We start from the raw sequence: 113,629 nt of genomic DNA, 5'->3' as shown, positions 1-113,629 counted from the left end.
AGGCGGGCGCCGCGGTGGTTCACATCCATGTCCGCGATCCCGCCACCGGCAAGCCGTCGATGGAGCTCGGCTACTACCGTGACGTCGTCGAGCGCATCCGCGCCAAGAACACCCAGCTCATCCTCAACATCACCACGGGGCCCGGCGGCCGCTTCGTGCCGTCGCCGGACGAGCCGCGGGTCGCAGCAGCAGGCACCACGCTGATGGCGCCGGAGAAGCGCGTCGATCACATCGCCGTGCTCAAGCCTGAGATCTGCACCATCGACCTCAACACCATGAACTCCGGCAAGGAGGTGGTGATCAACACCCCCGGCAATGTCCGCCGCATGGCCAAGGTGATGCGTGAGGCCGGCGTCAAGCCGGAGGTCGAGCTGTTCGATTCCGGCGATATCGCGCTGATGCACGACCTGCTCAAGGACGGCTCGCTCGAAGGGCCAGTGCTGTGCTCGTTCGTGATGGGCGTGCGCTACGGCTTCCAGCCGTCGCCGGAGACCGTGATCTATGCCCGCAACCTGCTGCCGCAGGATGCGCAGTTCACCGCAATCGGTATCGGCCGCTCCGCCTTCCACATGGTGGCGCAGTCCTATCTCGCCGGCGGACACGTCCGCGTCGGCCTGGAGGATGCGGTGTATCTCAACCGCGGCGAACTCGCGCCGTCCAACGCCGCCATGGTCGAGAAGGCCCGCCGCATGGTGGAGGACCTCGGCGGCGAGATCGCTACCCCGCGGGAGGCGCGAGAGATCATCGGCCTGCCGACCCGTCTCGCCGACGCCCGCGCCTGAAAGGAAGAGAATGAATTCCCTGACTGCCAAAGCCTCCGCCCAGCCGCTGCACGTGACGGCGACCTGCGTCCGACTCAACGCCAAGGCGGCGGAGGCCTCCGCGATTGCGCCCGTGATCGAGCAGCATGATCTCGTGCGCGGCCCGGACGATGTGCTCGTCGAGATCCACGCGGCGGCGGTCAATCCGTCGGATGTCAAGGCGGCCACCGGCCTGATGCCCTATGCCGTGTTCCCGCGCACGCCCGGCCGCGACTTCGCCGGCGTCGTGGTCGACGGTCCGGCGGCGCTGATCGGGCGAGAGGTGTTCGGCTCCTCCGGCGACCTCGGCATCCGCCGTGACGGCACCCACGCCAGCCATCTCGTGGTGGAGGCGAGCGCGCTGGTCGAGAAGCCGCAGACCATGTCGATGGCGGAGGCTGCCGGCATCGGCGTGCCCTTTGTCACCGCGATCGAGGGCTTTCGCCGCACGGGCCAGCCGACGCCGCAGGAGACCGTGCTGATCATGGGCATCAACGGCAAAGTGGGGCAGGCTGCTGCGCAGCTCGCCACCTGGCGCGGCGCGCGGGTGATCGGCGTGGCGCGGCGTGGCGAGCCGTATGAGGGGCATGCCAACGGCCCGGTCGAGATGATCGATGCCTCGCGCGAGGACGTCGCCGCGCGGGTGCGCGAGATGACCGGCGGCAAGGGCGCCGACATCGTCTTCAACACCGTCGGCGATCCCTATTTCCAGGCCGCGCACAAGGCGCTTGCGCTCGCCGGCCGCCAGATCCTGATCGCCGCGGTCGACAAGATCGTGCAGTTCAACATCCTCGAGTTCTACCGCGGCCGGCACACTTATGTCGGCGTCGACACGCTGGCATTTTCCTCGGTCGAGAGCGGCGCGGTGCTGCGCGAGGCCGTCGCCGGCTTCGCCAGCAGCCATCTCAAGCCGTACCCGATCCGGAAAGAGGCGATCTATCCGCTCAGCGATGCCAAGGCGGCCTATCTCGCCGTCATCGGCTCGGCCCGCGACCGCATCGTGCTCAAGCCGTGAGGGGAAATGCGCGGCGCCACCATATGGAAGCCGTCACCCTGAGGTGGCCATGCGGAGCATGGCCCTCGAAGGGCGACGGCCCGGGCGGCAGCGCCTCGGCCGTTCATCCTTCGAGGCTCGCTTCGCTCGCGCCTCAGGATGACGGGATGTTCTGAACCGCTCGACCTTTCTTCAGTTCCGACGAACAGGATCCTGCTGTGCATATCACCCGCTTCAATGAGGCACCGGCCTACCATCCGCCCGAGCACTACGACATGCGCTGCCTGCGGCTGCAGGGGCGTGAGGCGGGACCATCCGACACCTTGTGGCTCGGCATGTCCCAGATCCTGCCGGGCGGGCACACCTCGCTCGATGCCTCGCCGATCGAGAAACTCTATTTTGTGATCGAGGGCGAGCTGACCATCGAGACTGCGGACGGCGACACGGTGCTCAAGCCTTTCGATTCCTGCCGCATCGCGCCGAACGAGGCGCGGGCGCTCAAGAACACCACCAACAGGCCGGTCATCGTGCTGCTGGCGATGCCGCTTGCACCAGCCGGCAAATAACCAGACGACAAAACACGACAACAATAATCTGGAGGGACACTGAATGCGGCGTTCGTTCGCGACAAGACTGCTGGCCTTTGTTCTCGCAGCCACCGTCACCACGCCGGCCCTGGCGCAGACGCAGGTCAAGATCGGCATCGGCTTCGGTATCGGCTTCCTGCCGATGTTCATCATGCGCGACCTCAACCTCGTCGAGAAGCACGCCAAGGCCGCGGGCCTCGATGTCAAGACCGAGTATCAGCGCATCTCCGGCTCAGCTGCGATGCAGGACGCGGTGCTGTCCGGCTCGGTGGACATGGGCGCCTATGGCGTCGCGGCGATGCTGTTCGCCTGGGACAAGGCGAAGGGCACGCCGCAGCAGATTTTTGGTATCGCCGGCGTCAATTCCAGCCCGCTGGTGCTCGTCACCAACAAGCCCGAGGTCAAGACGCTCTCTGAACTCGCGCCGACCGACAAGATCGCGATGCCGGCGCTGGTGTCGCCGCAGATGTACGCGCTGCAGATGGTGTCGGAGAAGGTGTTTGGCGCCGGCCAGCAGGACAAGCTGAAACCCCAGGTCGTGGCGCTGCCGCATCCCGAGGCGCTCAACGCCATGCTGTCCGGCGGCACCGAGGTGAAGGCGTATTTCGCCTCGCCGCCGTTCACCCAGATCGCCATCGACAGCGGCAAGGCCCATGCCGTCGCCTCGACCGAGGATGCATTCGGCGGCCGGGCCTCGTTCCTGGTGCTGGGGGCGACCAGGCGCTATCTCGACGCCAACCCCAAGATGGCCGACGTCATGATCGGTGCGATCGCCGAGGCGAGCGACCTGATCCGCAACGATCCGGCGATGGCGGCGAGCATGTATCTCAAGACCGAGCCGTCGAAGCTGCTCGACGAGGCCCGCGTCACCGCGATCCTCAAGGCCAACCCGGACGATTTCGGTGTCGCCGTCTATGGCGTCAAGCAGACCGCCGACTTCATGGCGCGCGCGAAGCTGATCAAGACCGTGCCGGTGAGCTTCAAGGACGTGTTCGCCGCGCCGATCCATCAGACCAAGAGCAACTGAAGATGAAGAGCAACTGATCGGGGAGCGCCGCTTTGGAGGGACGCATGCAGATGGCCCAGCGATGGATCGAGGACGAGCCTGAGACAACGGTGACGCCGGCAGCTTCGCCGGTGCTGGCGGTCGACGGCGTGACGCTGCAGTACAAGACGCCGGATCATCTGGTGACCGCGACCTACCGTGTCGGCTTCGATATCCATGCCGGCGACCGCCTGGTGCTGCTGGGGCCGTCGGGCTGCGGCAAGTCGACGTTGTTGAAGTCGATCGCCGGCTTCCACAAGCCGGTGGCCGGGTCGATCCGCCTCAAGGGCAAGCCGGTTACCGGGCCGGGGCCAGACCGCATGATGGTGTTCCAGGAGTTCGACCAGCTGTTTCCCTGGAAGACCGTGCTCGCGAACGTCGCATTCCCGATGCTGGAGAACGGCGTGTCGCGCAAGGAGGCCGAGGTGCGGGCGCGCGACGCCATCGCCAAGGTCAACCTGACAAAATTCACTGACGTCTACCCGCACATGCTGTCGGGCGGCATGAAGCAGCGCGTCGCGATCGCCCGCGCCATGGCGATGCGGCCCGATGTGCTGCTGATGGACGAGCCTTATGCGGCGCTCGACGCGCTGACCCGCCGCAAGATGCAGGAGGAGTTGCTGCAGCTGTGGGACGACGTGCGCTTCACGCTGGTGTTCGTCACCCACTCGATCGAGGAGGCGGTCATCGTCGGCTCGCGCATCGTCGTGCTGTCGCCTCATCCCGGGCAGGTGCGGGCGGAGCTCAATTGCCACCACCTCGGCGTCGCCGAGCAGGATGGCGCCGAATTCCAGATGCTGACACGCCGCATCGCAGCGATGCTGTTCGAAGACAAGAGCGTCGGTCACTGAGAGGGGCAGTCATGAATGAGATGATCCTGAAGCTGATGCCGCCGGTGCGACCCGAGCACGAGTACAAGGTGTCGCCCCCTCAAGGCCTCGGCGATGTCGAGAAGCCGTTGTCGGCGCTGGAGCGCCTCGCCAACAATACTCTGGCGCGGCGCGGGCTGATCCTTGTCCTGCTCGCGGTGGTGTGGGAGCTGTACGGCCGCTGGCTCGGCTCGCCGCTGACCTTTCCGACCTTCCTCGATACCATTGAGGCGCTGGCGAACGGCATCGCCTCCGGCATCATTCCCGATCGCCTGTTCGTGACGCTGCAGACGTTGGTGCTGGGCTACGCCATCGGCCTCGTCATCGCTGCGCTGTTCACCAGCCTTGCGGTGACCACGCGCATCGGCACCGACCTGCTGTCGACGCTGACGGCGATGTTCAATCCGCTGCCGGCGATCGCGCTGCTGCCGCTGGCGCTGCTGTGGTTCGGCCTGGGACGGCCGTCGCTGGTGTTCGTGATCGTGCATTCGGTGCTGTGGGCGGTGGCGCTCAACATGCACAGCGGCTTCCTCTCGGTGTCGGAGACCCAGCGCATGGCCGGGCGGACCTTCGGCCTCGGCGGACTGCGGCTCGTGCTCAAGGTGCTGATCCCCGCAGCGTTTCCCGCGATCCTCGCCGGCCTCAAGATCGGCTGGGCGTTTGCCTGGCGCACGCTGATCGCGGCCGAACTGGTGTTCGGCGTGTCGTCCGGGCAGGGCGGCCTCGGCTGGTACATCTTCGAGAACCGCAACACCCTGGACACGGCATCCGTGTTCGCCGGTCTGCTGACGGTGATGGCGGTCGGCCTGTTCGTCGAAGGCATCATCTTCCGCGCCATCGAAGCCCGCACCGTCCGCCGCTGGGGCATGCAGCGCGGGTGAGGGGGCGAGCGGCACTGCGCGTGATCCCGGCCTCTCTCCTCATGGTGAGGAGCGCGGCACAGCCGCTCGTCTCGAACCATGAGGCCGCTGCGCTTTGGTCTCGTCCGTGCTTGCGCGTTCGTCGAACGCGGAGCCGTCGCAGGCACCCGGGCCTCGCCCTTCGAGACGCCCGCTGCGCGGGCTCCTCAGGGGGAGGAGAAAGACGCAGTAGGATGGGAAGGCCGGTCCGGCGTGTCGTAAGCTAGATGCGGAGGGCGAGGCCGTGACTGTCCGGGGGTGATCGTCGGGCGCCGGTCACTCCCACGGGGCCGCGGCCAATTGTATGATCCCGGCCTTGCTCCTCATGGTGAGGAGCGCGGCATCGCCGCGCGTCTCGAACCATGAGGCCCGGGAGAGTGCCTTGCACTCACACCGGCAGCGCGATCGAGTACTTCACCTGGCTGAGCGCAAAGCTCGACTCGATCGAGGCGATGCCGTCGAGGCGGGTGAGCTTGTTTTTCAAAAACGCTTCGTAGGAGGCGAGGTCGGCGGCGACGACGCGCAGGAGATAGTCGCGGTTGCCGGTCATCAGATAGCACTCCAGCACCTCGTCCCAGGTCGAGATCGCGCGCGCGAAGCGCTCGAGGTCTTCTTCCTTCTGCCGCGCCAGCTTGATCGAGATGAACACGCTGACCGGCAGCCCCAGCGCCTTCTGGTTCACGGTGGCGATATAGCCGGTGATGACGCCGCGCTCCTCCATCAGCTTGACCCGGCGGTGGCACGGCGACACCGACAGGCCGACCTTGTCGGCGAGCTCCTGCATGGTGACGCGGCTGTCAGCCTGGAGCACGGCGAGAATCTTGCGGTCGATCGAGTCGAGGGCTGTCATTGGAATAAATCGCCGGATTTAGCTTCGTGATCGGCATGATATACCAATAATTGCCATTCTGGCGATCGTCTTTGGGATCTAAGCTGACGGTGGCGCTGCTAGCCTCGCGCATCCATCCCATCGGGTGACCGTCATGCCGCAATCGCCGTCCCGCACCGAGATCCTGTCCGCCCTGACCCGCAAGGCGCTGTGGCTGTCGTCCTGGACGATCCACAACGCCAACCACATCCGCCCCAATGTCGACGGCCTCAAGGTCGGCGGCCACCAGGCCTCGTCCGCCTCGCTCGCCGCCATCATGTCAGCGCTGTATTTCGCGGTGCTGAAGCCGCAGGACCGCGTCGCGGTGAAGCCGCATGCCAGCCCGGTGTTTCACGCCATCCAGTACCTGCTCGGCCACCAGACCCGCGACAAGCTCGAGCATTTTCGCGGCCTGAAGGGGGCGCAGTCCTATCCCTCGCGCACCAAGGACACCGACGACGTCGACTTCTCCACCGGCTCGGTCGGGCTCGGCGTCGCGCAGACGCTGTTCTCCTCGGTGGTGCAGTCCTACGTCACCGCCCATGGCTGGATGAAGGACCGTCCCGAGGGACGGATGATCGCGCTGGTCGGCGATGCCGAGATGGACGAGGGCAACATCTTCGAGGCTTTGGCGGAGGGCTGGAAGCAGGGCCTGCGCAACACCTGGTGGGTGGTCGATTACAACCGCCAGAGTCTCGATGCGGTGGTGCGGGAGGGGCTGTGGGAGAAATTCGAAGTCATGTTCCGCAACTTCGGCTGGGACGTGGTCATCATCAAATATGGCCGCCTGATGCGCGAGGCCTTTGCCGAGCCGGGCGGCGAGGCGCTGCGGCGCTGGATCGACGGCTGTCCGAACCAGGTCTATGCGGCGCTGTCGTTCCAGGGCGGGGCGGCGTTCCGCAAGCGGCTGCTCGACGATATCGGCGACCAGGGCGACATCACGCGGCTCATCGAGAAGCGCTCCGATGCCGAGCTGCTGGCGCTGATGTCCAACCTCGGCGGCCATGACGTCGAGACCCTGATCGCGGCGTTCGAGGCGATCGACCACGATCGCCCCGTCTGCTTCATCGCCTACACCATCAAGGGCATCGGCCTGCCGTTCCAGGGTCACAAGGACAACCATGCCGGCCTGATGACGGTGGCGCAGATGGAGGCGTGGCGCGCGGCGCAGAACATCCGTCCGGGCCACGAGTGGGACCGCTTCGAGGGCCTCGACCTCGCGCCGCAGGTGCTGGAGAGGTTTCTCGCCGATGTGCCGTTCGGGCGCGATGGGCGTCGCCGTCTGTCGGCGCCGGTGATCGCGGTGCCCGAGCGGTTGTCGTTCACGCCAGCCGCGCGGATGTCGACCCAGCAGGGCTTCGGGCTGATCCTCAGCGAACTTGCCCGGGGCGACAGCGATCTCGCCGCGCGCCTTGTCACGACATCGCCGGACGTCACCGTGTCGACCAATCTCGGCGGCTTCGTCAACCGCCGTGGCCTGTTCGCCAGCGCCGAGCAGGTCGACCAGTTCCGGAAAGAAAAGATCCCCTCGACCTTCGCCTGGGATTTCTCGCCGAAAGGCCAGCATATCGAGCTTGGCATCGCCGAGATGAACTTGTTTCTCCTGCTCTCCGCGCTGGGGTTGTCACACAGCATCAACGGTGAACGGCTGCTGCCGGTCGGCACGCTGTACGACCCGTTCATCGCCCGCGGCCTCGATGCCCTCAACTACGCCTGCTACCAGGACGCCCGCTTCATGGTGGTGGCGACGCCGTCGGGCATCTCGCTGGCGCCGGAGGGCGGCGCGCACCAGTCGATCGGCACGCCGCTGATCGGCCTCGCGCAGGACGGCCTGTCGTCGTTCGAGCCGGCGTTCGTCGACGAGCTCGCCGCGATCATGCGCTGGGGGTTCGTTCACATGCAGAAGGATGCGGCCGATGCCGCGCTTCCCGGCCAGGAGGGCGGCGGCTCGGTCTACCTGCGGCTGTCCACCCGCACCATCGACCAGCCGCAGCGCGTGCTCACCCCTGAACTCGAAGCTGGCATCGCCGATGGCGCCTACTGGCTGCGCAAGCCCGGGCCGAATGCCGAGCTGGTGATCGCCTACACCGGCACGGTCGCGCCCGAAGCGATCGAGGCGACGGGCCTGCTCGGCGACGGTCGCCGCGACATCGGCCTGCTGGCCGTCACCTCGGCCGACCGGCTGTACAGTGGCTGGACCGCGTCGCGTCGCCGCCAGCGCGAAGGCGCGATCGCCAGCGCAAGCCACATCGAGCGGCTGCTGGCGCCGCTGCCGCGCCACTGTGGCCTCGTCACGGTCATCGACGGCCACCCGGCGACGCTCGCCTGGCTCGGGGGCGTCCATGGCCACCGCGTCGAGGCGCTCGGCGTCGACCATTTCGGCCAGACCGGCACCATTGATGATCTTTATGCCGCATACGGCATCGACACCAACGCCATCATCGAAGCCGCCGAGCGGCTGACCCGCGGCGGCCCGATCCGTCACCGCAAGGTCGCGGTGTAGGGCATCGTAGGCTTTTGGGACGCGGCATGCTTCTTCGTTCTCGGCGTCATCACCGGGCCGGCGCGCAGCGCCGAGACGTCCCAAGTCGAATGTTTCCGAGTTGGGTTTCTTAAAAACGCAACTCGGCATAGCCGCGTTGCTCTGGATCCAGCTTTGGTCGTCTGCGAACAGGACCAGGCTGGATTGCCAGGTCTTCGCCCGGCAATGACGCAGCCGGTGTGGTCGGCGCCCGCGGATCAATAATGCGGCGGCGGCGGCTCCGGCGCAGCGGATGCCGCGGAGCGGTTCTCCGCTTCGCGCACACGGTCGGTGAGGCGGCCGATCTCGCGCGTCAGCGCCTCGATCCGCACCCACTGTTCGGTCACCGCCTTGTTCAGCGTCTCGATGATTTCGTCCTGGTAGGCGATGCGGATTTCCAGGGAATCCAGCCGTTCGGTGGTCTCAGTCATGATCAGTCTCGCCGGTCTGGATGATGCCGTGCTGTTCGACCAGGCCGTGGCCGAGCGCGACGCGCTCATCGAACACGAAACAGCCGCCGCGCCAGCGGCTGTCGCTTTCAGGCACATCCTCGAGATATTTCAGGATGCCGCCCTTGAGGTGATAGACCTCGGCGAACCCCTGCGCCAGCAGGTAGGCCGAGGCCTTCTCGCAGCGGATGCCGCCGGTGCAGAACATCGCGATCTTCTTGTGCCGGACCGGATCGAGCGTGCTGCGGACGTAATCGCGGAAGTCGCTGAAGCGGGCGATCTGCGGATCGCGCGCGCCCTCGAAGGTGCCCATCGCCACCTCGAAGGCGTTGCGGGTGTCGATCAGCACCACGTCCGGCTCCGCGATCAGCGCATTCCAGTCTGCGGCCGGCACATAGGTGCCGACCTGCCGGGTCGGATCGGCGCTGGCGTCGCCGAAGGTCACGATTTCCTTTTTGAGGCGCACCTTCAGTCGCCCGAACGGCATCTGCTCGGCGGTTGACAACTTCAGCTCGAGGTTGTCGAGCCGGCCGCCGAACAGCGGGCCGTGTTTCAACTCGGTGATCAGCGCGGCGATGGCGGCGTCGGTGCCGCAAACCGTGCCGTTGAGGCCCTCGGCGGCGAGCAGCAGCGTGCCCTTGACCTGCAACTGCTCACAGCGCGCGCGCAATGGCGCCCGCAATGCACGGAAATCGGGCAGGGGCAGGAACTGGTAGAGTGCGGCGACGCAAAAGGACATGGGTGCCATGTAGCATTGTCACGCAATTGCGGAAATGCCTCTTTGCGGCTGCGGTATCCCATTCGAAGGCCTTCACTTTTCCGAGACGCCGTTGCCGGACCGTGGCGTGATTGGTATGTTTTGTCGCAGCTGGGGGATTCCCCGGGGCGGCATCACTCCATCATCGCCACAACGCCCACGGTTTCGCGGATCGAGGAAGCTTTACGTCAATGATCGGCCTTGTCCGCATCGCGCTGACGCGTCCCTATACCTTTGTCGTGCTCGCGCTATTGATCCTGATCGTCGGGCCGCTGGCGGCGCTGCGCACGCCGACCGACATTTTTCCCGAGATCCGCATCCCGGTGATCGGCGTCGTCTGGCAGTACACCGGCCTGCCGCCGGACCAGATGTCCGGCCGCATCACCACGCCGTTCCAGAAGGCGCTGACCACCACGGTCAACGACATCGAGCATATCGAGGCCAACTCCTATAGCGGCTTCGGCATCATCAAGATCTTCTTCCAGCCCAACGTCGACATCCGCACCGCCAACGCCCAGGTCACGGCAATCTCGCAGACGCTGATCAAGCAGATGCCGCCGGGCGCGACCCCGCCGCTGATCCTGAACTACAGCGCCGCCACCGTGCCGATCCTGCAGATCGCGCTCGGCGGCGAGGGCCTCAGCGAGCAGAACCTCGGCGACCTCGCCATCAATGTGGTGCGCACGCCGCTCGTCACCATCCCGGGCGCCGCGATCCCGTACCCGTTCGGCGGCAAGCAGCGCCAGATCCAGATCGACCTCAATTCCGCCGCGATGCAGGCCCGCGGCCTGTCCGGCCAGGACGTCGCCAACACGCTGGCGGCTCAGAACCTGATCACCCCGGTCGGCACCCAGAAGATCGGCGCGTTCGAGTACACCATCCAGCTCAACAACGCGGCGACGCGGCTCGAGGACCTCGGCAGCCTGCCGATCAAGGCGGTCAACGGCGCCATGGTCTACCTGCGCGACGTCGCCGAGGTGCGCGACGGCAACCCGCCGCAGACCAACATCGTCCATGTCGACGGCAATCGCTCGGCGCTGCTCCAGGTGCTCAAGAACGGCTCGGCGTCGACGCTCGCCATCATCGCCGGCATCAAGCAGATGCTGGTGGAGATGCGCGGCACCCTGCCGGAGCAGCTCAAGGTGTCGCTGCTCGCCGACCAGTCGGTGTTCGTGCGCGGCGCCATCACCGGGGTCGCGACCGAAGGCGCCATCGCCGCGGCGCTGACCAGCCTGATGATCCTGTTGTTCCTCGGCAGTTGGCGCTCGACCGTCATCATCGCCACCTCGATCCCGCTCGCCATCCTCGGCTCGATCATCGCGCTGTCGGCGATCGGCGAGACGCTCAACATCATGACGCTGGGCGGCCTCGCGCTCGCCGTCGGCATCCTGGTCGACGACGCCACGGTGACCATCGAGAACATCAACTGGCATATCGAGCACGGCAAGGACGTCGAGACCTCGATCATGGACGGCGCGGCGCAGATCGTGACGCCGGCGTTCGTCTCGCTGCTGTGCATCTGCATCGTGTTCGTGCCGATGTTCTTCCTGGAGGGCGTCGCGCGCTTCCTGTTCGTGCCGATGGCCGAAGCCGTGATCTTCGCCATGATCTGCTCGTTCATCCTGTCGCGCACCCTGGTGCCGACCATGGCGAACTATCTGCTGCGTGCCCATGACGTGCACGGCCATGGCGAAGGTAAAGGCGAAGGCGAGGGCGCGCCGCGCTCGCGCAATCCCCTGGTGCGCTTCCAGCGCGGCTTCGAGGCCGGCTTCGAGCGGCTCCGCGCCGGCTATCGCGACCTGCTCGATCTCGCGCTCCACCATCGCGGCGTGTTCGTCGGCGGCTTCCTGCTGGTCGTGGCGGCTTCGTTCCTGCTGACACCGTTCCTCGGGCGCAACTTCTTCCCCGCGGTCGACACCGGCCAGATCCTGATGCATGTGCGCACCCAGGTCGGCACCCGTGTCGAGGAGACCGCCGGCCAGTTCGCCGACATCCAGAAGGCGATCCGCCGCCTGATCCCCCCCGATCAGCTCGACACCATGGTCGACAACATCGGCATGCCGATCAGCGGCATCAACATGACCTACAACAACACCGGTGTGATCGGCACCCAGGACGGCGACATCCAGATCAAGCTCAAGGAAGATCATCGTCCGACCGCCGAATACGTCCAGCTGCTGCGCGAGGAGCTGCCGCGCGCGTTTCCGGGCGTGACCTTCGCGTTCCTGCCGGCCGACATCGTCAGCCAGATCCTCAACTTCGGTGCGCCGGCGCCGATCGACCTGCAGGTCCGCGGCGCCAACCTGCCGGCCAACTTCGCCTACGCCAACCTGCTGCTCGGCAAGATCCGCCACATCCCCGGTATCGCGGACGCCCGCATCCAGCAGTCGCAGAGCAATCCGACCTTCAATGTCGACGTCGATCGCACGCGGGCGCAGTACATCGGCTTGACCGAGCGCGACGTCACCAACAGTCTGGTGGTGAACCTCGCCGGCAGCTCGCAGGTCGCGCCGACCTACTGGCTCAACCCCGACAACGGCGTGTCGTATCCGATCGTGATGCAGACGCCGCAGTACCAGATCGACTCGTTGAGCGCGCTGCAGACCCTGCCGATCACCGCGGCCGGCATCGGCTCGCTGCCGATCCTCGGCGGCATCGCCAACATCAACCGCACCACCTCGAACGCGGTGGTGTCCCAGTACAACATCCAGTCGATGGTGCAGATCTACGCGACGCCGCAGGGCCGCGATCTCGGCGCGGTCGCCGCCGACGTGCAGCGGGCGATCGCCGACACCGCCAGGGACGTGCCGAAGGGCAGCAGCGTCGTGCTGCTCGGGCAGGTCAAGACCATGAACAGCGCCTTCGCCGGACTGCTGTTCGGCCTGCTCGGCGCGGTGGTCCTGATCTACCTGCTGATCGTCGTCAACTTCCAGTCGTGGTCGGACCCGTTCGTCATCATCACCGCGCTGCCGGCGGCGCTCGCCGGCATCGTCTGGATGCTGTTCGCCACCCAGACCACGCTGTCGGTGCCGGCGCTGACCGGCGCCATCATGTGCATGGGCGTCGCCACCGCCAACAGCGTGCTGGTCATCAGCTTCGCCCGCGAGCGCCTCGGTGCGCTGGGCGATGCGGTCGCCGCCGCCCGCGAGGCCGGCTTCGTCCGCTTCCGCCCGGTGCTGATGACCGCGCTCGCCATGATCATCGGCATGGCACCGATGGCGCTCGGTCTCGGCGAGGGTGGCGAGCAGAATGCGCCGCTCGGCCGCGCCGTGATCGGCGGCCTTATTTTCGCAACCCTTGCTACGCTGATGTTCGTTCCCGTGGTCTTCAGTCTGGTCCATGGACGACGGCACGCGCCAACGGAGACGCACCATGCCGCTTGAACCGACCCCGCCCGCGATCAGCCGCCGCAAGCTCGGCATCGCCGGCCTGCTCGCCGGCGCCGCGGTGATCGTCGTGGTGGTCACCGGCATGGTTGCCCGCGAGAAGGGCGATGCCCACCTGCGGGAATGGACCGAGGCCCAGGCGATCCCGACGGTCGCCGTGGCGCTGCCCGACGGCAAGACGCTCAATCCCGTGCTCAACCTGCCGGGGCGGCTCGAGGCCTATTTCCGGGCGCCGATCTACGCCCGCGTCAGCGGCTATGTCCGGGACTGGAAGGTCGACATCGGCGCCCGCGTCAAATCCGGCGACCTGCTTGCCGAGATCGAGGCGCCGGATCTCGACCAGCAGCTGCTGCAGGCCCGCGCCGATCTCCTCAACGCCCAGGCCGCGGCCAAGCTCTCGGAGGCGACGCTGAAGCGCCGCCAGGCGCTGCTGACCCAGAGCTTCGCCTCCCAGCAGGACGTCGACGAGCGCACTGCCGACCTCAACAGCAAGACCGCGCTGGTGAAGTCGGGTCAGGCCAATGTCGACCGCCTCGAGGCRCTCGCCGGCTACAAGCGCCTCACCGCGCCGTTCGACGGCATCGTCACCGCGCGCGACACCGATGTCGGGGCGCTGATCAATGCCGGCAGCGGCGGTTCGGCGATGTTCGTGATCTCGAGCACCGGCAAGCTGCGCGTCTATGTCAACGTGCCGCAGACCTACGTGCCGCTGATCAAGGTCGGCACCCGAGCGATGGTCTCGGTGCCGGAATATCCCGACCGCGCCTTCCCGGCGGTGGTGGAATCGTCGTCGCAGGCGGTCGATGTCGGCTCGGGCACCACCCGCATGCAGCTCGGCGTCACGAACGACAAGGGCGAGCTGCTGCCGGGCAGCTACAGCAATGTCCGCCTCGACCTGTCGCGCGACGTGCAGCCGCTGCACATTCCGGCCAGCGCCCTCATTTTCGATCAGAACGGCCTGCGGGTCGCAACCGTCGGGGCGGGCGACCGCGTCGCCTTCAAGAAGGTGACGATCGCCCGCGATCTCGGCCGCGAGATCGAGATCGCCTCGGGGCTTGCCGCCGACGACCGCATCATCGTGACGCCGCCGGATGGTCTTGCCGAGAACGATCAGGTGCGGATCGCAGGTCCCGCCCAGCGCAAGACCGGGCCGACCGCGTCGGCAAACCCCGACCGAAAGGGCTGACGGCGCGGCGGCTGCCGCGCCCGGAGCCCGCGCAAAGCGTGGCTCGACATCCTTCAAATTTTATCGATTTCCCCGATAACGCATTCATAATACTCGTTAATCTCCGGGAACGGTTTTTCCTGTACATCCTCGACGAAGCATGGGGCATCGTTGAGGTTTGAGTATGTCGTTAGTCGATGGTTCTCTCGGCCGGAGGTACTTGCTTCTGGCGTCCGATCGGGGTGACCGCAGCAGCGAGCTGGCGCGGATCATGTCGGTCGTCGGCAATGTCGACGTGGTGTCGACCGCGGACATGCCGGAGAAGCCACTGAAGAGCCTGTCCGGCATCGTGGTCGATATCGACCTGCGCTCGACCGAGAGCGTGCAGCGGGTGCGCCGCAAGCTGGTCGCCAAGGCCTACCAGTCGATGCCGCGCCTGTTCGTGCTCGCCGATACGCTGCATCACGGCTCGACCCAGGCCTGGGCGCTGGGCGCCACCGATACCATCCAGCGGCCGTTCGAAGCCGATGCGGTGCTGCGCCGCCTCAACGCCTCGTTCGCCTATACCCAGGAGAAGGAAGAGACCAGCGCGAGCCGCGAGGCGCTGTCGCGCGGGGTCGCTGCGGCCCATGCGGTGCTGGTGCGGGTGTTCGAGAAGCTCCGCGCCGGTGTGCCGCTGACCCCCGATGACGTCATGCAGGAGGAAACGCGCATCCTCAAGGCGCTCAAGCGCTCATCGCTGAAGGAGTGGGTGCTCGCGGTCCGCCGTCACCACAACCGCAGCTACCGCCACTGCCTGCTGGTCACCGGTTTTGCGGTGGCGTTCGGCCAGCACCTCGGCATGCGCGAGGAGGACCAGCGCCGTCTCGCCCGCGCCGGCCTGATTCACGACGTCGGCAAGGCGTTCATCCCGCTCTCGATCCTCAACAAGGCCGACGCGCTGACGGACGACGAGGATGCGGTGATGCGCGAGCATACCCGCCGCGGCTATGACGCGCTGGCGGCGCAGGCGAGCTTCCCGCGCGAGATGCTCGACGTGGTGCTGCATCACCATGAGCTGCTCGACGGCACCGGCTATCCCGACCAGCTGCGCAACGGCGACATTTCCGACATCGTGCGCATCATCACCATGGTCGACGTGTTCGCCGCGCTGGTGGAGCGCAGCGGCCAGGACACCTCGCTCTCCCGCGAGGCTGCGTTCGGCACGCTGGAGCACATGGGCGACAAGCTCGACCAGCAGCTGGTGCAGGCGTTCCGTCCGGTGGCGTTCGGCTCCTGAGCGAACGATCCCGAACGAAACGGCCGAGCGGCATCTGGCTGCCGCTCGAGCGTGTTTGATGTCCGTGTGGTCATACCGCGCGTCCGCCCCGCCATTCACCGCGACCGCGCGTGGAACCCGTGACGTTCGCCGCGCGGTTGCCGCCGTCTCGCGTGTGGTTGCGCCGTCAAAATTCCCCGCTATCATTCCCTCGTCATCCCGGGTCGAGCTTGTCTCTGCACGTCCGGCTCGCTCCCATCATGCTGTCGCCGTCCGATCCAGCCTCGGGAGCGAAGGGGAATGCAACGGGCCAAGATGTGTTGCGCAGGGCCTGCCAGCGCGGGACGATGGGCAAGCCTGTTGAGGTCCCGCCCCCTGTGGGCCGGCCTGCTGCTCGCTCTCCCGATCCTTGCCATTTCTGACTTGCCGCTGCGCGCCCAGCCGGCGCCGGCCGGACCGCCGGCGGTGGGAGTGGTCGAGGCCTCCATCCGGCCGATCATCGAATCCAGCGAGTTCCTCGGCCGCATCGAGGCCACCAACCGCGTCAACGTGGTCGCCCGCGTCACCGCGTTCATGGACAAGCGCCTCTATGACGAGGGCTCCGAGGTCAAGGCCGGCGATCGGCTGTACGTGCTGGAGCGCGGCCCGTTCGAGGCGGATCTCGCCGCCAAGAAGGCGAACGTCGAGCAGCTGCAGGCCAATCTCGACCTCGCCAAGCTGACCACCGAACGCCAGAAGACGCTGCTCGCCGGTCCCGCCGGGCAGCAGTCGAGCTATGACGCCGCGGTCGCCAACCAGCGCGCCCTCGAGGCCCAGGTGCAGGCCGCCGATGCCCAGGTGCAGACCTCGCAGATCAACCTCGACTACACCGACATCCATGCGCCGATCGACGGCCGCATCGGCCGCACCGCGGTGACCGTCGGCAATGTCGTCAGTCCGAGCTCCGGCGTGCTCACCACCATCGTCAGCCAGGACCCGATGTATGTCACCTTTCCGGTGTCGGTGCGCCAGGTGCTCGACCTGCGCGACCAGTATGCCGGGCAGGGCGGCTACAGTGCCGTGGTGATCCGTGTCCGCCTGCCCAACGGCAAGGTCTACAGCCAGACCGGCAAGCTCGATTTCGCCGAGAACACGGTGACGTCCAGCACCGACACCATCCTGCTGCGCGGCACCATCCCCAATCCCGCGCTGCTGTCGACGGCCAATGACGGCACCCTGCGCGAATTGATCGACGGCGAGTTCGTCACCGTGCTGCTGGAGGGCGTGCAGCCGGTGCAGGTGCTGGCGGTGCCGCGCGCGGCGGTGCTGTCGGACCAGCAGGGCGACTATGTCTATGTGGTCGGCCCTGACAGCAAGGCCGAGCAGCGCCGCATCAAGCTGGGGCAGTCGACCACCACCGTCGCGGCGGTGATTGGCGGACTGACGAAGGGCGACAAGGTCATCGTCGAGGGGCTGCAGCGGGTGCGGCCGGGGCAGGCGGTGGCGCCGGGGCCGCCGAGCCCGCAACTGCAGTCGACCATGAACGCCGAGACCTCGAACGCCGGCGGCGCGCCGGCCGCGGACAAGGCCGGAGCGTCCGGCGGGGCCAACTCCCAGCCTGCGGGCAGCGGCAAATGATCTCGTCGGTCTTCGTCGATCGTCCGCGCCTCGCCATCGTCATCGCGCTGGTGATGACGATTGCCGGCGTGCTGGCGCTGACCCGCATTCCGGTGGCGCAGTTTCCCGACATCGTGCCGCCGCAGGTCACGGTGTCCGGCGTCTTCCCTGGCGCCTCGGCCGAGGTGGTGGAGGCGAGCGTCGGGCAGCCGCTGGAGGCGCAGGTCGTCGGCGTCGACAAGATGCTCTACATGAAGTCGACCAGCGGCAACGACGGCACCTACACGCTGACCGTGTCGTTCGCGCTCGGCACCGATCCCGACATCAACACCGTCAACGTCAACAACCGCGTGCAGACCGCGCTGTCGCAACTGCCGTCCGAGGTGCAGCAGCAGGGCCTCGTCGTCGCCAAGAAGTCCTCGGCAGTGCTGCAGTTCATCACGCTGTACAGCGACAATGGCGAGCAGGATCCGCTGTTCATCACCAACTACGCCATCATCAACGTGCTCGATGCGATCTCGCGCACGCCCGGCGTCGGCCAAGCCAGCCTGTTCGCCAAGCTGAACTATTCGATGCGGATCTGGTTCGATACCCAGCGCCTCACCAGCCTCAACCTCGCGCCCTCCGACGTCGTCAGCGCGATCCGGGCGCAGAGCGTGCAGGCCGCGGTCGGCCGCATCGGCGCCCGCCCGATCAGCGACCAGCAGCAGTTCCAGTTCAACGTTCAGACGCAGGGCCGCCTGTCCACCGCGGCGCAGTTCGGCGACATCGTGCTGCGCGCCAATCCCGACGGCTCGGTGCTGCGCATCCGCGACGTCGCGCGGGTCGAGATCGGGGCGCAGAACCTCGACAGCGAGTCGCGCATCGACGGCCGGCCGTCGGTGCCGATCGGCATTTATCTGGCGCCCGGCGCCAATGCGGTGAAGACCGCGGCGGCGGTGCAGGCGACGCTGAAGAAGGCGTCGGAGCGCTTTCCGGCCGGCCTCAAATACATGGTGATGTACGATTCCACCGACTTCGTGCAGGACACCATCCATGAGGTGATGAAGACGCTGTTCGAGGCATTCATCCTGGTGGTGATCGTGGTGTTCCTGTTCCTCGGCAACCTGCGCGCCACCATCATCCCGGCGGTCGCGGTGCCGGTCAGCCTGATCGGCACTTTCGTGGTGCTGCTGGCGCTGGGCTATTCCGCCAACACCGTGTCGCTGCTCGCCATGGTGCTGGCGATCGGCATCGTGGTCGACGACGCCATCGTCGTCGTCGAGAACGTCGAGCGGGTGATGGAGGAGGAGCCGGAGCTGTCGCCGGCGGACGCCACCAAGAAGGCGATGGCCCAGATCACCGCGCCGGTGATCGCGATCACCCTGGTGCTGCTGTCGGTGTTCGTGCCGATCGCCTTCATCCCCGGCATTTCCGGCGAGCTGTTCCGCCAGTTCGCGGTGACGATCTCCGCGGCGATGGTGATCTCGGCGATCAACGCGCTGACGCTGTCGCCGGCGCTGTGCGCTGTGTTCCTGCGCCATACCGGGCCGCGCCACGGCATCATGGGCCGCGTCAGCGACGGCATCGACTGGGTGCGCGACCGTTATGCCGGCGGCGTGCACCGCCTGGTGCGGATGGCGACATTGTCGCTGGTCGCCGTGCTGGTGTTCGCGGGCAGCATTTTCGGCCTGTCGCTGATCACCCCGACCGGCTTCCTGCCGGAGGAAGACCAGGGCGCGTTCTTCGTCATGGTGCAACTGCCCGACGGCGCGTCGGTGGCGCGCTCCAGCACGGTCACCGAGCAGGTCGAGGCCATCCTCAAGCCGCTGCCGGGCGTCGCCCATGTGCTGTCGATCGTCGGCTTCTCGCTGCTCGACGGCGCCTCCGAGCCGAACGCCACCTTCATCGTGGTGCGCCTCAAGCCGTTCGCCGACCGCACCGCCGTCACCGAGAGCGCGCAGGCGCTGATCGGCCGCACGTTCGGTGCCGGCAGTCAGGTCCGCCAGGCCAGCGTGCTGCCGTTCAACCTGCCGCCGATCATCGGGCTGTCCACCAGCGGCGGATTCGAGTATCAGCTCGAGGCGCTGGAGGGGCAGGACCCGGCGGCGATGAGCAGCGTGATGGGGGGGCTGATCGGCGCCGCCAACCGCGACGCGCGGCTGACGCGGGTGTTCTCCACCTTCACCGCCACCAATCCCTCGCTCTATCTCGACATCGACCGCGCCAAGGCGCAGGCGCTGGGCCTGAACATGAGCGACGTGTTCAGCGCGCTGCAGGCCACCCTCGGCGGCATCTACGTCAACAACTTCAACCTCTATGGCCGCACCTGGCAGGTCAATGTCCAGGGCGAGGCGGCCGACCGCGGCGACATCCCGGCGATCTGGCAGATCTATGTCCGCAACAAGGCCGGCGAGATGGTGCCGATGCGCTCGATCGCCAGCCTCAAGATCGTGCAGGGGCCACAGGTCATCAGCCGCTACAACAACTACCGGTCCATCACCATCAATGGCGGCCCGGCGCCGGGCATCTCTTCCGGCAGCGCGATCGCGGCGATGGGCGAGGTGTCGAGCCGCACCCTGCCGGCGGGCTACAGCTATGAATGGACCGGCACCGCCTATCAGGAGCAGCAGGCCTCCGGCCAGACCGGCGCCATCCTCGCGCTCGCGGTGCTGTTCGCCTACCTGTTCCTGGTGGCGCTGTACGAGAGCTGGACCATTCCCGTGCCGGTGCTGCTGTCGGTCGTGGTCGGCGTGCTCGGCTCGTTCATCGGCATCAAGCTCGCCGGGCTCAGCCTCGATCTCTACGGCCAGATCGGCCTCGTGGTGCTGATCGCGCTCGCGGCCAAGAACGGCATCCTCATCGTCGAGTTCGCCAAGGAGCGCCGCGAGGAGGGCGAGGGCATCCTGGAGGCGGCGGTGCTCGGCGCGCGGACGCGCTTTCGTGCCGTGATGATGACCTCGATCGCCTTCATCCTCGGCCTTGTGCCGCTGGTGATCGCCACCGGCGCCGCCCAGATCAGCCGCCGCGGCGTCGGCACCGCGGTGTTCGGCGGCATGCTGGCGGCGAGCTCGATCGGCATCTTCCTGATCCCCATGCTCTACGTCACGTTCCAGAGCATGCGCGAGTGGGTCAAGATGCGGTTCGGCGGCAAGCCCACCCCCGCGCCCCACGCGCCGCCATCGGGCGGCGCGGCTTGAGCGGGCTGAACGCAATCGTTGTCGCTGCCGCCTGAGACACGCTGCGTCGCTCCGTTTTTCAGCGTCATTCCGGGACACCGCTATTGGCAAAGGGCGCATTCTCCGCGCGCTTTCATCGCTGGACAAACATCACAACTGTTGTGTAGTTATCGCCGCTTCACGACGGAAGGAAACGGCGACATGCGGGTGGTGGTGTTGGGCGGCGCGGGCGGCATGGGGCGCACCGCGGTGCGGGTGGCTGCGGAGCTCGGTTTCGTGCGCGAGGTCGTGGTGGCCGACCGCCATCTCGCCGGCGCCGAACAGGTCGCGGCGCGGCATCGCGGCAAGGCGCGGCCGGCCCATGTCGATGTCCGCGACATGGCGGCGCTGGCGGCGGTGCTCGATGGCGCCACGGTGGTGATGAACGCCTCGGGACCGTTCTTCGAGTTGGGGGTGCCGGTGCTCGAGGCGGTGATCGCCGCCGGAGCGCATTATCTCGACATCTGCGACGACTGGGAGCCGACGCTGCAGATGCTGGCGCTCGATGCCAAGGCCAGGGCGCGCGGCGTCACCGCCATTGTCGGCATGGGCGCGAGCCCCGGCCTGACCAACCTGCTGGCGGTGGCGGCGGCGCGGACGATCGAGCGGCCGCTGGAGATCCTGACCGGCTGGTCGATCGACGGCGTGGAGGATGCGGGCGGGCAGGCGAGGGCGCCGTCGGACGAGCCGAGCGCCGCCGTCGTCCACTGGATGCAGCAACTGTCCGGCAAGATCCGCGTCCACAATGGCGGCGCGTCGGTGCTGGTGAAGCCGCTGCAGCGCCGCGAGATCGACTTTCCAGGCCATGGCCGGCTCGCGGTCTGGAGTGTCGGCCATCCCGAGGCAGTGACGCTGCCGCGGGTGTTCGGCGGCCTGCAGGCGTGCACCAATGTCATGGCCGGCTCCGACGAGCGCACCTTCGCCGGCCTGCGCGTGCTGCAGACCCTCGTCGACCGCAAGATCCTGTCGCTGAAGGAAGCCGCGCGCGAGATCGAGAAGCCGGACGGCAAGGCGAGCGCGAAACCGGCTGGTGCCGCCGAAGTGCCGTCGTTGTTCGGATGGGTGCGCGGCGAGACCGCCGGCCGCCCGGTGATCGCAGCCGCCTGGCTGCGCGGTCTGCCGGCCGGCGGCATGAGCGGGGCGACCGGCGTGCCGCTCGGCCTCGCGCTGCATCGCTTCGCAGCGGAGCGTCCGCCCGCCGGTGTCGTGACGCCGGAGGAGGCGATCGATCCCGCCTGGTTCTTCGACCTGTTCGCGCCGTTCTGCGGCTTTGGCTCCGGCGCCGATCTCGTGGCCCGCGGCGAGCTGCCGCTCGGCGTCGGAGCGTAAAGCGATCCGCCACCACCACTCAATCGAGGTGTTCCGATGCGTGACCTTCAACCCACCACCGGCCGCCCGCGGCTTGTCTGGCAGAGCGAGGGCAAATCCTCCGACGTTCCGGTGCTGCTGATCCATGGCCTCGGCCAGACACTGCATGATTGGCCGGACGCGTTCGTGGATGGCCTCACCGGCGCGGGGTGCCGGGTGATCCGTTGCGACAACCGCGACGTCGGCCGTTCGTCGCGCTTCGATCAGCTCGGCGCGCCGCCGCTGCTGCGGCTGTGGCTGTGCAGCACGCTGCGACTGCCGCAATGGGTCAAGCCGCCCTACACCGTCGCAGACATGGCGGCGGACGCGATCGCGCTGCTGGATGCGCTGAACATCCCCGCCGCCCACCTGGTCGGTGCCTCGATGGGCGGCATGATCGCCCAGCACATCGCGCTGGCCCATCCGCGGCGGGTGCGGTCACTGACGCTGATCATGTCGTCGTCGGGCGCGCCGGGGCTGCCGCCGCCGCGCGACGACGTCCAGCGGGCGCTGAGCGGCCGCGAGCCGGATGATCTGCCGGCGGCCATCGCATCCGCCCTGGCGTTCCGCCGCCTGATCGCCGGGCCGCTGCAGGCCGATGACGTCACCGAGCTCGAGCAGCGCGTCGCGCGGTCGACGGCCTATGGCTGGCCGAACCGGACGGGTGTCGCGCGCCAGTATGCGGCGATCCTGGCGGACCGCAAGCGCTGGCGCCACCTGGAGCGGATCGCGGCGCGCTGTCTCGTCGTGCACGGCGAGCACGATCCGCTGCTGCCGATTGCCCACGGCCAGGACGCGGCCGCGCGAATCGCCGGCAGCCGCTTCCTGCCGCTGGCGGCGATGGGGCACGAGATCACGCCGTCGCATGCCCAGGCCATCGTGCCGGACATCCTGCGCCTGCTGCAGCTGTCCTGAAAAAAAACGTCCATGCGCTTTGGCGCATGGACGTTCGTTGCGATCACGCCCGGGCCGCGGGGGCGGGCGTGCCTGCGTGTTCAGCGGCAGCGCGGGCTCGGCTGCGACGTCTTCGGCCAGGTCTCGCCTTCGCTGCCCCCGAGCACCAGCTTCGACGCATCGCCGGTCACGGCGAAGCCGCGTTCGGTCTTGCCGGTCGCCGGATCATAGGCCGAGGCATTGTCGCCGGAGCGCGCGAACTGCAGCACCGCCATGCCGCAGATCGGCCGCGAGCGCCGCGCCGGGTTGGGATTGGCCTGGTCGGTCTCGCCGTCCTTGAGATCCTGCCCCCACACCAGGACGCCGCAGATGTTGCTGCCGCACGGCTCGAGCTTGACGATGCCGGACTTGTCCTGGGTGATGTAGTAGCCGCTGTCGGGCACCGGTGCCGCCATGGCCGTCGTCGCGAACGCCACGGCCGCGATTGCCGCCGATATGAAATGAGCCTGTCGCATGTCACTTCCTCCTGGTCTCGATGAGAGATAAGCGGGCCGCCCGGCGTTCGTGCTCGGTCGTGCCGGCATCCCGGTCACAAATAAATCACAACAGTTGTTGTGTAGTAAACATCAATATGCTACTGCCATCGACATAACGAGTGTTATGTCGAACATGGCGGTCGTTAAACGAATGCCAGCAACGGCATCGATGGGGGAAATGCGCAGATGCGAAGTGGTGAATATTGGAGGACGCTCGTCCTCTCGTCGATGGCGGCTGTGGTCTGCGGCGCCGTTGACGTACAGGCGGCCATGGTGCGGCCGGCGGCGGCGTCGCCGCAGGCTGTGACGGATGTCGAGGCGGATGCGGATGCGGATGCGGATGCGGATCGATCGGGCGCGGCGCCGGCCGCGCAAAGCGGCGGCAAGCAAGGCAAGGCCGCAGGGCGCTCGCAGGCGAAACCGCGCGACGGCGCGACGGCGCCGCAGGACGCGCAGGCGCCGATGACATTGCCGGCGGCAAGCGGCGCGGCGGTCGAGGCCGCCGGGATCGCGGCGGTGGTGCCGGTCGATGAACCGCCGGCCGTCAAGGTCGAGGGCCACATTGGCGTCCGCCTCAGCAACCAGAGCGAGTATGAGGGCGCCAAGGGGCGCAAGACCTTCGCGGCGCCGAATCTCGAAATCACTTTCAACGATCGCTTCTTCTTCAGCATCACCGACAGCATGGGGCTCGACATCGGGGCCGACGCCAAGCCGCAGGCCGGCGTCTATCTCGTCAGCACCGAGGCGCTCAAGGTCGGGCTCGCGGTCAGCTACGAGAGTGCGTTCGACAAGAAGGGCGAGCAGTCGATCTACGCTGCCGACACCGCGGTTGCACCGGACCTGCGGTTGTTCGCGACCTATACGTTCGGCTACAACCAGGTTGCGGCGCGCTATACCCGCGTGCTCGGCGGATCGCAGAGCGAGAAGCTGTCGGTCGGCGCGTTCCACCTGTTCGAGCTCCGCCCGGACCTGACATTGACGGTCGGCGGCTCGGTGACCTGGGCCAACCAGAAAGCGGTCAATGCGCTGTTCGATCCGGTGACGACGGTGCCCGACGGCTTCGGCGGCACCATCACCGCGCGCGCGTCCGACCTGATCGAATTGTCGGGCGGCGTGGCCAAGCGCCCGTCCGCCGGCATCAAGAGCGTCGATGCCGTGGTCGCTCTCGAATACTGGTTCTCCAAATCGCTGTCGTTCGAGCTCATCGGCGCCGTGGTCTACCTCACCGACAATGTCCGAGGCACGCCGGCGGCGGAGACGCCGTGGGTGTCCGGTGTGTCGACCATCGTCAAGCACCACTTCTAGTCGGCTATCGCGTGGAAAGAAGACGATCATGACCCAAGACAACAAGCTGGTGGTTCTCGGCGGTGCCGGCGCGATGGGGCGCGTCGCCGTCAAGACGCTGCTGGGCACGGCGACGTTCGGATCGATCGTCATCGCCGACCGGGCATTCGACGCGGCGCGCAAGCTCGCCTTTGAGCTCGGCGATCCCCGCATCAAGGCGATCGGCCTCGACGTCACCGATGCCGGCGATCTGCACGCGGCGCTGGAGGGAGCCGATGTCGTGATCTCGACCGTCGGCCCGTATTACCGGTTCGGCACCACGGTGCTGCGCGCCGCGATCGCCAGCCGCACGCACTACCTCGACATCTGCGACGACTGGCAGCCGACCATCGAGCTGCTGGCGCTGGACGATGCGGCGAAGGCGGCGGGCATCACCGCGATCATCGGCGCCGGCGCGAGTCCGGGGATCTCCAATCTCCTGGCGGTGACGGCGGCGGCCGAGCTCGACCGCGTCCACACCCTGCACACGGTGTGGGGCACCGGCAAGCGCAATGCCGACGGCGACGATGTCGTCGAGAACAGCGCCGCCCTTCATCACTGGCTGGCGATGCTGACGGGCCAGATCCGGGTGCAGCGGGAAGGGGCGCTGGTCGATGTCCGTCCGCTGCAGCGCCTGGTGATCGATTTCCCGGGCGTCGGCCGCGTGCCGATCCACACCGTCGGCCATCCCGAGCCGATCTCGCTGCCGCGCCGCTTTCCGTCGCTGCGCCATAGCGTCAACGCGATGGACATGCCGCGCGGCATCATCTCGGTGCTGAAATCGGTGACCCGGCAGGTCGAGGCCAAGCGCATCGGGTTCGACGATGCCGTCGGCTATGTCGGCAAGGTGTTCGCGCGCAGCGACACGCTCGGGCTCGGCGCCGCGCTGCGCGAGGCGACGCGCTTCGCCTGGGGCGCGACGGTCGAGATCGCGACGCGCAAGAAATACCTGCCCATGCTGTCGGCCTATGCGGAGGGCACGCGGCAGGGCAGGTCGGTGCGGGTCGGGGTGTCGATGCGGGGCGAGATTCCCGGCGGCATGGCCGCCATGACCTGCGTGCCGACCGCCGTCATGGCGGAAATGCTGATGGCGGGCGAGGTCGACCGGCGCGGCGCCTTCGCCCCTGAAACCGGCGTCGATCCCGACCGCTTCTTCAGGCGGCTGGCGCCGTTCACCACCATGCCGACGCCGGAAGGATCATTGCTGCGAACCGTGCGGGAGGAGGCTGCCTGACATGACCGTTGTGACCAGTGACGCGATGAAGACCGTCCGCAAGCGCGGCGTCGGCCGGTGGTGCCTGCGCCAGATCAATCAGCACAACTATCCGGCGGCGATGTCGGCGCTGGTCGATGCCGTGATCGTCGTGCCCATTGTCTGCGTGCTCGCGCTGATCGACTACTGGGATGCCTCGACCATCCTGCTCTATGTCCCGACGCCGGATCTGACCGGCAAGTCGTTCGGGGAGATCGTGCGCATCCTGGTGATCTCGGGCGAGGAGAACGTGTTCGACCAGATCTATGGCGGCGTGATCGTGTCCTGGCTGTACTCGTTCTTCGCCTATGGCTGGATGATCCGGCAGCGCAAGGCCGGGCGGTTCGCACCCGAGCTGCCGCGTGGGGCGAGGTGGCTCTGGGCGGGCTGCTGGCGGCTCACCGTCACGCTGCTGGTCTGGATCGCCGCCACGGTGTTGGCGCAGGACCGTGTCGAGAGCTATGCCGAGGCGACCGGCCTCGACACCGCCATCACCGTCGCCCGGGCGATGGTGATCATTGCTGTCACGTCGAGCCTGATCCAGTATACATTCAGCTATGTGCTGGTATCGACGGCGTTCCGGATTCGAGGGCCGCGAGCATGATGGGACGGGATGCAATGAGGCAGTTGTCGGACAATCAGCGCGCACGGCGGGCGGACGTGGTGGAGTGCGCCTGGCGCGTGATCATCCGGGACGGTGTCGACCGCGCCAGCATCCGCTCCATCGCGCAGGAGCTCGGCGGCACCACCGGGATCGTCACCCACTACTTCCGCGACAAGGACGAACTGCTGCTGTTCGCGCTCGACCGCGTGATCAAGGCGATGCAGGGGGTTGAGTTCCCGCAGAAGAAGTCGGAGCTGACCATCAAGGCCGTCGTCGGCTGCTGGCTGAGGATCCTGCCGACCGCCAAGGAGAGCCGCGACAACTGGCGGGTGTGGACCGCGTTCATGGGCTATGCCGTCGGCCGCGAGCGGCTGATGGCGGAGTATCGCAAGAACCACAACGAGCAGGTCGCCGAGGTGTCGAAAGGCTTCGCCAGCCTGCGCGCCGCCGGCCTGCTGCATCCCAAGGGCAGCGACCGCGACGACGCCATCGCCTGCCTCGCGCTGATCGACGGCCTCGGTCTTGCCTGGGTCATCAATCCCGACCGTTATCCGGAAAAGGTCATGCGCACCGCGCTCGACGACTTCTACGCGGCACGTGCGCCGTAGGCCTGTCTGAGGAGCTTTTGGCGCTGCCACATCTGCTGCGTCATTGCCGGACGTGATCCGGCAATCCAGCTTTTGCGCGGCGTAGCAGGGCCGGCCCCGCAATGGGGGTCGAAAGGATGCCAGACGCAGTGCGTCCCAAACAATCGCAAGCTGCCGCGCTTCAGCGCGCGCTTGTCCAACAAAGATAACAACAGTTGTTATAAATTTGGAATGGAGATGCAGATGCAGCCGGAAGCGACGACCGAGCGCGAGGTGATCATTGTCGGGACCGGATTTTCCGGTCTCGCCATGGCGATCGCGCTGCTGCGGACCGGGGTCAAGAATTTCCTGGTGCTGGAGCGCGCCCAGGAGGTCGGCGGCACCTGGCGCGACAATCACTATCCGGGAGCTGCCTGCGACATTCCTTCGCATCTCTACTCCTATTCGTTCGAGGGCAAGCCGGACTGGTCGCGCAAATATCCGCGCCAGCCGGAAATCAAGGCCTACATGCAGCACACCGCGCGCAAGTATCGCGTGCTCGACCATATCCGTTTCGGCACCACGTTTCGTGGCGCGCGGTTCGATGCGGCGGCGGGCAAATGGCATGTCGATTGCGGCGAGCGCCAGTTTCGCTGCCGCTTCCTGGTGCTGGGCACCGGCGGCCTCAGCGAGCCGGCGATCCCGGCACTGCCCGGCGCCGCGACGTTCGCTGGCCCGGCCTTTCACTCGGCAGCGTGGGACCATGCGGTGGCGCTGGACGGCAAGCGGGTGGCGGTGATCGGCACCGGCGCGAGCGCAATCCAGTTCGTGCCGCAGATCGCGCCACGGGTGAAGCAGCTCGACGTCTACCAGCGCACGCCGCCCTGGATCGTGCCGCGCGACGACCGCCCCTTCACCGCGTTGGAGAAGTTCACCTTCGCGGCGCTGCCGTTCGTGCGCAAGCTCTATCGCGAGCTGATTTTCTGGCACAACGAGTATCAGGGCATCGGCATCTTCAAGCCGGACCTGATGAAGGGCGCCGAGGCGCTGGCGCGCCGCCATATCGAAAGCCAGATATCTGATCCGGCGCTGCGCGAGCAGGTCACGCCGCGCTATGCCATGGGCTGCAAGCGCATCCTGATCTCCAACGACTGGTATCCGGCGCTCGCCCGGCCGAACGTGTCGGTGGTCAGCGGCGCGATCGGCAGCATCGGCGCGGATACCATCACGACCGCCGACGGCGTCGCGCGGCCCGCCGACGTCATCATCTATGGCACCGGCTTTCAGGCGACGGCCCTGCTGCAGAACGCCGACATCGTCGGCCCCGGCGGCGTCGCGCTCAAGGAGCGCTGGGCGGCCGGCGGCGAGGCGTATCTCGGCACCAGCATCAAGGGCTTTCCCAACCTCTTCACCATCACCGGGCCGAACACCGGGCTCGGCCACAACTCGATGATCTACATGATCGAGACCAATGTGAACCAGATCCTCGAGACCATTTTGGTGGCGCGCCGCCGCAACGCGCGGCGGGTCGAGGTCAAGCCCGAGGTCCACGACCGCTACAACAGCGAGCTGCAGCGCGATCTCACTGGCACGGTGTGGCAGTCCGGCTGCCGCAGCTGGTACCAGACCGACAGCGGCAAGATCACCACCATGTGGCCCGGCTACTGCTTCCAGTTCGGCCGCCGCGCCCGCCATTTCCGCAGCGGCGACTATATCGTGGAGTAGGGGGTGTTGTGCCGGCCATACCACACGGCTGAAGGGGGAAAGCTCGCTCGTCATCCCGGTCCGGTCGCCACGCCACGGCGCGCCCGGGCCGGACGACTGGCGCAGCCCTAACCCGCAGGCAGTATCCCAAAATAAAGTGATTGATCGAAGCGACCTGCCACGTAGGTTCGAACCTCGCCGTCGATGTGGTGTTTTGAGACGGGTTGGGGCGTATGGCTGTGCGAAGGGCTCCGGAATTGCGGGCCCCGTCGCGATAGTGTCCGATCGGGTAGGCCACCTCGTCGCTTTTGGGAGAAGAAAAGGTGCGGGGTTCAGTACTTGCCGTCGCTGTGCTCATGGCCTCTCTGTCGCTGGGGCAAGCGCGCGCAGAGACTGATGCTGACACCAGTGTGCGGTTCATTTATGCGGCGATGGCACACCGTCATTGGTTGCTGGCCGAGTGCACGAAGGTCGATCCTCCCCGCAAAGGGGCCTATGACGACGCGCGCCGCAGCTTTGATCGGGGCATGAAAGCGCTGGCCGAAAAGGTGTGAAGAATTTGGCGGACAGGGCTGACAGCGCGATTGAAGGGGGCGGTCAGGCCGGCGCTGCCGGAGCATGGATCGGAAACATTCGAGCCATTTTGGGGGCACTTTTGTGCGCCGGTCTTGTCGTGGCTTCCATGCTTTCGATATTTCCCAGCGCGGCGACAGAGTGGGATGCATCGGAGGTTGTCGCTTCTGCTGCGGAGTTCTTTGCGCCACTGGCGCTGATGTGCTGGTCCATCGTCGGGCAGTCATCCTTGCGCGCGCGAGCGTTGCGATGGATCCGAATTGGTATCGTCTGTCATTTGATCCTGGCTATGGTCGAGGTCGTCCGGATACAGCTGCTACCGTTCATTTCCGAGGTTTCATCGCTTCGAAGCCTTGAGCTCTCGGTTGTCGCGATCGCCATCGATGTCTGCCTGCTCATTGTAGGGCCGCCAGCGTCATCCCGAGCGAATGTGCTACGCGTTTACCGCATCGGTCTTTTCGGGCTGTCGGTGGGATGCCTGGCTGTTTTGTTCGCTTGGTCGATAGGGACCATCTGGCTGGTGGCAAAACAGGCGCAAGTGGCTGCCGAGGGACGGCGCTACTGTCTGATGCTGCCCATTGATGCAGAGAGCCACTATCGGCCGGTCGGAAGTCGACTTGACCTTCAGGGGCTGAAGTTGCGGGAAACATTGATCTCTGACCCTTACAGCGCGCCGGGCTATAGGGTTAGCAGGGGCCTTGCTCTGGTTGTCGCGCCCCCCGGTGGTCCGAAGCTGAATGCGAATGGCGAGGAGCGGGGGCTGGTGGTTTGGCATTGGTCTCATCGCGAGAGGCGCTTTATTCCTCCGCAGCCGCGTGATGCTGGACTAATGGACGGATGGATCATCGAGCCAAGACGCAACTATTGCGTTCCGCGCGCGGGATTCGTGCATTCGCTCCGGATGTTCTCTGCTTCGTCATGAGGATGGAAGCAAACGGGGCAGGATTGCGGTTGCGATGGTCTGCTTACGTCCGCGACGCCTTCACCGCGATCGCCGCCGTGGTGCGGTTCTCCACCCCGAGCTTGGTGCGACGCGCCGCAGCCTGGGACGAAGCACCGCGCTTCGTGGACGTTCGCGGCGCGGACGGTGATGCAACCGGGGCGAACTCCTTCAGTAGCCGCTTGGTATTGTCGGCACAGCCCATGTCGTCGGGCTTGTCCTCGATTTTCCGGATGAGGGCGTCAAGCTGCCGCCTGCTTTGCCGCAGCTGCTTTTCCATCTGCTCGATATCGGTGACCTTGCGGCGCAGGGCGTCGACCAGGTCGGTCGGCCGCCAGTTACGCAGGTCCGCGGGCAGGATCTGCCTGATCTCATCCAGTGAAAAGCCGGTGCGCTGGGCGCTGACGATGATGTTGAGGATCAGGAGACTGTCGGCCGGATATTCGCGATAGCCATTGGACGTCCTCGCAACCGCAGTGAGCAGGCCCTTGGCCTCGTAGAAGCGAATGCGTGAGGTGTTCAGGCCGCTCCGCCGCGCCAATTCGCCGATTTTCATGGGGCCACGCCTTCCATTGACATTCAACCTGACTTTAACGTTAGGGTCGGGACCGTTCAATCCGGAGGGGGAGGTCGCGATCTCCCCGAACATGGAGCATGGCGGCTGATGCGCGCATACGTTCTCAAGCACTACGGTGGTCCCGAGGGCGCCCAGCTGATGGATGTTCCGGCGCCCGTGCCGGGGCCCCGCGACATCCTTGTGAATGTGCGCGCCGCCGGCCTGAACCCGGTGGATTTCAAGTTCCGGCAAGGCAAGCTGCGCGCCATCCTCAGGCCGAAGCTGCCGTTCGTGCTCGGTAACGAGCTTGCGGGGGAGGTCGTGGCCGTTGGCCGCGACGTGAAGCGGTTCCGCATTGGCGACCGTGTATTTGCCCGGGTTGCGAAAGAACGCGCCGGGGCGTTTGCGGAGCAGGCCTGTGTCGACGAGGATGACGCCGCCCCCATGCCGCACCATCTCGATTTCGCGGCGGCTGCGGCTGTCCCGCTGGCGGGGCTGACGGCGCTGCAGGCGCTGCGGGACGAACTCGATGTCAAGGCCGGGCAGAAGGTGTTTATTTCAGGCGGCGCCGGAGGCGTCGGAACCTTCGCCATCCAGATCGCCAAATGGCTCGGCGCCGATGTGACGACCACGGCGTCGAAACGCGGAGAAGCCCTGGTGCGCTCGCTCGGCTGCGACGAGGTGATCGACTATACGGCTGCGGACATCTCCAGCCTGGGGCGCAGGTTCGATGCAGGGTTCGACCTGGTCGGTGGCAAGACCCTCGCGCAGATGTTCGGGATCATGAAGTCGGGGACCACGGTCGTGTCGGTGGCAGCGGTGCCGGAGCCCCAGACCGCAATCAAGGATCTAGGCGGCCGTCGCGGTCTGTCTGCCATCTTCTGGCTGATCAGCTGCGGCCTCCGGTCGCGTGCGCGGCGCGCGGGGGTCCGCTATCGCTTTCTCTTCATGCATCCGAGCGGCCGTGACCTCGCTCAGCTTGCCGAACTCGTCGACGGGGGCAGGCTGAAAGTCGTCGTCGACAGGACGTATCCCCTTGCGAACATCTCCGAGGCGCTGGCCTACGTTGAAGACGGGCATGCGAAGGGAAAGGTCGTCGTTACGATGGGGTGACGACCTCAGCGCTCCGGAAAGTACGGCTCATGTCCGCGACGCCTTCACCGCCATCGCCGCCGCCGCCGTGCGGTTTTCGACGCCAAGCTTGGCGTAGATCTGCTCGAGGTGCTTGTCGACCGTCCGGGGGCTGAGCCCTAAGATCTGGGCGATGTCGCGGTTGGCCTTGCCTTTGCTGAGCCAGGCCAGCACCTCGCCCTCGCGCGCCGTGAGGCCCAGCTCCTTGCTGAACTGCGCCGGCGTGTCGGGGCTGGAATCGCGGGCGATGCGCAGCAGGAATTCGTCGGCGCCGAGCTTGCCCATGAACTGCAGCCGCAACTGCTCGCCGGCAAGGAAGGGGATCTGTGCGGGCCTGGCGTCGGCGCGGCCGGCGTCGATTTCCGTCAGCCACGCCTGCAGCGGCGCGGCGAGGGCGGCCGGCTCGGCCGCGGCGGGAGCCAGCAGCTTCTGCGCCTGCGGCGTCGCCCACACCACGCGGCCGGCGCGGTCGGCAGCGAACAGGTAGCGGCCGGAGACGTCGAGCGCCATGCGCGCGCTCTGCGCGAGGCGGGCGTTGGCGAGGTGCACGCGGATGCGCGCCAGCATCACCTCGATGACGATCGGCTTGGTGACATAGTCGACCCCGCCGGCCTCCAGCCCTCTGACGATGTGCTCGGTCTCCGCCAGACCCGTCATGAAGATCACCGGCACATGGCTGAGGCTGGCGTCGTGCTTGAGCCGGCGGCAGGTTTCGAAGCCGTCGATCCCCGGCATCACCGCGTCGAGCAGGATGATATCGGGCGTGATCTGCTCGGTGATGCGCATCGCGGCGGCGCCGTCCAGCGCCACCATCACGGTCATGCCCGCGGCGTCCAGCGCGTCGGTCAGCAGTCGCAGGGTATCGGGCGAATCGTCGATGACGAGCGCGACGTCGCGCCGCCTGGGGGCGTGGTTCGGGTCATGGGCCATCGGGATGGTGGTCGGGAGCCTGAGCGTCATGGGGATGCAACATCTTGAGCACGGCGGCGTACTGATGGAAATCGAATTCGTCGATCAGGCCGCGCATGCGCGCGACAAACGCGGCATGTTCGGGGGTGTCGGCGGCGAGGCGCTCCAGCTTGCCACGGATCGCGCTGACATGGCCGATCTCGCCGAGCTCGATCAGTTCCTCGACATCCTGCACGGATGGTAGCGGCCCGACGCCTGGCGTCCACACCGGCGCGGGCTTGTCGTGGCCGGCATGCTGCCACTCGATCTTCAGGAGCTGGCCGATCTGCTCCAGCACCCGGGCGACATCGATCGGCTTCATCAGGTAGCCGTCGTGGAAGGGTTGCGCGAGCGGCCGGCCGTGAGCCTCCAGCGCGCTCGCCGAGATCATCAGGATGCGGGCCTGGTGGTGGCCGGCGGCGCGCAGGGCCTCGGCGACGCTCCAGCCGTCCATGCCGGGCATGGAAATGTCGAGCAGGAACAGGTCCGGCTGGCAGTGGGCGGCGAGCGCGAGGCAGGACGGGCCGTCCTGGGCGCTGAGGATGATGAAGCCGAGCGGCGCCAGCACCTGGCGCAGCAGTTCGCGGTGGGAGGGATCGTCGTCGGTGATCAGCACCGTCTTGCGCGGGCCGAGATAGCCGAACACGGGTTTGGCGATCGGCGCCTGCCGCGTCGGATTAGTGACCTCCGACAGCAGCAGCTTGACGCGAAACGTGCTGCCGGTGCCGACCGTGCTGGCGACGCGGATGTCGCCGCCCATGACCCCGGCGAGGAGACGGCTGATGGTGAGGCCAAGCCCCGTGCCGGTGTGCGGCTGGGCGCTGCCGAGCGCGCCGCGCTCGAACGGCGCGAAGATGCGTTCGAGGTCGTCGGGCTGGATGCCGGGTCCGGTGTCGGTGATCTCGAACTCGGCCACCGGGCTGCGGTAGTGCATGACGAACTGCACGCTGCCGTCGGTCGTGAACTTGATGGCGTTGGACAGGAGGTTGATCAGGATCTGGCGCAGCCGCTTCTCGTCGGCATAGACCACGGGCGGCAGATAGTCCGGCCGTCGGAACACGAAGTCGATGCCCTTGGCGGCGGCCTGCAGGCGGAACATGCCGACCATCTGGTCGAGGAATTCGGTCAGCCGGACCTCGTCGCGGGACAGATACAGCCGGCCGGCCTCGATCTTGGAGATGTCGAGGATGCCGTCGATCAGCCCGGAGAGGTGGTCGGCGCTGCGGCGGACGACGCGGACCTGCTCGCGCGGCTTGGTCTGCAGCGTAGCGTCCTGTTCCAGCAACTGGGCATAGCCGCTGATGGCGTTGAGCGGCGAGCGCAGCTCGTGGCTCAGGCCCACAACGTAGCGGCTCTTGGCGAGGTTGGCTGATTCAGCCACTTCCTTGGCGCGCTGCAGCTCGGCGTCGGTGCGCTTGTGGGCGTCGATCTCCTGGATCAGCAGCGCCGTCTGGCGGCGGGTTTCCTCCTCGGCGGCGCGGCGGCTCTGCTGCGCCAGCACGAACAGCCAGGCGATGACGCCGATGATGATGACCAGCGCGAAGAACACCTTCCACAGCACATCGGCGAGCGGCATCGCCTGACCCGGAATCTCCGCGGCCGACTGCAGGTAGATCAGCCCGAGCGTCAGGCCGACGAGGCTCGACGAGATCAGGAACACGCGCAGGTAGTGACCGAGCGGCGAGTTGAGCACCGTCTCGACGCCCTCGGGCAGGATATGGCCGAGCGTCCGAGCGATCTGCTGCTGCACCCGTCCGTGCGGCTTGCACAGGTCGTGGCAGCGCGCGTCGAGCGAGCAGCACAGCGAGCAGATCGGCCCGCTGTAGGCCGGGCAGGACGCCATGTCCTCGGGCTCGAAGCTGTGCTCGCAGATGCAGCAGTTGATCGTCGACAGGTTCTGCCAGCTGCGTTTGGGCTTGCGCGCCAGATAGTACTTGCCGCCGGTCGCGAAGGCGATGGCGGGGGCGGCGACGAAGGCGGTCAGCAGAGCGACGAACGGCGACAGCGCCTTCGCGGTCGGCCCGAACAGGCCGTAGAACGCGCTGATCGACACGATGGTGGCGATCGCCATGGCGCCGACGCCAACCGGATTGATGTCGTAGAGATGGGCGCGCTTGAAGTCCATCACCGGCGGCCGCAATCCCAGCGGCTTGTTGACCACGAGGTCGGCTACCAGCGCGCCGACCCAGGCGATGGCGACGTTGGAGTACAGTGCGAGCGTGTGCTCCAGCGCCTTGTAGACGCCGATCTCCATCAGCAGCACGGCGACGACGACATTGAACACCAGCCACACCACGCGGCCGGGGTGGCTGTGGGTCAGGCGGGAGAAGAAGTTCGACCACGCGATCGAGCCGGCATAGGCGTTGGTGACGTTGATCTTGAGCTGCGACAGGATCACGAAGGTGCCGGTCAGAGCCAGCGCGAGGTCCGGCTGGTCGAGTACGTAGCGGAACGCGGCGAGATACATCTGGGTTGGCTCGGCGGCGTGCTCGCCGGCGATGCCGTGGCTGAGCGCGAAGAACGCCAGAAACGAGCCCGCCAGCAGCTTGATGGCGCCGATCACGATCCAGCCCGGGCCGGCGCTCAGCAGCGACAGCCACCAGGCGGTGCGGGATGTGCGACGGTCGCGTGGCAGGAAGCGCAGGAAGTCGACCTGCTCGCCGATCTGCGCGACCAGCGAGAACACCACTGAGGCGGCGGTGCCGAACAGCAGCAGGTCGAGATGCCCTGCGGCGTTGCCATGCTCGCCCGGAAACTGCGTCCAGGCGACGAACGACTCGCGGTTCTTGAAGGCGATCGCGGCGAACGGCAGCACGTGCAGCACCACCCACAGGGGCTGGGTCCAGAGCTGGAAGCGGCTGATCAGCGTGATGCCGTGGGTCACCAGCGGAATGATCACCACCGCGCTGACGAGATAGCCGATCGGGCGGGGGATGCCGAAGCACAGCTCCAGGGCCATCGCCAGGATCACCGCCTCGATGGCGAAGAAGATGAAGGTGAAGGTGGCGTAGATCAGCGAGGTGATGGTCGAGCCGATATAGCCGAAGCCAGCGCCGCGGGTCAGCAGGTCGATGTCGACGCCACAGCGCGCCGCATAGTAGGCGATCGGCAGGCCGCAGGCGAAGATGATGACGCTGACGACGAGAATCGCGGCCACCGCATTGGTGGCGCCGTAGTTCAGCGTGATGGTGCCGCCGATCGCCTCCAGCGCCAGGAACGAGATCGCCCCCAGCGCAGTGTTGGCGACGCGGGCCGCAGACCAGCGCCGCGCGCTCTTGGCCGTGAAGCGCAGCGCGTAGTCTTCCAGCGTCTGGTTGGCGACCCACTGATTATACTGGCGCCTGACGCGGTCTATCCGCTGCCGCCCGTGCACTCCACCGCTCCCGAAAACCTCTCGACGGACAACCTACGTCGCAGTTTTGCGGTGCAGTATACGCGATCCTGCGTATCTGTGCAGCGCACAAATTCAGCAATCCTCGCCCCATCGCCGCGTTGTCACAACCAGAAGGGGTCGTCATGTCTGAGGAACGGGATAGAGGGTTGCAATCGGCATTCCGCCGAAAGCTGCTGATGGGAATGGCGGCGTTGCCGGCGCTGTCGCTGCTGCCAAAAACGGCACTTGCCGACGTTCCTGCCACTTCGGTGGTCAACACCACCGGGCTCGCGGTCACCGACACCGAGGTGACGGTCGGCATCCTGCACTCGGTCACCGGCACCATGGCGATCAGCGAGACCGGCTCGGTCGAGGCGGAAAAGCTCGCCATCGAGCAGATCAACGCCGCCGGCGGCGTGCTTGGCCGCAAGATCAAGTTCATCCAGGAAGACGGCGCCAGCGACTGGCCGACTTTCGCCGAGAAGGCCAAGAAGCTGCTGGTCAACGACAAGTGCGCGGCCGTGATGGGCTGCTGGACGTCGGCCTCGCGCAAGGCGGTGCTGCCGGTGTTCGAGCAGTACAACGGCATGCTGTACTACCCGACCTTCTATGAAGGCCTCGAGCAGTCCAAGAACGTCATCTATACCGGCCAGGAGGCGACGCAGCAGATCATCGCCGGCCTCGACTGGGTCAACAAGACCAAGGGAGCCAAGAGCTTCTACCTGCTGGGATCGGACTACATCTGGCCGCGCACCTCCAACAAGATCGCGCGCAAGCACATCGAGGGCCACCTGCAGGGCTGCAAGGTGGTGGGCGAAGAGTACTTCCCGCTCGGCCACACCCAGTTCAACTCGGTGATCAACAAGATCAAGCTGACCAAGCCGGACGTCATCTACGCTATCATCGTCGGCGGCTCGAACGTCGCGTTCTACAAGCAGCTGAAGGCGGCGGGCATCGACCTCTCGAAGCAGACGCTGCTGACCATCTCGGTCACCGAGGACGAGATCGACGGCATCGGTGGCGAGAACATCGCCGGCGCCTACGCCTGCATGAAGTACTTCCAGTCGCTCGACAATCCCAACAACAAGGCATTCGTCGCCGCGTTCAAGAAGATGTGGGGCGAGAAGACGGTGATCGGAGACGTCACCCAGGCTGCCTATCTCGGCCCGTGGCTGTGGAAGTTGACGGTCGAGAAGGCCGGCAGCTTCGACATCGACAAGGTCGCGGCGGCGTCGCCCGGCGTCGAGTTCAAGGGTGCGCCGGAAGGCTATGTCCGCATCCACGAGAACCATCACCTGTGGTCGAAGACCCGCGTCGGCCGCGCCCGCGCCGACGGCCAGTACGACCTGATCTATGAAACCGCCGATCTCGTCGAGCCCGATCCGTTCCCGAAGGGCTATCAGTGACGACAGTGACCTAGCCGGGACGGAGACGACGCAACACCGGCTTCTCTCCGTCTTCCTGAGGTGCGCGCCCTTGCGCGCCTCGAAGGATGGACGGCCAAGGCGGCGCCCGGGCCGCCGCTGTGCGGTCCGGCCTTCACGGTCTCTCCCTGGCGCGGACGGCGGTCCGCGTCACATCCCTCGCGCCGCGGTCCTCATCCCGCGGCGCGAGGGCCTCTCGATAACGAACCGGCGCGTCGCGCTCCGGCAAATGCGTGCCCAAACTCCTCATGGTGAGGAGCGCGGAACGCGCGTCTCGAACCATGAGGCCAAGGTGGTGATGTTCGGGGAATGCTTGGGCCTCATCCTTCGAGACGCGGCGGAGCCTGTCATCGGGCCGCGCTTCGCGCGGACCCGTTGGCCGCTCCTCAGGATGAGGGTCTTTGAGGCGGTTGCGGCAAGGCAAGTCTGATCAAGAAACGCGCGCGACAACGCGCAAAGCATTTGGCAGGAGCATGTGATGTTCGGCGACTATTCGCTCGGTGATCTCTCCTCGATCTTCGTGATGCAGGGTTTTGCCGGGCTGATCCTGTTCTCGGTGTTCCTGCTGATGGCGCTGGGGCTTGCCATCATCTTCGGCCAGATGGGCGTCATCAACATGGCCCATGGCGAGTTCATGATTCTCGGGGCCTACGTCACCTGGATGACGTCGGGCTTCTTCCAGGCGCATCTGCCGGCGCTGTTTCCCGGCTACTTCTTCGTCGCCATGGCGCTGGCGTTCTGTGCCTCGGGCGCGCTGGGCATGCTGGTGGAATGGGCGCTGATCCGCCATCTCTACAAGCGGCCGCTCGATACGCTGCTCGCCACCTGGGGGCTCAGCCTGATCCTGCAGCAGGCCTACCGCTCGATCTTCGGCGCGCGCGAGGTCGGCGTCGAGCTGCCGGAATGGATGATGGGCTCCAAGCAGGTCACGGATTCCATCGAGATCCCGATCAACGGCATGTTCGTGATGGCGCTGACGGTGCTGATCACGCTCGCTGTCGCCTACATCATGTTCCGCTCGCGCTGGGGCCGCCAGGTGCGCGCCGTCGTGCAGAACCGCGTCATGGCCGGCGCGGTCGGCATCAACACCGAAAAGGTCGACCGCTACACCTTCGGGCTCGGCTGCGGCATCGCCGGGATCGCCGGCAGCGCCTTCACCATGATCGGCTCGACCGGGCCGACCTCGGGCCAGCTCTACATCGTCGACACCTTCCTGGTCGTCGTGTTCGGCGGCGCCGCCAGTCTCCTCGGCACCATTGCGTCCGCCTTCACCATCTCCCAGGCGCGCTCGACGCTGGAGTTCTTCACCTCCGGCTCGATGGCCCAGGTGATCACGCTGCTGGCGATCGTCGGCATCCTGATGCTGCGGCCGCAGGGGCTGTTCGCCCTCAAGGTGCGCAAGTGACGCCGCAAGTGACGCCGCAAGCGACAGGCCGGGAAGGGGGCTTCGCCATGATCGATACGCCACGTGTCTTCAATCGCTCCGAATGGATCGGGCTCGCCGTGCTGGCCGTGCTGCTGGTGGTGGTGTTCCCGCTTTGCCTCGACATCTTCCGTCTCAACCTGGTCGCCAAGTACCTGACCTACGCTTTCGTCGCCATCGGTCTCGTGCTGTGCTGGGGCTATGGCGGCATTCTCAGCCTGGGGCAGGGCGTGTTCTTCGGTCTCGGCGGCTACTGCATGGCGATGTTCCTCAAGCTCGAGGCGTCGAGCGTCGCCAATACCAAAATTCAGTCGACGCCGGGCATTCCCGACTTCATGGACTGGAACCAGCTCACCCAGCTGCCGTTGTTCTGGAAGCCCTTCCACAGCCTGACCTTCACCATTGTCGCGATCCTGGTGGTGCCGGCGGTGTTCGCCTTCATCGTCGGCGCGGCGATGTTCAAGCGGCGGGTCGGCGGCGTCTACTTCGCCATCATCACCCAGGCGATCGCCGCCATCCTGACCATCCTGATCGTCGGCCAGCAGGGCTACACCGGCGGCATCAACGGCATCACCGACCTGCGCACCCTCAACGGCTGGGACATCCGCACCGACCACGCCAAGTTCATCCTCTACTTCGTCGAGGTCGCCTGCCTGTTCGGCTGCATCGGCGTCGCCCAGTTCATCCGCCACTCCAAGCTCGGCCGTATCCTCGTCGCCATGCGCGACAAGGAGGACCGGGTGCGGTTCTCCGGCTACAGCGTCGCCAACTTCAAGATTTTCGCCTTCTGCGCCGCAGCAACGTTCGCCGCGATCGGCGGCGCGCTGTTCACCCTCGAGGTCGGCTTCATGTCGCCGTCCTTCGTCGGCATCGTGCCGTCGATCGAAATGGTGATCTACACCGCGGTCGGAGGCCGGCTGTCGATCTTCGGCGCCATCTACGGCACGCTGCTGGTCAACTTCGCCAAGACCGGGCTGTCGGAATCCTTCCCGCAGTTGTGGCTGTTCGGCCTCGGCGCGCTGTTCATCGCCGTGGTGCTGGCATTCCCGAACGGCCTTGCCGGCATCTGGCGCGACCATGTCCAGCCGCGCATCGATGCGATCTTCAAAATGCGCAAGGCCAAGAGCGACATCGGCAACGGTAGCGGCGGCTGGGGCAAGAGCTCCGTGGCCGACGGCGCGCCGGCGGAATGAGGAGGGCGACATGCTGATCGGTCATCAACCCAAGGACTTCCTGCTCGCCGTCGAAGGGCTGACGGTGTCGTTCGACGGCTTCAAGGCGGTCAATGACCTGTCCTTCTATGTCGACGAGAACGAGATCCGGGTCATCATCGGCCCGAACGGCGCTGGCAAGACCACCGTGCTCGATCTGATCTGCGGCAAGACCCGCGCCACCGCGGGATCGATCCAGTTCCGCGGCCAGGAATTGACGCGGATGAAGGAGAACGAGATTGTCCAGGCTGGCGTTGGTCGCAAATTTCAGACCCCGTCGATCTATGACGATCTCACGGTGTTCGAGAACCTCGAAATCTCCTATCCTCGCGGCCGCACCGTGTTCGGCGCCCTGGCGTTCAAGCGCGACGCCGCCGTCCGCGAGCGGGTGGAAGAGGTCGCCGAGATGATCTTCCTCAGGGATCGGCTCGCCATGCGCGCGGACCTGCTCAGCCACGGCCAGAAGCAGTGGCTGGAGATCGGCATGCTGCTGATCCAGGATCCGGAGCTGCTGATGCTCGACGAACCGGTCGCCGGCATGAGCGTCAGCGAGCGCGTCAAGACCGCCGAACTGCTCAATCGCATCATCAAGGATCGCTCGGTGCTGGTGATCGAGCACGACATGAAGTTCGTGGAGGACATCGCCCACAAGGTCACCGTGCTGCACCAGGGCCAGATCCTGTCAGAGGGGGCGATGGACAAGGTCAAGGCCGATCCCAAGGTCATCGAAGTCTATCTCGGGCATTGAACGATGATGGCGCATTTCACGATCGGCTTCCCCCATCATCCTGAGTGTCTGGCTCACAGATCAACGACGGTCATCGGAATTTGTCGTCGCCGGGCAGCGCGATCCGTCTTTAACGGATCGCCAGGACTGGGGCCTTCCGGCGACCCCGGCAGGCAGGGCACTGCGTCCCGGATCGGGGTGGCCGGGACGAGCCCGGCCACGACAGAGAGAAACGGCAGAGATTGAGGAGCACCTGCATGCTTGCCATTTCCGATCTTCATGTCGCCTACGGCCAGAGCGAGGTGCTGCACGGCCTCAATGTGTCGGTCGCGCCGAACGAGATCGTCGCCATCATGGGCCGCAACGGCATGGGCAAGACCACGCTGATGAAGGCGCTGATGGGCATCGTGCCGACGAAGAGCGGCTCGGTCAGCATGAACGGCGTCGAAGTGTCACGCCTCAAGAGCTACGAGCGTGTCGCGCAGGGGCTTGCCTATGTGCCGCAGGGGCGCATGATCTTCTCGACCATGACGGTGCAGGACAACATCGAGACCGGTCTTGTCGCGTCCGGTGAGAGCCGGGTGCCCGACGACATTTACGAGCTGTTTCCCGTCCTGCTGGAGATGAAGGGCCGCCGCGGCGGCAATCTGTCTGGCGGCCAGCAGCAGCAGCTCGCGATCGCCCGGGCGCTCGCCACCAGGCCCAAGGTGCTGCTGCTGGACGAGCCGACCGAAGGCATCCAGCCCTCGATCATCCGCGAGATGGCGCGCACCCTGAAGCGCATCCGCGACCAGCGCGGCCTGTCGATCGTCGTGTCCGAACAGGTTCTGAGCTTCGCCCTCGATATCGCCGACCGCGTGCTGGTGATCGAGAACGGCGAGATCGTCCGCGACGACCCTCGCGCTGCAGTCGACGAGGCGCAGGTCGCAAAATTTCTGTCCGTGTAACCAAGGTGAACTTGAAAGAAGGGGAGCATACATGCCCGAGACGCTGATCAAGGTCGATCTGACGCAGTCGGCTTACGAGAACGACAAGGTCCACAACCGCTGGCACCCGGACATTCCGATGGTGGAATGGGTCGATCCGGGCGACGACTTCATCATCGAGACCTACGACTGGACCGGCGGCTTCATCAAGAACAACGATTCCGCCGACGACGTCCGCGATATCGACCTGTCGATCGTGCACTTCCTGTCCGGCCCGATCGGCGTCAAGGGCGCCGAGCCCGGCGATCTCCTGGTGGTCGACCTGCTCGATGTCGGCCCAATGAAGGAGAGCCTGTGGGGTTTTAACGGCTTCTTCTCCAAGCAGAATGGCGGCGGCTTCCTCACCGACCACTTCCCGCAGGCCCAGAAGTCGATCTGGGACTTCAAGGGCATGTACACCTCGTCGCGCCACATCCCCGGCGTCAACTTCGCCGGTCTGATCCATCCCGGCCTGATCGGCTGTCTGCCGGATCCGAAGCTGCTGTCGACCTGGAACGAGCGCGAGACCGCGCTGATCGCCACCAACCCGACCCGCGTTCCCGGCCTCGCCAACCCGCCGTTCAGCCCGACCGCCCACATGGGCCGTCTCAAGGGCGACGCCAAACAGAAGGCGGCGGCGGAGGGCGCGCGCACGGTGCCGCCGCGCGAGCACGGCGGCAACTGCGACATCAAGGATTTGTCGCGCGGCTCAAAAATCTACTTCCCGGTCTATGTGCCGGGCGGCGGCCTGTCGATGGGCGACCTGCACTTCAGCCAGGGCGACGGCGAGATCACCTTCTGCGGCGCGATCGAGATGGCCGGCTGGCTGCACATCAAGGTCGACATCATCAAGGACGGTGTCGCCAAGTACGGCATCAAGAACCCGGTGTTCAAGCCGTCGCCGGTGACGCCGAACTACAAGGACTTCTTGATTTTCGAGGGCATCTCGGTCGACGAGGCCGGCAAGCAGCACTACCTCGACGTCCACATCGCCTACCGCCAGGCCTGCCTCAACGCCATCGAGTACCTCAAGAAGTTCGGCTACTCCGGCGCCCAGGCGTATTCGATCCTCGGCACCGCGCCGTGCCAGGGCCACATCTCCGGCGTCGTCGACGTCCCCAACGCCTGCGCCACGCTGTGGCTGCCGACCGAGATCTTCGACTTCGACATCATGCCGTCGTCGGCGGGACCGATCAAACACATCAAGGGCGGCATCGATCTGCCGCTGTCGCCCGACAAGACATGATCGTCGGGCGTCATTGATCGATGCATGAGGCGGGGCGGGCGGTGAGCCGTTCGCCCCGCCGTCAGCGCCTTTTTTTGGGATTCAGAGGTGATCCATGCCGGTGTACGAATATCTCTGCGACGATTGCGGTCCCTTCACCAACATGCGGCCGATGGCCGAGTGCGACGAGCCGGACGATTGTCCGGCGTGCGGGTCGCGGGCGCCGCGCGTCATCCTGACCGCGCCGCACTTCTCCTGCATGCCGGCGTCGGCGCGCAAGGCCCACGCCACCAACGAGCGCAGCGCCCACGCGCCGAAGACCGTCGGTGAATACAAGGCTTCGCACGGCCCGGGCTGCGGCTGCTGCTCGGGCAAATCATCCCGCCTGATGACCAAGAGCCGCAGCGGTGCCAAGGGCTTTCCCACCGCGCGTCCGTGGATGATCAGCCATTAGACGGAGTGCGTTCCGCGCCCGCTACGCGCGGTACTTGCTCTGGTCGATGCCGTGGCGGTGCAGTTTGTCGTAGAAGGTCTTGCGGGGAATGCCCAAGGCTTCCACCGTCGCCTGGACGTCGCCGCGATGGAGCGCCAGCGCCTCGCGGATCTGGTCGGCCTCAAAGGCCTCGACCCGCTTCGGCAGCGACGGCCGTTCGGGTGCGGCGGGCGCCGGCGCCGGATCGTGCGACAAGCCCAGCGCGACGCGCTCGGCGAAGTGGCTGAGCTCGCGGACATTGCCGGGCCAGGAATGGCTCTGCAGGTACTGCAGCTCGCGGTGGCCGACGGTTGGCTGGGCGCGGCCGAGGCGCTTGGCGGCGCGCGCCAGGAAATGGCCGAACAGCAGGGGGACGTCGGCGCGGCGGTCGCGCAGCGGCGGGACCTTCACCGTCACGACATGCAGGCGGTAGTAGAGGTCCTCGCGGAAGCTGCCGGCGCGCACCAGCGTCAACAGGTCGGTCTTGGTGGCGGCGACGACGCGGACGTCGACGCCGCGCAGCTCGTTGGTGCCGAGCGGGGTGATCTGCCGGCTTTCCAGCACGCGCAGCAGTTTGACCTGCAGCGCCGGCGACATCGCCTCGATCTCATCGAGGAACAGCGTGCCGCCATGGGCGTGCTCGATGCGGCCGACCCGCTTCTTGAGTGCTCCGGTGAAGGCACCGGCCTCATGGCCAAACAATTCGCTCTCGATCATGGTCTCGGGCAGCGCGCCGCAATTGACGGCGACGAAGGAGCGCGTCGCGCGGCGGCTCCAGCGGTGCAGCGCGTTGGCCGCAACATCCTTGCCGCTGCCGGTCTCGCCCTCGATCAGCACGTCGATGTCGGCGTCGGCGATCTGGCGCAGCGTCTGCCGCAGGCGGTCGATGGCGGGATCCTCGCCGATCAGCGGAATGTCGTCGGTCGCAGCCTCCGCGGCGCGGCGCAGCGCGCGGTTCTCCAGCACCAGGCGGCGCTGCTCCAGCGCATGGCGGATGCTGCCGAGCAACCGATCGGAGGCGTAGGGCTTGGTGAGGAAGTCGTAGGCGCCCTCGCGCATGGCGTCGACCGCCATGGAGATGTCGCCATGGCCGGTGATCAGGATCACAGGAAGCTCGGCGTCGATCCGGCGCAGGCGCCGGAACAGCTCGAGCCCGTCGATCTGCGGCATGCGCACGTCGGTGACGACGACGCCGGCAAACTCCGCGTCGATCTCCGCGAGCGCGTCCTGCGCCGACGGGTAGGGCGCGACGGTGAAGCCGGCGAGCAGCAGCGCCTGCACATTGGCGGCGCGCAGGCTGTCGTCGTCGTCGATGAAGGCGACATCGGTCATGGCAGTCTCGGAAGCGTGAGGGTGAGCACGGCGCCGCCATCCGGGCCGTTATGGGCCGAGAAGCGGCCGCCGAATTCGGTGAGGATGTCCCTGGAGATCACGAGCCCGAGGCCGAGCCCGGTCGCCTTGGTCGTCGTGAACGGCACGAACAGCGACCGCAGTACGCGCTCCGGCAGGCCAGGACCGTTGTCGGCGATGGTGACGCTGACCTCGTTCGCCGTGGTGTCCGCGGCGATGCGGATCTGCGGCGAGGGACGGTCGGTCAGCGCCTCGATCGCGTTCTGCATGAGGTTGACGACGACCTGCTCAAGACGGGTCTGGTCGGCGGCCACGGTGATGTCGGCGTCGCCGAGCGCAAGCTCGAGACCGATCGCCTGCTGGCGCAGCCGATGGCCGACCAGCAGCAGCGCGCCGTCGAGCGCGCCGCGCAGCGACACCGGCCCGATCGCGGCCGGCGACTTGCGCGCGAACGCCCGCAGCTCGCCGGTGATGCTGCCGATCCGGTCGGTGAGGTTGGCGATAATCGCGAGGTTGTCGCGCGCCTCTCGTACATCGTTGCGGTCGAGCAGGGCGGCGCCGTTGTCGGCGAAGGTGCGGATGGCGGCGACCGGCTGGTTGATCTCGTGGGCGACGCTGGCGGCGATCTGGCCGAGGGTGGCGAGCTTGTTGGCCTGGATCAGTTCGTCCTGCATCTCATTGAGCTCGAGCTGGGCGCGGCGGCGCTCCTCCATCTCGGCCTCGAGGCGGGTGTTGGTCTGCTGAAGCTCTTTGGTGCGGTCGCGCACCCGCTGCTCCAGCTCGCGCCGCGTCGCCTCGCCCTGCGCCCGCTGCTGCTGCAGGTTGCGCCGCCGCGTCCAGCCGATCGCGATCATGCCGAGGCCGACCACTCCGGCCAGCACCGTGAGCGAGCGGGCGGCGGTGGTGGCGATCATCAGCGTTGCGTGGGTCGGGGTGAGCAGGTGCAGCCGCCAGGCCATGCCGGGGACCGGTGCTGCCGCGGCCATGTAGTCGATCGGCGGCTTGCCGTGGATGATGCGTGCGACACGGCCGGTGCCTTGCGCGGGCGGGGCGGGGGTGAGCGGCAGCGGATCGAGCGGGGCTGCGCCGAACTGCAGGCTGGCGCGGATCTCGGCCTGCTGCTCCGCCGACAGCGGCGCGGTGGCCTTGAACCGCCACGCCGGCTCGCTGGTCACCAGCACGATGCCGCGGTCGTCGGTGACGAAGATCGGCTCGGCGAAGCGGTGCCACTGCGCCTCGATGGCGTCGAACTCGACCTTGACCACGATCACGCCGAGCGTGCGGCCGGCGTCCTCGACCCGGCGCGACAGATAAAGCCCGGGACGGCGGCTGATGGTGCCGTAGGCGAAGTGCTCGGCGTGCCCCTGCTCCATCGCCACCTGGTAGTAGGGGCGGAAGGCGTAGTTGTTGCCGACGAAGCTGATGTCGGTGTCGTGGTTGCTGGCGGCGATGGTCAGGCCGTCGCTGTCGATGAGGTAGATGACCGCGGCGCGGGTGCCGGTGCTGAGCGAGGCGAGCTTCTGGTTCAGCGCCGCGATCCGCTCCGCCGTCGGCATGCTCAGCGCGTGCTGTACGTCCGGATCCTGGGCGAGCACGAAGGGCAGCGTGCGCTGTTTCTCGATCTCGCTCTGCAGCACGGCGACGCGCTGCGAGGCGGTGGCTTCGGCCTCGCCGCGGATCAGTGCCAGCGTGCGATGCTCTGACCACAGCCGCGCCGCCTGATCGAGGCCGATCAGCAGCAGCACGGCGGCGGCGAACGGCGCCGCCTGGCGCAGCCACCGCGGGCGTCCGGGCTGTGGGCGGGCGGGCGACATCAGGGAAGGCTTCCGATCGGCTGCAGATATCATGCGCGGAATTGCGCACATATGGCTCCGATCTTGTGCGGAATTCCGCACAAAATGTCCAGCGCCGCCGTCGGGCCGAGTGATTTTCTCAAATAAATCAATGGCCTGGCATTTCGTCGCAGCTGGCACGCGGCCTGCAATGGCGCCTGCGGCTCTCTGCGCATCCGGCGTCGGGGGTCGCGAACGTCAAAAAACGCAGCCGACCTCGAGGAGGAAACCATGGTGCAGGCCATTGCGGCCGCAGAGGGGCACGCCGCTCCGAAGCGCTTTCATCATCATCTTTATGTGCAGGTGCTCTGCGCCATTTTCGCCGGCATCCTGCTCGGCCATTTCTATCCCCAGCTCGGCACCGCGCTGCAGCCGCTCGGCGATGCCTTCATCAAGCTGGTGAAGATGATCATCGCCCCGGTGATCTTCCTGACCGTGACCACCGGCATCGCCGGCATGGGCGACCTCAAGAAGGTCGGCCGCGTCGCCGGCAAGGCGATGCTCTACTTCCTGGTGTTCTCGACCCTGGCGCTGATCGTCGGCCTCATTGTCGGCAACGTCATCCAGCCGGGCGCGGGCCTGCACATCGATCCGGCGAGCCTCGATCCGAAGGCGACCGCGTCCTACGCCGCCAAGGCGCACGATTCCACCGTGGTCGGCTTCCTGATGAACATCATCCCGGCGACGCCGGTCGCCGCGCTCGCCTCCGGCGATATTCTGCAGGTGCTGTTCTTCGCCGTGCTGTTCGGCATCGCGCTGGTGCTGATCGGCGACAAGGCTCAGCCGGTGATGACCGTGCTGGGGTCGCTGTCGCAAGCCATGTTCCGCCTCGTCGCGATGCTGATGAAGCTCGCGCCGATCGGCGCCTTCGGCGCCATGGCGTTCACCATCGGCAAGTACGGCATCGGCTCGATCGCCAGCCTCGCGATGCTGGTCGCGACCTTCTACATCACCTCGGCGCTGTTCGTGTTCATCGTGCTCGGCGCGGTCGCCCGCTACAACGGCTTCTCGATCCTGGCGCTGCTGCGCTACATCAAGGAAGAGCTGCTGCTCGTGCTCGGCACCTCCAGCTCCGAGGCGGCGCTGCCGAGCCTGATGGCCAAGATGGAGCGCGCCGGCTGCAAACGCTCGGTGGTCGGCCTCGTCATTCCGACCGGCTACTCCTTCAACCTCGACGGCACCAACATCTACATGACGCTGGCGTCGCTGTTCATCGCCCAGGCGACCGGCATCCATCTCAGCCTCGCCGACCAGGTACTGCTGCTGCTGGTCGCGATGCTCAGCTCGAAGGGTGCGGCGGGCATCACCGGCGCCGGCTTCATCACGCTGGCGGCGACGCTGTCGGTCGTGCCGTCGATCCCGGTGGCCGGCATGGCGCTGATCCTCGGCATCGACCGCTTCATGTCGGAGTGCCGCGCCATCACCAACTTCATCGGCAACGCGGTCGCCACCATCGTGATCGCGCGCTGGGAAGGCGAGCTCGATACCGAAACGCTGCAGGCGACGCTGAGCGGCGCCGCGCTGCCGGCGCCGACGGAACCGGCTGCCGAGCTGTCGCCTGCGCAGTAATGCCGCACGAAAAAGGCTCCCGCCGCGCGGCCGGCTCGCGCGGCGGGAGCTTTTTTATTGGGATTTGCGCGGCGCGCGCTTGGCGCTTGCGTTGCCCGCCATGCATTCATAGATCTGATGGCCAATCCAGCGAGCCATTAGTCGATCTTCTGCCATGATGAACCTGATGCACTGGCGCCTGCTCGTGGCTGTCGCGGATTGCGGCAGCATCACCGGCGCCGCCGAGCGGGTGAACCTGACCCAGTCCGGCGCGAGCCAGGCCATCGCCGCGCTGGAGGACATGCTCGGCGTCCGCCTGTTCACGCGGGAGCGGCGGCAGACGGTTCCGACGGCGGTTGGCCTGCAGGTCATCGACCATGCCCGGGCCATGCTGGCCGCGCTGGAGCAGATCCAGTCGGCCGCCGATGCGGCGAAAGGGCTGTCGGGGGGATCGATCCGGCTCGCAAGCTTTCCCGTGGTGCTGCAGGCCGTGCTGCCGCCACTGCTGCGCCGGTTCAGGCAGCGCCATCCAGGGATCGACGTGGTCACGCTGGAGGCGAGCGACGAGGAGGTCGAGGCGCTGCTCGCCGCCGGCACCATCGATGTCGGGACGGTGGTCAACCCGTCGCCGCAGCGGAACGCCTCTCCGCTAGGGCGCGATCCCTGGCTGGCGGTCGTTCCCGCAGGGCACCGCCTCGCACGGCCGGGCCGGCGCGGCGTCGTCGCGCTGGCCGAGCTCGCGGCCGAGCCGTTTATTCTCGCGACCGGGGGATGCGAGGCAACCGCGCTGGGCATCATCACTGGAGCAGGCCTCGACCTCGCCGATGTCCGTGCCCGGGTGCGCGACTGGAGCAGTGGATTCGCGCTGGTGCGCGAGGGCGTCGGTGTGACCCTGGTGCCGGAGCTGACGCTGCCGGTCGACCGCCGCGGCCTGCAGGTGCTGCGGCTCGCCGAGCCGGTCCATCGCGCATTCGGCCTTGTCGCGTCGGAATCGGGCGCACGCTCACGCGCCGTACAGGCGCTGTTCGACTTGTTGCAGGAGCCGGCCTGAGCATTAGCCGGGCTGATGGCAGCATTCTGGCCGGCTTGTTTTACCGGATCGGGGCTCGGACCTATCTCTCGTGAGGCGTGGACGCGACGGGCGTTCGCGCGGTTCTCACGAGGATTGTCGATGAAGCTCTATTCCGCGCCCAACACCTGTTCGCTGTCGCCGCACATCGTGCTGCGTGAACTCGACCTGCCGTTCGAGCTGGTGATGGTCGACAACAGGACCAAGCGGACGTCCAACGGCGGCGACTTCCGCGCCATCAACCCGAAGGGCTATGTCGCGGCGCTGCAGCTCGACAATGGCGAGGTGCTGACCGAGGGGCCGGCGATCGTGCAGTATCTCGCCGATCTGCGGCCCGAGGCTGCCCTGGCGCCGGTGAGCGGCAGCTGGCAGCGCGTCCGCCTTCAGGAGATGCTCAACTACATCGGCACCGAGATCCACGCTGGTGCGAGCCCGCTGTTCAACGCGGCGATTCCCGACGAGGTGAAGGCGATCTTCAGGGAGCGGCTGTTCCGACGGTTTGGCGAGATCGAGTCAACACTCGCTACGCAGGACCATCTGCTCGGGCCGCTGTTCGGTGTCGCCGACGCCTACCTCTACACGGTGCTGCTGTGGATGGAGCTGTTCGCCATCGATATCGGCCGCTGGCCGGCCATCGCCGCCTACATGGCGCGCATCGCCGCGTCCTGCGGTGCAGGCGGCACACCGGGCGGAGCAGGCGGCGGCGATCCGGACTTAGGTCGTGATGATAGGATGCTATTTCACGCTCGCCAGGACCACCTCACGAAGCACGCGGGTTGGCGGAATCCATTGATCGTCAGCCCCGTAATTGCCTGACGTCAACGCGATGACGAGCTGCAGGGCGGGAATGACGAACAGGCGTTGGCCGCCTTCGCCCTGCGCCATCCACATCCGTTCCAGCCGGCCGACGGCCCATCCCTTTGGTTTGCCAAAAGCCACGTCGAGAAGGAACCACTGATAGCCGTAGCGACGAAGCTCATCAGCGCTCACCGTCGGCGTCGTGCAGCGCAAGATCCATTCCGATGGAACGATCCTGCGGCCGAGGATTTCGCCACCACGAAGCATCATCATTCCGATGCGCGAGAGATCTCGGACCGACATGCGCGCGCCTGATGCGGCGAAAGGCTCGCCGTCGGGCCCTGTCGCCCATTCTGTGGGCCCCATGCCAAGCGGATCAAACAGATTCGCGCGCGCAAAATCATGCAGGGATTTGCCTGAGCCCTTTGAGATCATGCGCGCGAGCAATGCTGTCGCCCCGCCGCAATAGGTCCAATGTGCGCCCGGGCTGTCGAGGACCGGACGCTCCAGGATGTAGCGATAGCGGTCAGGGGCGTTGTCCATTGCCGTTTCGCTGTTGCGAGGGTCGGAGTAGGGCAGGCTGCTCTCGTCCCAGTCCGTTCCCATCGTCATCGAAAGCGCGTGGTGAATCGTCAGCCGTGAGCGCCCATCTTTGTCGGCAAGGTCGTTGTATTCGGGAAACATCGAAAACAGAGACGCCTCTGGCGCGGGGACCTGTCCCTGTTGCAAGGCAATGCCGTAAAGCAGCGCAACGATGCTCTTTGAACATGAGCGCAGGTCGTGGATCGTCTCAGGTGAGAACTGCACGGTCCCGAGATCACCAATCCCTCGCGCGCGATCTCGGCCTTCAAAATAACGCTCAATGACCAATCGCTCGTTCTGCAGGACGACAAGGCCGTGAATGTTCCAAATTCGCTTTTCAGCGATGGCTTTGTCGAGCCGCTGGGCTATGTCGGCGGCGAATCCTTCGCTTTCTGAAGCGAACGGAAACCATTTCTCTTCCCGTGCAGGGACCGGCATGGGAGATGCTGACATGGCGGCGATCCCCATTCCCAAAAGCATTTGCCGGCGACTGAACACGGTCTGAGCTGTCCCGGACGTCAATGAATTGAAGTGACAAATGTGTCGATCATTGAAGCACGGAAATTGAGCACGCGAAACCTGGTTTCGCGTGGGCTCGCTGTTGACTTGCGACTGCCCGGGATGCAGCAGGCGTGATCGATATCCGCCATCTGTTACGGATCAATCAATCCGAAGAGAATCCGAACGGTACGCTCAAACGCCGGAAATCATCGGGCAGCAGCTCGCGGCCGATCGGCAGCGCCGACCGCGCCGCGCATTTCGGGCGATGGCAGACGCGGCAGGCGACGCCGATCGGGGTGGGGGCCTCTGCGGACGGTCCCGCGCCATTCTGGGTGTAGATCAACTGGCCGGCGTGCTCGGCGGCGCAGCCGATCGCGATGGCGCGCTCGACGCGCATGGCGCCGTAGGCGCCGCCGCCGGCCGTGACCGTGCGGGCGATCGAAAAGAAGCGCTGACCGTCCGGCAATTCCAGCCATTGCGTCACGATCTGGCGCGGCGTTCTGAAGACGCCGTGGACCGACCACAGCGGACACGCGCCGCCGTGCTTGGCGAATGGAAAGCCGGCGCCGTCCAGCAGCTTCGAGATGTTGCCGGCGGGATCGACGCGGATCAGAAAGAACGGGATCTTTTCCTGCCCCGGCCGCTGCAGGGTGGTGATGCGATGGGCGGTCTGCTCGAAGCTGGCGCCGAACTGGCGGGCCAGTGCTTCCAGGTCGTAGCGCCGCGCATCCACCGCCTTCGCGAACGCTGAGTAGGGCATGATGAGCGCCGCGGCGGCATAGCCTCCGAGCGCGCGGCGCGCCAGTTGCTCGGCGTTCTTGGTGGTGAAATGGCCGGCTGCGAGAGCCGCCGACATCTCGTTGTCCATCTCGAGATAGGCGAGCTGCTGGGCGAGCTGGAAATGCAGGCTCGCGGTGTCCAGGGAATCCTCGAGCAGCAATTGCCGGCGGTGCAGGTCAAGGCGCCTGACAGAGCCCAGCATGACGTCCGGCGGCATGTGGCGGACCCTGAGGTCGTGACGGTTCTTGAGGCGTTCGACAAATCCGTTCGGGCCGCCGGCCGCGTCGCTGAGGCGCTCGGCCGCGTCGTCGATATCAGCGAAGTTGTTGCGCCGCGCGGCCAGGAAGCGCCTGACTTCCGCCACCGGATCGCTGGCGTCGAAGCCCTCCGTATCTGCGGGCGAGGCCAGGCCTGCGAGCGCCGGCGCCCTGCGGTCGGCAAGCGCGAGCTGCTCTTCGCGATAGGCGGTGTAGAGGCGCAGGAACGCTTCCGTCATGCCCGGAAAGCTGGTGGCGATGTCGCTGATTTCGAGCGAGGGAATGTCGATGTCCGAGAACATCGGCTCCTTCAGGATGGACTGCATCCGCGCCGTGTGATCGACGCCGCCGTCGCCGGCGAGATCGGTCAGGTCGATCTTGTAGGTGCGGGCGAGGCGCAGCAGCATGTCGGCGGTCACCGGCCGCTGATTGCGCTCCAGCAGCGCGACATAGGGGGCGGAAATCTCGAGATCGGCCGCCATGTCGGCCTGGGTCAGCCCGAGGTCGCGCCGCAGGCGGCGCAGCCTTGGTCCCATGAAGACCGAGCGGGTGGTCGAGGTGGTCATGATCTCTTCCCAGTTCGTGTAAGATTCTTACAGAATTACACGATTAGTTTGTAAAGTATGACAAGTTATCCCCGGAATGTCTAGCCACCAGCGTGGCGGGGCTTAAAAAACAGGACACAGACTTGTTGGCAGCCCCCAGGAAATCGAGGGAACACCGTCATGAACTACCAGCCACGCGGGATGAGCGATCAGGCCCTTCAGGGCCCGGCTTCCTACCAGAGCGAGATCGAGGCAGCCCAGGCGCTGCTCAAGACCAAGCCCACCTGGAGCGGCGTGAGCGCTGAGGCGGTTGCCCGCATGCGCCTGCAGAACCGTTTCAAGACCGGCCTCGACGTCGCCCGCTACACCGCGGCGCTGATGCGCAAGGACATGGCCGCCTATGATGCGGATCCCACCAAGTACACCCAGTCGCTCGGCTGCTGGCATGGCTTCATCGCCCAGCAGAAGCTGATCTCGGTCAAGAAGCATTTCGGCTCGACCGATCGCCGCTACCTCTACCTGTCCGGCTGGATGATCGCGGCGCTGCGCTCCGAGTTCGGTCCGCTGCCCGACCAGTCGATGCACGAGAAGACCTCGGTGCCGGCTCTGATCGAAGAGCTCTACACCTTCCTGCGCCAGGCCGACTCCCGTGAGCTCAACGATATCTTCCGCGAGCTCGACAAGGCCCGTGCGGCCGGCGACAAGGCGAAGGAAGCGGCGCTGATCCAGAAGATCGACACCTTCCAGACCCACGTCGTGCCTGTCATCGCCGACATCGACGCCGGCTTCGGCAATGCCGAGGCGACCTATCTGCTCGCCAAGAAGATGATCGAGGCGGGCGCCTGCGCCCTGCAGATCGAAAACCAGGTGTCCGACGAGAAGCAGTGCGGTCACCAGGACGGCAAGGTGACCGTGCCGCACGAGGTGTTCCTGGCGAAGATCCGTGCCTGCCGCCATGCCTTCCTCGAGCTCGGCGTGGAAGACGGCGTGGTCGTGACCCGCACCGACTCGCTCGGCGCCGGCCTCACCCAGCAGATCGCCGTCAGCCACAAGCCGGGTGACCTCGGCGACAAGTACAACAGCTTCCTCGACTGCGAAGAGGTGACGGCGGCCACCGTGAAGAACGGCGACGTCATCATCACCCAGAACGGCAAGCTGATGCGTCCGAAGCGCCTGCCCAGCAACCTCTACCAGTTCCGCCCGGGCACTGGCGCAGACCGTTGCGTGCTCGACTGCATCACCTCGTTGCAGAACGGTGCGGACCTCCTGTGGATCGAGACCGAGAAGCCGCATATCGAGCAGATCGGCCAGATGGTCGACCGCATCCGTGAGGTGATCCCGAACGCCAAGCTAGCCTACAACAACTCGCCGTCGTTCAACTGGACGCTCAACTTCCGTTGGCAGGTGTACGATGCGATGAAGGAAGCCGGCAAGGACGTCAGCCAGTACAACCGTGCCGAGCTGATGAAGGCGGAGTACGACAGCACCCCGCTGGCGATCGAGGCCGACGAGCGCATCCGCACCTTCCAGGCGGACTCGGCCAAGCGCGCCGGCATCTTCCACCACCTGATCACGCTGCCGACCTATCACACGGCCGCGCTGTCGACCGACAACCTCGCCCGCGAGTACTTCGGCGAGCAGGGCATGCTGGGCTACGTCAAGAACGTGCAGCGCCAGGAGATCCGCCAGGGCATCGCCTGCGTCAAGCACCAGAACATGGCCGGCTCCGACATCGGCGACGACCACAAGGAATACTTCGCCGGCGAGGCGGCCCTGAAGGCTGGTGGCGCGCACAACACGATGAACCAGTTCGGCTGATCGCCGGACGGCCAAGTCGGAGAGTTGCAAGTCGGGAGCCCGCTCGGGCTCCCGATTTCGTTTTTGCGGTCCATCCAGAACTCTTCCGCATAGACTTCATCCCTCGCGACGCGGACCTCGCTCGCTCTTTAGAGGCTGTCTGGAAAGCAACCACGGGCCACGACAGAGAAAAACGGACAGCACGATCTTCGCGGCGTCATCGGATGAGAGGAAAAGTCGGCGCGCCGCCGATCCGTCTCCCTCATGGTGAGGAGGCGCAGTTGCGCCGTCTCGAACCATGAGGCCGGGGCGCTTCCGCGCGGGCCTCATCCTTCGAGACGCCCGCTGCGCGGGCTCCTCAGGATGAGGCGATAGTCGGTCGGTCGAACGTCACATCATCGCGCCGCTAATACAGCGCCGCGCGGTTGAGCGCCTCGTCGAAATGGCGGCTCATCATCTTGCGCGCCTTGACCGGATCGCGGTCGCGGATCGCCTCGACGATGCCTTCGTGGGTCTTGAGGATCTGCTTCCATTCGGCGAGTGACGTGATCGAGCACAGGCCGTCATAGATCATGCCCTTGATGGTCATGGTCAGCGCCTCGGTGGTGATGGCGTAGAGCGGGTTGCCCGAGGCCTGCGCGATCACCGCATGCAGTTCGAAATCGGTGGCGAGGAAACGCTTGGGGTCCTGCAGGCTGTCGCGCAAGCCCGCGATCGCGACGTCGAGGCGGGCGAGATGGTCGTCGGTACGCTCATGCGCGGCGAGCACTGCGGCTTCGCATTCGATGGTGCGGCGGAAGGTGCCGATGTTGCGGAACGAGACCTGGCGTGTGGCGAGGCCGTGATCGAACGCTTGCGCCATCGCGTTGGGCTCGAGGCGATGCACCATCGGCCGCCGGCCGTTGGCGATGTCGATGATGCCGACCGCTTCGAGCTGTGTCAGTGCCTCGCGCACCACGCCGCGGCTGACGCCGAAGATCGCGCCGAGCTCCTGCGCGCTCGGCAGAAAATCGCCGGCGCCGAGGCTGTTCTCCACAATGTGGGTTCGCACGCGCTCCACGACCTGATCGACGAGGCTCACGGCCTTGATCGGTTCCACCGGGCGTTTCCTTGTGTTCTTTTCCTTGGGTTCTCCTCGACAATCATACTATCCACCTGTATGACAGGCGGCAAGCAACAACGGCGGCAAGCCGGCGCGTTCCAGCGGGATCGGGAGGAGGACAGTGGTCATGACAGCGACAGCCACGGCTCCGGCCATTGGCGCGGACAGCGCATCCGCTCTTGAAGCCGCGCGCGGTCGCGCGCACGATCACGGCAAGCAACAGCAATAACCTTTGAGAGGAGACGACGATGGGGAGGCACGCGATGAAGGCCATGCTGGCGGCAGGCGCCGCCGCGCTGATGATCTCGGCGGTCGCGCCGGCATCGGCCGAGACGCTCACCGTGTGGTGGGTGAAGGGCTTCTACAAGGCAGAGGATGAGGCGCTGCTCAACGCCATCAAGGCGTTCGAGGCCAAGACCGGCAACAAGGTCGAATTGTCGCAGTATCCCGTGCAGGACATGATTCCGAAGACGGTGGCCGCGCTCGATTCCAGCACGCCGCCCGATGTCGCCTATGCCGACGTCTATGATTTCCAGGTCACCGGCAAGTGGGCGTTCGACGGCAAGCTGGACGACATCTCCGACATCATGGCGCCGCTCAAGGACAAGTTCGCGCCCAACACGCTGGAAACCACCTACCTGCTCAACGGCAAGAGCAACGCGCGCGCCTACTACGCGTTTCCGCTCAAGCAGCAGACCATGCATATCAACTACTGGAAGGATATGCTGGAGAAGGCGGGTCTCAAGGACAGCGACATCCCGACCGGCTGGGACGACTACTGGAATTTCTGGTGCGAGAAGGTGCAGCCCGCGGTGCGCAAGGCCACCGGCCAGCGCGTCTACGGCATCGGCGCGCCGATGGGCGTCGATTCCAGCGACAGCTTCTATTCGTTCCTGACCTTCATGGACGCCTACAACGTCAAGCTGGTCGACGACAACGGCAAGCTGCTGGTCGACGATCCCACTGTGCGCGAGGGCCTGATCAAGGCGCTCACCAGCTACGTGATGCCGGCGCAGAAGAGCTGCGCGCCGCCGTCGGCGACCAGCTGGAAGGATCCGGACAACAACGTCGCCTTCCACAACCGCTCGATCGTCCTGACCCACAACGCCACCATCTCGATCGCCGGCAAGTGGCTCGACGACAGCAACAACGAGTCGCTGTCGCCTGAGCAGCGCGCCCAGGCCAAGAAGAACTACGAGGAACTGATCGCGACCTCCGGCTTCCCCAACAAGCCGGATGGCTCGAAGATGGTCTACCGCGCCGCGGTCAAGACCGGCGTGATCTTCTCCGGCTCCAAGAACAAGGCGCTGGCCCGGCAGTTCGTGACTTTCCTGCTGCAGGATGACAACCTCACCCCGTACGTGGAAGGCTCACTCGGCCGCTGGTTCCCGGTGACCAAGACCGGGCAGGAGCGGCCGTTCTGGCAGGCCGATCCGCACCGTCGCTCGGTCTACAACCAGTTCAAGGCCGGCACCGTGACCTTCGAGTTCACCAAGAACTACAAGTTCACCGTGGTCAACAACGAGAACGTCTGGGCGGTGGCCATGAATCGCGTGGTCAACGAGAAGATGCCGGTGGACAAGGCGGTCGATGAAATGATCGCCCGCATCAAGGCGATCGCGAACTGAGCGCACGGGCGGGGCGGCATGCGCCGTCCCGCCCGCGACGTCGCGATCAAGGTCCGCAGCTTAAAGCAGGCACAGGCACCCGAGAGGCCTTATCCATGACCGTGCTGGCATCGACCGCTCATCCCGAAACCTCTGGCGCGGGCTTTGGCCTGTCGCGGATGACGCCGGCGGAGCGGCTCGGTCTTCTGATGATCGTGCCGTACCTGATCCTGTTTCTGGTGTTCGTGCTCTATCCGGTCGGCTACGGCCTGTGGCTGGCGCGCAATCCGGACAGCTACGTCAAGCTCGCGGCCGACCCGATCTTCCTGCGCACCGTGATTAACACGCTGATCTTCCTCGGCGTCGGCATCACGCTGAAGATGATCATCGCGCTGTTCCTGTCCGACTTCTTCGTGCAGGACCGCTGGTGGATCAAGATCCTGGCGCTGATCTTCATCCTGCCCTGGGCGGTGCCGTCGATCACCACCATCCTGTCGGTGCGCTTCATGCTCAACCCGGAGTGGGGCGTCATCAACCACGCCATCTTCGCGCTGACCGGCGACGACGGCCCCAACTGGCTGAACAACCCGACACTGGCACTTGCGCTCGCCATGGCCGTGCACATCTGGAAGTCGCTGCCGTTCTGGACGCTGATCCTGGTGGCCGGCAGGCTCGCGATCCCGTCCGACCTTTATGAGGCTGCGTCCGTCGACGGCGCCACCACCTTGCAGAAATTCCGCTTCGTCACCTGGCCGTCGCTGCGCACGCTGTGGCTGACCTGCCTGATCCTCTCCACGCTGTGGTCGCTCGGCGATTTCAACAGTGTCTACCTGCTCACCGGCGGCGGGCCCGCCGATCTTACCCACGTGCTGGCCACCTTGGGCCTGCGCTATCTGCGGCTCGATCAGGTCGACATGTCGGTGGCGGCGGTGGTCTGCGCCATGCCGCTGGTCCTCCCGCTGATCTACTTCATGATGAAACGGCTCGCCAAATGAACAGCATCGCGCAACAGGCCTGGTGGCAGAAGGTCTCGACCGAGGCCAAGCTCCTGCTGATCGGCATCCCGGTGCTGCTGTGGACCATGGCGCCGATCTACCACATGATGCTGTTCGCCTTCTCGGCCAAGGACAGCGCGATGTCGGGGGCGTTGTGGCCGGCGCAGCCGACGCTCAACAACTTCGCCATCGTGTTCGGGCAGAAGCACTTCTACCTGCACCACTTCTGGCAGCAGTTCGGCAACTCGCTGATCATCGCGGTCGCGACCGGCGCGCTGACGCTGTTCATCGCCACCTGCGCCGCCTTCGCCATCAGCCGGCTCAAGGTGCGGGGTGGGGGCCTGGTGATGAATCTCGCGCTGTTCACCTACTTCATTCCGGCGGCATTCCTCGCCGTGCCGATGTACCGCACCATGGGCAACTATGGCCTGCTCAACAGCCATGCGGCGATGATTTTCGCCATGGTGACGCTGGCCTCGCCCTATGCCATCTGGGTGCTCAAGCAGGCGTCCGACAAGCTGCCCTACGAGCTGGATGAAGCCGCGGTAATGGACGGCGCCTCGCCCTGGCAGCTGTTCCGCCTGGTCTACCTGCCGCTGATGGTGCCGTCGCTGGTCGCGGTCGGCACCTATGCGCTGCTGCTGGCGTGGAACGAGTATCTCTACGCGTTCCTGCTGCTGTCGCGCGACACCGACGTCACGCTGGGCGTCGCGCTCGGCAACTTCCTGGCGGCGGACGACTCGCCGTGGGAGCTGTTGATGGCGACCGGGCTCGTCTACTCGCTGCCGCCAGTCGTGATCTACTATGTGTTCAAGCGCTACATGGTCTCGGGCCTGACCGCCGGCGCGGTCAAGAGCTGAGGCGCTCCGTCTGGCCCGCCGGCCTTGCAAGGCTGGCGGAAATTGCATGCAGGCGCGCGTGTTGACCTGATTGATCGCCAATTTACTGTTCGACTCACGGTCAGGGAGACGGACAGCAATGACATTGGCGATGAGTTGGGACGAGTGGGCAGGGCACGACGGCACGGCGCTGGCCGAGCGGGTGCGCAAGGGCGAGGTGACCCCCGCCGAGCTCGCCGCCCAGGCGGTCGCCGGCGTCGCCAAGGTCGATCCAAGAATCTCCGCCGTGGTCGAGCTGTTCGACGACGTCATTGCCGACCCGGCGAAGGATGGCGCTGATCTCAACGGTCCGTTCGCTGGCTTGCCGTTCCTGATGAAGGACCTCGGCCCGACGCTCAAGGGCCGGCTGCAGGAGATGGGCTCGCTGCTGATGCGCGGCAATCGCGCCGAGGCCGACACCTTCCTCACCACGAAGATGCGCAAGGCCGGCCTCAACCTGATCGGCCGCACCACCACGCCGGAATTCGGCGTCTGCAGCTCGGCGGAAAATCCCGCCGTCTACGTCACCCGCAATCCCTGGAACACCGACTACACCACCTGCGGCTCGTCAGCCGGCAGCGCGGCAGCGGTCGCCGCCGGCGTGGTGCCGCTGGCCCATGCCACCGACGGCGGCGGCTCGATCCGCATCCCCGCCGGCGTCAACGGCAACATCGGCCTGAAGGTGTCGCGCGGCGTGTTCTCGATCGCGCCGCACCTGTCGGATCTCTCCGGCCTTGTCTCGATCCAGGGCTGCCAGTCGCGCACTGTGCGCGACACCGCGGCGTTCGTCGACGCCTGCCGCGGCGGCGCGCCTGGCGAGTTCATGCCGTACTGGGCCGCGCCCGAGCCCTACACGAAGGCGATCACGCGCGATCCGCCGCGCCTCAAAATTGCGCTGTCGCACCAGTGGGGCGACTATCGCGCGACGCCGCACATCGCGGCGGAGCTGAAGCGGGTGGGGCGCTTTCTCGAAAGCCTCGGCCATCATGTCGAGGAGGCATTGCCGGCTGTCGACTTCCGCGCGGCGTTCGCGGCGCAGACCACCTGCTACATTTCCAATTTCGCTGTCGTGATCGGCAATCTCCTCGCCGCGCGCGGCCTCGACCGGCCGCCGGCCGACCTCGTCGAGCCCGTCAACATCCGCATCTGGGAGCACGGCCGCGACTTCAGCTTCGCCGAGCGCGCCCGCATGCAGGCGGTGTTCAACACGACGTCGCGTGGCTTCGGCGCCTTTTTCGAGGACTATGACATCATCCTCACGCCGATCACCGCGCTGCCGACGCCGAAGGTCGGCACCACCGAATATCTCACCCTCAGCGACAATCCGTCGGTGCTCGACTGGTTCGAGAACCTGTGGCGCAACTTCGCGTTCACGCCGCTCGCCAATCTCTGCGGCATTCCGGCGATCTCGCTGCCGCTCGCCACCAACGAGCACGGTCTGCCGCTCGGCATCCAGGCCCAGGCGAAGCAGGCCAATGACGGCCTGCTGCTGCAGCTCGCCGCGCAGGTTGAGCGCGCCATCGGCGGAAGGTGGAGCGACGGGCGCAAGCCCGGCGTGCATGTGACGGCGGGGTGAGGCACGAGTCCATCAACAATTCCGGCGCGTAACCCCGATGGGCGGAGCGATATCCGGGAGCCGATCTTCGCTCGTCCCGGGTGTTGCCTTGCTCACCCCTTTCGACTTGCTGCTCCGGAAAATGCATGGCGGCCTGGGCTTTGCCGGTTGCAAGGGAATAGCCGTGAGCCATGCCGAGCGCCGCGCTCTCGCGCGCGATGACCAGCGCTTCAGGGGGCGAACATCACCAGTTAGCTCGCCGCGCTGCGCGCCAGGCGTTGCAGCATCGCTGTGATCTGCTGATTGTCCTGCGCGGTTTGATCCGGATCATCACCCGCAGTCTCACGGAGGGCGACCGGCATGTCGACGCGGCGCGGCGGCACCTGCGACAGGCGCAGCGGACGATCGTGGCTGACGGACGTCGGTGGCGCCGGTTCGGTGTGGACCGAATCCCAGGGCGCACGCCGCTCGTCGTTGACCTGGTAAGTCGGCCTGCGTGTGCGAGGCAGCCGGAAGACCAGCGCGCTGATGAGGCCGGCCAGCGCCAGGGCGCTGACCAACGCGATCAGCAGCATCTGGGTCGAGGACGAGGATATCTCGGCGGACGCCTCGGTTACAGCGGCAGGTGCTGGCGCCTCCGCTTGCTGCGGCGTCGCATTGGCCTGCGCGGCCGCGGTCGGCTGGTCTGCAGCGTGCCGGGTTCCGTTGGTTCCGGCCATGCTCGATGCATCGAGCCATCTGGCGTGCGCGTCCGAAGACAAGGCGTTCGTGCTGTCGGGCGCGGCTGGTGGCGAGGGATCGCCGGCGTGACCGGCGTCCGCGCTCGCGACGGGCGCGGCTGCGGCCGGCGGCGAAGGCCACTCGGCAAACGCATCGGCTGTTGCTCGGCGCATCGCCGGCGCGGTGGCCCGCTGAGTGTGTGGCGGCGTCGCGTCGGCCGTCGCTGTGTCGGTCGTGGCCGCGGCCGCTGCGGGCGGCGGCTGCGTGGTCACCGTCCCGGCAGCCTTGGTATTGGTCTTGGTATTGGTCTTGGTGTTGGTCTTGGCCTCGCCGAGATACCAGCACTGCTTCTTTGTGCCGCGCTCGATGTGGTAGAACCAGTGGCTTCCCGCGGGCGCGGTCCCTTTCGGGGTGGACAGGCAGGTGTCCGCCGTCTGGTTGCTCGCCTTTGTGGCGGCGCTCTGGGCCATGGCGGTGAAGTTGGCCCCGGCCAGGATGCCGGCGGCAAGTGCCGCCGCCCATTTCGCTGAATGATGTGACATACGTCCCCGGTATTTCGTCGTTGACGCCAACGCTGGCGATCCCAATCTCGGCGAGGAGTTGGGTCGCAATGCGCCGCAAATCTGGAACGCGTAAGGCTGAATTGGGCTCGCGGCGGGGCGGCAATTGCGGCGCACCGGTGGCCGAAACATGGAGCGAATTTCTTTCGACTGTCAGGTTCCGGTGGGTCGGCCGAGCACCCGGATGCGGCCCGGGACGCGATCTGATTGATCGCGGTACGGCCGTTACACGGGCCACGGAACATGCGCGGCGCGCGGCGCAACCAGGCGATCGCGTTGATGCAGGCGCGCGATGGTCGTGGTGCCGCTCGGCATCCAGGCCCAGGCGAAGCAGGCCAATGACGGACTGCTGCTGCAGCTCGCCGCGCAGGTCGAGCGCGCCATCGGCGGCAAGTGGAGCGACGGCCGCAAGCCCGGCGTGCATGTGACGGCGGGGTGATGGAGTAAGTCCAACACCCCGACACGTGTAGCCCGGATGAGCGCAGCGATATCCGGGACCTGATCATCGCTGTCCCGGGTGTCATTCGCTCACCCGGGCTACAGACTCGCCGGGGCTTCGACAATTCACGGCTGGTTTGTCAACCACATGCCGGGCCGAGCAGCTCCGCCGCATGTTGGGTCAGCAGGTCGAGCAGGGCGCGCGTCTTCAGCGGCACATGCGGGCTTGCCGGATAGAGCGCGTGGACGTCGAGCGGCACGAAGCGATACTCCTTGAGCACCGGCACCAGCCGCCCGTCGGCGATCTCCGCCGCGCACACGGCCCGATGCAGTGCGCCGATGCCGGCGCCGGCGAGCAGAGCGTCACGCAGCGGCCGCCAGTGATTGGCTCGCCACGCGGTGCGGACCGGCGCCTCGGTCGGCATGCCGTCGGGCCCGGTCAGGCGCAGGCGGTTGTTGGGCGCGAGCCCGGCGATGCGGATGAACGGGTGGGCGATCAGCTCCTGTGGCGTCTGCGGCGCGGCGACGCGCGCGAGATAGGCAGGGGCCGCCAGCATCACCCGCTCGACCGCGCCGATGCGGCGCGCGACGAAATGGCCGTCGCTGACGGTCCCGATGCGCAGCGACAGGTCGACGCCTTCCACCACCGGTTCGACGAAGCGGTCGTTCAGGGTCAGGTCGATCGCGAGCTGCGGATGCTGCGCCTGAAAGCGCACCAGCAGCGGCGGCAGCGTCACCTCGCCGAGACCGTGCGGCGCGGCGATGCGCAGCGTTCCGCTCAGCGCGCCGTCGCGCGCGCTGGCCGAAGCGAGCGCGTCGTCCGCCGCCTCGATCACGCCGCGCGCCCGCTCATAGAAGCGCTCGCCGGCCTCGGTGGTGGTCACCGAGCGGGTGGTGCGCGCCAGCAGCCGCACGCCGAGCTGCCGCTCCAGCCGCTCGATCCGCTCGCTCACGGTCGGCTGGCCGAGATGGAGGTCGCGGGCGGCGGCCGACAGGCTGCCGCGCTCGACGACCCGGATGTAGATGCGCATGGCGGAGAGCAGGTCCATGCCCCGAATATATCGTCAAAAACGATGAATGAAATCGCATTCGGCATCCTGCCGCTTGTTCCGACGATGAAATAGGCCTTCGGCCACCCTGATTGTCAGCCAAGGAGGCCTTCATGCCGTCGGACGCCCACACCCCATCGCCATCGCTCGCCGGACAGACCGTCGCCGTCATCGGCGGCTCGTCAGGGCTCGGCTTTGCCATCGCCGCCGAGGCGCGGCGGCAGGGCGCCGGCCTCATCCTGGTCGCCCGCGATGCCGAGCGGCTGCGCCATGCAGCCGTGGCGCTTGGTGGCGCCGCGACGATCACCGCCGACATTGCGAACGCCGATGCCGCGTCGGCGCTGTTCGGCGATATCGCCCGGCTCGATCATCTCGTCATCACCGCCGGCACCGCGCGGCTGCTGCCGCTCGCCGCCCACAGCGCACACGATCTCACCGCCGTGCTGGCCGAGCGGCTGGTCGGCCCGCTGCTCGCCATCAAGGCCGCCGCGCCGCGACTGCGCGAGGGCGGCTCGATCACGCTGACCTCAGCGCAGCTGAGCACACGGCCGATCGCCGCCGGCGCGGTGCTCGCCGCCGCGGTCTCAGGTGTCGAGGCGCTGGCCCGCGCGCTCGCGCTCGAGCTCGCCCCGATCCGCATCAACGCGCTCGCGCCCGGCCTGATCGACACGCCGCTGCTCGATGGTCTCCTTGGTGATGCCAAGCGTCAGGTGCTGGAGGCCTCCGCCGCCAGCGTCCCCGTCCGCCGCGTCGGCCGCCCGCAGGACGTCGCGCAGGCCGCGCTGCTGCTGATGACCAACGGCTTCATCACCGGCGAGGTGCTGCATGTCGATGGCGGCGGCCGCTGGGTGTGACATCAGCTGTGGCGGGGTGAGGCCGGCCGAAGATGCCTGCGATGCGGCTGGACAGCGGCCGATCGCGCCGTATCTTGTGGGACAACCACACTGACAGACCTCACTTCGCCGCCGTCGGCGCGATCCCCCGAGCTGGAGTTCAAGTCGCCATGAGCCACGACGTCATCCGCTATTCCGTGTCCGGCGGGGTCGCCGAGATCATGCTCGATCGCCCGCCGGTGAATGCCCTGAGCATGCCGCTGATCGAGGCGCTGCTGGACAGGCTGCAGGCGGCGCGGGACGATGCGGCCGTGCGCGCCGTGATCATCGGCAGCGCCCAAAAGGTGTTTTGTGCCGGGCTCGACCTCGACATCGTGCGCGGCAAGCCGGGGATCGAGGCCAAGGGCTTTGTCGAGCGTCTCTACTTCGCCCTCAACGACATCCAGTACCGGATGGGCAAGCCGACCATCGCGGCGATCGACGGCGCCGCGCGCGCCGGCGGCATGACCATCGCGATCTCCTGCGACATGATCATTGCCGGCGATGGCGCGACGTTCGGCTACCCCGAGATCGATGTCGGCCTCATCCCGGCGCTGCATTTCGTGCAGTTGCCGCGGCTGGTCGGCAAGCACCAGGCATTCGGTCCGCTGTTCCTGGGGGAGCCGTTCGATGCCGCAACCGCCTACCGCATGGGCCTCCTGAGCGAGGTCGTGCCCAAGGGCACCGCGCTCGATCGCGCCCGCGAGATCGCGCGGAAGTTCACCGGGAAGTCGCCGATCGTCGTCAAGATCGGCCGTGACGCCTTTGCCCGTGCTGTCGATGCGGATTACCGCCGCGCGGTCGAAAACGCGGCCGAGAGTTTCGCGCTGGTCGCAACGACCGAAGATTGCCAGGAGGGATTGAACGCGTTCGTCGAGAAGCGCGCGCCGAACTATCGCGGGCGCTGATGGCGGGGGCGCGTCGCCTGCCATCGGGCTGTGCTCCGCGCGGCCCCATCGGTATGGCGCGGCGGTGACGGGCAGGGATGTGTTCGACCGGCAAGGATGCACCGAGCAGTGACGAGCGCTTCCCCTCATGGTGCGGTGCGCGGCACGCGCGTCTTGAACCACGAGGCCTGGACATTGCTCCATCACCCTCCCTCGAGACGCCCGCTGCGCGGGCTCCTCGGGATGAGGCGGAGCAAGGATACGCCGGATCAAGCACATCCGGGAAGCGGGAACACGGCTTGATCCGGGTGTCGCTGCGCTCACTCGCGTTATTGTTTGAGGCATCGTTGCATGGCCGATGAGCTTGTAGAAATTGAACGGCTGACCGAAGCGTCAGGTCTGGCGCGAGCCATTGCCGCGACGCAGTTCAAGCTGTGGGACGTTCGCACGGGCCACAGTTCGCAAGACGCGTACGAGCGCTTTCTTTCCGCGGCCGCGCGTGCGCCGTCACTTCCGTCGGTTCTGGTTGCAAGGCGCGGTCAGCGTTTTGTCGGATCGGTGAATTTGCTCGCATCCGAAATGACGATCCGGCCCGCGCTGTCCCCCTGGATGGGGCAGCTGTTGGTCACTGATGAGGCGCGCGGCACAGGCGTGGGGCGGGCTCTCGTTGGCGCCGCCATCCGCCACGTTGCAGACCTGGGGTTCCGGCGCATCCATCTCTATACGTCCGGCACGCTGCCTTCCTATTACGCTCGGCTTGGCTGGAAGCCGATCGAGGACGTCAGCTATCTTGGCAAGCTCCGTACGGTGATGGTGTTCGAGATGCCTTGAGCGCTGGCGGACGATGAGCTTGCGAGTGTTCCGGTTCGCAAGTTCGTTGCATTTGCAGCGACCTCAGCACGAACGTGCGAACCGATCAGGACACTAGTCTTCCACCCGCCACTCCAGCAGCCCATCCTCCGCCGTTGTGATCGGCCCTGTCATCCCGATCGGGCTTGCGTCGAGGTCGGTCAGCCGGGCGATTGTCGTGGTCTCGCTCGCCGGCACGCGCGCCAGTGTGCGGCCACCATCCTCCGTGCGCAGGATCACGACGCCGTGCTCCGGCGCCCCGGTGCGGCCATAGATCACCGTGAAGGTCTCGACCGTGCCGCTGCCGGTCGCCTCCGTCACCACCGCGGGCACCGGGCCGCGGCGACGGTCGGCGTCAGCCTGCACGCTCGTGTCCTGCTGAAGCGGCGCGGGCGCGGGGCGGGAGGACAGCACCAGCGCATGATGCTTGGTGACGTATTCGCCCTGGCCGTAGAGAAGCCCCGTGCCGCCGCGGCGCAGCCGCCGCACCATCGCGCAGGCGGCGTGGGTCATGTAGTCGTTGAGCGGCGCACCGAAGAACGTCAGGCCGCCGGTGACCGTTGGCTCGACATCCGCCCCGAGCCTGAGCGTGCGCCGCGCCATCTTCGGCACGCAGGGAAAGCAACTGTAGAGTTCGAGCGCGTCGAAGGCACGGCCATCGCCGCCGGCGAGCGCCATTGCGGTCTCCAGCACCGCGTCCTGGCAGTCGCTGCGGTGGTACTGGTCGCGGTTGAGGAAATCGCGCGGCTCGATCGCGAAGGCGCCGCCCCACACATGCACCATGCGATCTTCGGCGATGCCGGCGGCGCGCGCCACGGCAAGGCTGGTGACGATGAGGGCCGCGCCCTGGTTCACCGTGGGGTTGGCGACCATCAGCTTGGTGTAGGGCCAGGCGATCGGCCGGTTGTCGGCCGACGGCGTCGCGATCTCCGCAGGCCCGACCTTGCGGCGCAGCCAGGCGCTGGGATTGTCGGCGGCGACGTCGGCATAGCGCGCCCACAATTCGGCGGACTCGGCGATCGCTTCGCGCGGCGCCTGGCCCCAGTGCGCGGCTGAGGCGTTGTCGTAGAACGGATAGGCGGTCATCGGCCTGGCGACGCCGAGCTTCACCGACATCGGGTGCTGGTAGCTGGCCCCGCGCACCGGTGCCGGTGCGTCGTGGGCATAGGGCGTCCACGGCAGCTCAATGCCGGCCTTTTCGGCACGGGCGACGCTGCTGGCGGCTTCCGCGCCGCAGATCGCCGCCACCGTGCTGTCGCCACGGGCGATGCGCAGCGCTGCCTCGTGCAGGTAGCGCACCGGGCTCTCGCCGCCGACCGGGCCATAGACTGCGCGTGCCGGCGCGATACCGAGCCGCTTGCACAGCAACTGCTCGGGCGCGTGGTAGCGCCAGCTGATGAAGTTGACGACGTCGAGGCTGTCGATCCCTGACAGTAGATGGGCTCCGGCGTCGTATTCGGCGCGCTTCAGCGCCACCGCCATCAGTGCGAGCGGTTCGAGGCCCTGCGTGGGCTCGGTCGGGCGATCGACCACTTCGCCGATACCGACGATGACGGGAATGCGGCTGTCCGGAATTACGCTGCTCATGCGGGCACGTCACCTGTAAGAAGGGAAGGTCGCGGCGGCGGGCGCGGTGCGGCCCGTCAGTCGGCGCCGGGCGGTGGCTCAGGTCGCGGCTCTCTTGCGCTGCAGCGCCTCGCGGATCAGCGGCAGGCGGTCGTTGCCGAAATACATGTCGGTGCCGCCGAGATAGATGGTCGGCGAGCCGAACGCGCCGCGGGCGATGGCGTCGTCGGTGTTCTCCTTCAGTGCGGCCTTGACCGCCGGCGTCGCGATGCCGGCGAAGAACGCCTCGCTGTCGACGCCGATCTTGTCGCAGATCTCCGCCAGCACGGCATCCTGCGAGATGTCCTTGTCATCGCCCCAGTAGGCCTCGAACGCGGCGGTCGCAAACGGCACCAGCTTGCCTTCGGCGGACAGATAGATGCAGCCACGCATCGCCTTGACGCTGTTCACGGGAAACACCGTCGGCGGCATCTTGATCTTGAGGCCGGCCGCGTGCGCCCAGTCCTGCAGGTCTTTTGCCATATAGCGCTGCTTCGCCGGCACCGGATTGTCCCGCGAGGCGTAGACGCTGGGGTTGACGCTGTTGAAGATGCCGCCGACCAGGATCGGCCGCCACACGATCGGCTCGTTGAATTCGGCCGCCAGCGGCTGGATGTTGTGGAAGGCGAGATAGGTCCAGGGGCTCGAGCAGTCGAAGAAGAATTCCATTGGGCCGTTTCCTCATATGATCGTCGGCTGTTTCAGCCGTTTATGGTTGCGGTGTCTCAGGATCTGGGGCTTGCCTGCGGCGGCGCGCCGAAAAGAACCTGCCGTGCTTCATCGTCCATCTTGGGGGCGCGCCATTCCTTGCCGACCGCAAGGCCGCGCTGCAGCGCCTCGCGGCCGCGCAGCTGAGCGTACCAGCGCTTGATGTTGGGATAATCGTCGAGGCTGATGCCCTGCGCCTTGTGGGTCATGATCCAGGGAAACGTCGCCATGTCGGCGATCGAATAGGCGCCGGCGATGCAATCGTTGGTGCGGCCGAGCTCGCCGTCGAGCACCGCATAGAGGCGGTGTGCCTCGCGGCCATAGCGGTCGATGGCGTAGGGAATTTTTTCGGCGGCATAGAGCGCAAAATGGCCGTTCTGGCCGAGCATCGGCCCGAGCCCGCCCATCTGCCACATCAGCCACTGCGTCACGCGGTAACGGCCCTTGATGTCGGAAGGCATGAAACGGCTGGTCTTCTCGGCGAGATACAGCAGGATCGCGCCGCTCTCGAAGATCGCCAGCGGCCCGTCGCCGCCGAGCGGATCGTGGTCGACGATGGCCGGCATCCGGCCGTTGGGATTGAGCGCCTGAAATGCAGCCGTGAACTGCTCGCCGCGGCCGATGTTCACCGGCACCACGCGGTAGGGCAGGCCGCATTCCTCCAGCATGATGGTGATTTTCCATCCATTGGGGGTCGGCCAGTAGTGGAGGTCGATCATCGGCGCACTCGGTCGCAGGAACAATCTGATGCTATTGCGCCACGATCGCCCGGTCGAGGGCAATGGGCAATCCTCGGATTGCGCACGAAACAGTTGCTGTTTCCGGCCGGCGGAATGTCGCTGATATCATACGTGTTGCATTGCCGGCCGCGGCCGACCAACATCGCGCCATCAACGAAACGACTCCGGGGCGTCATCCGGAGCAGGAGGAAAGGCCGATGCTGTTCACCCCCGAGCACGACGAGGCGCGCCGGATTCTCAACAGGCTGATCGAGACCGAGATCAATCCCCATGTCGATGCCTGGGAGGAGGCCGGTATCTATCCCGCCCACGAGGTGTTCAAGAAGCTCGGCGACCTCGGTTTCCTCGGTCTCACCAAGCCGGTGGAGTATGGCGGGCAGGGGCTCGACGTCAGCTGGGGCGTGATGATGGCGGAGGAGCTCGGCACCATCCGCGCAGGCGGCATCCCGATGTCGATCGGCGTGCAGACCGACATGGCGACGCCGGCGCTGGCGCGGTTCGGCTCGGACGCGCTGCGCCGCGAGTTTCTCAGCCCCGCGATCGCCGGCGACATGGTGGCGTGCATCGGCGTGTCGGAAGCCGGCGCGGGCTCGGATGTCGCGTCCATCAAGACCACGGCGCGTGCGGATGGTGATGACTACATCATCAACGGCGGCAAGATGTGGATTACCAACGGCACCCAGGCCGACTGGATCTGCCTTCTGACCAACACCAGCGATGGCCAGCCCCATCGCAACAAGTCGCTGATCATCGTGCCGATGAAGAGCAGGGGCGTCACCATCGCCCGCAAGCTCGACAAGCTCGGCATGCACGCCTCCGACACCGCCCAGATTCATTTCGACGACGTCCGCGTGCCCAAGCGCAACCGCATCGGCGAGGAAGGCCGCGGCTTCACCTACCAGATGCTCCAGTTCCAGGAGGAGCGACTGTGGGCCGCCGCGGCTTGCCTCAAGGCGCACGAGCGCACCATCAACGAGACCATCGACTACACCCGCGGCCGCAAGGCGTTCGGCCACAGCATCCTCGACAACCAGACCGTTCACTTCAAGCTTGCCGAGCTGCAGACCGAGATCGAGCTGTTGCGCTCGCTGGTCTACCGCGCGGCCGAGGCGCTGATCGCCGGCGAGGATGTCACGCGTCTTGCGTCGATGGCCAAACTCAAGGCCGGGCGCATCGGCCGTCTCGTGCCCGATGCCTGCCTGCAGTATTGGGGCGGCATGGGCTTCATGAACGAGACCCCCGTCAGCCGCGCCTACCGCGACCGCCGCCTGACCTCGATCGGCGGCGGCGCCGACGAGGTGATGCTGACCATCATCAGCAAGCTGATGGGCATCCTGCCGGGCACGGCGCAGAAGTAGGGGACGGCGGGGCAAGAGCGACAGCGTCGCGATTGCACGCGCGCACCGGAACCAGGTGCGCGCGCATCCCCCTCATGGTGAGGAGGCGCGCCAGCGCCGTCTCGAACCATAAGGCCGAGGCGTCGCCGCGTGGGCCTCGCCCTTCGAGACGCCTGCTTCGCAGGCTCCTCAGGACGAGGAGGCGGGGCGGAATAACGCCGCGGCGGGATGAGTCTCTTTCGTGATGCCAGCGCTTCGCGCCGGGCAGGACACAGACAAGGACGAGACGCTGTGCTTTCCGCCACCGTCACGGCCGGGCAGCGCGATCCGTCTTTGACGGATCGCCAGGACGAAGGTTTCCCGGTCACCTCCGCCTTGGAAATCCCTCGACCGCGCCGGGCGTATGCGCCGGCGTCCGCCCGCCGCCGCTGGCGGCCATCAGGCGCCGTTGTCGTCCCGTCGGGCCACCCCGGCCGGCGGGCGCGCGGGGCGGGCGCCTCGTTCGCGCCCGCCGCCGATCACGGCGCTGCTCCGCAAGATGTGTGGCGGCGGGGGCCGGCGGCGGGGTATAATAGCGCCTGCCGTCGGCAGGGGAGCGGGCTCGCGCGAGCCGGCGCCGCTGCCGGCGGATTGTTTTGCTTCCTTCGAACATCGGGTTGGCCGTCATGGATTCCGCACATCATGCCATAGGCCTGTTCACGTCGATCTTCGTCGTGGCCACCTACACCATGCGCACGATGATCCCGCTGCGCATCTTCGGCATCATCACCAACGTGCTGCTGATCACCTACTCGCTGCCGACCCATGCCTACGCCACCGCACTGCTGCACGGCATCCTGCTGCCGCTCAACGTCTACCGGCTGCACCAGATGCTGCAGCTGGTGCGCGACGTGAAGAAGTCGGTCAACACCAGCGACCTGTCGATGAGCTGGCTGAAGCCGTTCATGACCGAGCGGCCCTGCAAGGCCGGCGAGGTGCTGTTCTACAAGGATGAGAAGGCCGAGGAGATGTACTACATCGTCAGCGGTCGCTTCCGCCTGGTCGAGATGGGGGTGGACCTGCCGACCGGCATCATCACCGGTGAGATGGGCATGCTGTCGCCGTCCAATACCCGCACCGGAACGCTGGAATGCCTTGAGGATGGCGTGGTGCTGAGCGTCAGCTACCGCCAGGTCGAGGAGCTCTATGTGCAGAACCCTGCGTTCGGCTTCTACTTCCTGCGCCTTGTCAGCGCCCGCCTGTTCGAGAACCTCGGCCGGATGGAGGCGCAGCTCGCCCAGCAGGCGCCGCCCGCGGCCGTTCCGGCCTCCGCGGCGCACGCCTGACCAGCAAAGGTTGCCGCGCGATGAAATGGCCGCGCTTCATCCGCCTCCTGGCCGCCTGGGGCCTCGGTGACGACGATCGTCGGGTGCCGGCCGTGCCTGCCACCTTGCCGGCGGAGATCGTCCCGGTGGTCGGCGCGACGCTGCGGCTGCTGACCACCTACCAGGACGCCGAATACGCGCGGCTTTATCTCGGCCGTCTCGGCCGCTTCACCGCCCGGCGCGGCGTCGACACCGCCATGCTCGGCGAGATCGCGCGGCTGCTTGCAGTGCGCATGGCCTATCAGGATCTCGTCTGGCACGCCCAGCTGGCGCTCGCCGGCGGGCCGGATCCGGAGTGGGAGCGGCTTGGGCTGGTCATCGCCGCGGAGGCGTTGCCCGACCCGGTGCGGCCAACCGTGCGCGAGATTCTGGCGCTGTTTCCGGTCGCGCTCATGAATCTCGTGGTCGAACTGCAGATCCGGCTCGGCTGGAGCGACGCCGCCCTCAGCTTTTCGCTGACCGGGCGGACGTGGCGCGGCCGGCTCGCCGCCAGGCTGCTGGCGTCGCTGCGCCGGCTGCGGCCGCAGTCGGTGCGCTATGCCCATGAGCGGCCGCTGGTCGAACGCTGGCTGCACATGATCGACCGGGCGCTGGCCAAGCAGCCGGCGGCGGCCTTCGAGGTGGTCGAGACCGCCGCCATGCTCCACGGCCTCGGTCGGCCCTACCGCCGGGCGCTGGTCAACTGGTCGCTGCTGATCGACACCCTGGCCAAGCCGACCTTCGACGGCGTGCTGCCCGTCAACGACCTCGCCGGCTGCCTGGCGCAGATCCGGACCATCGCCGCCGCCGATCCGTCAGGCGAGGAGGTGCACCGCGAGATCACGCGGATCAAAGCGGGGCTCGCCCATGCCGCCTAGTTTGTGGCAGATAGGGATGGCGAAAGTCGGCGCGCCGGGCGCCGGCGGGGGGATGCGGCCAGCGCTCTCCGGTCCGGGCACCGCGTGCATCGGAGCAACAGCCATGCGGACGGAGACACGATGACGCTCCCTCAATGGTCGACCACGGTGGCCGTCGGCCCGCTGGTTGCGTGGATGCTGGCGCTCACCGTCAAGCACGTCATCGCCGACTTCCTGCTGCAGACGACCTGGATGGCCAAGGGCAAGGACAGTGTCGACGGCTGGCTGGTGCCGCTCACCGTGCACTGCGTCATTCACGGCGTGCTGGCGACGCTGCTGTTCGCGCTGTTCGCGCCAAAACTCTGGTTTCTCGGCATCGCGGATTTCGTCGTTCACATCATCATCGACCGCGCCAAGGGCTTCCTGGTCGCGAAATTCCAGATCGCGCCCGGCCACCGCTGGTTCTGGTGGCTGATCGGCATCGACCAGGCGCTGCACCATGTCACCGACTTCGCCTGGTCGCTGCTGGTGGTGACCAACGGTTACGGGTGACGACCGCACGATAGACCTCCTCATGGTGAGGAGGCGCGCAAGCGCCGTCTCGAACCATGAGGCCGGGGCGTTGATGCCCGGGGCCTCATCCTTCGAGACGCAGGCTGCGCCTGCTCCTCAGGATGAGGAGCAGGAACAGCACTGCTCGGTCTTCCGGCGCATGCGGAAGTGATCCGTCGCTAAAACCCCCGGAACACGACGCTGGCGTTGACGCCGCCGAAGCCGAAGCCGTTCGACAGCACGTGCTCGATCCGCATCCTGCGCGCCTCGCCGCGCACGAAATCGATGCCGGCGGCGGCTTCGTCGGGGTTCTCCAGGTTCAGCGTTGCCGGCGCCACCTGGTCGCGCAGCGCCAGCACCGAGAACACCGCTTCCAGTCCGCCGGCGGCGCCGAGCAGGTGGCCGGTGGCGGATTTGGTCGAGGTCACGGCAACCGCGCCGTTGCTGCCGAACAGCGCCTTGATCGCGGCGATCTCGCCGAGATCGCCGACCGGGGTGGAGGTGGCGTGGGCGTTGAGATGCTGCACATCGATCGGTGAGATCGCCGCCTGGCGCAGCGCGATCTCCATCGCCCGACGGGCGCCGTCACCGTCCTCCGGACCTGCGGTCATGTGGTAGGCGTCCGCGGTGGTGCCGTAGCCGACCAGTTCGGCGATCGGGGTGGCGTTGCGGGCGAGGGCGTGATCGAGCGACTCGATCACCAGCACGCCGGCGCCTTCGCCCATCACGAAGCCGTCGCGGTCGCGGTCGAACGGGCGCGATGCGCGCGACGGCGTGTCGTTGAACGAGGTGGACAGCGCCCGCGCAGCGGCGAAGGCGCCGAGGCTGACGCGGTCGACGCAGGCTTCCGCGCCGCCGCACACCGCGATATCGGCCTCGCCGGTCAGGATCAGACGTGCGGCGTCGCCGATCGCCTGGACGCCGGCGGCACAGGCCGTCACCGGGGCGCCGAGCGGGCCCTTGAAGCCGTGGCGGATCGAGATCTGGCCGGCGGCGAGGTTGACCAGGAAAGCCGGCACGGTGAACGGCGACAGGCGCCGCACGCCGCGCGTGTCGGTGGTGCGCACCGCATCGACGATGGCGGGAAAGCCGCCGACGCCCGATGCAATGATCGTTGCCGTGCGCTCGCGGCTGCGCGTGTCGTCCGGCGTCCATTTTGCCTGGGCGATGGCCTCGTCTGCCGCCATCATCGCGAACTGGATGAAGCGGTCCATCTTGCGCTGGTCCTTGCGTTGCACCGCGCGGTCGGGATCGAAACCGGCCTCCGCATCGTCGGCAAGGGCAGGGACGTTGCCGATCACCTTGGCTGAGAGGTCGGCGGAGACCTCCTCAGGCAGCGCCCGCAGGCCCGAGCGGCCGGCCACAAGCCGCGCCCAGGACGGCTCGACCCCGCAGCCGAGCGGGGATACCGCCCCCAGGCCGGTGACGACGATGCGCCGGAGATTGGACCTTCGCTGCATGCAAGCCTCGCTGTTTCGGGCCGTGGCCCGTCTTTCAAATGACCGCCATCATATGATCGGTCGCCGCCACGTTTGCAATGCACCATGCAGAAAAGGGCGGGGACGGCGGAATTTCGCCATCGCCGCCGTGGCTTACGCTCATGTCGCCGTCCGCTTGCGGTCGATGAAGGCCTGCATGTGCTGCTGCGGCTCGCCGGTCAGGAAGGTGCGGCCGAAGATCGCGATGCTGTTGCGGACGCAGTCCTGCAGCGGCAGCTCGTCCCATTGCCGGCACAGCACCTTCTGCGCCTTGAGTGCCTCATGGCCGCAAGTGAGCAACTCACCAGTCAGGCTGTCGACGGCGGCGTCGAGGCCGCTGGGCTCGGTGACCACGTCGAGGAAGCCCCAGTCACGCGCGGTGGCGGCGTCGATGGTCGCGCCCGTCATCACCAGCCAGCGGGTCCGGCCGCTGCCGATCAGGCGCGGCAGCAGGGCGGCATGGATCACCGAGGGGATGCCGACCTTGACCTCCGGCATCGCGAATTTGGCCGTGGGCGCTGCAATGCGGAAATCGCAGGCTGCTGCGACTTCGAGCCCGCCGCCGAGGCACCAGCCGGGAATCCGCGCGATCACAGGCGTGGGAAATTGTCGCACTGCCTCGCACAACTGGCCGAGTCCGGTGATAAAAGTCTCTGCTGATGCTTGGTCGAGTCGTGCCATTTCCTTGATGTCCGCCCCGCCGATGAACGCCTTCTCGCTTTCGGTCCGGAACACCAGCACGCGTATCTGCTGGTTTTTCGCCAGTTCTTCCAACCCCATGCGCAGGCCTGTGATTGCCGGCGTGTCGAGGATGTTGAGCGGGCCGGCGTTGCGCATGGTCAGGGTGGCGACGCCTCGGGTGTCCATCTCGGCGCCGCAGAACTCGTTGATGATGTCCATTTTGGTATTTTGATCCTACTTTTGCCTGCCTTGCGGCGTTGGTTTCCAAGCCCAATCGTATTATATGATCCCGATCATCCTCAGGACCCGTGCATGCGCTACTCCAAGGACCACAAGGCCGAGACCCACGCGCGGATCGTCCGCCATGCATCCGCCCAGCTGCGGGAGAAGGGAACCCGCGGCGTGGGCGTCGCCGACCTCATGAAGGAGGCCGGGCTGACCCATGGCGGATTTTACGCCCATTTCGATTCCCGGGAAGATCTGGTGATCGAGGCGATCGCCTATGCCATGGACCAGACCACCGAGCGGTGGGGCAAGCAATTCCAGGACAAGGCGGTGGCGGATCGCCTGGCGATGCTGGTCGACAGCTACCTCACCCCCAGCCACCGTGACCATCCGGAGCGGGGCTGCGCGATTCCAGCGCTCGCCGGCGACGTCGTCCGCGAGTCGCCGAAGACCCGCCGTGCATTCCTGAGCAAACTCGAGCAGATGATCGCCCTGTTTGCCGGGCAGTCGTCCGATCCCGACAGTGCCGAGGCGCGGCAGAAGGCGATCGGCACCATCGCCACCCTGATGGGATCGGTGGTGCTGGCGCGCGTCGCGGGCAACAGCGCCTTCTCCCAGGAGGTGCTCGACGCCGGCCGTGCCATGGCGCTGGGCAAGCCCGTGAAGACCTCGCCACGCAAGAAGCCCGCGGTGCGGTCGCGTGCCGCCAAGGCAGGACACGCCTGAGCCTTGATCATGATCCTCATGGTGAAGAGCGGCCGTCAGGCCGCGTCTTGAACCATGAGCGCGGCGGCCCGCCGGACATCCCCCTTACGTCGGATTGAACAGCCCGCGCTCGCGCTCCACCGTGGCATAGATGTAGTCCGCCGCCGCGCGGATGCGGGCGAGGTCCTTGCTGTCGGCATGCATCAACAGCCAGAAGCTGCGCAGGATTGAGACGCTGTCACGCAGGATTGGCTGCAGGCGCTCTTCGCTGCGCGCCATGAAGTGCGGCAGCACGGCGATGCCGAAGCCGGCGAGGGTGGCGTTGTACTGGGCGATCAGGTTGGCGCTGCGGAAGCGGGCCGTGATCTTGGGCGAGATCTGCGGCAGGTAGTCGAGCTCCGGCGTGTACAGCAGCTCCTCGATGTAGCCGACGAAACGGTGGCCGATCAGGTCGTCTCGGCTGCGGATCGCCGGCGTCCGCGCGAGGTAGGCGGGCGCGGCATAGAGCCCGAGGCTGTAGTCGACCAGCTTGCGGCCGACGATATGGCCTTCCTTGGGCAGTGCCAGGCTGATGGCGATGTCGGCCTCGCGTTTCGACAGGCTGAACAGCCGCGCGGTGGCGACCAGCTGCAGGTCGAGGTCGGGATAGAGCTCGGTGAACTTGACGAGGCGTGGCGCCAGAAAATGCGTGCCGAAGCCGTCGGGGGCGCCGATCCGCACCGTGCCGGTGAGGTGGGCCTTCGAGCCGCCGATCAGGTCCTGGTTGGCGGCGACGGTCGATTCGATCACCTCGGCGCTGCCGGCGACGCGGTGGCCGGCTTCGGTGAGCTGGTAGCCGGTCTTGCGGCGGTCGAACAGTTTGGCCGAGAGGCGGCGTTCGAGGCGGTCGACCCGCCGGATCACGGTGGTATGGTCGACGCCGAGCTGCTTGGCAGCTGCCGAGACCGTCCCGCCGCGCACGATCGCCAGCACGAAGCGGAAGTCGTCCCAGTCGATCTCGGCGGCTTGATCTGGCATTTTCGCACATCTATCCTGCAATATAACGCAGTTGAATGTTATAAAATGCAGGTCAAAAAGTCTCCTAAAGACTTTTCTTCTCCAGGAGGACACGCATGCGCGCGATCGGTCATTTTGTCGGCGGCAAGGAGATCAAGGGGCAGTCGGGCAAGTTCGCCGACGTGTTCGAGCCCATGACCGGTGAGGTCCAGGCGCAGGTGGCGCTGGCCTCGAAGGCCGAGGTCCGCGAGGCCGTGCTCAACGCCAAGGCGGCGCAGCCGGCCTGGGCGGCGACCAATCCCCAGCGCCGCGCCCGCGTGCTGATGAAGTTTCTCGAACTGGTGCAGCGCGACTACGACAAGCTCGCCGACCGCCTCGCCCGCGAGCACGGCAAGACCGTGCCCGACGCCAAGGGCGACATCCAGCGCGGCCTCGAGGTGGTGGAGTTCGCCTGCGGCATTCCGCACCTGATGAAGGGCGAGTACACCGAAGGCGCCGGCCCCGGCATCGACATCTATTCCATGCGCCAGGCCCTCGGCGTCGTCGCCGGCATCACCCCGTTCAACTTCCCGGCGATGATCCCGATGTGGAAGTTCGCTCCGGCGATCGCCTGCGGCAACGCCTTCATTCTCAAGCCCTCCGAGCGCGATCCCGGCGTGCCGATGATGCTCGCCGAGCTGATGCTGGAAGCGGGCCTGCCGCCGGGCATCCTCAATGTCGTCAACGGCGACAAGGAAGCTGTCGACGCCATTCTCGACGATCCGGACATCCGCGCCGTCGGCTTCGTCGGCTCGTCGCCGATCGCCCAGTACATCTATGAGCGCGCCGCGGCCACCGGCAAGCGCGCACAGTGCTTCGGCGGCGCCAAGAACCACGCCATCATCATGCCGGACGCCGACATGGACCAGACGGTCGACGCGCTGATCGGCGCCGGCTACGGCTCCGCCGGCGAGCGCTGCATGGCGATCTCGGTCGCGGTGCCGGTCGGGCAGGCGACCGCCGACAAGCTGATGGAAAAGCTGATCCCGCGCGTCGAGAAGCTCAAGATCGGCCCCTCGACCGATCCGACCGCCGACTACGGTCCGCTGGTGACCCGCGCCGCGCTGGAGCGCGTCAAGGGCTATGTCGAGACCGGCATCCAGGAAGGCGCCAAGCTCGTCGTCGACGGCCGCGGCTTCAAGATGCAGGGCTATGAGAACGGCTTCTATCTCGGCGGCTGCCTGTTCGATCACGTGACCGCAGACATGCGGATCTACAAGGAGGAGATCTTCGGCCCGGTGCTGTCGGTGGTGCGCGCCAAGGACTATGCCGAGGCGCTGCGGCTGCCGACCGAGCACGAGTATGGCAACGGCGTCGCCATCTTCACCCGTGACGGCGACGCGGCGCGCGACTTCGCCGCCAAGGTCGACGTCGGTATGGTCGGCGTCAACGTGCCGATCCCGGTGCCGATCGCCTATTACACCTTCGGCGGCTGGAAGCGCTCGGGCTTCGGCGACCTCAACCAGCACGGCCCGGACTCGATCCGCTTCTACACCAAGACCAAGACCGTCACCTCGCGCTGGCCTTCCGGCGTCAAGGACGGCGCCGAGTTCGTCATTCCGACGATGAACTGATCGGGTGCCCAATCCCTCATCCTGAGGAGCCCGCGTAGCGGGCGTCTCAAAGGCTAAGGCCCGTTCGTTGCAGTTCATTGGCCTCATGGTTCGAGACGCGCGGCTTTGCCGCGCTCCTCACCATGAGGAGATCAAGGAGGCGGGATGCAGTTCGCTCTGACGGAGGATCAGCTCGCGGTCCGCGACATGGCGCGCAGCTTTGCTGCGGAAAAGATCGCGCCGCATGCGCTGGACTGGGACGAGCGCAAGCACTTTCCGCTCGACGTGATGCGGGAGGCGGCGGCGCTCGGCATCGGCGGCATCTATATCCGTGACGATGTCGGCGGCTCGGCGCTGACGCGGTTCGACGCGGCGCTGATCTTCGAGGCGCTCTCCACCGGCTGCCCGACAACGGCGGCGTTCATCTCCATCCACAACATGGCGTCGTGGATGATCGACGCCTATGGCTCGGATGAGCAGCGCCGCAAGTGGCTGCCAAAGCTCTGCACCATGGAGCTCGCCGCGAGCTACTGCCTGACCGAGCCCGGCTCGGGCTCCGACGCCGCCGCGCTCCGCACCCGCGCCGTGCGCGATGGCGACCATTACATCCTCAACGGCCAGAAGCAGTTCATCTCCGGCGCCGGCGCCAGCGGGCTCTATGTGGTGATGGTGCGCACCGGCGGCGACGGCCCGTCCGGCATCTCGACGCTGGTGGTCGAGGCGGACACGCCGGGCCTGTCGTTCGGCGCCAATGAGCGCAAGATGGGCTGGAATGCGCAGCCGACCCGCACGGTGATCTTCGAGAACGCTCGCGTGCCCGTCGCCAACCGGCTCGGCGAGGAGGGCATCGGCTTCAAGATCGCCATGGCCGGCCTCGATGGCGGCCGTCTCAACATCGCGGCCTGTTCGCTCGGCGGCGCGCAGGCCGCGCTCGACAAGACGCTCGCCTACATGAAGGAGCGCAAGGCGTTCGGCAAACGGCTCGACGAATTCCAGGCGCTCCAGTTCCGCCTTGCCGACATGGCGACGGAGCTGGAGGCCGCGCGCACCTTCCTGTGGCGCGCGGCGGCGGCGCTCGATCGCAAGGATCCGGATGCCACCATGCTCTGCGCCATGGCCAAGCGCTTCGGCACCGATGTCGGCTTCGACGTCGCCAACGAGGCGTTGCAACTGCACGGCGGTTACGGCTACCTGTCGGAGTACCGCATCGAAAAGATCGTGCGCGACCTGCGTGTGCACCAGATCCTGGAAGGGACCAACGAGATCATGCGCCTGATCGTGGCTCGCAAGCTGGTCGAGGGCAGCCGATGACCGACGCAGCTCCTGTCGCCGAGGGCGAACTCATCGTCCGCCGCGAAGGCACCGCCGGCGTGCTCAGGCTGAACCGGCCGAAGGCGCTCAATGCCATCACCCTCGACATGGTGCGCGGCATCGATGCCGCGCTCGACAGCTTCGAGCTCGATCCGGCGATCGGCCTCGTGCTGCTCGAAGGCGCTGGCGAGCGCGGCCTGTGCGCCGGCGGCGACATCCGCGGCCTCTATGACAGCGCCAGGGTCGGCGGCGACCTCGGCAAGGTGTTCTGGAGCGAGGAGTACATCGTCAACGCCCGCATCGAGGCCTATCCCAAACCTTATGTCGCCTACATGGACGGCATCGTCATGGGTGGCGGTGTGGGGCTCGCCTGCCATTCCAGCCATCGCGTGGTGACGGAAAAGACCCGCATCGGCATGCCGGAAGTCAGCCTCGGCTTCTTTCCGGATGTCGGCGGCACCTGGCTCTTGTCCCATGCGCCGGGCGAAGTCGGCACGTATCTTGCGCTCACTGGCCAGACCGCCGGGGGCGCCGACGCGGTGGCTGCCGGGCTTGCCGACGCCTTCGTGACGACGGCGCAGTGGCCGGCGCTGCGCGCCGCGCTCACCGCGGCGCCAGCCGGGGCGAGCCATGCCGACATCAATGCCATCATCGCCCGCTTCGCCACGCCGACGACCGGCGGGCCGGTGGCTGAGAACCGCGCGGAGATCGACCGCCTGTTCGCCCATGACACGGTGGAGGCGATTGTTGCGGCGCTGGAGGCGGACGGTTCGGAGTTCGCGCTCGCCACGCTCAAGACCATGCGCGAGAAATCGCCGCGGGGCTTAAAGGTGACACTGCGGCTGCTGCGCGAGGCGCGCACGCTGAAGTCGCTGAAGGAAGCGCTGGTGCATGAATTCCGCGCGTCGCTCGAGGTGTTCGCCAGCGCCGATTTCGTCGAGGGCGTGCGTGCCGTCATCGTCGACAAGGACCGAAACCCCAGCTGGAATCCATCGCGCCTCGAAGACGTCACGCCGCAGATCGTGGACGCCTATTTCACGCCGCGGCGCGACGAGTTGGTGTTCCCGGATTAGGGCGTGTTTTTCCTTCTGTCGTCGCCGGGCTTGTCCCGGCGACCCCGGCAAGGAAGGCACTGCGTCCCTGATCGGGGTGGCTGGGAGACCTTGGTCCTAGCGATCCGCTAAGGACGGATCGCGCTGCGCGGCCACGACAAACGTAAAGCGAGCCGGCCCTCGGGGCTGTTTTGAATTTCAGGATGAGAGCGCACTCGTTCAATCTGCTTCTGTACGAACAACCAGATCCCACACCAAAGGAAACGTCATGGCCACCATCGCATTCATCGGTCTCGGCAATATGGGCGGCCCGATGGCCGGCAACCTGGTCAAGGCCGGGCACAAGGTCACCGGTTTCGATCTCGTGCCGGCCTCGCGCGATGCGGCGAGAGCCGAGGGCGTCGCTATCGCGGCGTCCGCAGCCGACAGCGTCAAGGGCGCCGATGTGGTGATCACCATGCTGCCGGCCGGCAAGCACGTGGTCGCGGTGTGGAGCGAGGTGCTGCCGGCGGTCGCCAAGGGGACGTTGATGATCGACTGTTCGACCGTCGACGTCGACAGCGCCCGTCAGGCCCATGCGCTGGCCGCGAAATCCGCGCTTCCTTCCGTCGATGCGCCGGTGTCCGGCGGCGTCGGTGGTGCCAAGGCGGCGACGTTGACCTTCATGGCCGGTGGCGATGCCAAGGCATTTGCGGCGGCGAAGCCGATCCTCGAGGCGATGGGCAAGAAGATCGTCCACTGCGGCGATGCCGGCGCAGGGCAGGCGGCGAAGATCTGCAACAACATGATCCTCGGCATCTCCATGATCGGCGTGTCCGAGGCGTTCGCGCTCGCCGAGAAGCTGGGGCTGTCGCACCAGGCGCTGTTCGATGTCGCCTCGACCTCGTCGGGACAGTGCTGGTCGCTGACCAGCTATTGCCCGGTGCCGGGGCCGGTGCCGGCGTCGCCCGCTAACAATGATTACAAACCCGGCTTTGCCGCAGCCTTGATGCTCAAGGACCTGCGGCTGTCGCAGGACGCGGCGAAGGCGAGCGGGGCGGCGACGCCGCTCGGCGCCCATGCGGCGGAGATTTATGAGGCGTTCGACAAGGCCGGTCAGGGCGGCGTCGATTTCTCCGGAATCATCCGCTATCTTCGGTCGCTTGCACACTAACAGGGGGAGGCTCGCCATGACCTCGTTCCGGGATGCGCGCGCCTTTCTGCTGAAACACCGCACCGACTACGACACCGCCGTTGCGGGCTTCAAATGGCCCGAGCCGGTGGATTTCAACTGGGCGCTGGACTGGTTCGATGCGGGTCTGGCGGCCGATCCCGACAGCCGTGACCGCCCCGCGCTGTGGATCGTGGACGCGGTGAGCGGCGCCGAGAGCCGGCACAGCTTTGCCGAGCTGTCGCGCCGCTCCAATCAGGTCGCGAACTTCCTGCGCGAACGCGGGCTGAAGCGCGGCGATCACCTGCTGCTGCTGCTCGGCAATGTCGTGCCGCTGTGGGAGACCATGCTGGCGGCGATGAAGCTCGGCCTCGTCATCATCCCGGCGACGACGCTGCTCACGCCGGAGGAATTGCAGGACCGCCTCGATCGCGGTCGCGCCAGGGCAGTGGTCGCTTCCCTCGATCAGGTCGCCAAGTTCGACGGCCTGTCCAGCGAGGGGCTGACGCGGATCGTGGTTGGCGCGCCGCAGGGGCAGGGCGCGTGGGAGGCTTACGAGACCGCGGCGGGCTTCCCGGACAGCTTCACGCCTGATGGCGTCACCCGCGCCGACGATCCGATGCTGCTCTATTTCACCTCCGGCACCACGGCGAAGCCCAAGCTCGTGCTGCACACCCAGCGCAGCTATCCGGTGGGCGCGCTGTCCACCATGTATTGGATCGGGCTGCAGCCGGGCGACGTTCATCTCAACATCTCCTCGCCGGGCTGGGCGAAGCACGCCTGGAGCTGCTTCTTCGCGCCATGGAACGCCGGCGCCACGGTGTTCGTGGTCAACCAGCCGCGGTTCGATGCCAAGGCGCTGCTCGCGGTGGTGGCACGCTGTCGCGTCACCACGCTGTGCGCGCCGCCGACCGTCTGGCGCATGCTGATCCAGGAGCCGCTGGCGTCCTACAAGGTCGCGCTGCGTGAAGTCTGCGGCGCGGGCGAGCCGCTCAATCCCGAGATCATCGACCAGGTCAAGGCGGCCTGGGGCCTGACCATCCGTGACGGCTATGGCCAGACCGAGACCACCGCGCTCGCCGGCAACTCGCCGGGACAGGTCGTCAAGGTCGGCTCGATGGGACGGCCGCTGCCGGGCTACCGGGTGCGCGTCACCGACATCGACGGCCAGCCGGCGACGGAGGGCGAGGCGAGCCTCGTGCTCGGCGCCGATCGTCCCGCCGGGCTAATGACCGGCTATCTGGCGGAAGATGGCACGCCGCGCGGCGCCGATGGCGAGGTCTACCGCACCGGCGATGTCGTCTTCCTCGACGACGATGGCTATCTCACCTTCGTCGGCCGTTCCGACGATGTCTTCAAGTCGTCGGACTACCGCATCAGCCCGTTCGAGCTGGAGAGCGTGCTCCTGGAGCACGCGGCGGTGGCGGAAGCCGCCGTGGTGCCGTCGCCGGATCCGGTGCGGCTTGCGGTGCCCAAGGCCTATGTGCTGCTGGTCGGACAGGCAGAGCCGTCGCGGGAGACTGCGCTGTCGATCTTCAAATACCTGCAGTCGCGCCTCGCGCCATTCAAGCGCATCCGGCGGCTGGAGATCGTCAGCGAGCTGCCCAAGACCATCTCGGGCAAGATCCGCCGGGTGCAGCTGCGCCGCCTCGAGCACGACGACAACCGCAGCGACCGGCTGCGCGGCCACGAGTTCCGCGAGGACGATTTTCCGGAGCTGCAGGCCGGCCGCCCGGCCGGCGGGGCGGGGGCCTGACCGGCTCCGTCGCGGCTGCGGCGAAACCCCACAGCCATGGCGACGCCACCTTGCGGCGCCGCCCAAAAAGGCTTCCTATCGGGCGCAATTGTCCCGATAAAGCCCTCCCATGATCGACAAGCTCGAATTCCTGCTGGCGCTCGCCCGCGAACAGCATTTCGGCCGGGCGGCCGAGTTCTGCGGGGTCAGCCAGCCGACCCTGTCGGCCGGTATCAAGCAGCTCGAGGAATCGCTCGGCCTGCTGCTGGTGAACCGCGGCTCCCGCTTCCAGGGCTTCACGCCGGAGGGGGAGCGGGTGCTCGACTGGGCGCGGCGCATCGTCGGCGACGCCCGCGCCATGCGCCAGGACGTCGACGCCATGAAGCATGGCCTTGTCGGCCATATCAAGATCGCGGCGATCCCGACCGCGCTCGCCATGACCGCGACACTGACCACGCCGTTTCGCGCCAAGCACCCCGGGGTCAAGTTCACCATCCTGTCCTCGACCTCGATCGAGGTGCTGCGGCTGCTGGAAAACCTCGAGGTCGACGCCGGGCTGACCTATCTCGACAACGAGCCGCTCGGCAACGTCAACACCGTGCCGCTCTATCTCGAGCAGTACCGCCTGCTGACCGCGCCGGATGGCGAGCTCGGCGACCGCGAGACCGTGACCTGGGCCGAGGTCGGCAACATCCCGCTGTGCCTGCTGACCCCCAACATGCAGAACCGCAGGATCATCGACCAGCTGCTGCAGCGGGCCGGCGCCACCGCTTCGCCAACGCTGGAATCCAACTCCATGATCGTGCTCTACGCCCATGTCCGCACCGGGCGCTGGGCCAGCGTGATGCCGGCGCGGCTTGCCGAGACGCTCGGGCTCACCGACAAGGTGCGCTCGATCCCGATCGTCGAGCCGAGCAGCGTCCACTCCATCGGCCTCGTGGTGGCCGACCGCGACCCGATGACGCCGCTGGTCGCCGCCCTAACCGAGGAGGCGCGGCTGCTCGCCCGCACCATGACGATTGCCGTCTGACGGCATTTCGCATGGCTATTTCGCATGGCTCATGCCTCGTATTCGGCTGGGGATAGGACGTGGACAGCGCCCGCCAATCCGTGGAAGCTGCCGCCGCAATTTTGGCAAGGACGGGAAGGAACGGACATCTTCATGACCAAGACAATCGGCCGCGATGCCTATGCGCGCCTCGTCGGCACCGAGATCGGGGTGTCGGCCTGGCACCTCGTCGACCAGGCCCGCATCGATACATTTGCGCAGGTGACCGAGGACCATCAGTTCATCCATGTCGATCCCGAGCGCGCGGCGCGCGAGACACCGTTTGGCGGCACGATCGCGCACGGCTTTCTCAGCCTGTCGCTGATGAGCGTGTTCGCCTACGAGGTGCTGCCGGCGATCGAGGGCACGCGGATGAGTGTCAACTACGGCTTCGACAAGCTGCGCTTCGTGTCGCCGGTGCGGGCAGGGTCGCGCGTGCGCGGTCGTTTCACGCTGGCGGAAGCGACACTGCGCTCGCCGAACGAGCTGCTGTCGCGCACCCACGTCACCGTGGAGATCGAGGGTGGTGACAAGCCGGCGCTGGTCGCCGACTGGCTTGGTCTTGTGTTTTTTGCTTGAGGAAAGGCATCCATGACAATCAGGTTTGATGGCAAGGTCGCGATCGTCACTGGCGCGGGCAACGGGCTCGGCAAGGCGCATGCGCTGGGCCTCGCCGCCCGCGGCGCGCGGGTGGTGGTCAACGATTTCGGCGGCGCGCGCGACGGCAGCGGCGGCTCGCTCGGGCCGGCCGACGCGGTGGTGGAAGAGATCCGCAAGGCCGGCGGCGAGGCGATCGCTGACGGCGCCGACGTCTCCAACCGCGAACAGGTCGAGGCCATGGTCGCAAAAGCGGCCGAAACATGGGGACAGGTCGACCTCCTGGTCGCCAACGCCGGCATCCTCCGCGACAAGTCGTTCGGCAAGATGGAGGAGGACGATTTCCGGAAAGTGCTCGACGTCCATCTCATCGGCACCTTCAACTGCTGCAAGGCGGTGTGGAACGGGATGCGCGAGCGCAACTACGGCCGCATCGTGCTGACGACGTCGAGCTCGGGTCTGTTCGGCAATTTCGGCCAGGCCAACTACGGCGCTGCCAAGGCGGCGATGGCCGGCCTGATGAACGTGCTGGCGGAGGAGGGGCGCAAGACCAACATCCGCGTCAACACCATCTCGCCGACCGCCGCGACCCGCATGACCGAGGAACTGCTGCCGCCGCAGGCGCTCGAGCTGCTCAAGCCGGAATCGATCACGCCGGCGGTGCTCTACCTGCTCGGCGCGGACGCGCCGACCCGCACCATCATGGGGGCGGGCGCCGGTTCGTTCGCGGTGATCAGGATCGTCGAGACCGAGGGCGTCAACCTGCCGCCGGAGGAGTGGACGCCGGACGCGATTGCCGCGCATTTCGCCGAGATCAGTGACATGTCCAAAGCCCGCGACCTCGGCGGCGCGTTCCACCAGACCCAGAAATACGTCACCCAGGCCGCTGCGAGGCTCGGCCTCAAGCTCTGAGATCACGGCGCGGCGCTTGCCCGCGCCGTGGCTCGGTCGCGCGAAGGCGGCGCGCCTATTGCCGGCTGACCCAGTCGACGATGGCCGCCGCCTCGGCGGGGACCTTGGACGTCCAGGCGGCGATCGGCGCGATTGCGCCCTGCCTGAGCGCCGCGATCACGGCCGGCGGTGTCGGCTCCGCGATGTGCACGCCATTGGCCCACATCTGCGCATGGTTCTCGGCCGTACGACTGCCGCCATCACGCGCGAGGCCCCTGAAAAGGTCGGGAAGATGGCGACGTTGACTGGCGCTGCGATGGAGCAAGGCCGCCCCAACCGGTCAAGGAGACGATGTGCACGACTGAGAATCTCCCAGCCTGCGTGCTGATCGGCATCAGCGTTCCTGAATTTGCCAGGCGGTACAATCCGGCAGGCCATCGGATCGGTTCCGCCGCAAATGGCTTTGAACCGGGGGGCGGCATCGCGGGACTACAGAGGGCGGATCGAAGCGTGAAGGACATATCCCTGCGTGGCGGCGGAGTGATGGTGTTGCGGCATCACACGTCCGGCGCCCAGCCCGGCCGGCCCATGCGCAGGGAGCGATGACCTCCAACAGCGACCGGATGGAACCGGCAGACCGCTGGTCGGACATCATCGGGAAATGTTTGGGGGTGTGTGAGGCGGCTCACGTCGCGCCGTCGTGTTCCGCGCTCAACTGTTCACCGCGTATGTTCCTCGGTATCGACGGAGACCTCGCATGAAAAGCCTGATGGTCGCGGCCATTGCCGCTTTCGCCGTTGTCGCTGCCGTCCTCGGCACGCCGCGCGCGCACCCGGTTCTGGCCATCGAGGAGGGCGGATCAGGAAGCCGCTCGGCGCTGCAGGAGGCGCAACGCGCGCGCAGCGCCGACATCCTTCCGGAACAGGATTTCGAGGATCGCTCGCTCGTCTTCCCGCGCGAGGCGGCGCGCTGATCCCTGCATGTCCGGCCGTCGCCCGTGCCGGGCGGCGCCATGCGCGGTCGCGATGGCCGCAGGATGAATCGCTGCCGGGCTAGGCCGCGTACTCATACCCGCGGCGAGGTCCGCTTTGCTCCGATTCCGACCTCCTTTGCGCAACAGCAGCAAGTGCCGCGATGGGCCATCTTCGGACTCCGTCCCTCGGGCGCGACGTCCGACTGCAGTGTTTGACCTAGATCAACGTGAACATCAGGGAGTGTGAGCAGCCTTCTGTTTATGATGCTCGAAACGCTTGCATTGCTGCCGCGCCGTAGCCGCCTCCTTGTGGCGCTCATGGTCTTGGTAGCGATTACCGGCGCAGTATGGGCTGCTGCCTATTTCCTCAAACCGGCCGTGCCGCATCGCATCGTGCTCGCTTCGGGCCTGGTAGACGGAGTATTTCACCAACACGCCCAGCGCTACATCGAGATACTTGCACGGTCTGGGGTTGTGGTGCAGGAACGATTGACCTCCGGCGCCGGCGAGAATTTGCGGCTTCTGGAAGATCGGCACTCCGGCGTCGACATCGCTTTCACGCAAGGCGGCATCGCCAGGTTTCCTGAGGCCGACGGCGTTGTGATGCTTTCGAGTCTTTACTACGTCCCCATGTGGGTCTTCTACCACAACACGGAAACCTTGAACCACCTCAATGACCTGCGCTACCATCGGGTCGCGATCGGTGTTCAAGGAAGCGGCACTCGCTCTCTTCTCGAGCCCCTCTTCGCCCTCAATGGCCTCACGAGCGACAACATCGTCATGGTGCCGTTGGGAAATGATGATGCCTTGCAAGCCTTGAAATCTGAGGAGGTCGATGCAGTAGTCTTTGTCGACGCTGCTCAAAACCGAGCCGTTTGGGCTGCGCTTCACGATCCCAGTCTGAAATTGCTGAGCTACGGCCACGCTGACGCATATCCGCGACTGCTGCCTTATGTGCGGAAGTTGATGCTGCCTTCAGGCGTCATCGATCTGGCGCACGACGTTCCCGAGAAGGCCCTCGCACTTGTCGGCACCAAAGCTATGCTGGCGGCCCGCGACGACTTGCACCCTGCGCTAGTCGAATTGCTGGTGGACGCCGCCCACGAGATTCATAGCGGTCAAGGTCTGTTCGAAGAGGCCGCCGAGTTTCCAGCGACGGCCCGGGTCGACCTCCGTGTGTCGACTCATGCCGATCAGCACAAGCGTTTCGGCCCCAGCTTGATTTATCGGTATTTACCGTTCTGGCTCGCGACATTGGTTGAGAGAGCAATAATCATCTTGCTCCCTCTGGCTGCCGTTCTGTTGCCTCTTTTCCATTATCTGCCACAAGTCCTCCGGTGGCGGCTTCGGTCCCGTGTCTATCGTTGGTATGGGGAGCTCGCTCTGCTCGAACGAGATGTCGCTGAGCGGACCGGTGTTTTACCGGCTGACAAGTGGATCGCCGACCTCGACCGTATCGAGAGGGCTGTCGCTCGTATACACATACCTTCCGGGTATGCGAGCGAGGCCTACACACTGCGTGAACATATTGCCTTGGTCCGGCGCAACGTCATGGCACGAACCAGATTACAAGGTACTGCCACCGCAGCATAGATTGTTCTGCGGAAGCCGTGGAGAACGACCGTCCGGGCAACTTGGGCTATCTAACGAGTCAGCGTCCTAACGCGTCTCCGGGCCCGCCGGGGGCGCCGGTTCGTCACGAGGTTCTGTGTCTCGCGCGCGCAGATAATCGTCAGTGGTGCGCGGCGGCGCCCGCTTGGGGACGCCCGCGAACGGATCGAACTGTTGCTCGCTCATGGCGATCACGCGGCAGTCGGCGCACATGCGCACCGTGTCCAGCCGTCTGTCGCCGGCGGGATACATCCAGTGCCGGCCCTCGAGCCTGACCGCGATCCTGTCGATGGTGCTCTTGATGCCAAAGGGAGTGTTGCAGCGGATGCAGAGCGCCGGCTCTTCCTCTTTGAGGATCTCAGCCGGGGCCCGGGTGGCGCGAAAATCGATCCGGGGGGTAAGGGTGATGACCTTCTCCGGGCAGGTGCTCTGGCACAGGCCGCATTGCACGCAGGAATCCTCGACGAATTTGAGCACTGGACGATCGGGATCGTCGCGCAGCGCGCCGGTCGGGCAGGCCGAGACACAGGACAGGCACAAGGTGCAGCCGTCGACATTGACGCTGACCGCGCCGAGCGGTGCGCCATCGGGCAGGGCGATGACGTCGACCGGCGACGGCGCCGCGCGGTGCAACTCGTGCAGGGCGATGCGCAGCAGATCGCGCCGTTTGCCGACAGTGCGGAAGGTCGCGGGATGGGCGACGGCCGGCGCAGGCGCGATGGTCCGCAGCGCCGCATCGAGCGCATCGGGATCGTCGGTTGCGATGGCCTCGATCCGGCGTCCGGTCAACCCGAGCCCGGAGGTGATCGTCCCGGCCATTGCGATCGTGTGGTGAAGGCCGGCGATGTCATGCCGCGGCCTGGCGCGAACAAGAAAGCGGATGGCGGCCGCGCCATAGGCAAACGCCGCGATGACGGCCTCGAGGCCGACCTCGGTCACCTCGTTCACGGCGAGCGGCAGCACGTTGGCCGCAAGCCCGTCGCCATGGCGGGCGAGCGCATCGATCAGCGCGCTGCCGTGCTCGCCATCGTGGACCAGGACGATGGCATCGCTGCCGCCGGCGTTGCGATAGGCCAGCAGCATCGCCCGCAACGTGTGCAGCAGCGTGTCGGCCGGCGGCAGCGCATAGGTGGCGGCCCCGGTGGGGCAGGCGGCTGTGCACTGGCCGCATCCGGCGCAGACCTCGGCGTTGATCCGGACATGATCGCCATCGGGCGTGATCGCGCCGGTCGGGCAAAGGTCGAGGCAGCGATGGCAGCCGATCAGGCCGGACCTGGAATGGGCGCACAGCTCCGCGGTGAAGTCGACATATCTCGGCTTGTCGAAGCTGCCGACGAGGTCGCGCGCCCTGAGCACCGCGCGCAGCATGGCGGAGGGGTCGCGTGGATCGGCCCGGAGATAACCGTCGCGCAGATCGTGGGCTGCGAACAGCGCAGGACCACCGGAGAGATCGAGGACGATGTCGCATTGCGAGGTCAGGCCGCTGCGCGCCGTCTCGAACGCGAGCGCCGCGCGCGAGGAGGGGCGAGGCACGGCATAGCCGTCGATCGTCAGTGAAAAGGCACCGAGATGCCCCCTGGCGTTGCGGATCGTTCCCCTGACAATGGGAAACGGTGTCGTCGCCTGCGGCGCAACCGGCGCCGCGCCCATCAGCATCACGGTAACGTCGAGGTGATCGGCGAGCAGCCGGCCCGCTTCGACCGCGACGTCGTCGCGGCCATAGATCAGGATCACGCCCTCGCTCGACAGGGTGACAAAGGGGTGAGGCGGCACCGGCTCGGATGCCGCGGCCAGCAGCCCCGCCATCTTGGGGCCCGCCTGCGGCCCTTCCGTCGACCAGCCCGCCGTCTCCCGGATGTTGACGAATGCCGTGCTGTGCGCGCGCCCGTCCAGCTCATCCGCAAACAGCGGCGCCTCCTGGGTGCAGCCGACGATCAGTGGCCCTGCGACGGCTGCCGTGTTGCGCAAGCGCTCGAGTTCGCTGCGGCAGAGCTGGCGGGCCTCGACAATGTCGCAGTCGGAGCAGCCTCGCCTGATGGCCGCCGTGTCGAGGCGCATCGTGTCTTCGCACGAGCAGATCAGGATCGTTTTCGGCGAGTTCGCCATGTGCAGCCGGCTGCCTTCCTCAACGCATCGGCGACCGCGCGGGCCCGGGCTCGCGCCGCTCCTTCTGCTCGGATAAGCTATTCTCGCAAGATTGGAAAAGGAAGCTGGAGGTCCGCGTGTCGCCGGCCGTCCGCATGCCCGCACCGATGTCGGAGCCGCTTCGTCTGCCGCCGCCGTTCACGCTGGTGCGGCTGCGCGAGCGCGGTGACGCCTTTGCCCATGCCTGTGCGATCGCCGGCGAGAGTGGGGCAGGGACGCTGACCTATGTCGGACGCTTCGATCTTGCTGAGTTCGCCGTGGTGCTGGAGCCGGATCAGCCGTTGCGCACCGCGCGCCGCGCCTTCTGCGCCGCGATGGTGGCATTGACCGATGCGCTGCGCGCCTATGCGCCGCCGCACAAGGCCGTCACGATCGACTGGCCCGACGCGGTCCGGGTCGACGGCGGGCTGGTCGGCGGCGGGCGGCTCGGCTGGCCGGCGGTTGCGGCAGAGGACGAGCCGCCACGCTGGCTGGTGTTCGGGGCGATGATCCGGACGGTCGCCATGACCGACACGGACGCCGGCGTGTATCCGCTGGTGTCGGCGCTCGACCAGGAGGGGTTTGGCGAGGCGGGCGCGGCTCAGATCGCGGAGAGCTTTGCCCGGCACCTGATGCGCGCCATCGAGATCTGGCAGGCTGACGGCTTCGATGCCATTGCGGGCGAATTCCTCGGCCGGCTGACACACGCGCCGCTGACCGGACAGGCGCTCGCCGCCAATGGCGATCTCCTGACGCGGCGGCGCGGGACGGACCGCAGCGCGCGGTCTGATCTCAGGACGGCGCTGCTGGCGCCGTCCTGGTTCGATCCAGGGCTCGGCGGGCCGCGCCAATGAAACTGCTGCGCACGATCGCCCTCGATCCCTCCGACACGTTCGTGTTCGACGTGGCTGCGGCGCCCGGCGACTGGGCGGTGTCGGGTGCGTTCCGCTTCTTCGACCGCGATCCCGCGACGCCGGGCGGCAGGGACCGCGCCGCGTTCCGCAGCGGATTTCTCGGGGTTAAGTCCTGGGGCTGGTCGACGCTGGCGCAGATCGTCCACGCGACCGAACACGACCGGCAGGCGCTGGTGGATCTCCTGGCGCGGCAACTGGTCGAGCAGTTGGGCGCGCCGGATCTGGCGACGGCGCGTCCTGCGGCGGAGGAGGAGGTGGGCTTTGCGCAGTCGCTCTGTCGCCATCCCGTCGGCACGCTGATCGCCGTCCATCGCACGCTGAACGCGGGCGATATCAGCGAGTCGTTTCGCAGATTGCAGCTGCGGCAGGGGCAAGGGCACGGCAAGGCTTTCTCCTTCATGGAGATGGATGACGATGCCGAGCCCGATGGTGCCCTCAATCTGGCGGAGCTTGGTCAGGAGCCGCGGCGATGACGGATTTTTGGATCGCCTGCGGCCATCATCTGCTCGATCGCAATGCGAGCGGCGGGCTGGTCGTCACCGACGCGTTCCTGAAAGCCTATGTCGCCCGCCCGGAGCTGATGCCGCCGGACGACGCCTGCGCGGTCGAGCGCGCCTTGCACCGGCGCTTGCTGGCGGATCCGCGCCGCCCCGTCGGGGACGACGAGGTGGCGGCCATCGCCGATGCCGATGCCCGCGAGAACTGGCAGCTCGTGCTGGCCTTTCGCGACCTCCTGCTGCGCCATCAAACGCTGGAGGCGGCTTATCTTGCGACGGTGCGGTCTGATGCCGTCACGCTGCCGCCGCTGTTCATCAACCAGCTCGTGCATGTCATCCTGCGCAATGCGCTCGACGGCTGCGATGATCCGATCCGGTTGCGCGCGGCCGAGTTGTTCTTCCGGCCGCAGCGCATCCTGCCGCACGAGCATGCGCTGCTCCTGGGCGACGAGGAGGTCGTCGGCGGGCGGAGCCCGACGCCGGTGCTGTCGCTGATGTCGATGCTGGGGGCGGCGACCGACGCTGAACTCGACATTCTGACCGCGGCAAACGCCGACAGCTATTGGCCGCGCAGCGACCGCTTCGAGATGGGCCTCGACCTGACCGGCGGTGGCCCGGGCCCCGCCGCGCTGGCCGGCGCGATGCAGTGCTGGATTTCGCATCTCCTCGGCATTGAGGTGGCGATCGAACCGGTCACCGGGCTGCGCGACGCGGTGTTCGAGTGGTATGTCGGCCTTGATGCCGAGGCGACCCGCATCGGTGACCGGCTGTGGCGGGGGGAGGCCCTCGACGAGCGCACCGCGGGGCGTGTGCTGGCGCTGTTTCGGCTGACCATCGCCGACCCCCGCCTGACCGTCGACGCCGTCAGACACGCGCCGACCTATCTGATCCTGGCCATGACGGCCGATCAGGTCGTGCGGATGAAGCCGCAGAACCTGTTGACGGGGCTGCCGATCAAGCATCTGGAGGCGGTGACATGACCGCGGTCGTCAAGCCGCTGCTGCAGATCGTCGTCGGCGTCGTGGTCGAGCGTCGCCGCACCGCGTCACGTTGGACCGACTTCGTCTGGCGCGGCATCGCGGTGCTGCCGGACGAGCCGGCGATGGCGCCATGGACGGTGATCCGCGACCAGGACGACGCCACGCTGTTCTATGCCGGCCGCGCGAGCATTGATCTCTACCGCTCGGAGACCGAGCGCTATCGCGACAACCTCGCCAGCGGTGCGCCCGGCGTCTGGATCGTCCTGAGCCCGTCCGAGGGATCCTGGCCTTATGTCGTTGCGGCTGTGACGGCCGACCCTGCGGAAGGGGAGGCCTACACCGAGGCCGGCGCCAACCTGGTCGAAGCGGTGCCGATGCCCGAGGTGCTGCGCCAGACCATTGCGCATTTCATCGCCGAGCACCACGTCGAGAGGGAATTCTTCAAGCGCGCGCGCGGCCGCATCGATCCGGAGGCGCTGGCGCGGCGGCGTCATGACGGTGAGCACGAGTGAGCACCGAGAACGACCAGTTCCTGGCGCGCTGGTCGCGCCGCAAGCAGGAGGCGAAAGCGGTCGCCGCCGCCCCCGGGGGCGAACAGGCCACTGCGGCCCAAGCGCCGACGCCGGTTGACGGCGCTGCGGCGCAGCCACTTTCGCACGACCGCGATGTCGCGTGTCTGCCGCCCATCGACGCGATCGATGCCGCCACCGACATCACCGCGTTTCTGCGCCAGGGCATTCCGCAGGAGCTGAGCCGGGCGGCGCTCCGCCGCGCCTGGAGCGCCGATCCCGCGATCCGCGATTTTGTCGGTCTGGCGGAGAACGCCTGGGATTTCAACGACCCCAACGCCATGCCCGGCTTCGGCCCGCTCGATCTTTCGGCCACGCAGGTCGATGCCCTCGTTCGCCGGATTGTCGGCGGCGTGGTGCAGTCCGCCGGACACGCCGGTCCTGTTGCGGAGACCGGCGCGGACGCCGCGCCGTCGGTGCCCGTGGCGGTCGATGCGGCGCCAGCCTCGCATCAGGTCGAGGCGCCGGCGTGCCCGCCTGATGAGGCCGCGACAGCGGAGCTGCCGACCAGCTCTGCTGCGCCGCAACTCCCCACGGAGAGTGCGAATGCGCCTGCGCGTCGCCGCAACCATGGTGGCGCGCTGCCGCGATAGGGGCGGCAAGCTGCGATAGCCTCAAGCTATGAGGTTCGATTGACCACGTTCCGACGCAGCGCTAGTCTTGTTTTTAAGCAGACGCAATCAGACGCTTGGCCCCGAGGGAGGGCAGCGACGTGCGCGATGCGGGCCTTGAACGAGCCATCGATGCTGCGGGAGGCGTAGCTCAGCTTGCCCGCAAGATCGGTATTGCCCAGCCCTCGGTGTCGAACTGGAGCCGGGTGCCGGCCCAGCGTGTCGTTGCCGTCGAAATGGCAACCGGCGTGTCGCGGGACATTCTCCGACCCGATCTTTATGGCGAGCCGGCGCGATCGGACGACGGCACCGATGCGGTCGAAGCCGGGCGCGCGCGGGAATATGCGCTGCTGGCGACGCTGCTATCATCGGCGCCGTCGCAGGCCCTGCTGGACCAGCTCGCGCAGCTGGATGGTGATGCGACGCCGCTCGGGCGGGCCCATGCCGCCCTTGCCGAGGCCGCGTCGACCGCGGTCGCGTGCGAGGTGGCGCGCGCATATGGCGAACTCTTCATCGGCCTCGGGCGCGGCGAGGTACTGCCTTACGCGTCCTACTATCTGACCGGCTTTCTCAACGAACGGCCGCTGTCGCGGCTGCGCGACGATCTCGCCGCGCTCGGGATCGTGCGGGCGGAGGGCAATTTCGAGCCCGAGGACCATGCGGCGACGCTGTGCGAGATCATGGCGGGCCTCGTCGCGGGCCGCTTCCCGCTGTCGCTGGACGATCAGCGCGCCTTTTTCGACAAGCATGTGTCACGCTGGATGGGGCGTCTGTTCGCCGACATCGAGAAAGCCGAAAGCGCGGGGTTCTATCGCTCGGTCGGAGCGCTTGGCCGGATTTTTCTGGAGATCGAGACCGCGGCGTTCACGTTCGCCAACTGACTTGCCGGCGAGGATCGGGGAGAGTTGCGATGCAGGACGACAAGCAGGAGACGGTGGGCCGCCGCGACTTTCTTCGCAAGGTCGGCATCGGCACCGCCGGGGTCGGCGCGACACTGGCGACGCCCTTGATCGCGCCGGCTGCGGCCGACAGCGAGACCGAGGATGACAAGCGCAGGGCGCGCTACCGGGAAACCGATCACGTCAAGGCGTATTATCGCGTCAACCGCTATCCGCGCTGAGGGAGGCGGCCATGCTGATCAGGCGAACACAGCGCTCCGCTTCCGACCGTCGCGGCTCTGTCGCGGCCCATCTGTCCGGGCAGGGCGGCGGCCTCGACCGCCGCTCGTTCCTGCGCCAGTCCGGCCTTGCCGGCGGCGCGCTCGCCGCGCTCGGTGCGCTGCCGCTCGGCGGCGTCCGCAAGGCGGATGCGGCGTTGGCCGGCCCGCTTGCCGCCGGCGCGAGCATTCGCAAGAGCATCTGCACCCATTGCTCGGTGGGATGCACGGTGACCGCGGAGGTGCTGAACGGGGTCTGGATCGGCCAGGAGCCGAGCTGGGATTCGCCGATCAATCGCGGCTCGCACTGCGCCAAGGGCGCCTCCGTGCGCGAGCTCGTGCACAGCGAACGGCGGCTGCGCTATCCGATGAAGCTGGTCAATGGTCAGTGGACGCGGATGTCCTGGGACGCCGCGATCAACGAGATCGGCGACCAGCTGCTCGACGTTCGCGCCAAGTCGGGGCCGGATTCGGTGTACTGGCTGGGGTCGGCCAAGATGACCAATGAGGGCGCCTACCTGTTCCGCAAGCTCGGCGCATTCTGGGGCACCAACAACACCGACCACCAGGCCCGCATCTGCCATTCGACCACCGTCACCGGCGTCGCCAACACCTGGGGCTACGGCGCCATGACCAACAGCTTCAACGACATCCGCAATGCCAGGACCCAGATCATCATGGGCGGCAATCCGGCGGAGGCGCATCCGGTGTCCCTGCAGCACCTGCTCGAAGGCAAGGAGATGCAGAAGGCCAACCTCGTCGTCATCGATCCGCGCCTGACGCGCACCGCGGCGCACGCGACCGAGTATGTCCGCATGCGGCCGGGCACCGACATCCCGGTGCTCTATGGCATGATGTGGCACATCCTGCAGAACGGCTGGGAGGACAAGGAATTCATCAGCCAGCGCGTCTACGGCTTCGACGACCTGCGCAAGGAAGTGGAGAAGTGGACCCCGGACGAGGTCGAGCGTGTCAGCGGCGTGCCCGGCGAGCAGCTCAAGCGTGTCGCCAGGCTGTTTGCCACCGAGAAGCCGGCGACGCTGATCTGGGCCATGGGCCAGACCCAGAAGACCGTCGGCACCGCCAATGTGCGGGCGAGCTGCATCGCACTGTTGATGACCGGCAATGTCGGCGGGCCAGGTATGGGCGCCAACATCTTCCGCGGCCATGACAACGTCCAGGGCGCGACCGATGTCGGGCTCGATATCGTGACGCTGCCGTTCTACTACGGCCTCACGGAAGCGGCCTGGAAGCATTGGGCGCGGGTGTGGGGCGTCGGCTACGACGTGCTGCTGTCGCGCTTCGATTCCAAGCAGGTCATGGAGACGCCCGGCATTCCGCTCACCCGCTGGTTCGAGGCGGTGACCTTGCCGAAGGACCAGGTCGCCCAGAAGACCAACGTCCGGGCGGTGTTCGTGCAGGGCCATGCCAGCAACAGCATCACCCGCATTCCGGAATCCCTGAACGGCCTGAAGGCGCTCGACCTCCTGGTCATCGCCGATCCGCATCCGACCACCTGGACGTCGCTCGCGGTCGAGGCCGGCCGCAAGGATAATCTCTACATCCTGCCCATTGCCACCCAGTTCGAGTGCAAGGGCTCGCGCGTCGCCTCCAACCGCTCGCTGCAGTGGGGCGAGCAGATCGTGAAACCGGTCTTCGAAGCCAAGGATGATCTCGAGGTCATCTACCGGATGGCGAGGAAGTTCGGCTTCGCCGATGAGATGTTCAGGAACATCAAGGTCGAGAACGAACTGCCGGACGCGGAGGATGTGCTGCGCGAGATGAACCGCGGCAGCTGGTCGACGGGCTATTGCGGCCAGTCGCCGGAGCGTCTCAAGGCGCACATGAAGAACCAGGCCAAGTTCGACATGCTGACCATGCGGGCGCCCAAGGACGACCCGGAGGTCGGCGGCGATTATTATGGCCTGCCGTGGCCGTGCTGGGGCTCGCCCGAGGTGCGGCATCCGGGCACGCCGCTGCTCTACAACACCCATCTCGCCGTGATGGACGGCGGCGGCACGTTCCGGCCGCGCTTCGGCATCGAGCGCGAGGAGAAGCTGCCCGACGGCACGACGCGAAAGGTCAGCCTGCTGGCCGACGGGTCGTATTCCAAGGACTCGGACATCAAGGACGGCTATCCGGAGTTCACGCTGGCGAGCCTCAAGAAGCTCGGCTGGGACAAGGATCTGACGGAAGCCGAGCTGGCGGTGATCAACACCATCAATCCGGCGACGCCCGATGCGGTGTCGTGGTCGCTCGACCTGTCCGGCGGCATCCAGCGCGTCGCGCTGCTGCATGGCTGTGTGCCGCATGGCAACGGCAAGGCGCGCATGAACGCGTTCGGCCTGCCCGATCCCATTCCGGTGCATCGCGAGCCGATCTACACGCCGCGCGCCGATCTCGTCGCCAAGTATCCGACGCTGCCCGATGCCAGGCAGTTCCGCCTGCCCAACATCGGCTTCTCCGTGCAGAAGGCCGCGGTCGACAAGGGCATTGCCCGGCAATTTCCGCTGGTGCTGTCCTCGGGACGCCTCGTCGAGTATGAGGGCGGCGGCGAGGAGACGCGGACCAATCCGTGGCTCGCCGAGCTGCAGCAGGACATGTTCATCGAGATCAACCCGGCGGATGCGGCCGATCGCGGCATCAGGGATGGCGGCTGGGTCTGGGTCAGCGGCGCCGAGAACGGTTCACGCGCCAGGATGAAGGCGCTGGTCACCGAGCGGGTCGGCAAGGGCGTCGCCTGGATGCCGTTCCACTTCGGCGGCTGGTTCGGCGGTGCCGATCTCCGCAGGAACTATCCCGCGGGGACCGATCCGATCGTGCTCGGCGAGAGCGCCAACACCATCACGACCTACGGTTATGATCCCGCGACCAACATGCAGGAGACCAAGGTCACCCTCTGCCAGATCGTCGCAGCGTGACAGGAGCAGCCCATGGCTCGGATGAAATTTCTCTGCGACGCCGACCGGTGCATCGAGTGCAATGCCTGCGTGACCGCCTGCAAGAACGAGCATGAGGTGCCCTGGGGCATCAACCGGCGCCGCGTCGTCACCCTCGACGACGGCAAGCCCGGGGAGCGCTCGATCTCGATGGCCTGCATGCACTGCACCGATGCGCCCTGCGCCGCGGTCTGCCCGGTGAACTGCTTCTACACCACTGCCGATGGCGTCGTGCTGCACTCCAAGGATCTGTGCATCGGCTGCGGCTACTGCTTTTACGCCTGTCCGTTCGGCGCGCCGCAATATCCGAAAGTCGGCAATTTCGGCTCCCGCGGCAAGATGGACAAATGCACGTTCTGCGCCGGCGGCCCCGAAGCCGACGGCAGCAAGGAAGAGTACGAGAAGTATGGGGCGAACCGCCTCGCCGAAGGCAAATTGCCGCTGTGCGCCGAGATGTGCTCGACCAAGTCGCTGCTGGCGGGCGACGGCGAAATCATCGCCGAGATCTACAAGGAGCGCGTGATGAAACGCGGCTATGGCTCGGGCGCATGGGGCTGGAAGACGGCCTATCGCGAAGCGATCGAGTCCTGACGGGGTCTCGTCGGCTGCTCAATGTCGGGGAGGATCGGATGGTGAGGTCTGTACGCTCGATGTGCCTGGCGATCGGCGGCACGCTGCTGCTGTTCGTCCTGACGGCGGCGCCGTCCTTCACTCAGCAGGTCAACCCGACCGCCAGCGCCGTCAGGGAGCAGCAGCTTCTGCAGCAGCGCGACCGGATCGAGGGGCGTATCAGCATTCCCGATCAGCGCGCGAGCGTGCTGGAGCAGCCCGCGGGCCGGCAGTGGCGTGAGTTCCGCAATGTCACCCTGCGCTGGATCGGCGGCGTCGCCATCCTCGGCATGCTGGCGGTGCTCGTTGCCTTCTATCTCTCCCGCGGCATGGTCCGGCTCGAGAGCGGCCGGTCGGGGCGTACCGTGGTGCGCTTCGGCGCGTTCGAACGCTTCGTGCACTGGATGTCGGCGAGCTGTTTCATCGTTCTGGCGCTGTCCGGACTGAACATCACCTTCGGCCGGCCGCTGCTGCTGCCGCTGATCGGTCACGAGGCGTTTTCGCTGTGGTCGCAGTGGGCGAAGTACGCCCACAACTATCTCAGCTTCCCGTTCACCCTCGGGGTCGTGCTGATCTTCCTGATGTGGATCGGCGGCAATATTCCGAACCGGCGTGATCTCGAATGGATCCGGCGCGGTGGCGGCATGGTGGGACACGATCATCCGCCGGCCGATCGCTTCAATGCCGGCCAGAAGATGATCTACTGGATCGTGGTGATCGGCGGCGGCGGCGTTGCGGTCACCGGATACGAACTGATGTTCCCGTTCTACCTGTCCGGCATCGAAGGCATGCAGACCGCCCAGATGGTCCATGCCATCGTGGCGGTGCTGTTCGTCTCGGTGATGCTGGCCCACATCTACATCGGCACGATCGGCATGGAAGGCGCGTTCGAGGCGATGGGCAGCGGCACCGTGGACGTCAACTGGGCGAGGGAGCACCACAGCCTGTGGCTCGAGAAGCAGGGCGCGCCCGCCGGGGCCGATGATATCAGCTCCAATCCGGCGACCAAGGCGGCGGAGTAGGGACCGAATTTTCGGCGCACTCCCTAAAGCCGCACGCCCGTCGTCGCAAAGGCCTGCGCGACCGGCTCTTGCACGCGGTCAAGCACCGCCGCGCCGACCGCCGCCACGGCGATGGCGACCACACAGGCGAGCAGGAAGGCTTTCATGGCCGGTCTCCCGAATGGCGCACCCGTACTGGATCGCAGCGGAGTTCTGGGCGCTCCGCGAAGAAAGATTTAGGACGTTCACACGGATTTTGCCAGAGCGCCGATGCGGCCGGCCCGGCAGACCAAGCCGCGCGGTCCCATGCCCCCGGGGGATGCGCGCAAGGAAGCGGTCATGATGAAATGCTTTGCCCCGCTCGCGGCCTGCCGGGTGATCGGCTGCGCGATGCAGATCCATGGCGGCCCCGGCATGCTCTAGGAGAACCGGCCCGGCCAGCGGTACTTCCAGAGCCGTATCGCAGAGGTCGCCGAAGGCACGACCGAAGTCCTGAAGGTGACCTTCGCCCGCGAGGTCCTCAAGGCTCACGGACGCGATGCTTCCTGGTTGCCGCCCGGAGAGGTACGACATCGGGCCGCGGGTCATTGATACCGCGCCGCCAGAAACGCCGTGAGGGCTGCCTCGGTCTGCTCGGGCTGCTCGATGTGCGGAAGGTGGCCGGCGTGGTCGATCTCGACCAGCTTTGCGTCCGGGATGTCCTTGGCGGCCTGGCGGCCGAGCTCCGGCCAGTTGCCGAGCGGCTTGATGGCTTCGGCTGCGGCGTAGCGGCGGAAGAACACGCTGCGATCATTCTGCCCGATCGTGAGCAGCACCGGCATCTTCAGAAGACGGTATTCATGGCGGATCGGTTCGTTGAAAATCATGTCATAGGTCAGCGCCGATGCCCGCGCCCAGCGCGGATATTCGCCGCTCGACAGCACGCCTGAAAAGATATCGACATACTGTTGCGCCTCCGCCGGCCAGCCGACGAAGAAGGCCTGCATGAAGGCGCGGTAGCTCTCCGGCGTCTGCGCCATTTCGGTCTTGACCAGCGCCTCGATCGGCTGCGGCGGGATCGCGCTGCGGTAGTCTTCGAGCCCGATCGGGTTCTCCAGTGCGAGAACCGCCGTCGTTTCCGGATAGTCGCGGGCGAAGTAGACCGCGAGCATGCCGCCGAACGAATGACCGACGATCGCGGCGCGGCCGACCCCGAGGCTGTCGAGCAGCATCTTGGTATTGCGCGCGAGAAGATCGAAGTGGTAGCGGATGTCGGGCTTGGCCGATTTGCCGAACCCGATCTGGTCCGGCGCGATCACGCGATAACCCTGCGCCGTCAGGGTTGCGATCATGTGCGCCCAGTAATTGCCCGAAAAGCTCTTGCCATGCAGAAGCACGACGGTCTTGCCGTTTGCGACTGCCGATGGCGGAACGTCCATGTACGCCATCCGCAGCTGCTGGCCGTCGATGGTGAGGTCAAGGAACCGGACGGGATAGGGATAGGCGACGCCCTCGAGGCCGATGCCGATCGGTTGCGCAGGCCCGTGTGAGGCGGCGGGGTGGGGAGCAGCGGCTTGCGCCAGGGCGCTGCCGGCCGGGGCCAGGGCGACGCCGGCCAGCGCGATGGCGGTCAGGAAGGACACGAAATGCGGCGCGAGACGATGGGACATCGGCGGCTCTCCTTGTTGGCGACAGATCGAACGCGGGCGGTTCGCGGGATTGCCAAAGCGCGATGACGTCTGATCATCGCGCTTTGGCACCTTGATCGAAGAGGATATTTTCGGAAAGCGCGCTGCGCGCTTGTCCGGCTCATGCCTGGGCGGATGGGCTCCGTCATGCCTGGAGGGTGTTAGGCAGCATCGGCCAGCGGCGCGGACAGGGTCGCGGCGATGTCAGCACGCGCCTTCTCCGGCTTGTCGGCGTCGAACAGCAGGCCGCCGGCGTCAATGAACGTGACGTCCTTGATGCCGATGAAGCCGAGGATGAAGCGGAGATACGGGGTCGCGAAATCATAGCCACTGCCCAGCGGCGTTCCGCCGGTCGTGACGATGACGATGGTCTTGCGATCCCTGAGCAGGCCCTCGGCGCCATTCTCCAGCATGCGGAAGGTCCGCCGGGCACGCGCGACCTGATCGATCCAGCTCTTGAGGCTCGCGGGAATCGAGAAATTCCAGATCGGTGCTTCGATGACCAGCAGGTCGGTCGTCTCGAGTTCGGCGATCAGTTGCTCGGAGTGGTCGAGCGCGCGCGTCTGGTCATCCGTCCGCTTGTCGGCATCGGTAAAGCTCGCGCCGATCCAGGCGAGATCGGGTACAGTGACGCCCTTCGACACATCGCGCACGATGGTCGTGACGTCACGGTGGGTTCGCCTTGCTTCAGCCACCAGGAAGTCGCCGAGCTTGCGGCTCTCGGAATGTTCGCCGCGAGGGCTGGTCTGGATTCGCAGGATGTTCATGACACTCTCCATGGGATGCGCTGATGGTCGGGTTAACCCGCGCCGTGGTGTCGGCCGCGCCAATCGCGGCCTGATGGGAGGAGAGATAGACCCACAAAGAAATGGGAAGAAGGCCGGGAGGCTGGTTACATCATTCAGTTTTTATGAATGATTTGGTGATGGCGTGAGCCGGCTGGTAATATAGCATTCCCGCAGCGTGCGAGATCGGAGACGTTCATGAGCGGCCCCTATGCGCAGGACGGTCTGGACAGGCTGCAGATCGGGCACATCAGGCATTTCGACAATCTCTCGCGCCAGCCGCCCAATCAATGGGACCTGATGAAGGGCAAGGGGTTCGGTCAGGAGGATTTCGGCGGCTTCCGCTTTCAACTGGCCTATATGGCCTACGCCCTGGCGCTGACCCACAAGCACCGCCTGCCGGCGGCGCCCGGCGTATTCAAGCCGATCTTCGAGCGCCTGATCGAAAAGATGCTGTTGCCCGAGGTGTGGATGTACTGGCGCGATGTCAGCCGGGGCGGCAGCATCTTCAATGCCCATCTCGCTGATGGCTATCGCGAAGAATGGAATCCGGTCGGCCGCGACAACATCATGTACAGCGCCTACGTGCAGTCGATGGCGCTGTTGTATAATTACCTCTTCAATGACGACCGCTACGCCCAGCCCGGCGCGCTGACATTCCGCTTCTGGTCCTACTTCTGGGGCGGCGAGGAGAAGCGTTTTGCGTACGACCAGAATTCGCTGAACGATCACATCTACTGGCAGATGGTGCAGTCCGGCTATCTCGGCGTTGCCTGCGAGCCGAACTGCGTGTTCCAGATCTGCAACCAGCCGGCGATCCTGGGCTTCCGCATGCATGATCTCGTCAATGGCGGGTCGATGGCCGACGACGTGACGCGGAGCTACGAGCAGGCCTGGAAGGAGTTCGGCCGCGTCGGGGACAACGGCCACTATCATATCATGATGTCCCAGGACACCAGGATGGTGCGTCAGAACGTCGGCAAGGCGCCGTGGGTCGATGCGTGGACCGGCGCACTGCTGAACATGTGGAATCGGGACTTCGTCCATGCGCATTATCCCCGGCAAATTCGCGACCTTCTGAAGCCCGGCCGTGAGGGGACGCTGTCGATCAACGTGCCGGTGCGGCCGGAGATCATGTGGCTGCGCATCGTCAGCGACGATTGCGATTTCGGCTGGGTCACCGCGTGGGCCTCCGAGATGGGGGACGCTGAAACGCTGCATGGCCTGCTGGCACATGCCGATCGCTACATGGCGCCGGCCTGGGTCGATGGCGGGCTGTACTATCCGCGCAACGATGTCGTCGAAAACGCCGACGGGATCCGCACGCTGGTCGAGCCGATGTCCGGCAACGTGCTGCTGGGATACGCCCGGCTCAACCGCCCCGATGGGCTGTGGCATCTGTACAACGAGCCCTGGGAGCCGGTGCATTTCGCGGAGCCGGCCATCGTTGCGGTCGGATCCGATATCGATGTCAGCCGTGCCGTTTTCGAGCCCGAGGCCGGCTGGCTGAACTTTGCCGTCGCGCGCCGGCGTGACATCAGTGGTGACGGGACGGTGCGGATCGGAAGGGCTTTGGCGCGCGGGCCGTGGTCGCTGATGGGGGGCGGGGCGGAGATGGCGCGGGGCACGGCCAGCGATGTGCAGCTCGCGGGAGCCGTTCGAGTCGAACGCGACGGCGCCGACGTGGTGCTGCACTGTCCGCAGGGTTTTGCGCAGTCCTGCGTGATGGCTTTTGAACCTCGCCAACAGGATGCGAGATGACAAACACGACAACGCCGCTGCCGGGCGCGATCGGCGGTTCGTTCTGTTTGATCGACCACGACGGCCGCGATGTTTCGGATGAAACCTATCACGGCCACTATGCCCTGATGTTCTTCGGCTTCACCCATTGCCGCGTGGTGTGTCCGCGTGCGCTCACGAAACTGTCGGCCGTGCTGGATTCGCTGGGGCCGCTTGCTGGCCGAATCCGGGCGCTTTATGTCACTGTCGATCCCGAGCGCGATACGCCTGACGCCATGCGTGCGTTCCTGCAACCCTATCCGCGTTTCACCGGGCTGACCGGCTCGCGGGAGCAGATCGATCGCATCAAGGCGGCGTTTCGTGTGTTTGCGCAGCGCGTGGATGATGCCGCCGGCAACGCAGACTACACCGTTCCGCACACCGCGATCACCTATGTCATGGACCCCGAAGGCAGGCTTGTGTCTCACTTGATCGACGCGCTCTCCGCTGAGGAGATCGCAACCAGACTGAGACGCTTGCTGACGTCCGATGAGGCAGGTTACCTGCCATCGTGACGGCTTCTTCGATGTGAGGCCTGCGGCCTCACGACGCCCGCAGCATCTTCTCGATCTTGCGCACCTCGGTCCGCAGCAGGGGCGCGATCTTGTCGATGCGCTCCGGCTGCAGCCGGCTTTCGATGGCCGCGATGCTGATCGAGCCGACAAGGCCGCCGTCTGCCCGGCACACGGCCATGCCGATCGCGGCGATGCCCGTTGCGCGATGCGGATTGACCGCATAGCCACGGCTGCGCGCCGCCGCCACCAGTTTGGCGAGCTGGCTTGCCGTCAGGTCACCATAGGCCGCGAGACGCGGGGCGTTGGAGGCGAGAATGCTGTCAGCTTCTTCTTGGGGCAGGGCGGCAAGCATGGCGACACCGCCGCAGCCGACCCCCAAGGGAATCCGGCTGCCGACATCCACTGTGAAGGCCTTGATCGGAAAGCTGCCGGCCTTGCGCTCGACGCACAGCGCATCGTTGCCGCCGCGCACCGCTGCAAAGACCGTGTCGCCGGTCTGGTCCGCGAGGAAATCGATCGCCGGGCGCGCCAGTTCGCGCAGATGAAAGCGCGGCTCTGCGAGCAGGCCGAGTTCATAAATGAACGGGCCGAGATGGTAGCGGCGCGTGTCCGCGTTCTGGCTCGCCATGCCTTCCGCGATCAGGCCTTGAAGGATGCGGTGGGCGGTCGGGCGCTCGAGCCCGGTCTCGCGCGCGATATCGGCCATGCGCGCGCCCGACTGGCTGCGCAACGCCAGTGCACGCAGCACTGCGGCGGCGCGGCCGATGCTCTGGGTCCCGGTCGGCCTGGTGTCGCTGTCGGTTCCACTTGTCATGGCGTGTCCAATATATGGAATTACAAAAACAGCGCATATCGCGCGCGTTGCGCTGAAACTGTTGACATCAACGAATGTTCAGTGACACAAACGCATATCGAAATCATAAATAGTCCATATTGTGGACATGTCAAGGCGGGAGGCGTGCCATGGGGAAGCGTTGGCTGGGGGCGGTGATTGGCGCGGGGCTTGCGTGGTGTGCGTTCGGCGCGGCGTGCCATGCGCAGACCTATCCGTCGAAGCCCATTCATCTCGTGGTCGGCTATGCCGCCGGTGGGTCGACCGATCTGGTGGCGCGTCTCGTCGGGCAGCGTCTGTCCGAGGCGTTGGGGCAGCCGGTCGTGATCGACAACCGGCCGGGTGCGGGCGGGACCATCGCGTCGGACCAGGTCGCGCGGTCCACGGCGGATGGCCACACCATCTTCATGAGCACCATCGCCAACTCGATCAACACCAGCCTCTATCCGAAGCTGCCGTTCAATTTCGCGACCGACTTTGCGCCCATCAGCCTGATCGCGACCGTGCCCAACGTGCTGGTGGTCAATCCCGCCGTGCCGGCGACGAACCTGAAGGAGTTCATCGCGCTGGCGAAGAGCAAGCCGGGCCAGATCAACTTTGCGTCTTCCGGCGCTGGCTCCTCGATCCACCTCAACGGTGAGTTTTTCAACATGGTCGCGCAGGTCCAGTTGGTGCATGTGCCCTACAAGGGCAGCGCACCGGCGATCGTCGACCTGATCAGCGGCCAGGTCCAGTCGATGTTCGACAACCTGTCCTCGTCATTGCCGTACATCAAGGCCGGCAAATTGCGGGCGCTCGCGGTGACGAGTGCGCAGCGCTCGCCGGCGGCGCCGGACATCCCGACCATGGCGGAGGCGGGCCTGCCGGGCTGCGAGGTCACCTCGTGGTTCGCGCTGGTGGCGCCGGCGAAGACGCCGAAGGCGATCGTCGCGCGCCTCAATGACGAGGTGCGCAAGATCCTCGATCAGCCCGCGGTCAAGGCGCGCTTCGCCGAGCTTGGGGCGGAGGCCGCGCCAAGCACGCCCGAGGCGCTGGCCGCGCTGATCGAGTCCGAGACGGCGAAATGGGCCGGCGTCATCAAGGCCTCCGGCGCCAGCATCGACTGAAATCCGGCCATCCAGCGCTGCACATCGTTTTCCAATGGAGTGATCGAGCCAAATGAACCAGCATGTCGACATCAAGCCGGAGCCGGAGAGCGGCGTCCTGGACATCACCGGCGGCGAGGCGATCGCGCGCATGATCAGGGCGTTCGAGGGCGGCGCCATGTTCGGCATGGGCGGCTTTCAGCTGCTGCCGTTCTATGACGCGGCGCGGCGCTTCGGCTTGCCCCATTTTCTGATCAACGACGAGCGCACCGGCATCTTCGCGGCCGATGCCTATGCCAAGGTGTCGGGCCGCGTCGGCCTCGCTGACGCCACCCTCGGACCCGGCGCTACCAATCTGGTGACCGGATTGATGGAAGCCCTCAACTCGGGAACGCCGCTGGTGGTCCTGGTCGGCAACACCCATCGCGACCACTCCTGGAAGAACATGACCCAGGAATGCCGCCAGACCGACGTGCTGCGGCCGGTGTGCAAGGAGGTGATCCGCGTCGAGCAGGTCGCCCGCATTCCCGAGTTGATGCGCCGCGCCTTCGCGGTGGCGACGTCGGGCCGGCCGGGCCCGGTGGTGGTCGATATCCCCGAGGATATCTCCCATGCCACGCATGCCTTCAGCGCCGCGGATTTTCACGGCGATGCCATCTATCGTGCGGTGCCCGCCTTGCGCGCGCGCCCGGACGGGGCAGGGATCGCGCGCGCCGCTGAACTGATCGCCGCCGCCAAGGCGCCGGTCATTCTCGCCGGCGGTGGCGTTCATCTGTCCGGGGCTGCCGAGCAACTGACGGACTTCGCCCGGGCCTTCAATCTGCCGCTCGCGCACACGCTGACGGGCAAGGGCGCCATTCCCTGCAACGATTCCCTCAGTGCCGGCCTGTTCGGCCGCTATGACCGCTTCGCCAACCAGCTGATCGAGGAGGCCGATCTCCTGCTGGTGGTCGGCTGCAAGCTCGGCGAGATCGCGACCAAGCGTTACACCGTGCCGGCGCCGGGCAAGCAGGTGATCCATCTCGATTGTGTGGCCGAGGAATTCGATCGCACCGTGCCGGCGACCGTGCGGCTGTGGGGCGACGTGCTGCTCGGCGTCGCCGATCTGGCGGCGGCGCTCGCGCCGGTGAGGGACACGCTGCAGGCCCGCTGGGCCGGTCGGCCGGCCGACACCGCCGAGCGGATGGCAAGCTGGCGTCGCAAGGTCGGCGATCGCCTCAACTCCGCGGAGTGTCCGGTCGACATCGCCCGCCTGCTGACGGAGATCAACGCGGCGCTGCCCGCCGATGGCTATCTCGTCGCCGACGGTGGCTTTGCGGCCCATTGGGGTGGACTGCTGTTCGACACCAAGCGTCCCGGCCGTGCATTCGTGCCGGATCGCGGCTCCGCCTCGATCGGCTACGGTCTGCCTGGCGCGATCGGCGCCGCACTGGCGGCGCCGGGCCGGCCGGTGTTCGCGCTCACTGGCGATGGCGGCTTCAACATGATGATCGGTGAACTGGAGACGGCGCGCCGCCTCCAGCTCGATTTCACCATCATTGTCGTCAACAACGCCGCCTCCGGCTACGTCAAGGCGCTGCAGCACCTGATGTATGGCCCCGGCGCCTATCACGCCTCGGACCTCAGCGAGACCAACTACGCCGCTGTCGCTGCAGCCATGGGCTGTCACGGCATCCGGGTCGAACGTCCCGATCAGCTCGCGGCGGCCTTCAAGGAGGCGCTGGTGCGCCGTGGCGGCCCGACGGTGATCGATGTCGTCGTGACGCGCGATCCCGCCAAGATGCTGCCGGGCGTCGACAGCCGCACCGTGCAGGTCAAGAAGGGCGACCGGATTGCGTGAGCGGGCCGATGACTGACCACATCGCACGCCCTGACCGCGTCGGGTCCCTGATCCGGCGCCTCGGCAAGGACCGGATCGGCGCCGTGCTGCTGATCCTGATGGGGGTGGGCATCGCCGTCATGGCGCTGACCTACCGCATGGGCACGGCGACCCGCATGGGGCCGGGCTACATGCCGTTCTTCTACGGCGTGCTGATGGTCCTGGTCGGCGTCGCGATCGCCGTCACCGCGCGGCCGGGCGAGGGGACGGCGCGCGACGCCGTGCCCTTCAACTGGCGGGCCTGGCTCGGCATCCTCGGCGGTCTCGTCGCCTTTGCGGTCATCGCCGTCTATGGCGGCCTGGTGCCGGCGACCTTTGTCGCCGTCTTCGTCTCGGCGCTGGCGAGCAAGGCCAATTCGCTGCGCGATGCCGCGCTGCTGGCGGCGGCGCTCGCCGTCGCCGCGGTGCTCGTCTTCAGCTACGGCCTGAAGCTGCAGCTTGCGCCGTTCGCCTGGGGCTGATTGTCGGATTGAGTGTTGTTGGGGGGAATGGCGATGGAACAGGCGCTGGCCGATCTGTGGTACGGTTTTGGTGTCACGCTGCAGCCGACGAACCTGATGTGGGTCGTCATCGGCGTGGTGCTCGGCAACCTGATCGGGGTGCTGCCCGGCATGGGGGCGATGACCACCATCTCCATGCTGTTGCCGTTGACCTATGTGATCCCGGCGGTGCCCGCGATCCTGATGCTCGCGGGGATCTTCTACGGATCGATGTATGGCGGCGCCATCTGCGCCATCCTGCTCAACCTGCCGAGTCATCCCCCGCATGCGGTGACCTGCATTGACGGCTATCCGATGACGCAGAACGGCCGCGGCGGCGCCGCGCTCGGCATCACCATGATGGCGTCGTTCTTCGCGGCGTCGGTCGGGATCGTGCTGATGGTGTTCGTCTCGCCATTGCTCGAGGCGGTCGCCTTCAAGTTCGGCCCGACCGAGATCAGTGCGGTGATGCTGCTCGGCCTGCTGGCCGGATCGACCATGGCACGGGGATCGCCGCTCAAGGGCATCGCCATGACGTTGTTCGGGCTGTTCCTCGGCGCGATCGGCACCGACGTCAGCAGCGGCGTCCAGCGCTACACCTTCGGCCTGCCGGATCTCGCCGATGGCGCCGATCTGGCGGCGTTGTCCTTGGGCCTGTTCGGCATCGCGGATTTCCTGCTCACGGTCGACCGGCGGGAGGTCTCCACCACGACGACGCGCGTCACCATGCGGCAGATGATGCCGACGCGCAGCGAGCTGAAGGCTGCCATCCTGCCGATGCTGCGTGGCACCGGGATCGGCGCCATCTTCGGCGCGATGCCGGGCACCGGCCCGACCATCACCACTTTCGTCGCCTATGCGCTGGAGCGCAAGATCGCCAGATCCCCGGAGCGGTTCGGCAAGGGGGCGATCGAAGGGGTGGCCGCGCCCGAGGCCGCGGCGCATTCGAAAACCCAGATCGACTTCATCCCGACTATGTCGCTCGGCATCCCCGGAGATCCGGTGATGGCGCTGCTGCTCGGCGCGCTGATCATCAAGGGCATCAACACCGGGCCGCAGCTCATCACCGAACATCCCGATGTGTTCTGGGGACTGGTCGCGAGCTTCTGGATCGGCAACCTGCTGCTGATCGTCCTCAACGTGCCGCTGATCGGCATCTGGGTCCGGTTGCTGCGCGTGCCCTATCGCTTGCTGTTTCCCTCCGCGCTGTTCTTCATCGCGGTCGGGGTCTACAGCACGCACAACAACGCCTTCGATGTTGTGCTCGTCGCGGCCTTCGGCGCCATCGGTGCGGTCTTCCTGATGCTGGACTTTCCGGTCGCCCCCGTCGTGCTCGGCTTCGTGCTGGGGCCGATGCTGGAGGAGAACTTTCGCCGGGCGATGGTGCTGTCGCGCGGCGATCTCGCGATCTACCTGGAGCGCCCGATCAGCGCCGCCTTCATCGTCGTCTGCGTGGCTCTGATCCTGTTCCAGCTCTATGGCCACCTGCGTCTTCCGCCATCGTCGCGGGCGGTGCGGGCGTCGCATTGATCCGTCGTCGCTCGGCGCGCATGGCCGTGGAGAGTGATTTCCAGTGGAAGGCTCCATGCAAGCATTTCGCTTCGTCATCGAAGCGGATCCGGTTCGGACGGTTGCGATGTTGGACGCCCGCAGATTGGTAACGAGGTAGAGCGGGGATCTCCGATCGATCCGATCTCGACGATTAAGCGCGATGAAACCCGCAGAAAAATTTTGAAATAATTCGATTGCCGCAGCAGCGTCGTCCGATATGTTCAACCACCAATTGTGGATGTGACATTTTCTCGCAAGACGATTTGGCGCATGGCAACGGCAACCGACGACACTTTCGACACGGGGCTTGCCTGTCTGGCGCTACTGTTGCGCTTTCATGGCATTGCCGCTGATCCCGGACAGATCAGGCATCGGTTGGGTGGCGTCTGTGTCGGTACCAACGAAATGCTGCGCTGTGCGCGCGAACTCGGGTTGAAAGCGCGGCTCGTCACCTGCGATTGGATGCGGCTTGAGAAGATCAGGCTACCAGCGATCATTGTGCGCTCCGATGGCGGCTTTGTTGTGCTCGGCAAAGTCACGGCGGATGGGGCACTGGTGCAGGATCCCCTGAGTGGTCGTCCGCAACTGATGAACCGTGCGGATTTCCTGAGCGTCTGGAATGGCCAGCTGGTGTTGATGACGCGGCGGGCGAACCTTGCGGACCTCGCGCGGCATTTCGATATCGGCTGGTTCCTGCAGGCGATGCACAAGTATCGCCGATTGCTCGGCGAAGTCTTCGTCGCATCGTTCTTTCTGCAGGTGTTCGCGCTGATTTCGCCGCTGTTTTTCCAGGTGGTGATCGACAAGGTACTGGTGCACCGCGGCCTCACCACACTCGATGTGCTGGTGATCGGCCTCGTCACGGTGTCGGTGTTCGAGACAGTACTGGCGGCGCTGCGCACCCATGTGTTCGCCCATACCACCAACCGCATCGATGTCGAGCTTGGCGCGCGACTGTTTCGCCACCTGATGGCGCTGCCGATCGCCTATTTCGAGGCCCGCCGCACCGGCGATTCCGTTGCGCGGGTGCGCGAGCTCGAAAACATCCGCAATTTCCTTACCAGCTCGGCGCTGACGCTGGTGCTGGACCTGTTCTTCACCATCGTCTTCCTGGCCGTGATGTTCTGCTACGCGCCGTCGCTCACCTGGATCGTGATCGGCTCGTTCCCGTTCTATATCGCGCTGTCGCTTGCCGTGACGCCGGTATTCCGCACCCGGCTCGACGAAAAATTCAACCGTGGCGCGGAAAATCAGGCCTTCCTGGTCGAGAGTGTCACCGGTGTCGAGACGCTGAAGGCCATGGCGGTGGAGCCGCAGATGCAGCGGCGCTGGGAGGAGCAGCTCGCCGGCTATGTCACCGCGAGTTTCCGTGTGCTGTCCCTCGGCAATTGGGCGAGCCAGGGCGTGCAGCTGATCAACAAGCTGGTGACGGCGCTGACGCTGTATTTCGGCGCATATCTCGTGATCGATGGTGCACTCACGGTCGGTGAGCTCGTCGCCTTCAACATGCTGGCCGGTCGCGTCGCCCAGCCGGTGCTTCGCCTCGCCCAGCTGTGGCAGGACTTCCATCAGGCGCGCCTGTCGGTCGCTCGTCTCGGCGATATCCTCAACACCGCCCCCGAACCCAGCCATGCCCCCGGGCGCACCAGCCCGCCGGCGATCCGTGGCGCCATCAGCTTCGAGCATGTTGCGTTCCGCTACCGGATAGACGGGCCGCAGGTTCTCCACGACGTTTCGCTGCAGGTGCCTGCCGGGCAAGTGGTCGGCATTGTCGGCTCCTCCGGCTCGGGCAAGTCGACGCTGACAAAGCTCGTGCAGCGGCTCTACGTGCCGGAAAGCGGCCGCATCCTGATCGACGGGGTCGACCTTGCCATGGTCGACGTCGGCTGGTTGCGGCGGCAGGTGGGAGTGGTGCTGCAGGAAAACGTGCTGTTCAACCGCTCGATCCGCGACAACATCGCGCTGGCCGATCCGGCGATGCCGATGGACGCCGTCGTCGCCGCGTCGCAGCTTGCTGGCGCCCACGACTTCATCCTCGAGCTGCCGCAGGGCTACGATACCGTGGTGGGCGAGCGTGGTGCGAGCCTGTCGGGCGGCCAGCGCCAGCGCATCGCCATCGCCCGGGCGCTGATCGGCAATCCGCGCATCTTGATCTTCGACGAGGCGACGAGCGCCCTCGACTATGAGAGCGAGCGCATCGTGCAGGAGAACATGCGGCGCATCGCGCAGGGGCGCACGGTCCTGATCATCGCCCATCGGCTGTCCACCGTGCGTCGTGCCGATCGCATCATCACGCTGGAGCGCGGCCGTCTGG

The 113,629-nt window shown here is 66.5% G+C and carries 100 protein-coding genes (2 of these 100 only partly in view); 74 read left to right on the top strand and 26 right to left on the bottom strand.

Annotated elements, in window-relative coordinates; translation table 11 throughout:
* The 6 genes from AB4Z37_RS12320 to AB4Z37_RS12295 all read left to right on the top strand — a co-directional run.
* Positions 1 to 782, top strand: partial view of a 3-keto-5-aminohexanoate cleavage protein gene (locus AB4Z37_RS12320; protein WP_441517056.1) — the 3' portion only. Its footprint begins 127 nt before the window's first position; only the last 782 of its 909 coding nucleotides appear in the window; the start codon falls outside the window, past its left edge; the stop codon is at positions 780 to 782.
* A gap of 10 nt (positions 783 to 792) precedes the next feature.
* Positions 793 to 1,815: a quinone oxidoreductase family protein gene (locus AB4Z37_RS12315; RefSeq protein ID WP_441517011.1), complete on the top strand. Its 1,023-nt coding sequence runs from the start codon at positions 793 to 795 to the stop codon at positions 1,813 to 1,815.
* 197 nt (positions 1,816 to 2,012) lie between these two features.
* On the top strand, positions 2,013 to 2,360 hold the full coding sequence (locus AB4Z37_RS12310; protein ID WP_441517010.1) for a cupin domain-containing protein: 348 nt from the start codon (positions 2,013 to 2,015) through the stop codon (positions 2,358 to 2,360).
* Positions 2,361 to 2,403: 43 nt separating this feature from the next.
* The gene (locus tag AB4Z37_RS12305) at positions 2,404 to 3,408 is read left to right on the top strand and encodes an ABC transporter substrate-binding protein (protein ID WP_441517009.1); all 1,005 of its coding nucleotides are present in this window, start codon (positions 2,404 to 2,406) and stop codon (positions 3,406 to 3,408) included.
* Positions 3,409 to 3,458: 50 nt separating this feature from the next.
* Entirely contained in the window at positions 3,459 to 4,277 is an 819-nt protein-coding gene (locus tag AB4Z37_RS12300) for an ABC transporter ATP-binding protein (protein WP_441517055.1), read from the top strand.
* Between the two features lie 35 nt (positions 4,278 to 4,312).
* Positions 4,313 to 5,176 (top strand): ABC transporter permease, encoded by an 864-nt coding sequence (locus AB4Z37_RS12295; protein ID WP_441517054.1) that lies wholly within the window; start codon positions 4,313 to 4,315, stop codon positions 5,174 to 5,176.
* Between the two features lie 406 nt (positions 5,177 to 5,582).
* Here the strand turns inward: AB4Z37_RS12295 and AB4Z37_RS12290 are convergent, their stop codons facing one another.
* A complete protein-coding gene (locus AB4Z37_RS12290; RefSeq protein ID WP_441517008.1) occupies positions 5,583 to 6,044 on the bottom strand; it encodes an Lrp/AsnC family transcriptional regulator in 462 nt (153 codons plus the stop codon).
* Positions 6,045 to 6,177: 133 nt separating this feature from the next.
* On the opposite strand from AB4Z37_RS12290, the gene AB4Z37_RS12285 reads away from it, so the two are divergent.
* On the top strand, positions 6,178 to 8,565 hold the full coding sequence (locus tag AB4Z37_RS12285) for a transketolase (RefSeq protein WP_441517007.1): 2,388 nt from the start codon (positions 6,178 to 6,180) through the stop codon (positions 8,563 to 8,565).
* A 236-nt stretch (positions 8,566 to 8,801) separates the two neighbouring features.
* Here the strand turns inward: AB4Z37_RS12285 and AB4Z37_RS12280 are convergent, their stop codons facing one another.
* Positions 8,802 to 9,014 carry a SlyX family protein gene (locus AB4Z37_RS12280; protein ID WP_441517006.1) on the bottom strand — a complete coding sequence of 71 codons (213 nt, stop codon included), beginning with the start codon at positions 9,012 to 9,014 and terminating at the stop codon, positions 8,802 to 8,804.
* Positions 9,007 to 9,771 (bottom strand): oxygen-dependent tRNA uridine(34) hydroxylase TrhO, encoded by a 765-nt coding sequence (gene trhO, locus AB4Z37_RS12275; RefSeq protein WP_441517053.1) that lies wholly within the window; start codon positions 9,769 to 9,771, stop codon positions 9,007 to 9,009. The genes AB4Z37_RS12280 and trhO overlap by 8 nt, the downstream gene beginning before the upstream one ends.
* A gap of 209 nt (positions 9,772 to 9,980) precedes the next feature.
* Between trhO and AB4Z37_RS12270 the strand changes: the two genes are divergently transcribed.
* The 7 genes from AB4Z37_RS12270 (at position 9,981) to AB4Z37_RS12240 (ending at position 22,653) form a co-directional block, all read left to right on the top strand.
* Complete coding sequence (locus AB4Z37_RS12270; protein ID WP_441517005.1) at positions 9,981 to 13,172, top strand: efflux RND transporter permease subunit; 3,192 nt, start codon at positions 9,981 to 9,983, stop codon at positions 13,170 to 13,172.
* Positions 13,162 to 14,361: an efflux RND transporter periplasmic adaptor subunit gene (locus AB4Z37_RS12265; protein ID WP_441517004.1), complete on the top strand. Its 1,200-nt coding sequence runs from the start codon at positions 13,162 to 13,164 to the stop codon at positions 14,359 to 14,361. The genes AB4Z37_RS12270 and AB4Z37_RS12265 overlap by 11 nt, the downstream gene beginning before the upstream one ends.
* Positions 14,362 to 14,524: 163 nt before the next feature.
* Positions 14,525 to 15,619 carry an HD-GYP domain-containing protein gene (locus tag AB4Z37_RS12260; protein WP_441517003.1) on the top strand — a complete coding sequence of 365 codons (1,095 nt, stop codon included), beginning with the start codon at positions 14,525 to 14,527 and terminating at the stop codon, positions 15,617 to 15,619.
* A gap of 339 nt (positions 15,620 to 15,958) precedes the next feature.
* On the top strand, positions 15,959 to 17,215 hold the full coding sequence (locus tag AB4Z37_RS12255; RefSeq protein ID WP_441517002.1) for an efflux RND transporter periplasmic adaptor subunit: 1,257 nt from the start codon (positions 15,959 to 15,961) through the stop codon (positions 17,213 to 17,215).
* Positions 17,212 to 20,373 carry an efflux RND transporter permease subunit gene (locus tag AB4Z37_RS12250; RefSeq protein WP_441517001.1) on the top strand — a complete coding sequence of 1,054 codons (3,162 nt, stop codon included), beginning with the start codon at positions 17,212 to 17,214 and terminating at the stop codon, positions 20,371 to 20,373. The genes AB4Z37_RS12255 and AB4Z37_RS12250 overlap by 4 nt, the downstream gene beginning before the upstream one ends.
* 180 nt (positions 20,374 to 20,553) lie before the next feature.
* A complete protein-coding gene (locus tag AB4Z37_RS12245; protein ID WP_441517000.1) occupies positions 20,554 to 21,720 on the top strand; it encodes a saccharopine dehydrogenase family protein in 1,167 nt (388 codons plus the stop codon).
* A 36-nt stretch (positions 21,721 to 21,756) separates the two neighbouring features.
* Positions 21,757 to 22,653, top strand: coding sequence for an alpha/beta fold hydrolase (locus AB4Z37_RS12240; RefSeq protein ID WP_441516999.1), 897 nt, complete (start codon positions 21,757 to 21,759; stop codon positions 22,651 to 22,653).
* An 80-nt stretch (positions 22,654 to 22,733) separates the two neighbouring features.
* Here AB4Z37_RS12240 and AB4Z37_RS12235 read toward each other — a convergent pair whose 3' ends face one another.
* The gene (locus AB4Z37_RS12235) at positions 22,734 to 23,147 is read right to left on the bottom strand and encodes a DUF2147 domain-containing protein (RefSeq protein ID WP_441516998.1); all 414 of its coding nucleotides are present in this window, start codon (positions 23,145 to 23,147) and stop codon (positions 22,734 to 22,736) included.
* Positions 23,148 to 23,354: 207 nt separating this feature from the next.
* Between AB4Z37_RS12235 and AB4Z37_RS12230 the strand changes: the two genes are divergently transcribed.
* The 7 genes from AB4Z37_RS12230 to AB4Z37_RS12200 all read left to right on the top strand — a co-directional run bounded on the left by AB4Z37_RS12230 (position 23,355) and on the right by AB4Z37_RS12200 (position 30,112).
* Positions 23,355 to 24,473, top strand: a complete 1,119-nt coding sequence (locus AB4Z37_RS12230) for a MipA/OmpV family protein (protein WP_441516997.1) — start codon at positions 23,355 to 23,357, stop codon at positions 24,471 to 24,473.
* Positions 24,474 to 24,501: 28 nt separating this feature from the next.
* Positions 24,502 to 25,725, top strand: coding sequence for a saccharopine dehydrogenase family protein (locus tag AB4Z37_RS12225; RefSeq protein ID WP_441516996.1), 1,224 nt, complete (start codon positions 24,502 to 24,504; stop codon positions 25,723 to 25,725).
* Position 25,726: 1 nt separating this feature from the next.
* Entirely contained in the window at positions 25,727 to 26,347 is a 621-nt protein-coding gene (locus AB4Z37_RS12220) for a hypothetical protein (RefSeq protein ID WP_441516995.1), read from the top strand.
* 14 nt (positions 26,348 to 26,361) lie between these two features.
* Complete coding sequence (locus AB4Z37_RS12215) at positions 26,362 to 26,955, top strand: TetR/AcrR family transcriptional regulator (RefSeq protein ID WP_441516994.1); 594 nt, start codon at positions 26,362 to 26,364, stop codon at positions 26,953 to 26,955.
* A 222-nt stretch (positions 26,956 to 27,177) separates the two neighbouring features.
* Entirely contained in the window at positions 27,178 to 28,638 is a 1,461-nt protein-coding gene (locus AB4Z37_RS12210) for a flavin-containing monooxygenase (RefSeq protein ID WP_441516993.1), read from the top strand.
* A 335-nt stretch (positions 28,639 to 28,973) separates the two neighbouring features.
* Positions 28,974 to 29,171, top strand: coding sequence for a hypothetical protein (locus AB4Z37_RS12205; protein ID WP_441516992.1), 198 nt, complete (start codon positions 28,974 to 28,976; stop codon positions 29,169 to 29,171).
* 5 nt (positions 29,172 to 29,176) lie between these two features.
* Complete coding sequence (locus AB4Z37_RS12200) at positions 29,177 to 30,112, top strand: hypothetical protein (RefSeq protein WP_441516991.1); 936 nt, start codon at positions 29,177 to 29,179, stop codon at positions 30,110 to 30,112.
* 43 nt (positions 30,113 to 30,155) lie between these two features.
* Here AB4Z37_RS12200 and AB4Z37_RS12195 read toward each other — a convergent pair whose 3' ends face one another.
* A complete protein-coding gene (locus tag AB4Z37_RS12195; RefSeq protein ID WP_441516990.1) occupies positions 30,156 to 30,779 on the bottom strand; it encodes a MerR family transcriptional regulator in 624 nt (207 codons plus the stop codon).
* A gap of 15 nt (positions 30,780 to 30,794) precedes the next feature.
* Here AB4Z37_RS12195 and AB4Z37_RS12190 point away from each other — a divergent pair, with 15 nt between their 5' ends.
* Positions 30,795 to 31,799, top strand: a complete 1,005-nt coding sequence (locus tag AB4Z37_RS12190; RefSeq protein ID WP_441516989.1) for an NADP-dependent oxidoreductase — start codon at positions 30,795 to 30,797, stop codon at positions 31,797 to 31,799.
* Between the two features lie 27 nt (positions 31,800 to 31,826).
* Here AB4Z37_RS12190 and AB4Z37_RS12185 read toward each other — a convergent pair whose 3' ends face one another.
* Together AB4Z37_RS12185 and AB4Z37_RS12180 are read right to left on the bottom strand one after the other, a co-directional pair.
* Positions 31,827 to 32,747 (bottom strand): response regulator, encoded by a 921-nt coding sequence (locus tag AB4Z37_RS12185; protein ID WP_441517052.1) that lies wholly within the window; start codon positions 32,745 to 32,747, stop codon positions 31,827 to 31,829.
* Positions 32,737 to 36,138, bottom strand: coding sequence for a hybrid sensor histidine kinase/response regulator (locus tag AB4Z37_RS12180; protein WP_441516988.1), 3,402 nt, complete (start codon positions 36,136 to 36,138; stop codon positions 32,737 to 32,739). Before AB4Z37_RS12180 ends, AB4Z37_RS12185 begins: the two co-directional genes overlap by 11 nt.
* 143 nt (positions 36,139 to 36,281) lie before the next feature.
* Here AB4Z37_RS12180 and urtA point away from each other — a divergent pair, with 143 nt between their 5' ends.
* The 7 genes from urtA (at position 36,282) to AB4Z37_RS12145 (ending at position 43,567) form a co-directional block, all read left to right on the top strand.
* Complete coding sequence (urtA, locus tag AB4Z37_RS12175) at positions 36,282 to 37,544, top strand: urea ABC transporter substrate-binding protein (protein ID WP_441516987.1); 1,263 nt, start codon at positions 36,282 to 36,284, stop codon at positions 37,542 to 37,544.
* Between the two features lie 496 nt (positions 37,545 to 38,040).
* A complete protein-coding gene (urtB, locus tag AB4Z37_RS12170; protein WP_211969485.1) occupies positions 38,041 to 38,967 on the top strand; it encodes an urea ABC transporter permease subunit UrtB in 927 nt (308 codons plus the stop codon).
* Positions 38,968 to 39,014: 47 nt separating this feature from the next.
* Positions 39,015 to 40,178 carry an urea ABC transporter permease subunit UrtC gene (gene urtC / locus AB4Z37_RS12165; protein ID WP_441516986.1) on the top strand — a complete coding sequence of 388 codons (1,164 nt, stop codon included), beginning with the start codon at positions 39,015 to 39,017 and terminating at the stop codon, positions 40,176 to 40,178.
* A 10-nt stretch (positions 40,179 to 40,188) separates the two neighbouring features.
* Positions 40,189 to 40,944, top strand: coding sequence for an urea ABC transporter ATP-binding protein UrtD (gene urtD, locus AB4Z37_RS12160; protein ID WP_441516985.1), 756 nt, complete (start codon positions 40,189 to 40,191; stop codon positions 40,942 to 40,944).
* A 236-nt stretch (positions 40,945 to 41,180) separates the two neighbouring features.
* Complete coding sequence (urtE, locus tag AB4Z37_RS12155) at positions 41,181 to 41,870, top strand: urea ABC transporter ATP-binding subunit UrtE (protein ID WP_441516984.1); 690 nt, start codon at positions 41,181 to 41,183, stop codon at positions 41,868 to 41,870.
* A gap of 31 nt (positions 41,871 to 41,901) precedes the next feature.
* Positions 41,902 to 43,134: a formamidase gene (gene fmdA / locus AB4Z37_RS12150; protein WP_441516983.1), complete on the top strand. Its 1,233-nt coding sequence runs from the start codon at positions 41,902 to 41,904 to the stop codon at positions 43,132 to 43,134.
* Between the two features lie 94 nt (positions 43,135 to 43,228).
* Positions 43,229 to 43,567, top strand: coding sequence for an FmdB family zinc ribbon protein (locus AB4Z37_RS12145; protein WP_441516982.1), 339 nt, complete (start codon positions 43,229 to 43,231; stop codon positions 43,565 to 43,567).
* 21 nt (positions 43,568 to 43,588) lie between these two features.
* On the opposite strand, the gene AB4Z37_RS12140 is transcribed toward AB4Z37_RS12145, so the two are convergent.
* A complete protein-coding gene (locus AB4Z37_RS12140; protein WP_441516981.1) occupies positions 43,589 to 44,917 on the bottom strand; it encodes a sigma-54-dependent transcriptional regulator in 1,329 nt (442 codons plus the stop codon).
* Positions 44,914 to 46,749, bottom strand: a complete 1,836-nt coding sequence (locus tag AB4Z37_RS12135) for a sensor histidine kinase (protein ID WP_441516980.1) — start codon at positions 46,747 to 46,749, stop codon at positions 44,914 to 44,916. Before AB4Z37_RS12135 ends, AB4Z37_RS12140 begins: the two co-directional genes overlap by 4 nt.
* 249 nt (positions 46,750 to 46,998) lie before the next feature.
* Here AB4Z37_RS12135 and AB4Z37_RS12130 point away from each other — a divergent pair, with 249 nt between their 5' ends.
* From AB4Z37_RS12130 to gstA, 3 genes are all read left to right on the top strand, one after another.
* Complete coding sequence (locus AB4Z37_RS12130; RefSeq protein WP_441516979.1) at positions 46,999 to 48,336, top strand: dicarboxylate/amino acid:cation symporter; 1,338 nt, start codon at positions 46,999 to 47,001, stop codon at positions 48,334 to 48,336.
* 166 nt (positions 48,337 to 48,502) lie between these two features.
* The gene (locus AB4Z37_RS12125; protein WP_441516978.1) at positions 48,503 to 49,366 is read left to right on the top strand and encodes a LysR family transcriptional regulator; all 864 of its coding nucleotides are present in this window, start codon (positions 48,503 to 48,505) and stop codon (positions 49,364 to 49,366) included.
* Between the two features lie 120 nt (positions 49,367 to 49,486).
* Positions 49,487 to 50,200 (top strand): glutathione transferase GstA, encoded by a 714-nt coding sequence (gstA, locus tag AB4Z37_RS12120; RefSeq protein ID WP_441516977.1) that lies wholly within the window; start codon positions 49,487 to 49,489, stop codon positions 50,198 to 50,200.
* Here the strand turns inward: gstA and AB4Z37_RS12115 are convergent.
* Together AB4Z37_RS12115 and AB4Z37_RS12110 are read right to left on the bottom strand one after the other, a co-directional pair.
* Positions 50,120 to 51,217 (bottom strand): serine hydrolase domain-containing protein, encoded by a 1,098-nt coding sequence (locus AB4Z37_RS12115; RefSeq protein ID WP_441516976.1) that lies wholly within the window; start codon positions 51,215 to 51,217, stop codon positions 50,120 to 50,122. The two genes, gstA and AB4Z37_RS12115, sit on opposite strands and share 81 nt — an antisense overlap.
* 211 nt (positions 51,218 to 51,428) lie before the next feature.
* The gene (locus tag AB4Z37_RS12110) at positions 51,429 to 52,868 is read right to left on the bottom strand and encodes a helix-turn-helix domain-containing protein (protein ID WP_441516975.1); all 1,440 of its coding nucleotides are present in this window, start codon (positions 52,866 to 52,868) and stop codon (positions 51,429 to 51,431) included.
* Between the two features lie 159 nt (positions 52,869 to 53,027).
* On the opposite strand from AB4Z37_RS12110, the gene AB4Z37_RS12105 reads away from it, so the two are divergent.
* Positions 53,028 to 54,665, top strand: a complete 1,638-nt coding sequence (locus tag AB4Z37_RS12105; RefSeq protein ID WP_441516974.1) for an isocitrate lyase — start codon at positions 53,028 to 53,030, stop codon at positions 54,663 to 54,665.
* 385 nt (positions 54,666 to 55,050) lie between these two features.
* Here AB4Z37_RS12105 and AB4Z37_RS12100 read toward each other — a convergent pair whose 3' ends face one another.
* Positions 55,051 to 55,743 (bottom strand): FadR/GntR family transcriptional regulator, encoded by a 693-nt coding sequence (locus AB4Z37_RS12100; RefSeq protein ID WP_441516973.1) that lies wholly within the window; start codon positions 55,741 to 55,743, stop codon positions 55,051 to 55,053.
* A 251-nt stretch (positions 55,744 to 55,994) separates the two neighbouring features.
* On the opposite strand from AB4Z37_RS12100, the gene AB4Z37_RS12095 reads away from it, so the two are divergent.
* The 4 genes from AB4Z37_RS12095 (at position 55,995) to AB4Z37_RS12080 (ending at position 60,802) form a co-directional block, all read left to right on the top strand.
* The gene (locus AB4Z37_RS12095) at positions 55,995 to 57,374 is read left to right on the top strand and encodes an ABC transporter substrate-binding protein (RefSeq protein WP_441516972.1); all 1,380 of its coding nucleotides are present in this window, start codon (positions 55,995 to 55,997) and stop codon (positions 57,372 to 57,374) included.
* Positions 57,375 to 57,469: 95 nt separating this feature from the next.
* The gene (locus AB4Z37_RS12090) at positions 57,470 to 58,348 is read left to right on the top strand and encodes a carbohydrate ABC transporter permease (RefSeq protein ID WP_441516971.1); all 879 of its coding nucleotides are present in this window, start codon (positions 57,470 to 57,472) and stop codon (positions 58,346 to 58,348) included.
* On the top strand, positions 58,345 to 59,208 hold the full coding sequence (locus AB4Z37_RS12085; RefSeq protein ID WP_441516970.1) for a carbohydrate ABC transporter permease: 864 nt from the start codon (positions 58,345 to 58,347) through the stop codon (positions 59,206 to 59,208). Before AB4Z37_RS12090 ends, AB4Z37_RS12085 begins: the two co-directional genes overlap by 4 nt.
* 118 nt (positions 59,209 to 59,326) lie before the next feature.
* Positions 59,327 to 60,802 (top strand): amidase, encoded by a 1,476-nt coding sequence (locus tag AB4Z37_RS12080; RefSeq protein WP_441516969.1) that lies wholly within the window; start codon positions 59,327 to 59,329, stop codon positions 60,800 to 60,802.
* Positions 60,803 to 61,032: 230 nt separating this feature from the next.
* Here the strand turns inward: AB4Z37_RS12080 and AB4Z37_RS12075 are convergent, their stop codons facing one another.
* Entirely contained in the window at positions 61,033 to 62,073 is a 1,041-nt protein-coding gene (locus AB4Z37_RS12075; RefSeq protein WP_441516968.1) for a hypothetical protein, read from the bottom strand.
* A gap of 280 nt (positions 62,074 to 62,353) precedes the next feature.
* Between AB4Z37_RS12075 and AB4Z37_RS12070 the strand changes: the two genes are divergently transcribed.
* A complete protein-coding gene (locus AB4Z37_RS12070) occupies positions 62,354 to 62,500 on the top strand; it encodes a hypothetical protein (protein WP_441517059.1) in 147 nt (48 codons plus the stop codon).
* 139 nt (positions 62,501 to 62,639) lie between these two features.
* Here AB4Z37_RS12070 and AB4Z37_RS12065 read toward each other — a convergent pair whose 3' ends face one another.
* Positions 62,640 to 63,548 (bottom strand): LysR family transcriptional regulator, encoded by a 909-nt coding sequence (locus AB4Z37_RS12065; RefSeq protein WP_441516967.1) that lies wholly within the window; start codon positions 63,546 to 63,548, stop codon positions 62,640 to 62,642.
* Between the two features lie 113 nt (positions 63,549 to 63,661).
* On the opposite strand from AB4Z37_RS12065, the gene AB4Z37_RS12060 reads away from it, so the two are divergent.
* From AB4Z37_RS12060 to AB4Z37_RS12050, 3 genes are all read left to right on the top strand, one after another.
* Positions 63,662 to 64,402 (top strand): SDR family oxidoreductase, encoded by a 741-nt coding sequence (locus AB4Z37_RS12060; protein ID WP_441516966.1) that lies wholly within the window; start codon positions 63,662 to 63,664, stop codon positions 64,400 to 64,402.
* Between the two features lie 149 nt (positions 64,403 to 64,551).
* On the top strand, positions 64,552 to 65,328 hold the full coding sequence (locus AB4Z37_RS12055; RefSeq protein ID WP_441516965.1) for an enoyl-CoA hydratase/isomerase family protein: 777 nt from the start codon (positions 64,552 to 64,554) through the stop codon (positions 65,326 to 65,328).
* Positions 65,329 to 65,658: 330 nt separating this feature from the next.
* Positions 65,659 to 66,138 carry a GNAT family N-acetyltransferase gene (locus AB4Z37_RS12050; RefSeq protein ID WP_441516964.1) on the top strand — a complete coding sequence of 160 codons (480 nt, stop codon included), beginning with the start codon at positions 65,659 to 65,661 and terminating at the stop codon, positions 66,136 to 66,138.
* Between the two features lie 93 nt (positions 66,139 to 66,231).
* Here the strand turns inward: AB4Z37_RS12050 and AB4Z37_RS12045 are convergent, their stop codons facing one another.
* The 3 genes from AB4Z37_RS12045 to AB4Z37_RS12035 all read right to left on the bottom strand — a co-directional run bounded on the left by AB4Z37_RS12045 (position 66,232) and on the right by AB4Z37_RS12035 (position 69,188).
* Positions 66,232 to 67,743 carry an acetyl-CoA acetyltransferase gene (locus AB4Z37_RS12045; protein ID WP_441516963.1) on the bottom strand — a complete coding sequence of 504 codons (1,512 nt, stop codon included), beginning with the start codon at positions 67,741 to 67,743 and terminating at the stop codon, positions 66,232 to 66,234.
* Positions 67,744 to 67,821: 78 nt separating this feature from the next.
* Positions 67,822 to 68,430, bottom strand: a complete 609-nt coding sequence (locus tag AB4Z37_RS12040; RefSeq protein WP_441516962.1) for a 2-hydroxychromene-2-carboxylate isomerase — start codon at positions 68,428 to 68,430, stop codon at positions 67,822 to 67,824.
* A 56-nt stretch (positions 68,431 to 68,486) separates the two neighbouring features.
* Entirely contained in the window at positions 68,487 to 69,188 is a 702-nt protein-coding gene (locus AB4Z37_RS12035; protein ID WP_441516961.1) for a glutathione S-transferase family protein, read from the bottom strand.
* A gap of 218 nt (positions 69,189 to 69,406) precedes the next feature.
* Here AB4Z37_RS12035 and AB4Z37_RS12030 point away from each other — a divergent pair, with 218 nt between their 5' ends.
* The 4 genes from AB4Z37_RS12030 to AB4Z37_RS12015 all read left to right on the top strand — a co-directional run bounded on the left by AB4Z37_RS12030 (position 69,407) and on the right by AB4Z37_RS12015 (position 73,298).
* Positions 69,407 to 70,567, top strand: a complete 1,161-nt coding sequence (locus tag AB4Z37_RS12030) for an acyl-CoA dehydrogenase family protein (protein ID WP_441516960.1) — start codon at positions 69,407 to 69,409, stop codon at positions 70,565 to 70,567.
* 644 nt (positions 70,568 to 71,211) lie between these two features.
* Positions 71,212 to 71,871 (top strand): Crp/Fnr family transcriptional regulator, encoded by a 660-nt coding sequence (locus AB4Z37_RS12025; protein ID WP_441516959.1) that lies wholly within the window; start codon positions 71,212 to 71,214, stop codon positions 71,869 to 71,871.
* 20 nt (positions 71,872 to 71,891) lie between these two features.
* A complete protein-coding gene (locus tag AB4Z37_RS12020; RefSeq protein ID WP_441516958.1) occupies positions 71,892 to 72,767 on the top strand; it encodes a DUF6537 domain-containing protein in 876 nt (291 codons plus the stop codon).
* A gap of 120 nt (positions 72,768 to 72,887) precedes the next feature.
* Positions 72,888 to 73,298 (top strand): DUF3307 domain-containing protein, encoded by a 411-nt coding sequence (locus tag AB4Z37_RS12015; RefSeq protein ID WP_441516957.1) that lies wholly within the window; start codon positions 72,888 to 72,890, stop codon positions 73,296 to 73,298.
* A gap of 179 nt (positions 73,299 to 73,477) precedes the next feature.
* Here AB4Z37_RS12015 and fabF read toward each other — a convergent pair whose 3' ends face one another.
* Both fabF and AB4Z37_RS12005 read right to left on the bottom strand, forming a co-directional pair.
* Positions 73,478 to 74,758, bottom strand: coding sequence for a beta-ketoacyl-ACP synthase II (gene fabF, locus AB4Z37_RS12010; protein ID WP_441516956.1), 1,281 nt, complete (start codon positions 74,756 to 74,758; stop codon positions 73,478 to 73,480).
* A gap of 138 nt (positions 74,759 to 74,896) precedes the next feature.
* Entirely contained in the window at positions 74,897 to 75,676 is a 780-nt protein-coding gene (locus tag AB4Z37_RS12005; RefSeq protein WP_441516955.1) for an enoyl-CoA hydratase, read from the bottom strand.
* A 93-nt stretch (positions 75,677 to 75,769) separates the two neighbouring features.
* Here AB4Z37_RS12005 and AB4Z37_RS12000 point away from each other — a divergent pair, with 93 nt between their 5' ends.
* Positions 75,770 to 76,408: a TetR/AcrR family transcriptional regulator gene (locus AB4Z37_RS12000; RefSeq protein ID WP_441516954.1), complete on the top strand. Its 639-nt coding sequence runs from the start codon at positions 75,770 to 75,772 to the stop codon at positions 76,406 to 76,408.
* An 84-nt stretch (positions 76,409 to 76,492) separates the two neighbouring features.
* Here AB4Z37_RS12000 and AB4Z37_RS11995 read toward each other — a convergent pair whose 3' ends face one another.
* On the bottom strand, positions 76,493 to 77,404 hold the full coding sequence (locus AB4Z37_RS11995; protein ID WP_441516953.1) for a LysR family transcriptional regulator: 912 nt from the start codon (positions 77,402 to 77,404) through the stop codon (positions 76,493 to 76,495).
* A gap of 95 nt (positions 77,405 to 77,499) precedes the next feature.
* Here AB4Z37_RS11995 and AB4Z37_RS11990 point away from each other — a divergent pair, with 95 nt between their 5' ends.
* The 8 genes from AB4Z37_RS11990 to AB4Z37_RS11955 all read left to right on the top strand — a co-directional run bounded on the left by AB4Z37_RS11990 (position 77,500) and on the right by AB4Z37_RS11955 (position 86,780).
* Positions 77,500 to 78,996, top strand: a complete 1,497-nt coding sequence (locus tag AB4Z37_RS11990) for a CoA-acylating methylmalonate-semialdehyde dehydrogenase (protein WP_211969569.1) — start codon at positions 77,500 to 77,502, stop codon at positions 78,994 to 78,996.
* A gap of 144 nt (positions 78,997 to 79,140) precedes the next feature.
* Entirely contained in the window at positions 79,141 to 80,286 is a 1,146-nt protein-coding gene (locus tag AB4Z37_RS11985; RefSeq protein ID WP_441516952.1) for an isobutyryl-CoA dehydrogenase, read from the top strand.
* Complete coding sequence (locus AB4Z37_RS11980) at positions 80,283 to 81,359, top strand: enoyl-CoA hydratase/isomerase family protein (protein WP_441516951.1); 1,077 nt, start codon at positions 80,283 to 80,285, stop codon at positions 81,357 to 81,359. Before AB4Z37_RS11985 ends, AB4Z37_RS11980 begins: the two co-directional genes overlap by 4 nt.
* A 247-nt stretch (positions 81,360 to 81,606) precedes the next feature.
* Positions 81,607 to 82,491, top strand: coding sequence for a 3-hydroxyisobutyrate dehydrogenase (mmsB, locus tag AB4Z37_RS11975; protein ID WP_441516950.1), 885 nt, complete (start codon positions 81,607 to 81,609; stop codon positions 82,489 to 82,491).
* Between the two features lie 16 nt (positions 82,492 to 82,507).
* Entirely contained in the window at positions 82,508 to 84,244 is a 1,737-nt protein-coding gene (locus AB4Z37_RS11970) for an AMP-binding protein (protein ID WP_441516949.1), read from the top strand.
* A gap of 109 nt (positions 84,245 to 84,353) precedes the next feature.
* Positions 84,354 to 85,253, top strand: coding sequence for a LysR family transcriptional regulator (locus AB4Z37_RS11965; protein ID WP_441516948.1), 900 nt, complete (start codon positions 84,354 to 84,356; stop codon positions 85,251 to 85,253).
* Between the two features lie 132 nt (positions 85,254 to 85,385).
* Positions 85,386 to 85,850, top strand: a complete 465-nt coding sequence (locus AB4Z37_RS11960) for a MaoC family dehydratase (RefSeq protein WP_441516947.1) — start codon at positions 85,386 to 85,388, stop codon at positions 85,848 to 85,850.
* A gap of 12 nt (positions 85,851 to 85,862) precedes the next feature.
* Positions 85,863 to 86,780 (top strand): SDR family NAD(P)-dependent oxidoreductase, encoded by a 918-nt coding sequence (locus AB4Z37_RS11955; RefSeq protein ID WP_441516946.1) that lies wholly within the window; start codon positions 85,863 to 85,865, stop codon positions 86,778 to 86,780.
* A gap of 55 nt (positions 86,781 to 86,835) precedes the next feature.
* Here the strand turns inward: AB4Z37_RS11955 and AB4Z37_RS11950 are convergent, their stop codons facing one another.
* Positions 86,836 to 86,985 carry a hypothetical protein gene (locus AB4Z37_RS11950; protein ID WP_441516945.1) on the bottom strand — a complete coding sequence of 50 codons (150 nt, stop codon included), beginning with the start codon at positions 86,983 to 86,985 and terminating at the stop codon, positions 86,836 to 86,838.
* A 531-nt stretch (positions 86,986 to 87,516) separates the two neighbouring features.
* On the opposite strand from AB4Z37_RS11950, the gene AB4Z37_RS11945 reads away from it, so the two are divergent.
* Positions 87,517 to 87,732, top strand: a complete 216-nt coding sequence (locus AB4Z37_RS11945) for a hypothetical protein (protein ID WP_441516944.1) — start codon at positions 87,517 to 87,519, stop codon at positions 87,730 to 87,732.
* Between the two features lie 243 nt (positions 87,733 to 87,975).
* Positions 87,976 to 89,325 carry a TAXI family TRAP transporter solute-binding subunit gene (locus AB4Z37_RS11940; RefSeq protein ID WP_441516943.1) on the top strand — a complete coding sequence of 450 codons (1,350 nt, stop codon included), beginning with the start codon at positions 87,976 to 87,978 and terminating at the stop codon, positions 89,323 to 89,325.
* Positions 89,326 to 89,391: 66 nt separating this feature from the next.
* On the opposite strand, the gene AB4Z37_RS11935 is transcribed toward AB4Z37_RS11940, so the two are convergent.
* Positions 89,392 to 91,401, bottom strand: coding sequence for a 4Fe-4S binding protein (locus AB4Z37_RS11935; protein WP_441516942.1), 2,010 nt, complete (start codon positions 91,399 to 91,401; stop codon positions 89,392 to 89,394).
* Positions 91,402 to 91,583: 182 nt separating this feature from the next.
* On the opposite strand from AB4Z37_RS11935, the gene AB4Z37_RS11930 reads away from it, so the two are divergent.
* From AB4Z37_RS11930 to AB4Z37_RS11885, 10 genes are all read left to right on the top strand, one after another.
* Positions 91,584 to 92,321 (top strand): biotin/lipoate--protein ligase family protein, encoded by a 738-nt coding sequence (locus AB4Z37_RS11930; RefSeq protein ID WP_441517051.1) that lies wholly within the window; start codon positions 91,584 to 91,586, stop codon positions 92,319 to 92,321.
* Positions 92,318 to 92,854, top strand: a complete 537-nt coding sequence (locus AB4Z37_RS11925; RefSeq protein WP_441516941.1) for a DUF6505 family protein — start codon at positions 92,318 to 92,320, stop codon at positions 92,852 to 92,854. Before AB4Z37_RS11930 ends, AB4Z37_RS11925 begins: the two co-directional genes overlap by 4 nt.
* Positions 92,851 to 93,858: a DUF6352 family protein gene (locus AB4Z37_RS11920; RefSeq protein WP_441516940.1), complete on the top strand. Its 1,008-nt coding sequence runs from the start codon at positions 92,851 to 92,853 to the stop codon at positions 93,856 to 93,858. Before AB4Z37_RS11925 ends, AB4Z37_RS11920 begins: the two co-directional genes overlap by 4 nt.
* Positions 93,855 to 94,370: a DUF3305 domain-containing protein gene (locus AB4Z37_RS11915; RefSeq protein WP_441516939.1), complete on the top strand. Its 516-nt coding sequence runs from the start codon at positions 93,855 to 93,857 to the stop codon at positions 94,368 to 94,370. The genes AB4Z37_RS11920 and AB4Z37_RS11915 overlap by 4 nt, the downstream gene beginning before the upstream one ends.
* Entirely contained in the window at positions 94,367 to 95,020 is a 654-nt protein-coding gene (locus AB4Z37_RS11910) for a DUF3306 domain-containing protein (protein WP_441516938.1), read from the top strand. The genes AB4Z37_RS11915 and AB4Z37_RS11910 overlap by 4 nt, the downstream gene beginning before the upstream one ends.
* A gap of 119 nt (positions 95,021 to 95,139) precedes the next feature.
* The gene (locus AB4Z37_RS11905; RefSeq protein ID WP_441516937.1) at positions 95,140 to 95,919 is read left to right on the top strand and encodes a molecular chaperone TorD family protein; all 780 of its coding nucleotides are present in this window, start codon (positions 95,140 to 95,142) and stop codon (positions 95,917 to 95,919) included.
* Between the two features lie 29 nt (positions 95,920 to 95,948).
* On the top strand, positions 95,949 to 96,158 hold the full coding sequence (locus AB4Z37_RS11900) for a twin-arginine translocation signal domain-containing protein (RefSeq protein ID WP_441516936.1): 210 nt from the start codon (positions 95,949 to 95,951) through the stop codon (positions 96,156 to 96,158).
* A gap of 11 nt (positions 96,159 to 96,169) precedes the next feature.
* Complete coding sequence (locus AB4Z37_RS11895; protein ID WP_441516935.1) at positions 96,170 to 99,115, top strand: formate dehydrogenase subunit alpha; 2,946 nt, start codon at positions 96,170 to 96,172, stop codon at positions 99,113 to 99,115.
* A 12-nt stretch (positions 99,116 to 99,127) separates the two neighbouring features.
* Complete coding sequence (gene fdh3B / locus AB4Z37_RS11890) at positions 99,128 to 99,724, top strand: formate dehydrogenase FDH3 subunit beta (RefSeq protein ID WP_441516934.1); 597 nt, start codon at positions 99,128 to 99,130, stop codon at positions 99,722 to 99,724.
* Positions 99,725 to 99,762: 38 nt separating this feature from the next.
* Entirely contained in the window at positions 99,763 to 100,764 is a 1,002-nt protein-coding gene (locus tag AB4Z37_RS11885) for a formate dehydrogenase subunit gamma (protein ID WP_441516933.1), read from the top strand.
* 23 nt (positions 100,765 to 100,787) lie between these two features.
* Here AB4Z37_RS11885 and AB4Z37_RS11880 read toward each other — a convergent pair whose 3' ends face one another.
* Positions 100,788 to 100,910, bottom strand: coding sequence for a hypothetical protein (locus AB4Z37_RS11880; protein WP_441516932.1), 123 nt, complete (start codon positions 100,908 to 100,910; stop codon positions 100,788 to 100,790).
* A gap of 103 nt (positions 100,911 to 101,013) precedes the next feature.
* Here AB4Z37_RS11880 and AB4Z37_RS11875 point away from each other — a divergent pair, with 103 nt between their 5' ends.
* Complete coding sequence (locus AB4Z37_RS11875) at positions 101,014 to 101,166, top strand: acyl-CoA dehydrogenase family protein (protein WP_441516931.1); 153 nt, start codon at positions 101,014 to 101,016, stop codon at positions 101,164 to 101,166.
* A gap of 161 nt (positions 101,167 to 101,327) precedes the next feature.
* Here the strand turns inward: AB4Z37_RS11875 and AB4Z37_RS11870 are convergent, their stop codons facing one another.
* Positions 101,328 to 102,392, bottom strand: a complete 1,065-nt coding sequence (locus AB4Z37_RS11870) for an alpha/beta fold hydrolase (RefSeq protein ID WP_441516930.1) — start codon at positions 102,390 to 102,392, stop codon at positions 101,328 to 101,330.
* A gap of 179 nt (positions 102,393 to 102,571) precedes the next feature.
* The gene (locus AB4Z37_RS11865; protein WP_441516929.1) at positions 102,572 to 103,177 is read right to left on the bottom strand and encodes an FMN-dependent NADH-azoreductase; all 606 of its coding nucleotides are present in this window, start codon (positions 103,175 to 103,177) and stop codon (positions 102,572 to 102,574) included.
* 216 nt (positions 103,178 to 103,393) lie between these two features.
* Here AB4Z37_RS11865 and AB4Z37_RS11860 point away from each other — a divergent pair, with 216 nt between their 5' ends.
* Both AB4Z37_RS11860 and AB4Z37_RS11855 read left to right on the top strand, forming a co-directional pair.
* A complete protein-coding gene (locus AB4Z37_RS11860; protein WP_441516928.1) occupies positions 103,394 to 104,956 on the top strand; it encodes a linalool dehydratase/isomerase domain-containing protein in 1,563 nt (520 codons plus the stop codon).
* Positions 104,953 to 105,489 carry an SCO family protein gene (locus AB4Z37_RS11855; RefSeq protein ID WP_441516927.1) on the top strand — a complete coding sequence of 179 codons (537 nt, stop codon included), beginning with the start codon at positions 104,953 to 104,955 and terminating at the stop codon, positions 105,487 to 105,489. The genes AB4Z37_RS11860 and AB4Z37_RS11855 overlap by 4 nt, the downstream gene beginning before the upstream one ends.
* 28 nt (positions 105,490 to 105,517) lie before the next feature.
* Here the strand turns inward: AB4Z37_RS11855 and AB4Z37_RS11850 are convergent, their stop codons facing one another.
* Positions 105,518 to 106,303, bottom strand: a complete 786-nt coding sequence (locus AB4Z37_RS11850; RefSeq protein WP_441516926.1) for an IclR family transcriptional regulator — start codon at positions 106,301 to 106,303, stop codon at positions 105,518 to 105,520.
* Positions 106,304 to 106,452: 149 nt separating this feature from the next.
* On the opposite strand from AB4Z37_RS11850, the gene AB4Z37_RS11845 reads away from it, so the two are divergent.
* From AB4Z37_RS11845 to AB4Z37_RS11825, 5 genes are all read left to right on the top strand, one after another.
* On the top strand, positions 106,453 to 107,427 hold the full coding sequence (locus AB4Z37_RS11845) for a Bug family tripartite tricarboxylate transporter substrate binding protein (RefSeq protein ID WP_441516925.1): 975 nt from the start codon (positions 106,453 to 106,455) through the stop codon (positions 107,425 to 107,427).
* 52 nt (positions 107,428 to 107,479) lie between these two features.
* Complete coding sequence (locus tag AB4Z37_RS11840; protein ID WP_441516924.1) at positions 107,480 to 109,246, top strand: thiamine pyrophosphate-binding protein; 1,767 nt, start codon at positions 107,480 to 107,482, stop codon at positions 109,244 to 109,246.
* 8 nt (positions 109,247 to 109,254) lie between these two features.
* Positions 109,255 to 109,746: a tripartite tricarboxylate transporter TctB family protein gene (locus AB4Z37_RS11835; protein ID WP_441516923.1), complete on the top strand. Its 492-nt coding sequence runs from the start codon at positions 109,255 to 109,257 to the stop codon at positions 109,744 to 109,746.
* A gap of 33 nt (positions 109,747 to 109,779) precedes the next feature.
* Positions 109,780 to 111,294, top strand: a complete 1,515-nt coding sequence (locus tag AB4Z37_RS11830; RefSeq protein ID WP_441516922.1) for a tripartite tricarboxylate transporter permease — start codon at positions 109,780 to 109,782, stop codon at positions 111,292 to 111,294.
* A 291-nt stretch (positions 111,295 to 111,585) separates the two neighbouring features.
* A protein-coding gene (locus AB4Z37_RS11825) for a type I secretion system permease/ATPase (RefSeq protein ID WP_441516921.1) crosses the window boundary here: on the top strand, positions 111,586 to 113,629 show its 5' portion. Its footprint extends 92 nt past the window's final position; only the first 2,044 of its 2,136 coding nucleotides appear in the window; the start codon lies at positions 111,586 to 111,588; its stop codon lies off the right edge, out of view.

Origin of the sequence: Bradyrhizobium sp. 2TAF24, from assembly GCF_052115025.1 — a bacterium.
Lineage (GTDB): Bacteria > Pseudomonadota > Alphaproteobacteria > Rhizobiales > Xanthobacteraceae > Bradyrhizobium_A.
The sequence above is the reverse complement of the archived record's forward strand: the minus strand, read 5'-3'. Positions and strand labels throughout refer to the sequence as shown.

Bases quoted from the DNA above. Each gene is read 5' to 3' on its own strand.
- AB4Z37_RS11950 (WP_441516945.1), bottom strand. From the start codon at position 86,985: ATGTGGGCCAATGGCGTGCACATCGCGGAGCCGACACCGCCGGCCGTG.
- AB4Z37_RS11900 (WP_441516936.1), top strand. From the start codon at position 95,949: ATGCAGGACGACAAGCAGGAGACGGTGGGCCGCCGCGACTTTCTTCGC.
- AB4Z37_RS12315 (WP_441517011.1), top strand. From the start codon at position 793: ATGAATTCCCTGACTGCCAAAGCCTCCGCCCAGCCGCTGCACGTGACG.
- mmsB (WP_441516950.1), top strand. From the start codon at position 81,607: ATGGCCACCATCGCATTCATCGGTCTCGGCAATATGGGCGGCCCGATG.
- AB4Z37_RS12285 (WP_441517007.1), top strand. From the start codon at position 6,178: ATGCCGCAATCGCCGTCCCGCACCGAGATCCTGTCCGCCCTGACCCGC.
- AB4Z37_RS12115 (WP_441516976.1), bottom strand. From the start codon at position 51,217: ATGTCAGCATCTCCCATGCCGGTCCCTGCACGGGAAGAGAAATGGTTT.
- fabF (WP_441516956.1), bottom strand. From the start codon at position 74,758: ATGCAGCGAAGGTCCAATCTCCGGCGCATCGTCGTCACCGGCCTGGGG.
- AB4Z37_RS12205 (WP_441516992.1), top strand. From the start codon at position 28,974: ATGGCCTCTCTGTCGCTGGGGCAAGCGCGCGCAGAGACTGATGCTGAC.
- AB4Z37_RS11980 (WP_441516951.1), top strand. From the start codon at position 80,283: ATGACCGACGCAGCTCCTGTCGCCGAGGGCGAACTCATCGTCCGCCGC.
- AB4Z37_RS11930 (WP_441517051.1), top strand. From the start codon at position 91,584: ATGCCCGCACCGATGTCGGAGCCGCTTCGTCTGCCGCCGCCGTTCACG.
- urtC (WP_441516986.1), top strand. From the start codon at position 39,015: ATGATCGATACGCCACGTGTCTTCAATCGCTCCGAATGGATCGGGCTC.
- AB4Z37_RS11945 (WP_441516944.1), top strand. From the start codon at position 87,517: ATGAAAAGCCTGATGGTCGCGGCCATTGCCGCTTTCGCCGTTGTCGCT.
- AB4Z37_RS12035 (WP_441516961.1), bottom strand. From the start codon at position 69,188: ATGATCGACCTCCACTACTGGCCGACCCCCAATGGATGGAAAATCACC.
- AB4Z37_RS12005 (WP_441516955.1), bottom strand. From the start codon at position 75,676: ATGGACATCATCAACGAGTTCTGCGGCGCCGAGATGGACACCCGAGGC.
- AB4Z37_RS12095 (WP_441516972.1), top strand. From the start codon at position 55,995: ATGGGGAGGCACGCGATGAAGGCCATGCTGGCGGCAGGCGCCGCCGCG.
- AB4Z37_RS12290 (WP_441517008.1), bottom strand. From the start codon at position 6,044: ATGACAGCCCTCGACTCGATCGACCGCAAGATTCTCGCCGTGCTCCAG.
- trhO (WP_441517053.1), bottom strand. From the start codon at position 9,771: ATGTCCTTTTGCGTCGCCGCACTCTACCAGTTCCTGCCCCTGCCCGAT.
- AB4Z37_RS11955 (WP_441516946.1), top strand. From the start codon at position 85,863: ATGACAATCAGGTTTGATGGCAAGGTCGCGATCGTCACTGGCGCGGGC.
- AB4Z37_RS12295 (WP_441517054.1), top strand. From the start codon at position 4,313: ATGCCGCCGGTGCGACCCGAGCACGAGTACAAGGTGTCGCCCCCTCAA.
- AB4Z37_RS12125 (WP_441516978.1), top strand. From the start codon at position 48,503: ATGCACTGGCGCCTGCTCGTGGCTGTCGCGGATTGCGGCAGCATCACC.
- AB4Z37_RS12135 (WP_441516980.1), bottom strand. From the start codon at position 46,749: ATGTCGCCCGCCCGCCCACAGCCCGGACGCCCGCGGTGGCTGCGCCAG.
- AB4Z37_RS12260 (WP_441517003.1), top strand. From the start codon at position 14,525: ATGTCGTTAGTCGATGGTTCTCTCGGCCGGAGGTACTTGCTTCTGGCG.
- AB4Z37_RS12070 (WP_441517059.1), top strand. From the start codon at position 62,354: ATGGTCGTGGTGCCGCTCGGCATCCAGGCCCAGGCGAAGCAGGCCAAT.
- AB4Z37_RS12145 (WP_441516982.1), top strand. From the start codon at position 43,229: ATGCCGGTGTACGAATATCTCTGCGACGATTGCGGTCCCTTCACCAAC.
- AB4Z37_RS11850 (WP_441516926.1), bottom strand. From the start codon at position 106,303: ATGACAAGTGGAACCGACAGCGACACCAGGCCGACCGGGACCCAGAGC.
- AB4Z37_RS11920 (WP_441516940.1), top strand. From the start codon at position 92,851: ATGACGGATTTTTGGATCGCCTGCGGCCATCATCTGCTCGATCGCAAT.
- AB4Z37_RS11880 (WP_441516932.1), bottom strand. From the start codon at position 100,910: ATGAAAGCCTTCCTGCTCGCCTGTGTGGTCGCCATCGCCGTGGCGGCG.
- AB4Z37_RS12090 (WP_441516971.1), top strand. From the start codon at position 57,470: ATGACCGTGCTGGCATCGACCGCTCATCCCGAAACCTCTGGCGCGGGC.
- AB4Z37_RS12105 (WP_441516974.1), top strand. From the start codon at position 53,028: ATGAACTACCAGCCACGCGGGATGAGCGATCAGGCCCTTCAGGGCCCG.
- AB4Z37_RS12240 (WP_441516999.1), top strand. From the start codon at position 21,757: ATGCGTGACCTTCAACCCACCACCGGCCGCCCGCGGCTTGTCTGGCAG.
- fdh3B (WP_441516934.1), top strand. From the start codon at position 99,128: ATGGCTCGGATGAAATTTCTCTGCGACGCCGACCGGTGCATCGAGTGC.
- AB4Z37_RS11835 (WP_441516923.1), top strand. From the start codon at position 109,255: ATGACTGACCACATCGCACGCCCTGACCGCGTCGGGTCCCTGATCCGG.
- AB4Z37_RS12300 (WP_441517055.1), top strand. From the start codon at position 3,459: ATGGCCCAGCGATGGATCGAGGACGAGCCTGAGACAACGGTGACGCCG.
- AB4Z37_RS12020 (WP_441516958.1), top strand. From the start codon at position 71,892: ATGAAATGGCCGCGCTTCATCCGCCTCCTGGCCGCCTGGGGCCTCGGT.
- AB4Z37_RS12015 (WP_441516957.1), top strand. From the start codon at position 72,888: ATGACGCTCCCTCAATGGTCGACCACGGTGGCCGTCGGCCCGCTGGTT.
- AB4Z37_RS11965 (WP_441516948.1), top strand. From the start codon at position 84,354: ATGATCGACAAGCTCGAATTCCTGCTGGCGCTCGCCCGCGAACAGCAT.
- AB4Z37_RS11865 (WP_441516929.1), bottom strand. From the start codon at position 103,177: ATGAACATCCTGCGAATCCAGACCAGCCCTCGCGGCGAACATTCCGAG.
- AB4Z37_RS12110 (WP_441516975.1), bottom strand. From the start codon at position 52,868: ATGACCACCTCGACCACCCGCTCGGTCTTCATGGGACCAAGGCTGCGC.
- AB4Z37_RS11885 (WP_441516933.1), top strand. From the start codon at position 99,763: ATGGTGAGGTCTGTACGCTCGATGTGCCTGGCGATCGGCGGCACGCTG.
- gstA (WP_441516977.1), top strand. From the start codon at position 49,487: ATGAAGCTCTATTCCGCGCCCAACACCTGTTCGCTGTCGCCGCACATC.
- AB4Z37_RS12050 (WP_441516964.1), top strand. From the start codon at position 65,659: ATGGCCGATGAGCTTGTAGAAATTGAACGGCTGACCGAAGCGTCAGGT.
- AB4Z37_RS11860 (WP_441516928.1), top strand. From the start codon at position 103,394: ATGAGCGGCCCCTATGCGCAGGACGGTCTGGACAGGCTGCAGATCGGG.
- urtB (WP_211969485.1), top strand. From the start codon at position 38,041: ATGTTCGGCGACTATTCGCTCGGTGATCTCTCCTCGATCTTCGTGATG.
- urtA (WP_441516987.1), top strand. From the start codon at position 36,282: ATGTCTGAGGAACGGGATAGAGGGTTGCAATCGGCATTCCGCCGAAAG.
- AB4Z37_RS12220 (WP_441516995.1), top strand. From the start codon at position 25,727: ATGACCGTTGTGACCAGTGACGCGATGAAGACCGTCCGCAAGCGCGGC.
- AB4Z37_RS11990 (WP_211969569.1), top strand. From the start codon at position 77,500: ATGCGCGCGATCGGTCATTTTGTCGGCGGCAAGGAGATCAAGGGGCAG.
- AB4Z37_RS12040 (WP_441516962.1), bottom strand. From the start codon at position 68,430: ATGGAATTCTTCTTCGACTGCTCGAGCCCCTGGACCTATCTCGCCTTC.
- AB4Z37_RS12025 (WP_441516959.1), top strand. From the start codon at position 71,212: ATGGATTCCGCACATCATGCCATAGGCCTGTTCACGTCGATCTTCGTC.
- AB4Z37_RS12000 (WP_441516954.1), top strand. From the start codon at position 75,770: ATGCGCTACTCCAAGGACCACAAGGCCGAGACCCACGCGCGGATCGTC.
- AB4Z37_RS11915 (WP_441516939.1), top strand. From the start codon at position 93,855: ATGACCGCGGTCGTCAAGCCGCTGCTGCAGATCGTCGTCGGCGTCGTG.
- AB4Z37_RS11985 (WP_441516952.1), top strand. From the start codon at position 79,141: ATGCAGTTCGCTCTGACGGAGGATCAGCTCGCGGTCCGCGACATGGCG.
- AB4Z37_RS12045 (WP_441516963.1), bottom strand. From the start codon at position 67,743: ATGAGCAGCGTAATTCCGGACAGCCGCATTCCCGTCATCGTCGGTATC.
- AB4Z37_RS12195 (WP_441516990.1), bottom strand. From the start codon at position 30,779: ATGTTCGGGGAGATCGCGACCTCCCCCTCCGGATTGAACGGTCCCGAC.
- AB4Z37_RS12225 (WP_441516996.1), top strand. From the start codon at position 24,502: ATGACCCAAGACAACAAGCTGGTGGTTCTCGGCGGTGCCGGCGCGATG.
- AB4Z37_RS12250 (WP_441517001.1), top strand. From the start codon at position 17,212: ATGATCTCGTCGGTCTTCGTCGATCGTCCGCGCCTCGCCATCGTCATC.
- AB4Z37_RS11935 (WP_441516942.1), bottom strand. From the start codon at position 91,401: ATGCGCCTCGACACGGCGGCCATCAGGCGAGGCTGCTCCGACTGCGAC.
- AB4Z37_RS11840 (WP_441516924.1), top strand. From the start codon at position 107,480: ATGAACCAGCATGTCGACATCAAGCCGGAGCCGGAGAGCGGCGTCCTG.
- AB4Z37_RS12085 (WP_441516970.1), top strand. From the start codon at position 58,345: ATGAACAGCATCGCGCAACAGGCCTGGTGGCAGAAGGTCTCGACCGAG.
- AB4Z37_RS11895 (WP_441516935.1), top strand. From the start codon at position 96,170: ATGCTGATCAGGCGAACACAGCGCTCCGCTTCCGACCGTCGCGGCTCT.
- AB4Z37_RS12055 (WP_441516965.1), top strand. From the start codon at position 64,552: ATGAGCCACGACGTCATCCGCTATTCCGTGTCCGGCGGGGTCGCCGAG.
- urtE (WP_441516984.1), top strand. From the start codon at position 41,181: ATGCTTGCCATTTCCGATCTTCATGTCGCCTACGGCCAGAGCGAGGTG.
- AB4Z37_RS12190 (WP_441516989.1), top strand. From the start codon at position 30,795: ATGCGCGCATACGTTCTCAAGCACTACGGTGGTCCCGAGGGCGCCCAG.
- AB4Z37_RS12245 (WP_441517000.1), top strand. From the start codon at position 20,554: ATGCGGGTGGTGGTGTTGGGCGGCGCGGGCGGCATGGGGCGCACCGCG.
- AB4Z37_RS11845 (WP_441516925.1), top strand. From the start codon at position 106,453: ATGGGGAAGCGTTGGCTGGGGGCGGTGATTGGCGCGGGGCTTGCGTGG.
- AB4Z37_RS12235 (WP_441516998.1), bottom strand. From the start codon at position 23,147: ATGCGACAGGCTCATTTCATATCGGCGGCAATCGCGGCCGTGGCGTTC.
- AB4Z37_RS11925 (WP_441516941.1), top strand. From the start codon at position 92,318: ATGAAACTGCTGCGCACGATCGCCCTCGATCCCTCCGACACGTTCGTG.
- AB4Z37_RS11855 (WP_441516927.1), top strand. From the start codon at position 104,953: ATGACAAACACGACAACGCCGCTGCCGGGCGCGATCGGCGGTTCGTTC.
- AB4Z37_RS12270 (WP_441517005.1), top strand. From the start codon at position 9,981: ATGATCGGCCTTGTCCGCATCGCGCTGACGCGTCCCTATACCTTTGTC.
- AB4Z37_RS12060 (WP_441516966.1), top strand. From the start codon at position 63,662: ATGCCGTCGGACGCCCACACCCCATCGCCATCGCTCGCCGGACAGACC.
- AB4Z37_RS12210 (WP_441516993.1), top strand. From the start codon at position 27,178: ATGCAGCCGGAAGCGACGACCGAGCGCGAGGTGATCATTGTCGGGACC.
- AB4Z37_RS12130 (WP_441516979.1), top strand. From the start codon at position 46,999: ATGGTGCAGGCCATTGCGGCCGCAGAGGGGCACGCCGCTCCGAAGCGC.
- AB4Z37_RS12080 (WP_441516969.1), top strand. From the start codon at position 59,327: ATGACATTGGCGATGAGTTGGGACGAGTGGGCAGGGCACGACGGCACG.
- AB4Z37_RS12305 (WP_441517009.1), top strand. From the start codon at position 2,404: ATGCGGCGTTCGTTCGCGACAAGACTGCTGGCCTTTGTTCTCGCAGCC.
- AB4Z37_RS12215 (WP_441516994.1), top strand. From the start codon at position 26,362: ATGAGGCAGTTGTCGGACAATCAGCGCGCACGGCGGGCGGACGTGGTG.
- AB4Z37_RS11970 (WP_441516949.1), top strand. From the start codon at position 82,508: ATGACCTCGTTCCGGGATGCGCGCGCCTTTCTGCTGAAACACCGCACC.
- AB4Z37_RS12230 (WP_441516997.1), top strand. From the start codon at position 23,355: ATGCGAAGTGGTGAATATTGGAGGACGCTCGTCCTCTCGTCGATGGCG.
- AB4Z37_RS11995 (WP_441516953.1), bottom strand. From the start codon at position 77,404: ATGCCAGATCAAGCCGCCGAGATCGACTGGGACGACTTCCGCTTCGTG.
- AB4Z37_RS12140 (WP_441516981.1), bottom strand. From the start codon at position 44,917: ATGACCGATGTCGCCTTCATCGACGACGACGACAGCCTGCGCGCCGCC.
- urtD (WP_441516985.1), top strand. From the start codon at position 40,189: ATGCTGATCGGTCATCAACCCAAGGACTTCCTGCTCGCCGTCGAAGGG.
- AB4Z37_RS11960 (WP_441516947.1), top strand. From the start codon at position 85,386: ATGACCAAGACAATCGGCCGCGATGCCTATGCGCGCCTCGTCGGCACC.
- fmdA (WP_441516983.1), top strand. From the start codon at position 41,902: ATGCCCGAGACGCTGATCAAGGTCGATCTGACGCAGTCGGCTTACGAG.
- AB4Z37_RS11830 (WP_441516922.1), top strand. From the start codon at position 109,780: ATGGAACAGGCGCTGGCCGATCTGTGGTACGGTTTTGGTGTCACGCTG.
- AB4Z37_RS12030 (WP_441516960.1), top strand. From the start codon at position 69,407: ATGCTGTTCACCCCCGAGCACGACGAGGCGCGCCGGATTCTCAACAGG.
- AB4Z37_RS11875 (WP_441516931.1), top strand. From the start codon at position 101,014: ATGCGGCCGGCCCGGCAGACCAAGCCGCGCGGTCCCATGCCCCCGGGG.
- AB4Z37_RS12185 (WP_441517052.1), bottom strand. From the start codon at position 32,747: ATGGCCCATGACCCGAACCACGCCCCCAGGCGGCGCGACGTCGCGCTC.
- AB4Z37_RS12280 (WP_441517006.1), bottom strand. From the start codon at position 9,014: ATGACTGAGACCACCGAACGGCTGGATTCCCTGGAAATCCGCATCGCC.
- AB4Z37_RS12065 (WP_441516967.1), bottom strand. From the start codon at position 63,548: ATGGACCTGCTCTCCGCCATGCGCATCTACATCCGGGTCGTCGAGCGC.
- AB4Z37_RS11870 (WP_441516930.1), bottom strand. From the start codon at position 102,392: ATGTCCCATCGTCTCGCGCCGCATTTCGTGTCCTTCCTGACCGCCATC.